Source organism: Ensifer sp. 2TAB8 (genome assembly GCF_052115125.1).
Classification (GTDB): domain Bacteria; phylum Pseudomonadota; class Alphaproteobacteria; order Rhizobiales; family Rhizobiaceae; genus Ensifer.
Genome location: NZ_JBFRGB010000001.1, coordinates 1 through 108,844, shown reverse-complemented (window position 1 = coordinate 108,844; position 108,844 = coordinate 1). Strand labels below are relative to the sequence as shown.

Annotated in this window: 114 protein-coding genes (1 of these 114 cut by a window edge); 54 read left to right on the top strand and 60 right to left on the bottom strand. The window is 62.5% G+C overall.

Annotated elements, in window-relative coordinates:
- Positions 1–269: the 5' end (the start) of a bestrophin family protein gene (locus AB4Z53_RS00570; protein WP_441594190.1), read on the bottom strand. It extends 655 nt beyond the left edge of the window; 269 of the gene's 924 nt are visible here — the first part of the coding sequence; its start codon is at positions 267–269; its stop codon lies off the left edge, out of view.
- A gap of 166 nt (positions 270–435) precedes the next feature.
- Between AB4Z53_RS00570 and AB4Z53_RS00565 the strand changes: the two genes are divergently transcribed.
- Entirely contained in the window at positions 436–1,023 is a 588-nt protein-coding gene (locus AB4Z53_RS00565) for a dihydrofolate reductase family protein (protein WP_441594189.1), read from the top strand.
- 6 nt (positions 1,024–1,029) lie between these two features.
- Here the strand turns inward: AB4Z53_RS00565 and AB4Z53_RS00560 are convergent, their stop codons facing one another.
- Positions 1,030–1,383 (bottom strand): MmcQ/YjbR family DNA-binding protein, encoded by a 354-nt coding sequence (locus tag AB4Z53_RS00560; RefSeq protein WP_441594188.1) that lies wholly within the window; start codon positions 1,381–1,383, stop codon positions 1,030–1,032.
- Positions 1,384–1,413: 30 nt separating this feature from the next.
- Positions 1,414–1,623 carry a hypothetical protein gene (locus AB4Z53_RS00555; RefSeq protein ID WP_113537917.1) on the bottom strand — a complete coding sequence of 70 codons (210 nt, stop codon included), beginning with the start codon at positions 1,621–1,623 and terminating at the stop codon, positions 1,414–1,416.
- Positions 1,624–1,712: 89 nt separating this feature from the next.
- On the opposite strand from AB4Z53_RS00555, the gene AB4Z53_RS00550 reads away from it, so the two are divergent.
- On the top strand, positions 1,713–2,651 hold the full coding sequence (locus AB4Z53_RS00550; protein WP_441594187.1) for a LysR substrate-binding domain-containing protein: 939 nt from the start codon (positions 1,713–1,715) through the stop codon (positions 2,649–2,651).
- 26 nt (positions 2,652–2,677) lie between these two features.
- Here the strand turns inward: AB4Z53_RS00550 and AB4Z53_RS00545 are convergent, their stop codons facing one another.
- Positions 2,678–3,340, bottom strand: coding sequence for a glutathione S-transferase family protein (locus tag AB4Z53_RS00545; RefSeq protein WP_113537915.1), 663 nt, complete (start codon positions 3,338–3,340; stop codon positions 2,678–2,680).
- 201 nt (positions 3,341–3,541) lie between these two features.
- Here AB4Z53_RS00545 and AB4Z53_RS00540 point away from each other — a divergent pair, with 201 nt between their 5' ends.
- From AB4Z53_RS00540 to AB4Z53_RS00525, 4 genes are all read left to right on the top strand, one after another.
- Positions 3,542–3,910, top strand: a complete 369-nt coding sequence (locus tag AB4Z53_RS00540; protein ID WP_162768756.1) for a hypothetical protein — start codon at positions 3,542–3,544, stop codon at positions 3,908–3,910.
- 131 nt (positions 3,911–4,041) lie between these two features.
- On the top strand, positions 4,042–5,412 hold the full coding sequence (locus tag AB4Z53_RS00535; RefSeq protein WP_441594186.1) for a PepSY-associated TM helix domain-containing protein: 1,371 nt from the start codon (positions 4,042–4,044) through the stop codon (positions 5,410–5,412).
- 172 nt (positions 5,413–5,584) lie between these two features.
- Positions 5,585–7,918 (top strand): EAL domain-containing protein, encoded by a 2,334-nt coding sequence (locus tag AB4Z53_RS00530; protein ID WP_441594185.1) that lies wholly within the window; start codon positions 5,585–5,587, stop codon positions 7,916–7,918.
- A gap of 145 nt (positions 7,919–8,063) precedes the next feature.
- On the top strand, positions 8,064–8,852 hold the full coding sequence (locus AB4Z53_RS00525; RefSeq protein ID WP_113537911.1) for a L,D-transpeptidase family protein: 789 nt from the start codon (positions 8,064–8,066) through the stop codon (positions 8,850–8,852).
- A 76-nt stretch (positions 8,853–8,928) separates the two neighbouring features.
- On the opposite strand, the gene AB4Z53_RS00520 is transcribed toward AB4Z53_RS00525, so the two are convergent.
- Positions 8,929–9,405 (bottom strand): MarR family winged helix-turn-helix transcriptional regulator, encoded by a 477-nt coding sequence (locus tag AB4Z53_RS00520; protein WP_113537910.1) that lies wholly within the window; start codon positions 9,403–9,405, stop codon positions 8,929–8,931.
- Positions 9,406–9,520: 115 nt separating this feature from the next.
- Here AB4Z53_RS00520 and AB4Z53_RS00515 point away from each other — a divergent pair, with 115 nt between their 5' ends.
- Positions 9,521–9,943: an organic hydroperoxide resistance protein gene (locus AB4Z53_RS00515; RefSeq protein WP_113537909.1), complete on the top strand. Its 423-nt coding sequence runs from the start codon at positions 9,521–9,523 to the stop codon at positions 9,941–9,943.
- Positions 9,944–10,059: 116 nt separating this feature from the next.
- Here the strand turns inward: AB4Z53_RS00515 and AB4Z53_RS00510 are convergent, their stop codons facing one another.
- Both AB4Z53_RS00510 and AB4Z53_RS00505 read right to left on the bottom strand, forming a co-directional pair.
- Complete coding sequence (locus AB4Z53_RS00510; protein WP_057250526.1) at positions 10,060–10,272, bottom strand: alkylphosphonate utilization protein; 213 nt, start codon at positions 10,270–10,272, stop codon at positions 10,060–10,062.
- 96 nt (positions 10,273–10,368) lie between these two features.
- Positions 10,369–11,931 (bottom strand): helicase HerA-like C-terminal domain-containing protein, encoded by a 1,563-nt coding sequence (locus AB4Z53_RS00505; protein ID WP_441594184.1) that lies wholly within the window; start codon positions 11,929–11,931, stop codon positions 10,369–10,371.
- A 250-nt stretch (positions 11,932–12,181) separates the two neighbouring features.
- Here AB4Z53_RS00505 and AB4Z53_RS00500 point away from each other — a divergent pair, with 250 nt between their 5' ends.
- Entirely contained in the window at positions 12,182–12,574 is a 393-nt protein-coding gene (locus AB4Z53_RS00500) for a hypothetical protein (RefSeq protein WP_113537907.1), read from the top strand.
- Positions 12,575–12,658: 84 nt separating this feature from the next.
- Here the strand turns inward: AB4Z53_RS00500 and AB4Z53_RS00495 are convergent, their stop codons facing one another.
- Both AB4Z53_RS00495 and wrbA read right to left on the bottom strand, forming a co-directional pair.
- On the bottom strand, positions 12,659–13,861 hold the full coding sequence (locus AB4Z53_RS00495; protein ID WP_441594183.1) for an MFS transporter: 1,203 nt from the start codon (positions 13,859–13,861) through the stop codon (positions 12,659–12,661).
- Positions 13,861–14,493: an NAD(P)H:quinone oxidoreductase gene (wrbA, locus tag AB4Z53_RS00490; RefSeq protein WP_441594182.1), complete on the bottom strand. Its 633-nt coding sequence runs from the start codon at positions 14,491–14,493 to the stop codon at positions 13,861–13,863. Before wrbA ends, AB4Z53_RS00495 begins: the two co-directional genes overlap by 1 nt.
- 106 nt (positions 14,494–14,599) lie before the next feature.
- Between wrbA and AB4Z53_RS00485 the strand changes: the two genes are divergently transcribed.
- A complete protein-coding gene (locus AB4Z53_RS00485) occupies positions 14,600–15,508 on the top strand; it encodes a LysR family transcriptional regulator (protein WP_441594181.1) in 909 nt (302 codons plus the stop codon).
- Here the strand turns inward: AB4Z53_RS00485 and AB4Z53_RS00480 are convergent.
- The 3 genes from AB4Z53_RS00480 to AB4Z53_RS00470 form a co-directional block, all read right to left on the bottom strand.
- Positions 15,505–16,665 carry an MFS transporter gene (locus AB4Z53_RS00480; protein ID WP_441594180.1) on the bottom strand — a complete coding sequence of 387 codons (1,161 nt, stop codon included), beginning with the start codon at positions 16,663–16,665 and terminating at the stop codon, positions 15,505–15,507. The two genes, AB4Z53_RS00485 and AB4Z53_RS00480, sit on opposite strands and share 4 nt — an antisense overlap.
- 144 nt (positions 16,666–16,809) lie before the next feature.
- Positions 16,810–17,646 (bottom strand): aldo/keto reductase, encoded by an 837-nt coding sequence (locus tag AB4Z53_RS00475; RefSeq protein ID WP_441594179.1) that lies wholly within the window; start codon positions 17,644–17,646, stop codon positions 16,810–16,812.
- A 103-nt stretch (positions 17,647–17,749) separates the two neighbouring features.
- Positions 17,750–18,928 carry an MFS transporter gene (locus AB4Z53_RS00470; protein WP_441594178.1) on the bottom strand — a complete coding sequence of 393 codons (1,179 nt, stop codon included), beginning with the start codon at positions 18,926–18,928 and terminating at the stop codon, positions 17,750–17,752.
- A gap of 9 nt (positions 18,929–18,937) precedes the next feature.
- Between AB4Z53_RS00470 and AB4Z53_RS00465 the strand changes: the two genes are divergently transcribed.
- Entirely contained in the window at positions 18,938–19,831 is an 894-nt protein-coding gene (locus tag AB4Z53_RS00465) for a LysR family transcriptional regulator (RefSeq protein WP_441594177.1), read from the top strand.
- A gap of 20 nt (positions 19,832–19,851) precedes the next feature.
- On the opposite strand, the gene tam is transcribed toward AB4Z53_RS00465, so the two are convergent.
- The 6 genes from tam to AB4Z53_RS00435 all read right to left on the bottom strand — a co-directional run bounded on the left by tam (position 19,852) and on the right by AB4Z53_RS00435 (position 24,504).
- Positions 19,852–20,622, bottom strand: coding sequence for a trans-aconitate 2-methyltransferase (gene tam, locus AB4Z53_RS00460; RefSeq protein ID WP_113537901.1), 771 nt, complete (start codon positions 20,620–20,622; stop codon positions 19,852–19,854).
- 11 nt (positions 20,623–20,633) lie between these two features.
- On the bottom strand, positions 20,634–21,296 hold the full coding sequence (locus tag AB4Z53_RS00455; RefSeq protein WP_113537900.1) for a haloacid dehalogenase type II: 663 nt from the start codon (positions 21,294–21,296) through the stop codon (positions 20,634–20,636).
- 178 nt (positions 21,297–21,474) lie between these two features.
- A complete protein-coding gene (locus AB4Z53_RS00450) occupies positions 21,475–22,035 on the bottom strand; it encodes a phosphatase (RefSeq protein ID WP_291155654.1) in 561 nt (186 codons plus the stop codon).
- Between the two features lie 106 nt (positions 22,036–22,141).
- Positions 22,142–22,825, bottom strand: a complete 684-nt coding sequence (locus AB4Z53_RS00445; RefSeq protein WP_441594176.1) for a YoaK family protein — start codon at positions 22,823–22,825, stop codon at positions 22,142–22,144.
- Positions 22,826–22,933: 108 nt separating this feature from the next.
- Positions 22,934–23,974: a zinc-dependent alcohol dehydrogenase family protein gene (locus AB4Z53_RS00440; protein ID WP_441594175.1), complete on the bottom strand. Its 1,041-nt coding sequence runs from the start codon at positions 23,972–23,974 to the stop codon at positions 22,934–22,936.
- On the bottom strand, positions 23,971–24,504 hold the full coding sequence (locus AB4Z53_RS00435; protein ID WP_441594174.1) for a GNAT family N-acetyltransferase: 534 nt from the start codon (positions 24,502–24,504) through the stop codon (positions 23,971–23,973). Before AB4Z53_RS00435 ends, AB4Z53_RS00440 begins: the two co-directional genes overlap by 4 nt.
- A gap of 152 nt (positions 24,505–24,656) precedes the next feature.
- Here AB4Z53_RS00435 and AB4Z53_RS00430 point away from each other — a divergent pair, with 152 nt between their 5' ends.
- A complete protein-coding gene (locus AB4Z53_RS00430; protein ID WP_113537895.1) occupies positions 24,657–25,538 on the top strand; it encodes a branched-chain amino acid aminotransferase in 882 nt (293 codons plus the stop codon).
- Positions 25,539–25,633: 95 nt separating this feature from the next.
- Here AB4Z53_RS00430 and AB4Z53_RS00425 read toward each other — a convergent pair whose 3' ends face one another.
- The 4 genes from AB4Z53_RS00425 to AB4Z53_RS00410 form a co-directional block, all read right to left on the bottom strand.
- Entirely contained in the window at positions 25,634–26,149 is a 516-nt protein-coding gene (locus AB4Z53_RS00425) for a hypothetical protein (RefSeq protein ID WP_441594173.1), read from the bottom strand.
- A gap of 220 nt (positions 26,150–26,369) precedes the next feature.
- Positions 26,370–26,957 (bottom strand): TetR/AcrR family transcriptional regulator, encoded by a 588-nt coding sequence (locus tag AB4Z53_RS00420; RefSeq protein WP_441594172.1) that lies wholly within the window; start codon positions 26,955–26,957, stop codon positions 26,370–26,372.
- A 136-nt stretch (positions 26,958–27,093) separates the two neighbouring features.
- A complete protein-coding gene (locus tag AB4Z53_RS00415) occupies positions 27,094–27,432 on the bottom strand; it encodes a hypothetical protein (RefSeq protein WP_441594171.1) in 339 nt (112 codons plus the stop codon).
- 123 nt (positions 27,433–27,555) lie between these two features.
- Entirely contained in the window at positions 27,556–27,894 is a 339-nt protein-coding gene (locus AB4Z53_RS00410; protein WP_441594170.1) for a hypothetical protein, read from the bottom strand.
- A 219-nt stretch (positions 27,895–28,113) separates the two neighbouring features.
- Between AB4Z53_RS00410 and AB4Z53_RS00405 the strand changes: the two genes are divergently transcribed.
- Entirely contained in the window at positions 28,114–28,716 is a 603-nt protein-coding gene (locus AB4Z53_RS00405; protein ID WP_104667710.1) for a superoxide dismutase, read from the top strand.
- An 84-nt stretch (positions 28,717–28,800) separates the two neighbouring features.
- On the opposite strand, the gene AB4Z53_RS00400 is transcribed toward AB4Z53_RS00405, so the two are convergent.
- Complete coding sequence (locus AB4Z53_RS00400) at positions 28,801–29,496, bottom strand: helix-turn-helix transcriptional regulator (RefSeq protein WP_113537891.1); 696 nt, start codon at positions 29,494–29,496, stop codon at positions 28,801–28,803.
- A 131-nt stretch (positions 29,497–29,627) separates the two neighbouring features.
- Here AB4Z53_RS00400 and AB4Z53_RS00395 point away from each other — a divergent pair, with 131 nt between their 5' ends.
- From AB4Z53_RS00395 to AB4Z53_RS00380, 4 genes are all read left to right on the top strand, one after another.
- Entirely contained in the window at positions 29,628–30,260 is a 633-nt protein-coding gene (locus tag AB4Z53_RS00395; RefSeq protein ID WP_441594169.1) for a LysE family translocator, read from the top strand.
- Between the two features lie 236 nt (positions 30,261–30,496).
- Positions 30,497–30,943, top strand: coding sequence for a c-type cytochrome (locus AB4Z53_RS00390; protein ID WP_113537889.1), 447 nt, complete (start codon positions 30,497–30,499; stop codon positions 30,941–30,943).
- 110 nt (positions 30,944–31,053) lie between these two features.
- A complete protein-coding gene (locus AB4Z53_RS00385) occupies positions 31,054–31,968 on the top strand; it encodes a c-type cytochrome (RefSeq protein ID WP_291155621.1) in 915 nt (304 codons plus the stop codon).
- Between the two features lie 159 nt (positions 31,969–32,127).
- Entirely contained in the window at positions 32,128–32,802 is a 675-nt protein-coding gene (locus AB4Z53_RS00380) for a nitroreductase family protein (protein ID WP_441594168.1), read from the top strand.
- 103 nt (positions 32,803–32,905) lie between these two features.
- Here AB4Z53_RS00380 and AB4Z53_RS00375 read toward each other — a convergent pair whose 3' ends face one another.
- From AB4Z53_RS00375 to AB4Z53_RS00340, 8 genes are all read right to left on the bottom strand, one after another.
- Positions 32,906–33,493 carry a DJ-1/PfpI family protein gene (locus AB4Z53_RS00375; protein ID WP_441594167.1) on the bottom strand — a complete coding sequence of 196 codons (588 nt, stop codon included), beginning with the start codon at positions 33,491–33,493 and terminating at the stop codon, positions 32,906–32,908.
- Between the two features lie 10 nt (positions 33,494–33,503).
- A complete protein-coding gene (locus AB4Z53_RS00370; RefSeq protein ID WP_441594166.1) occupies positions 33,504–34,007 on the bottom strand; it encodes a GNAT family N-acetyltransferase in 504 nt (167 codons plus the stop codon).
- Positions 34,008–34,235: 228 nt separating this feature from the next.
- Positions 34,236–34,649: a MerR family transcriptional regulator gene (locus AB4Z53_RS00365; protein ID WP_113537884.1), complete on the bottom strand. Its 414-nt coding sequence runs from the start codon at positions 34,647–34,649 to the stop codon at positions 34,236–34,238.
- Positions 34,650–34,769: 120 nt separating this feature from the next.
- The gene (locus tag AB4Z53_RS00360; RefSeq protein ID WP_441594165.1) at positions 34,770–35,645 is read right to left on the bottom strand and encodes an alpha/beta fold hydrolase; all 876 of its coding nucleotides are present in this window, start codon (positions 35,643–35,645) and stop codon (positions 34,770–34,772) included.
- Between the two features lie 239 nt (positions 35,646–35,884).
- Positions 35,885–36,352: a hypothetical protein gene (locus AB4Z53_RS00355; RefSeq protein WP_441594164.1), complete on the bottom strand. Its 468-nt coding sequence runs from the start codon at positions 36,350–36,352 to the stop codon at positions 35,885–35,887.
- A 104-nt stretch (positions 36,353–36,456) separates the two neighbouring features.
- A complete protein-coding gene (locus AB4Z53_RS00350) occupies positions 36,457–38,790 on the bottom strand; it encodes a glucose/quinate/shikimate family membrane-bound PQQ-dependent dehydrogenase (protein WP_441594163.1) in 2,334 nt (777 codons plus the stop codon).
- A 437-nt stretch (positions 38,791–39,227) separates the two neighbouring features.
- On the bottom strand, positions 39,228–40,733 hold the full coding sequence (locus AB4Z53_RS00345; protein ID WP_441594162.1) for a protein adenylyltransferase SelO: 1,506 nt from the start codon (positions 40,731–40,733) through the stop codon (positions 39,228–39,230).
- Positions 40,734–40,905: 172 nt separating this feature from the next.
- Positions 40,906–41,862 carry a homocysteine S-methyltransferase family protein gene (locus AB4Z53_RS00340; RefSeq protein ID WP_441594161.1) on the bottom strand — a complete coding sequence of 319 codons (957 nt, stop codon included), beginning with the start codon at positions 41,860–41,862 and terminating at the stop codon, positions 40,906–40,908.
- Between the two features lie 239 nt (positions 41,863–42,101).
- Between AB4Z53_RS00340 and AB4Z53_RS00335 the strand changes: the two genes are divergently transcribed.
- Complete coding sequence (locus tag AB4Z53_RS00335) at positions 42,102–42,716, top strand: TetR/AcrR family transcriptional regulator (protein ID WP_441594160.1); 615 nt, start codon at positions 42,102–42,104, stop codon at positions 42,714–42,716.
- A 167-nt stretch (positions 42,717–42,883) separates the two neighbouring features.
- On the opposite strand, the gene AB4Z53_RS00330 is transcribed toward AB4Z53_RS00335, so the two are convergent.
- The 5 genes from AB4Z53_RS00330 to gstA all read right to left on the bottom strand — a co-directional run bounded on the left by AB4Z53_RS00330 (position 42,884) and on the right by gstA (position 47,018).
- On the bottom strand, positions 42,884–43,402 hold the full coding sequence (locus tag AB4Z53_RS00330; protein ID WP_441594159.1) for a DUF1697 domain-containing protein: 519 nt from the start codon (positions 43,400–43,402) through the stop codon (positions 42,884–42,886).
- 127 nt (positions 43,403–43,529) lie between these two features.
- Positions 43,530–45,638 (bottom strand): S9 family peptidase, encoded by a 2,109-nt coding sequence (locus AB4Z53_RS00325; RefSeq protein WP_441594158.1) that lies wholly within the window; start codon positions 45,636–45,638, stop codon positions 43,530–43,532.
- A 150-nt stretch (positions 45,639–45,788) separates the two neighbouring features.
- Entirely contained in the window at positions 45,789–46,001 is a 213-nt protein-coding gene (locus AB4Z53_RS00320; RefSeq protein ID WP_441594157.1) for a tautomerase family protein, read from the bottom strand.
- Positions 46,002–46,011: 10 nt separating this feature from the next.
- Entirely contained in the window at positions 46,012–46,407 is a 396-nt protein-coding gene (locus tag AB4Z53_RS00315) for a nuclear transport factor 2 family protein (protein ID WP_441594156.1), read from the bottom strand.
- Positions 46,404–47,018, bottom strand: a complete 615-nt coding sequence (gene gstA, locus AB4Z53_RS00310; protein ID WP_441594155.1) for a glutathione transferase GstA — start codon at positions 47,016–47,018, stop codon at positions 46,404–46,406. Before gstA ends, AB4Z53_RS00315 begins: the two co-directional genes overlap by 4 nt.
- Positions 47,019–47,154: 136 nt before the next feature.
- On the opposite strand from gstA, the gene AB4Z53_RS00305 reads away from it, so the two are divergent.
- Positions 47,155–47,565, top strand: coding sequence for a winged helix-turn-helix transcriptional regulator (locus tag AB4Z53_RS00305; protein WP_441594154.1), 411 nt, complete (start codon positions 47,155–47,157; stop codon positions 47,563–47,565).
- 3 nt (positions 47,566–47,568) lie between these two features.
- Here the strand turns inward: AB4Z53_RS00305 and AB4Z53_RS00300 are convergent, their stop codons facing one another.
- Positions 47,569–48,489, bottom strand: coding sequence for a LysR family transcriptional regulator (locus AB4Z53_RS00300; RefSeq protein WP_291155583.1), 921 nt, complete (start codon positions 48,487–48,489; stop codon positions 47,569–47,571).
- Between the two features lie 148 nt (positions 48,490–48,637).
- Between AB4Z53_RS00300 and AB4Z53_RS00295 the strand changes: the two genes are divergently transcribed.
- Both AB4Z53_RS00295 and AB4Z53_RS00290 read left to right on the top strand, forming a co-directional pair.
- On the top strand, positions 48,638–48,910 hold the full coding sequence (locus tag AB4Z53_RS00295) for a DUF2798 domain-containing protein (protein WP_291155580.1): 273 nt from the start codon (positions 48,638–48,640) through the stop codon (positions 48,908–48,910).
- A 171-nt stretch (positions 48,911–49,081) separates the two neighbouring features.
- On the top strand, positions 49,082–49,840 hold the full coding sequence (locus AB4Z53_RS00290; protein ID WP_441594153.1) for a class I SAM-dependent methyltransferase: 759 nt from the start codon (positions 49,082–49,084) through the stop codon (positions 49,838–49,840).
- Positions 49,841–49,894: 54 nt separating this feature from the next.
- Here the strand turns inward: AB4Z53_RS00290 and AB4Z53_RS00285 are convergent, their stop codons facing one another.
- Together AB4Z53_RS00285 and AB4Z53_RS00280 are read right to left on the bottom strand one after the other, a co-directional pair.
- Positions 49,895–52,054 carry an inverse autotransporter beta domain-containing protein gene (locus AB4Z53_RS00285; RefSeq protein ID WP_441594152.1) on the bottom strand — a complete coding sequence of 720 codons (2,160 nt, stop codon included), beginning with the start codon at positions 52,052–52,054 and terminating at the stop codon, positions 49,895–49,897.
- Positions 52,055–52,276: 222 nt separating this feature from the next.
- Entirely contained in the window at positions 52,277–53,116 is an 840-nt protein-coding gene (locus tag AB4Z53_RS00280; RefSeq protein ID WP_441594151.1) for an SDR family oxidoreductase, read from the bottom strand.
- A gap of 132 nt (positions 53,117–53,248) precedes the next feature.
- On the opposite strand from AB4Z53_RS00280, the gene AB4Z53_RS00275 reads away from it, so the two are divergent.
- Positions 53,249–53,605: a winged helix-turn-helix transcriptional regulator gene (locus tag AB4Z53_RS00275; RefSeq protein ID WP_113538073.1), complete on the top strand. Its 357-nt coding sequence runs from the start codon at positions 53,249–53,251 to the stop codon at positions 53,603–53,605.
- 60 nt (positions 53,606–53,665) lie between these two features.
- Here the strand turns inward: AB4Z53_RS00275 and AB4Z53_RS00270 are convergent, their stop codons facing one another.
- Positions 53,666–54,529, bottom strand: a complete 864-nt coding sequence (locus AB4Z53_RS00270) for a VOC family protein (RefSeq protein WP_441594150.1) — start codon at positions 54,527–54,529, stop codon at positions 53,666–53,668.
- Between the two features lie 304 nt (positions 54,530–54,833).
- On the opposite strand from AB4Z53_RS00270, the gene AB4Z53_RS00265 reads away from it, so the two are divergent.
- Together AB4Z53_RS00265 and AB4Z53_RS00260 are read left to right on the top strand one after the other, a co-directional pair.
- Positions 54,834–55,256 (top strand): universal stress protein, encoded by a 423-nt coding sequence (locus tag AB4Z53_RS00265; protein WP_113537868.1) that lies wholly within the window; start codon positions 54,834–54,836, stop codon positions 55,254–55,256.
- A gap of 62 nt (positions 55,257–55,318) precedes the next feature.
- A complete protein-coding gene (locus tag AB4Z53_RS00260; RefSeq protein ID WP_113537867.1) occupies positions 55,319–55,663 on the top strand; it encodes a TraR/DksA family transcriptional regulator in 345 nt (114 codons plus the stop codon).
- Positions 55,664–55,709: 46 nt separating this feature from the next.
- Here AB4Z53_RS00260 and AB4Z53_RS00255 read toward each other — a convergent pair whose 3' ends face one another.
- Positions 55,710–56,165 (bottom strand): GNAT family N-acetyltransferase, encoded by a 456-nt coding sequence (locus AB4Z53_RS00255; protein ID WP_441594149.1) that lies wholly within the window; start codon positions 56,163–56,165, stop codon positions 55,710–55,712.
- Between the two features lie 236 nt (positions 56,166–56,401).
- On the opposite strand from AB4Z53_RS00255, the gene trhA reads away from it, so the two are divergent.
- Positions 56,402–57,058, top strand: a complete 657-nt coding sequence (trhA, locus tag AB4Z53_RS00250) for a PAQR family membrane homeostasis protein TrhA (RefSeq protein WP_291160845.1) — start codon at positions 56,402–56,404, stop codon at positions 57,056–57,058.
- 7 nt (positions 57,059–57,065) lie between these two features.
- Here trhA and AB4Z53_RS00245 read toward each other — a convergent pair whose 3' ends face one another.
- From AB4Z53_RS00245 to AB4Z53_RS00235, 3 genes are all read right to left on the bottom strand, one after another.
- A complete protein-coding gene (locus AB4Z53_RS00245; protein ID WP_113537864.1) occupies positions 57,066–57,590 on the bottom strand; it encodes a hypothetical protein in 525 nt (174 codons plus the stop codon).
- 110 nt (positions 57,591–57,700) lie between these two features.
- Positions 57,701–58,108: a peptide-methionine (R)-S-oxide reductase MsrB gene (msrB, locus tag AB4Z53_RS00240; RefSeq protein ID WP_223726755.1), complete on the bottom strand. Its 408-nt coding sequence runs from the start codon at positions 58,106–58,108 to the stop codon at positions 57,701–57,703.
- Positions 58,109–58,203: 95 nt separating this feature from the next.
- The gene (locus AB4Z53_RS00235) at positions 58,204–59,796 is read right to left on the bottom strand and encodes an EAL domain-containing protein (protein ID WP_441594148.1); all 1,593 of its coding nucleotides are present in this window, start codon (positions 59,794–59,796) and stop codon (positions 58,204–58,206) included.
- Positions 59,797–60,258: 462 nt separating this feature from the next.
- Here AB4Z53_RS00235 and AB4Z53_RS00230 point away from each other — a divergent pair, with 462 nt between their 5' ends.
- From AB4Z53_RS00230 to mucR, 8 genes are all read left to right on the top strand, one after another.
- Complete coding sequence (locus tag AB4Z53_RS00230; protein ID WP_441594147.1) at positions 60,259–62,619, top strand: putative monovalent cation/H+ antiporter subunit A; 2,361 nt, start codon at positions 60,259–60,261, stop codon at positions 62,617–62,619.
- Entirely contained in the window at positions 62,616–63,035 is a 420-nt protein-coding gene (locus AB4Z53_RS00225) for a Na(+)/H(+) antiporter subunit B (protein ID WP_113537861.1), read from the top strand. The genes AB4Z53_RS00230 and AB4Z53_RS00225 overlap by 4 nt, the downstream gene beginning before the upstream one ends.
- Positions 63,035–63,412 (top strand): Na+/H+ antiporter subunit C, encoded by a 378-nt coding sequence (locus AB4Z53_RS00220; protein ID WP_113537860.1) that lies wholly within the window; start codon positions 63,035–63,037, stop codon positions 63,410–63,412. The genes AB4Z53_RS00225 and AB4Z53_RS00220 overlap by 1 nt, the downstream gene beginning before the upstream one ends.
- A 7-nt stretch (positions 63,413–63,419) precedes the next feature.
- Complete coding sequence (locus AB4Z53_RS00215; RefSeq protein ID WP_113537859.1) at positions 63,420–64,982, top strand: Na+/H+ antiporter subunit D; 1,563 nt, start codon at positions 63,420–63,422, stop codon at positions 64,980–64,982.
- Complete coding sequence (locus tag AB4Z53_RS00210) at positions 64,982–65,455, top strand: Na+/H+ antiporter subunit E (RefSeq protein ID WP_113538071.1); 474 nt, start codon at positions 64,982–64,984, stop codon at positions 65,453–65,455. The genes AB4Z53_RS00215 and AB4Z53_RS00210 overlap by 1 nt, the downstream gene beginning before the upstream one ends.
- Complete coding sequence (locus tag AB4Z53_RS00205; RefSeq protein WP_113537858.1) at positions 65,452–65,835, top strand: cation:proton antiporter; 384 nt, start codon at positions 65,452–65,454, stop codon at positions 65,833–65,835. Before AB4Z53_RS00210 ends, AB4Z53_RS00205 begins: the two co-directional genes overlap by 4 nt.
- On the top strand, positions 65,832–66,191 hold the full coding sequence (gene mnhG, locus AB4Z53_RS00200) for a monovalent cation/H(+) antiporter subunit G (protein ID WP_113537857.1): 360 nt from the start codon (positions 65,832–65,834) through the stop codon (positions 66,189–66,191). The genes AB4Z53_RS00205 and mnhG overlap by 4 nt, the downstream gene beginning before the upstream one ends.
- A gap of 402 nt (positions 66,192–66,593) precedes the next feature.
- Positions 66,594–67,025, top strand: a complete 432-nt coding sequence (gene mucR / locus AB4Z53_RS00195) for an exopolysaccharide biosynthesis transcriptional regulator MucR (RefSeq protein ID WP_043620098.1) — start codon at positions 66,594–66,596, stop codon at positions 67,023–67,025.
- Between the two features lie 142 nt (positions 67,026–67,167).
- Here the strand turns inward: mucR and AB4Z53_RS00190 are convergent, their stop codons facing one another.
- The 3 genes from AB4Z53_RS00190 to AB4Z53_RS00180 form a co-directional block, all read right to left on the bottom strand.
- Positions 67,168–67,590 carry a SufE family protein gene (locus AB4Z53_RS00190; protein ID WP_113537856.1) on the bottom strand — a complete coding sequence of 141 codons (423 nt, stop codon included), beginning with the start codon at positions 67,588–67,590 and terminating at the stop codon, positions 67,168–67,170.
- A gap of 184 nt (positions 67,591–67,774) precedes the next feature.
- The gene (locus tag AB4Z53_RS00185) at positions 67,775–68,455 is read right to left on the bottom strand and encodes a hypothetical protein (protein ID WP_441594146.1); all 681 of its coding nucleotides are present in this window, start codon (positions 68,453–68,455) and stop codon (positions 67,775–67,777) included.
- 206 nt (positions 68,456–68,661) lie between these two features.
- Positions 68,662–69,129 carry a DUF5330 domain-containing protein gene (locus tag AB4Z53_RS00180; protein WP_441594145.1) on the bottom strand — a complete coding sequence of 156 codons (468 nt, stop codon included), beginning with the start codon at positions 69,127–69,129 and terminating at the stop codon, positions 68,662–68,664.
- A 642-nt stretch (positions 69,130–69,771) separates the two neighbouring features.
- On the opposite strand from AB4Z53_RS00180, the gene AB4Z53_RS00175 reads away from it, so the two are divergent.
- From AB4Z53_RS00175 to AB4Z53_RS00160, 4 genes are all read left to right on the top strand, one after another.
- A complete protein-coding gene (locus tag AB4Z53_RS00175) occupies positions 69,772–71,340 on the top strand; it encodes a sensor histidine kinase (protein WP_441595196.1) in 1,569 nt (522 codons plus the stop codon).
- Positions 71,312–72,277: a peptidoglycan-binding domain-containing protein gene (locus tag AB4Z53_RS00170; RefSeq protein WP_223726766.1), complete on the top strand. Its 966-nt coding sequence runs from the start codon at positions 71,312–71,314 to the stop codon at positions 72,275–72,277. The genes AB4Z53_RS00175 and AB4Z53_RS00170 overlap by 29 nt, the downstream gene beginning before the upstream one ends.
- Positions 72,278–72,342: 65 nt before the next feature.
- Positions 72,343–72,702: a DUF1491 family protein gene (locus tag AB4Z53_RS00165; protein ID WP_441594144.1), complete on the top strand. Its 360-nt coding sequence runs from the start codon at positions 72,343–72,345 to the stop codon at positions 72,700–72,702.
- A 65-nt stretch (positions 72,703–72,767) separates the two neighbouring features.
- Positions 72,768–73,688, top strand: coding sequence for a MerR family transcriptional regulator (locus AB4Z53_RS00160; RefSeq protein ID WP_441594143.1), 921 nt, complete (start codon positions 72,768–72,770; stop codon positions 73,686–73,688).
- Positions 73,689–73,793: 105 nt separating this feature from the next.
- Here AB4Z53_RS00160 and AB4Z53_RS00155 read toward each other — a convergent pair whose 3' ends face one another.
- A complete protein-coding gene (locus tag AB4Z53_RS00155) occupies positions 73,794–74,864 on the bottom strand; it encodes a DUF2336 domain-containing protein (RefSeq protein ID WP_441594142.1) in 1,071 nt (356 codons plus the stop codon).
- A 297-nt stretch (positions 74,865–75,161) separates the two neighbouring features.
- Here AB4Z53_RS00155 and AB4Z53_RS00150 point away from each other — a divergent pair, with 297 nt between their 5' ends.
- The 3 genes from AB4Z53_RS00150 to AB4Z53_RS00140 all read left to right on the top strand — a co-directional run bounded on the left by AB4Z53_RS00150 (position 75,162) and on the right by AB4Z53_RS00140 (position 76,794).
- Complete coding sequence (locus AB4Z53_RS00150) at positions 75,162–75,866, top strand: SH3 domain-containing protein (protein WP_113537848.1); 705 nt, start codon at positions 75,162–75,164, stop codon at positions 75,864–75,866.
- 152 nt (positions 75,867–76,018) lie between these two features.
- Positions 76,019–76,300 carry a hypothetical protein gene (locus tag AB4Z53_RS00145; RefSeq protein ID WP_113537847.1) on the top strand — a complete coding sequence of 94 codons (282 nt, stop codon included), beginning with the start codon at positions 76,019–76,021 and terminating at the stop codon, positions 76,298–76,300.
- A 323-nt stretch (positions 76,301–76,623) separates the two neighbouring features.
- Positions 76,624–76,794, top strand: coding sequence for a hypothetical protein (locus AB4Z53_RS00140; RefSeq protein WP_176707512.1), 171 nt, complete (start codon positions 76,624–76,626; stop codon positions 76,792–76,794).
- Positions 76,795–76,958: 164 nt separating this feature from the next.
- Here the strand turns inward: AB4Z53_RS00140 and AB4Z53_RS00135 are convergent, their stop codons facing one another.
- The 3 genes from AB4Z53_RS00135 to AB4Z53_RS00125 form a co-directional block, all read right to left on the bottom strand.
- Entirely contained in the window at positions 76,959–77,504 is a 546-nt protein-coding gene (locus AB4Z53_RS00135) for a DUF1254 domain-containing protein (RefSeq protein WP_223726774.1), read from the bottom strand.
- Positions 77,497–78,084 carry a DUF1214 domain-containing protein gene (locus tag AB4Z53_RS00130; RefSeq protein ID WP_441594141.1) on the bottom strand — a complete coding sequence of 196 codons (588 nt, stop codon included), beginning with the start codon at positions 78,082–78,084 and terminating at the stop codon, positions 77,497–77,499. The genes AB4Z53_RS00135 and AB4Z53_RS00130 overlap by 8 nt, the downstream gene beginning before the upstream one ends.
- A 135-nt stretch (positions 78,085–78,219) precedes the next feature.
- Complete coding sequence (locus AB4Z53_RS00125) at positions 78,220–80,421, bottom strand: transglycosylase domain-containing protein (RefSeq protein WP_441594140.1); 2,202 nt, start codon at positions 80,419–80,421, stop codon at positions 78,220–78,222.
- Positions 80,422–80,584: 163 nt separating this feature from the next.
- On the opposite strand from AB4Z53_RS00125, the gene AB4Z53_RS00120 reads away from it, so the two are divergent.
- A complete protein-coding gene (locus AB4Z53_RS00120; protein WP_057251076.1) occupies positions 80,585–81,052 on the top strand; it encodes a YcgN family cysteine cluster protein in 468 nt (155 codons plus the stop codon).
- Positions 81,053–81,134: 82 nt separating this feature from the next.
- Here AB4Z53_RS00120 and AB4Z53_RS00115 read toward each other — a convergent pair whose 3' ends face one another.
- Both AB4Z53_RS00115 and AB4Z53_RS00110 read right to left on the bottom strand, forming a co-directional pair.
- Positions 81,135–81,473, bottom strand: coding sequence for an MmcQ/YjbR family DNA-binding protein (locus tag AB4Z53_RS00115; RefSeq protein ID WP_113537843.1), 339 nt, complete (start codon positions 81,471–81,473; stop codon positions 81,135–81,137).
- Positions 81,474–81,699: 226 nt separating this feature from the next.
- Entirely contained in the window at positions 81,700–81,840 is a 141-nt protein-coding gene (locus tag AB4Z53_RS00110) for a hypothetical protein (RefSeq protein WP_223726777.1), read from the bottom strand.
- 837 nt (positions 81,841–82,677) lie between these two features.
- Between AB4Z53_RS00110 and AB4Z53_RS00105 the strand changes: the two genes are divergently transcribed.
- The 12 genes from AB4Z53_RS00105 to AB4Z53_RS00050 all read left to right on the top strand — a co-directional run bounded on the left by AB4Z53_RS00105 (position 82,678) and on the right by AB4Z53_RS00050 (position 97,132).
- Entirely contained in the window at positions 82,678–82,932 is a 255-nt protein-coding gene (locus AB4Z53_RS00105) for a hypothetical protein (RefSeq protein ID WP_113537842.1), read from the top strand.
- A gap of 141 nt (positions 82,933–83,073) precedes the next feature.
- Positions 83,074–83,745, top strand: coding sequence for a two-component system response regulator FeuP (gene feuP / locus AB4Z53_RS00100; protein ID WP_034789361.1), 672 nt, complete (start codon positions 83,074–83,076; stop codon positions 83,743–83,745).
- Positions 83,735–85,120, top strand: a complete 1,386-nt coding sequence (locus tag AB4Z53_RS00095; RefSeq protein WP_113537841.1) for an ATP-binding protein — start codon at positions 83,735–83,737, stop codon at positions 85,118–85,120. Before feuP ends, AB4Z53_RS00095 begins: the two co-directional genes overlap by 11 nt.
- A 216-nt stretch (positions 85,121–85,336) precedes the next feature.
- Positions 85,337–85,759, top strand: coding sequence for a hypothetical protein (locus tag AB4Z53_RS00090; protein ID WP_113537840.1), 423 nt, complete (start codon positions 85,337–85,339; stop codon positions 85,757–85,759).
- A gap of 132 nt (positions 85,760–85,891) precedes the next feature.
- Entirely contained in the window at positions 85,892–87,028 is a 1,137-nt protein-coding gene (gene ccmI, locus AB4Z53_RS00085) for a c-type cytochrome biogenesis protein CcmI (protein WP_441594139.1), read from the top strand.
- Complete coding sequence (ccmE, locus tag AB4Z53_RS00080) at positions 87,025–87,477, top strand: cytochrome c maturation protein CcmE (RefSeq protein WP_113537838.1); 453 nt, start codon at positions 87,025–87,027, stop codon at positions 87,475–87,477. Before ccmI ends, ccmE begins: the two co-directional genes overlap by 4 nt.
- Positions 87,474–89,462 (top strand): heme lyase CcmF/NrfE family subunit, encoded by a 1,989-nt coding sequence (locus AB4Z53_RS00075; RefSeq protein WP_441594138.1) that lies wholly within the window; start codon positions 87,474–87,476, stop codon positions 89,460–89,462. Before ccmE ends, AB4Z53_RS00075 begins: the two co-directional genes overlap by 4 nt.
- Positions 89,459–89,914 (top strand): cytochrome c-type biogenesis protein, encoded by a 456-nt coding sequence (locus AB4Z53_RS00070; protein ID WP_113537836.1) that lies wholly within the window; start codon positions 89,459–89,461, stop codon positions 89,912–89,914. Before AB4Z53_RS00075 ends, AB4Z53_RS00070 begins: the two co-directional genes overlap by 4 nt.
- Before the next feature lie 329 nt (positions 89,915–90,243).
- Positions 90,244–91,803 (top strand): Do family serine endopeptidase, encoded by a 1,560-nt coding sequence (locus AB4Z53_RS00065; RefSeq protein ID WP_113537835.1) that lies wholly within the window; start codon positions 90,244–90,246, stop codon positions 91,801–91,803.
- A 190-nt stretch (positions 91,804–91,993) separates the two neighbouring features.
- Positions 91,994–92,692: a response regulator transcription factor gene (locus tag AB4Z53_RS00060; RefSeq protein ID WP_113537834.1), complete on the top strand. Its 699-nt coding sequence runs from the start codon at positions 91,994–91,996 to the stop codon at positions 92,690–92,692.
- A complete protein-coding gene (locus AB4Z53_RS00055) occupies positions 92,689–94,095 on the top strand; it encodes a sensor histidine kinase (protein ID WP_291155219.1) in 1,407 nt (468 codons plus the stop codon). Before AB4Z53_RS00060 ends, AB4Z53_RS00055 begins: the two co-directional genes overlap by 4 nt.
- An 82-nt stretch (positions 94,096–94,177) precedes the next feature.
- Positions 94,178–97,132, top strand: a complete 2,955-nt coding sequence (locus tag AB4Z53_RS00050) for a bifunctional [glutamine synthetase] adenylyltransferase/[glutamine synthetase]-adenylyl-L-tyrosine phosphorylase (protein WP_441594137.1) — start codon at positions 94,178–94,180, stop codon at positions 97,130–97,132.
- A 59-nt stretch (positions 97,133–97,191) separates the two neighbouring features.
- Here the strand turns inward: AB4Z53_RS00050 and AB4Z53_RS00045 are convergent, their stop codons facing one another.
- Together AB4Z53_RS00045 and pepN are read right to left on the bottom strand one after the other, a co-directional pair.
- Positions 97,192–99,522, bottom strand: coding sequence for a PAS domain-containing sensor histidine kinase (locus AB4Z53_RS00045; RefSeq protein ID WP_441594136.1), 2,331 nt, complete (start codon positions 99,520–99,522; stop codon positions 97,192–97,194).
- A 280-nt stretch (positions 99,523–99,802) separates the two neighbouring features.
- Positions 99,803–102,451: an aminopeptidase N gene (pepN, locus tag AB4Z53_RS00040; protein ID WP_441594135.1), complete on the bottom strand. Its 2,649-nt coding sequence runs from the start codon at positions 102,449–102,451 to the stop codon at positions 99,803–99,805.
- 428 nt (positions 102,452–102,879) lie between these two features.
- Here pepN and AB4Z53_RS00035 point away from each other — a divergent pair, with 428 nt between their 5' ends.
- Entirely contained in the window at positions 102,880–103,818 is a 939-nt protein-coding gene (locus AB4Z53_RS00035) for a DMT family transporter (protein ID WP_113537829.1), read from the top strand.
- 45 nt (positions 103,819–103,863) lie between these two features.
- Here the strand turns inward: AB4Z53_RS00035 and AB4Z53_RS00030 are convergent, their stop codons facing one another.
- The 5 genes from AB4Z53_RS00030 to AB4Z53_RS00010 all read right to left on the bottom strand — a co-directional run bounded on the left by AB4Z53_RS00030 (position 103,864) and on the right by AB4Z53_RS00010 (position 108,214).
- Complete coding sequence (locus AB4Z53_RS00030) at positions 103,864–105,156, bottom strand: MFS transporter (protein WP_291155209.1); 1,293 nt, start codon at positions 105,154–105,156, stop codon at positions 103,864–103,866.
- Between the two features lie 198 nt (positions 105,157–105,354).
- Positions 105,355–105,510, bottom strand: a complete 156-nt coding sequence (locus tag AB4Z53_RS00025) for a hypothetical protein (RefSeq protein WP_113538070.1) — start codon at positions 105,508–105,510, stop codon at positions 105,355–105,357.
- A gap of 78 nt (positions 105,511–105,588) precedes the next feature.
- The gene (locus tag AB4Z53_RS00020) at positions 105,589–105,765 is read right to left on the bottom strand and encodes a hypothetical protein (protein WP_113537827.1); all 177 of its coding nucleotides are present in this window, start codon (positions 105,763–105,765) and stop codon (positions 105,589–105,591) included.
- A gap of 177 nt (positions 105,766–105,942) precedes the next feature.
- Positions 105,943–106,827 (bottom strand): uracil-DNA glycosylase, encoded by an 885-nt coding sequence (locus AB4Z53_RS00015; RefSeq protein ID WP_441594134.1) that lies wholly within the window; start codon positions 106,825–106,827, stop codon positions 105,943–105,945.
- An 88-nt stretch (positions 106,828–106,915) separates the two neighbouring features.
- On the bottom strand, positions 106,916–108,214 hold the full coding sequence (locus tag AB4Z53_RS00010; protein ID WP_441594133.1) for an Hsp70 family protein: 1,299 nt from the start codon (positions 108,212–108,214) through the stop codon (positions 106,916–106,918).
- A 460-nt stretch (positions 108,215–108,674) separates the two neighbouring features.
- Between AB4Z53_RS00010 and AB4Z53_RS00005 the strand changes: the two genes are divergently transcribed.
- On the top strand, positions 108,675–108,844 hold a 170-nt coding region (locus AB4Z53_RS00005; protein WP_441595194.1), incomplete at its 3' end, for an FAD-dependent oxidoreductase.

The window sequence follows — 108,844 nt, the reverse complement described above, 5'->3', positions numbered from 1 at the left end:
ATCAGTTGCCCCCAGTCTTTCCGCGCCTCCCACCAGCGGTCGTAGCAAGCGTTGTTTCTGAAGCCGAGAAACACCGAGAGCGCGATCCCGAGCAGGGCGAAGGGGCCGCTGTTGACACTCGGAACGATGCCGGGATCGACACGGTGCGCCCAGACGACAAAGGCGGAAAGGCCGAAGACGAACAGGACCTGAGGAAAGATCCGCTGGATGACCGATCCCCTGAGGATGAAGAACAGTTTCAGAAGGCTGGGGCGGTCGCGAACGATCATGGAAGAGCACCTGTGCGGCTATCGTTTCCACCGGTATAGGCGCCGGCTCTGAAATGGAAGGCCGCTCATCGGGGCTGCCAGCTGTCGGAGAGAGATTTTTGCCGCTGGTGTCGGCGCGGTCGCCGCGCGCACGTCCTTGTTGCGTCACGCCAACAGGGAGACAACGATGATGCGCAAGGTGGTTGCCGGCATGCAGATGTCCATCGATGGGATGATCGACGGACCGGATGGCTACACGGATTGGGTCGATTCCTGGTCGGACACCTTCGACCTCTTGCCAGAGATCGATGCCTGTGTCCTCGGGAGCGGCATGTATTCGGGCTACGAACAATATTGGAGTACGATTAAACGCGATCCGCATGCGCCGCTGGAGTTCACCGGTAAGGAACCGACGCAGGAGGAGATCGAATACGCGGATTTTGCGCTCCGCACGCCGCATTATGTTCTTTCGAAGAGCCGCGCCGATGTGCAATGTGCCAACGCCAGCATTGTTCGCGATGTTGAAGGGTTGGAGCGGTTAAGACGCCAGCCGGGCCGAACCATCTATGTCGTCGGCGGCGCAAGGACGGTGTCGAGCCTGATGGACCACGGCCTGATCGATGAACTGCGTCTCACCATCCATCCCCTGGTGGTCGGCCAAGGCAAGGCGCTGTTCGATGCCGTCAGCCAGCGCCACTACCTTCATCTTGAGGACGCAAAGAGGATGGATGACGGCAGGGTCTGCCTGATCTACGCAGTCGGCGATCGGAGCTGAAAGCGTTCAGCCGGCGAATTTCGCCGAAAGCCGCTTCGGTGCTTTCTGGCGCCAGGCGGCGACCAGCCGCCCGGTCAGGCTCCTGTCATCGATCGCCGAAAGCCTGACCAGCATCGCCGGCCAGCCTTTGTAGTGATCCGTTTCGAAATAGAGCTGCGGATCGAGTTCCAGCAGCATTTCCTTTTCTTCGAGCGCGCACATGACGACGAGCGTCTCGTCATCCTTCATGCGCGCGAAGCTCTTGTCTCTCACCAGCAGCGCCGGCGTGCCGTAGGAGGTGCCGATCGAAACCTCCGGCAGGCCGGCGGCTTCCGCCAGCTTGACGACCCGTGTGAAGTTGCGGTCGAGGCCCTCGCTCATTCCGTCAGCATATCACACGGACATTGCCCGTCACCGGTTCCCGGCCTGCAGGCAATCTTGCGTGCAGTCGGCGGCGCGCGGCCAGGGCCAGCCGGGAAACGGCAGGTCTCCAAGTGCACGCCCGTCCATGCGCTCGAGATCCGGGTGCTGCAGCGGGTCGCGCGTCCACGCCAGCGGCGCATCCTGCTTCCGGTGTTCCGAAGTGGCGAATGCGGTCAGTGTCGAGAAAAGCTTCAACATGGCGGACCATCCTTTCGATGCTTGGATGATCTGCCTCTCGGGCCTCATTTTCAATTGAGAATGGCACCGAACGGGTTTAGAAAAACTATATGAGAGATCTGAACTACGTACATCTGAACGGGCTGCGCGCTGTCGAAGCGGCTGGCCGCCTGGGTTCCTTGGCGGCAGCCGCCGAGGAACTCGGCGTGACTTCCGGTGCGGTGAGCCAGCAGATTGCCAAGGCGGAAGCCCAGCTTGGCCGCATCCTTTTCGAGCGAACGCCGCGCGGTCTCGTTCCGACCGACTTTGGCCAGCGCTTCCTCGCGCGCCTCAGCACCGCCTTTCAGGAACTGGCGGAGGCCGTGGCCTCGGCACGGCGGCGCGACGAGTCGGTGCTGACGATCTCGGTCGCGCCGGTCTTTGCCGCCCGCTGGCTGGTCTACCGGCTGAACCGTTTCGCCGAGCGGCATCCCGACATTCGCCTGCGCATCGACGCCACGACCAAACTCGTCAATCTCGACACGTCCGATGTCGATGTCGGCATCCGCGTGGGCTCGGGTGAGTGGCCGGGCGTGAGGTCCGAACTGCTGCTGCAGCAGGAGATCTTTCCCGTCTGTTCGCCGGCCATGGCGGAGAACTTGCGTGTGCCCGCAGATATTCTAAAGCTCCCTGCCGTCATCGACGGTCACTCGATGTTCAGCTGGGAAGTGTGGCTTCGCGAGGTCGGCCTCGCCGGCGCCGAAATGAACGTGCGCCACACCTTCAACGAGGCATCGCTGGTGCTCGATGCGGCGATCTCCGGGCAGGGGGTCATGCTCGCCTGGCAGACGCTTGCGGGCTTTGCGCTCACCCAGGGCAGTCTGGTCGTGCCCTTCGGTATCCGGGTCGCCACCGGCTACGGCCACTACTTCGTCAGCTCGCCATCGCGGCGGGAAAGCAAGGCCGCAGCCGCCTTCAAGCGCTGGGTTCGTGACGAGGTGGAGGAGGGCATGCGTCTGCTCGACATCAGGGCGCCGCGCGTTCGCTTCGACGCGGCGACCATGAGCTGATCACTGGAAGCGCCCGTGCGGGTCGCTCAACCCGCCGGCTCCTTCAGCCGCTCTTCCATCATCGCCCTGAAAGCCGGGCGCGCGTGGCAGCTGGCAAGCCAGGCCGAAACGCGCGGATGTTTCTCGAAGAGTTGCTTCTGGCTCATGGCGTAGCGGAAGACTTCCGCAAGGTTGAGGTCGGCGACGGTGAAGCGATCGCCGACCAGATAGTCGCGCCCGTCGAGGTGCTTCTCCAGGCGGGCAAACACCTTGTCGAGCGACTTGGCGCAGGTGGCGATCGTCGCCCGGCCTTCGTCCGTTTCCTCGGCGCCGTAGTCGTAGGTCAGGATGATCTGCACCGCATGCGGCTCGACCTCGGTCGCCGCCCACATCGTCCAGTTGCCCATCAGCCCCTCTTCGGCGATGTCGGCGGGCGCGAGCGGGCCGCCGTACTTGCGGGCGAGATAGAGATTGTTGGTAAGCGATTCCGTCAGCACGACGCCGTCGTCTTCGATCGCCGGGATCAGCCCCATCGGGTTGACGGCAAGGAAGGCCGGCGACTTGGTGTTGATCGGTGCGTCTGCGGCGAGTGGATCTGCAACCCGGCGCGCCTGGATGACCGGAACGGATGTGAAGGGGATGCCGAGCTCCCGCGCCATCCAGTAGTTGCGTGATGCGCGCGAGCGATAGACCCCATAGATCGTCAGCATGTCGAACTCCTCCCGTCGTTGCCGTGGCCTGTCTTACGGCAAGCGCGCAGGAGGACGGAAGCTGGCGCCGCTGATATCACGCATGAAATCTTTTGATGCGCCATGCGGCTCATTGTCGGCTTGTCTTTCCAGCCGTTGGTCTTTAGCTGTCGCAGTCGATTTTCGGGGGCATTTTTGGCACGACGATATCTGGGAGATCGGTTGACGAACTTGGCGGCGCGTATGCTTTGTGCGCTCGTTCTCGTCATATCGGCTCTGGTCCAGCAGCCGGCGGTCGCCATGCCGGTCGCAACGGCAGCGGCCGCCTACGTGCTTCCCGATGGCACCTTTGCCGATCTCTGCCTCACCAGCCACGATGATGCCGACGGAAAGGGCGGCACGAAAGGCCATGGATGCCAGTCCTGCTGCCTCGTCGCGCCCGCCGATCTGCCTACGCCCTATCCGATCGCCGCACCGGCGCCATCGCTCACCTGGCACGCGCCGATCCCTGCGAACGAACTTCTGCTTGTCCGCGTGGTCCTGCGCGGCGGCACGGGGCCGCGGGCGCCACCATCGGGTTTCTCCGTCTGACATCCGCTTGAGGAGCGGCTGACGGCCTCCCAGGCGTCGAAGCAGCTGTTCGACGTCGCCGGCCGTGATCCGCGACCGACCCGACCATCGTGAGGCAAGGCCGCGAAATGCGGCTTTCCCTGGAGAGACCCATGACAACCGCATCCTTTACCGGCGCCGCAGCGCAGTCGGTGACCGCCGAGCGCGGCATCTCCCTCTATCGCGCCATCTGGCGCTGGCACTTCTTTGCCGGTCTGCTCGTTATCCCCTTCATGATCAGCCTGGCTGTGACCGGCGGCCTCTATCTCTTCAATGACGAGATCGACGATACCGTTTTTGCCTATCGCAACATCGTGCCTGTCGGCACCGAACGGCTGGCGCCCTCGGCCATCGTCGCTACAGCCGTCGAGTCGGTGCCCGGCAGCGCCGCGGTCTCCTATCGCACGCCCGCAGGTGTCGATCGCTCGGCGCGCGTCACGGTCGGCATCGGCAAGGCCCGCATGCAGGTCTTCGTCGATCCCTATACCGGCGCAATCCTCGATCAGATTGCGCCGACCGAAGAGTTCAATCAGGTGGTCGAGGACCTGCACAGCCTCGACTATTTCGGCAAGTCGGTCGAAATGATCATTGAGATCGTTGCGGGTTTTGCGATCCTGCTGGTTTTCACCGGCATCTATCTCTGGTGGCCACGCCAGCAGACCGGCGGCGTGCTGACCGTACGCGGTACGCCTTCGCGCCGCGTGTTCTGGCGCGACCTCCATGCCGTGACCGGCATCGTCGCCGGTCTGCTCATCGTCTTCCTGGCCTTCTCCGGTTTGCTGTGGTCCGGCTACTGGGGCGCCATCGTCAACGCCAAGCTGACGTCCATGGGGCTCGGCTATCCGGCGGTGCTTTGGGACGATGTTCCGACTTCGACCAAGGTCTCGACCGACGTCCTGCCCAAAGCCAACTGGCTGATGGAGAACGCGCCGGTCCCGACTTCGAGCAGCAGCGGCGCCGAGCCTGTCGGCATCGACCGCGCAGTGGCGATCGCCGATGACGCCGGCATGCTGCCCGGCTATGAGCTGGCGCTTCCGGCCGACGAGAGCGGTGTCTATACGGCCGCGATCTTTCCGGCCGAACTCGCACGTGAGCGCACGATCCACATCGACCAATATTCCGGCAAGCCGCTCGTCGATGTTGCCTTCGGCAACTATCCGGCACTCGGAAAGGCGATCGAATGGAGCATCAACGTGCACAAGGGGCAGGAGTGGGGACGCGCCAACCAACTGCTGATGCTCGCGGCCTGCCTGTCCATCGTGCTCGTTTCCCTATCCGCCATCGTCATGTGGTGGAAGCGTCGCCCGGCGGGGCGCATTGGAGTGCCGCCGATGCCGCCAAGGCGCAGCGTCTATGCGGGATTGTGGATCATGGCCATTCTCTTTGGACTGGCCTTTCCGCTGACGGGCGTTGCCATCCTCGTCATGGTGGTGGCCGACCAACTGCTGATGCTCTTTCCGGCGGCACGCCGGCGCCTGTCCTGAACATGCCTGGGGGTGGCTTTGTCCACCCCTTCGTTCATCTCTGCCGACTTCGAGATTGCAACCTCTACACGATTTTTCTACAAGTTATTTAGGAAGGGCTAACTCTTGCTCGTCTAACGTGAAGTGGGGAAAGATCGACCAGCGACGTGACGATAAACGTCGGGAGGCCTCTTTGGCGAAGAACACGTCCCGCAATCCGCGATATGCTGCCCTGAATGCCGGCGGCAACGAGGATACACGTCGCCTGATCGATGCCAGCCACCGGCTGGCGGAAGAAGTTGCGCGCATCTTTCCCGCCGAGCCCGACATCGCCGATCGCCACTACTGGTTGGAAACGATGATCAACCACGTGCCCGACTACATCTATGCCAAGGATGTCGAGGGGCGTTTCCTTATTGCCAACCAGGTGACCGTTGCCGACAACGGGCTCGAGGCGCTGAAGGATATCGTCGGCAAGACCGATTTCGATCTCCATCCGCCGCAGATGGCACAGGCGATCGCCGAGATCGAGCGTCGCGTCATCGAAACCGGGGAGCCGATTTTCGGCATCGAAGAGCGGGCAATCGTCAGCAAGGGCCGCGACCGCTGGCTGATGACCTCCAAGGTGCCGCTGCGCAACAAGCTCGGCAAGATCGTCGGCATCGTTGGCGTGTCGCGTGATATCTCCGACCGCAAGGCCGCCGAACGCCTGCTCGAAGGGCAGGCTCGCCTCCTGGAAATGATCGCAAACAGTCGGCCGCTCGACGAGTTCTTCCGCGACATGATCCTTTTAATCGAGGCCCTGATGCCCGGCATCAAGGGGTCGGTGCTGTTGCTGTCGGCCGACGGCCGCTACCTTTTCCACGGCGCGGCGCCGAGCCTCGACGAGAGCTATTGTGCGACGATCCATGGCGTCGAGATCGGCCCGCGTATGGGGTCCTGCGGCACGGCCGCCTGGCGCGGCGAGCAGGTGATCGTCGCGGATATTCTCGCCGATCCTCTCTGGGACGATTATCGCGAACTCGTTCGTCCCTATGGTTTCCGCTCCTGCTGGTCGACCCCGGTCCATTCGCGCGACCGCAAGGTGCTCGGAACCTTCGCGCTCTATTCCGGCTCGGTCAGCGTTCCAGACGATGGCCAGAAGGAACTGATTGCGATGGCGGCGCATCTGGCCGGTATCGCCATCGAGCGCAAGCATGCGGAGGATCGTATCAGCTTCATGGCGCATCACGATGCGCTGACGGGCCTGCCGAACCGCGCGCTGTTCGAGGAGCAGGTCGCCGAGGCACTCGAGGCGCTGCGCGGTACCGTTCAATGGGCTGTGCTTGCCTTCCTCGATCTCGACAATTTCAAGCTGGTCAACGACACGCTCGGCCATGCGGCCGGCGATGAACTGTTGAAGGTCACCGCGTCACGCATGCGCTCGTCGGTGCGCAAGTCGGATATGGTCGTGCGCGTCGGCGGCGACGAGTTCATCCTGCTTCTGAATGGCCTTCCCTGCGAGCGGGACGTCGTGCTGGCAAGACTTGAGGATATTCGCCGCGCCATCGCCGCACCGATGCAGATCGAGGGCCGGAGCCTGCAGGTCACCTGCAGCATGGGGGTCGCCTGTTTTCCCAATCAGGGCAAGACCGTCGGCGAACTGCTCGCCAATGCCGACATGGCGATGTACCGGGCCAAGGAGCTCGGCCGTAACAATTTGCAGGTCTTCACCGAGGAGATGGCTGCCAAGGCGCACGAGAAGCTGCGTCAGCAGGAGGAGTTGCGTGAGGCGCTGGCGCATGAGGAGTTCTTCCTGCAGTTCCAGCCGCAGATGAACCTTGCGAATGGCCGCGTTTTTGCAGCAGAAGCGCTGCTGCGGTGGCGGCACCCGGAGCGGGGCACGGTCTCTCCGGCCGAGTTCATTCCGCTTGCCGAAGAAACCGGGCTGATCGTGCCGATCGGCGACTGGGTGCTGCGGGCCGCCTGCCGCCAGGCCAAAGACTGGCAGGATGCCGGCCTGCCGCAGCTGATTGTCAGCGTCAACGTTTCGGCGCGTCAGTTCCGGGAACGCAACTGGGCCGGCCATGTGGCGGCTATTCTGGCCGAGACCGGGCTTGAGCCCTGCTGCCTCGAACTGGAGCTGACGGAAAGCCTGATCATGCAGGACGTGCCCGGCGCAATCGCCACCATGCACGAGCTGCAGGCGATCGGTGTGCATCTGGCAATCGACGATTTCGGCACCGGCTATTCGAGCCTCAGCGCCCTGAAGCGCTTTCCCGTGCGCCGCCTGAAGATCGACCGTTCCTTCGTCGCCGACATTCCTGTCGATCTCGACGACAACGCGATCACCGCGGCGATCATCTCGCTTGCTCAGAATCTAGGTCTGCGTGTCATCGCAGAAGGTGTGGAAAACCAGGCGCAGGTCGAGTTTCTTCGCCAGAGCGGTTGCGACGAGATTCAGGGCTACTTCTTCAGTCGGCCGCTCTCCGCGTCCGATTTCGAAACACTGATGCGCCAGCCGCGCTTCAACGCCCACAGCGTTTGAGTTCTCTCCGGTTCACGCCACGACGCAAGCTTCGGTCCAGCCGGAAATGCAAGCATCGCCCCATTCCGAGGGGCTGGCGCGTAGTATTTCGTTAAGCAATTTCATGCAGCACTCCTCAGGCCGCACTCAAGCCCTTCAGAGTTCGATGTCCTCTTCAGTCCTCTTTTCCCGCCGTCAGTTTCTGCGCTCGTCCGGATTGGCAGTTGCCTCCGCCGGCCTTGCGGGCTGCACCTCCTCGATGAACACGGATGTCTTCCGCTATGAGACTGCGCCGGTGTTCCGCAATCCCGCGATCGAAGGGCGCTTTACCGATCCGCGCGCCGGCGGCATCTATGAGGGGCAGGATGGCCCGGGGCCGGTTCCGACCGGGCTTCCGCCGCAGGGCCTCTATGTCTCGGACATCTATGCCTCCATAAGCGACGGCGGCTATCAGGTGCCGGAAGTGCCTTTCCGACAGATCGACGCCCGGTTCTATCGCCAGGAGGTCAGCGATCCCTTTGGCGAGCAGCCGGGAACGATCGTCGTCGATACCGGCGACCGCTACCTATACCTGATCCAGCCGGGCGGCCGGGCGTTGCGCTACGGCGTCGGCCTCGGCCGCGAGGGTTTCGCCTGGTCGGGCCGCGGTGTCATCCAGTGGAAGCAGAAGTGGCCGCGTTGGACCCCGCCGGACAGCATGGTCGCCCGCCAGCCGCATCTGAAGCCCTATTCGGCCAAGAACGGTGGCATGGCCCCGGGCCTCAACAACCCTTTGGGTTCACGTGCGCTCTACATCTTCCAGAATGGTCAGGACACGCTCTACCGCGTCCACGGAACGCCCGAATGGAAGTCGATCGGCAAGGCCGTCTCGTCCGGTTGCGTGCGCATGCTGAACCAGGATGTCATGGATCTCTATGATCGTGTGCGCGGCAAAGCGCCGATCCTCGTCATCTGACATCCGCGGTGCGTCGTGTTGAGCGCACTCCGCCATCTCATGAGGTGGCCGCCTCCGCAATTTCGGGAGGCGGCAGTCAGTCCGCGCCGTGGCCGGCATTGAGCTGCCGCGTCAAGTGATGCAGCGTTTCCCGGATTTCACCGGCTTCTTCCAGGCTGCAGCCTGACGCCTTGCCGATATCCATCAGAATGCCGAAGGCCTCGCTCTTGAGGTCGCGGCCTTTTTCCGTGAGGCGCACGATCACCTGCCGCTCGTCACTCGGATCGCGTTGCCGCGCGACAAAGCCGGCTGCCTCCAGGCGTTTCAGAAGCGGCGACAGCGTTCCGGAATCGAGCCCGATCTCCTCGCCGATGCGTTTTACCGTCATCTCGTCCTGTTGCCAGAGTGCGAGCAGCACGAGATATTGGGGATAGGTAAGCCCGAAACGATCGAGCAGCGGCTTGTAGGCACGGTTGAAGGCATGTGCCGCCGAATAGACGGCAAAGCAGAGCTGCTTGCCGAGCGCTAGCGCCTCCTCCGGGATTGTCTCGCTATGTGTCGCCTTGTTTGCCATGGTCGCATTTTCGCAAAAACACGTCCAAAACGCAATTTGCAAAATTGATTTGCGCGCAATTGAATTTTGCGATATCTAATTCGCATCCACTCGGAACCGCAAAGGAGACCCGCCAATGCCCATTCTCTATCGCACCACTGCATCCGCAACCGGTGGCCGTGCCGGCCAGGCCAAGAGCGCAGATGGCGTTCTCGACATTACCCTCACCGTTCCGAAGGAACTCGGCGGCGACGGCGCCCGCGGCACCAATCCGGAGCAGCTGTTTGCCGCCGGCTACTCAGCCTGTTTCCTCGGCGCCCTGAAGTTCGTTGCCGGCAAGGAAAAGGTAAAGCTTCCGGAAGACACGAAGGTGACGGGAACGGTCGGCATCGGCCCGCGTGAGGACGGTACCGGTTTCGGGATTGACGCCGCACTCGAGATTTCGTCGCCGGGCGTCGACAAGGCGGTGCTCGAAGACCTCGTCCAGAAGGCACACATCGTTTGCCCCTATAGCCACGCGACCAAGGGCAACATCGACGTCAAGCTGACGGTTGCCTGATATCTGGCCTGCAATCCAAAACAAAAACCCGGCGGGTTCTTCCGCCGGGTTTTTGCGTTCTCAGGGACTATAATGCTCGTCCAGCCAAAGCGCAGCAGGCCGGCAGCCGGGGAGGGCTATGCCTTCTTCAAAAATTCAGTGCGCAGCACCAGGCCTTTGATCTTCTCCACCCGGCATTCCACTTCGTCAGGATTGTCGGTGAGGCGAATGCCCTTCACCATCGTTCCGCGCTTCAGCGTCGTCGAGGTGCCCTTGACCTTCAGGTCCTTGATCAGGGTTACGTTGTCGCCGTCCTGGAGAATGGCGCCGTTCGAATCTTTAACGTCCATGCGAATGTTCCTTTCAAAATAACGACGCGCCCCGATCGAAATCAGGGCGCGGGCAAGAATATCAGCCTCAAGCTTTGCGCGCGGGCGCGGCCATGTTCAGCGCCGGCTGAGGCTGCCGAGGATGCCACGCACCAGTGCGCGGCCGACCTGGGTTGCGACGGTGCGGGCGACCGATTTCATCGCCGCTTCGACGACCGTCTCGCGCTGGTAGCCGGAGCTGCGCGGGCGTGCCTGTTTCCCTGCCGGTGCCGCCTCATCGTCGTCGCCGAAGCCCGGAAGCGTCCAGCGGCTGCCGCCGGTATTGGCTTCGGTTGTCTGCTGCTCGGCCTGGGCTTGCGCATCGGCGGTCTTCTTGGCGCGTGCGGCCAGGATCTCATAGGCCGATTCGCGGTCGAAGTCCTCGTCGTAAAGGTCGCGAACGGGGCTGACGTCCATCACCTTCTGGCGCTCGGCATCGGTCAGAGGACCGACGCGCGACTGCGGTGGGCGCACCAGCGTGCGTTCGACCATCGAGGGCGCACCCTTGCCTTCAAGCGTCGAGACCAGCGCTTCGCCGGTGCCGAGATTGGTGATGACGGTGGCGCAGTCGAATTCCGGATTCGGGCGGAAGGTGTCGGCGGCGGTCTTGACCGCCTTCTGGTCGCGCGGCGTATAGGCACGCAGCGCATGCTGCACGCGGTTGCCGAGCTGACCGAGAACCGTGTCCGGGACGTCGAGCGGGTTCTGCGTGACGAAATAGACACCGACGCCCTTGGAGCGGATCAGGCGCACGACCTGTTCGACGCGTTCGATCAGCGCCTTCGGCGCGTCGTTGAAGAGCAGGTGCGCCTCGTCGAAGAAGAAGACGAGCTTCGGCTTGTCCGGATCGCCTACTTCCGGCAGTTCCTCGAACAGCTCCGAAAGCAGCCAGAGCAGGAAGGTCGCGTAGAGCCGTGGGTTCATCATCAGCTTGTCGGCCGCCAGTACCGAGATCGCGCCGCGTCCATCATTGGTGGTGCGCATGATATCGCTGATCTTCAGCGCCGGCTCGCCGAAGAAATGCTCGGCGCCCTGCTGTTCGAGGATCAGGAGTTCGCGCTGGATCGAACCGACCGACGCCTTCGAAATGAAGCCGAACTGGTTGGAAAGCGCGCTGGCATTGTCGCCCATGTAGTTGAGCAGCGCCTGAAGGTCCTTGAGGTCGAGCAGCGGCAGGCCGCCCTGGTCGGCGATCTTGAAGGCGATGTTGAGCACGCCTTCCTGCGCGTCGGTCGCATTCATGAGTCGCGAGAGGAGCAGGGGGCCCATCTCCGACATGGTGGTGCGGACCCGATGGCCCTTCTCGCCGTAGAGATCCCAGAAGATGACCGGGAATTCCTGAAACTCGTAAGGGTTCGTCGGCAGGCCGATCTGTTCTGCGCGCTTCAGGATGAAATCCTTGGCTTCGCCGATCGCGCCGATGCCAGAGAGATCGCCCTTCACGTCGGCGCAAAAGACCGGGACGCCGGCGTTGGAAAAGCCCTCGGCAAGAATCTGTAGCGTGATCGTCTTGCCGGTGCCGGTGGCGCCGGTGATCAGGCCGTGGCGGTTGCCGAATTTGAGCTCCAGATATTCGCCCTTGTTGATCGAATCATCAGGCTTGCGGCTGGTGCCGATAAAGAGCTTGCCTTCTTCCAACATGTGGGCTTCATCTCCGTTTTATCAATGAAAGCGGGCGGTTCGCGTCTTTCGGCAAAGGCCCGTCATCGAAATGTGGCTGGCTCTATGTTATAGGTGGTGCGGTTGCGCCCGGCAACAAGACTGTGCCCGCCTGCAACCGGAATGCAGCCGGCTTCGCGGCCCCCGATCAGCATCGTGGATGGCTTGTCATTCCCGATCTGATCATTTACCTTGACGTCAACGTCAAAAATCGAACGAGGGAGTTTGGTCCATGAATGAATTGGTCACGCGCGTCGCGGAGAATGTCGGTATCGAGCCGGCAACGGCCGAAAAGGCTGTTGGCATGATTCTCGGCTTTTTGCAGCGCGAAGCTGCTGACGGCCCGGTCGCACAGATGATTGAAGCGATCCCGGGCGCGTCTGAGTTGATCGCTCAGTACAATGGCGAAGGCACGGGCGGCGGCGGTCTGCTCGGCGGCTTGATGTCGGCGATCGGCGGCGGCGGCGTCATGGCGCTCGGCCAGCAGCTGATGAGCCAGGGCCTCGGCATGGGTGAAATCACCGGGCTCGCCAAGGAAACGATTGCCTTTGCCAAGGAAAAGGCCGGCGACGACATCGTCGACGAAGTGGTCGCCTCGGTTCCGGGTCTCAGCCAGTTCGTCTGATCCGCACATAGGTTTTCCGTAGTGCCGAACCCACCGGTTTGCCGCCGGTGGGTTTTTCTTTGCGCTCCGCCTCTGCAGGCGGCATCACCTCCGCTGCATTTTGGTTCGCAGCGCCCGTTCGAGCGTCGGCGCAAGCACGATGCAGAGGAGGGCGCTGCCGCCGATGAAGGCTGCCCCCGAAGTCCAGCCGTAGAGCTCGATCGCCGTTCCGACTGCGACCGGCCCGATGAGCTGCCCCAGATTGCTGCCCTGCATCAGCAGACCCATCGCCATCGGCGCAAGCGCCGGGCGCGGCGAAAGAATCGGCACCGACGAAATCAGCGTCGCCGGAATGAGACCGCCGATCGCGGAAAACAGGATGCAAAGCCAAAGGACCAAATGTCCGCCAGACTGGCTCAGGAAGATCCACAGGCCGAACACGCCCGTCAGCAAGGCGGCGCTCGCGACCAGCCGGCCTCGGGAAAAGCCACGGGTGAGAAGATGACCGGCGGCCAGATTGCCGATGACGTTCACCAGCGTGATGACGGCGCTCAAGAGGCCAACGGTACCAAGCGAGACGTGCAGGCGTTCGATCAACAGGATCGGCAGAAAACTCGAAAGCGTAAAGCTCATCAGACTGTAGAGCGAAAACAGCACGAAAAGCAGCATCGGGCCGTGGCTCGTGAGCGTCTCGGCCGCATCACTACGGAAAGTGGTGTCGCCGCCGGATGTTGCCGGAGATGGTGACACCGCCAGGAAGACTAAAGCGAGGCTCGCCAGCGTGAGCAAGCCATTGCTCCACCAGATCGCTTGCCAATCGGCAAAGACCGGACCGGTCAGCATGGCGATCGCCATGCCCGCGGGCATGAAGCAGCTCCAGAGTGCAAAGACGAGGTCGCGTCGATCCGTTGTCACCAGGCGCATGAGAATAGCCGGGCCGGCAACGACGACCAGCAGGAAGCCGAAACCTTCGACGATGCGTGACAGAAGAAGCAGCGTGAACGCCGGGCTGGCTGCTCCCGCGAAGGAGGCGAGCGCCAACAGGGCCATGCCGATTGCGAGCAGACGCCGGTCCCCGGCTGCCGCGACGAAGGCACCCGCCGCCATGCCGCCGATGACGCCGACGACGGCGAAGACTGAGGTGATCCAGCCGAGGGCGGAGAGATCGAGACCGAGGTCGGACTGCAGCATGGGTCCGGCAATCAGCCCCTTGCCGACCTGCATGGCTGCGACCACGCCGGCGGTGACAACCGTCATCACACCCGGCCAATCGGTTCTTTCTCGAAGGAAGGTCGCTGCCGTGGCCATCAGGCGATCTCCGCTACGCGCGCACGGCCGGCGACCAGCGCCGCTGCGAGTTCTGCGACGTGGCGTCCCTGGAAACGGGCGCCTTCCAGTTCATTGGCGCTCGGTCGTCGGTCACCACCATTGCCGTCGTCGGCGAGGGTCGAGGCGCCATAGGGCGATCCGCCGGTGATTTCGTCCATGCGCATCTGACCCTTGAAGCTGTAGGGCAGGCCAGCGATCACCATGCCGAGATGGAGAAGCACGGTATGGGTGGCAAGGATCGTCGATTCCTGGCCGCCATGCTGGCTTCCCGTCGAGGTGAAGACGCTGCCGATACGGCCGACCAAGGCGTCTCGCGCCCAGATGCCGCCTGCCTGGTCGAGGAAGTTTTTCATCTGCGCCGCCATGTTGCCGAAGCGTGTCGGCGTGCCGATGATGATCGCGTCATAGTCCGGCAGCTCCGCGACGGTCGCGACCGGTGCGTCCTGGTCGCGTTTGTAACCCGCCTTGATGGCTACGGCCTCCGGCACGATTTCGGGAACCCGCTTGAGCGCGACCGTGGCGCCGGCGGCGCGCGCGCCCTCGGCAACTGCCGTCGCCATCGTCTCGATATGACCATAGGATGAGTAGTAGAGGACGAGTATCTTGACCATCGGTTTGCCTCTTGCTGAGCACTTGCTGTTCGGAGGAGAAGATGGGGGCTTTCCTTGATCTGATGAAGTGAGATAAAATTCATCAAATTGATCTATGGAATCGATCATGCTGGATGCCCTGACGCTCGATCAGATGCGGACCTTCGTTACCGTCGCCGAAAGTGGGAGTTTCCGCGCGGGCGCTGCCCGCCTTTCTCGGGTGCAATCGGCGGTCAGTCATGCCATCGCCAATCTGGAGTGCGAACTTGGCGTTGCGCTCTTCGACCGCTCGGGCCATCGGCCGGTGCTGACGCCGGAAGGGCAGGCGCTGCTTGCAAATGCCCGCGACATCCTGCTCAGGGTGGACGCCATGCGGGCGCGTGCACGCGGACTTGGCGAGGGGATCGAACTGGAGCTTTCGCTGATCGTCGACACGCTCTTTCCGATCGAGACGATCGGGCTGGCCCTGAACGAAATGCGGACGATCTACCCCACTGTTTCGATCCGGCTTGCGGTTTCGCCGCTCGGCGGACCGCTGGACGGACTCGTCGAACGCCGCTTCACCCTCGGCATCATGGTCGGCGAAGACTTCCGCGATCCGGCGATCGCCCGTCAGGCACTCGCGACGGTTCAACTCGTTGCGGTCGTCGCGGCGCATCACCCCCTGGGGCTTGCCCGCGATGGCGCACTCGAAAACGCCGAGCTCGCCGACCACCTGCAGATTGTCCAGTCCGATCCCTCGCAGCGCACGGTAGGACGGGATTTCGGCGTGCTCTCGCCGCAGACCTGCCGCGTCAGCAGTCAGGACACCAAACATGCGATGATCCGGGCAGGCCTCGGCTGGGGCCGGCTGCCGCTCTGGCAGGTACAGCGGGATCTCGATGAAGGCCGGCTCGTACGCATGCCGACGGCAGCCCTTGGCCGCAACAGCCAGGTCGGCGCCGAGTGCTATCTCACTCACCGGATCGATGAGCCGCTCGGACCTGCTGCGCGGGTTTTCGGGGAGGCACTTGCCCGGCTCTGTGCCGCGGGCTAGCGCCGACCGGCAATCGCGAAGGCTAGGGTGAAGATCACGAGCACGGCGCCGACGCCGAGAGGGCCGGCGACCGGATCGACGAAGTTCATCAGTGCGCCGGTGGCGCCGGAACCGGCAGCACTTCCGGCCGCATAGGCGAGCGAGAACGCGGCGCTGCCGGCAACCAGCATGCTGCCACGATACTCTTCGCCGAGCATGGTGAGCGCTGCCGTATACAGCGCGAAGCTCGCCGCGCCGATAAAGGCGAAGCTCAGTAGCAGGGCGATATCGGAAGACAGGAACGGCACTAGCAAATAGCCGGTGGCGGCGACGGCGGCGGCCGAAATCGCCACCCGGCGGCGCGGCAGGCGGTCGAGCAACACACCGATGAACGGCTGCGCGAGTGCCGTCGGTATCGCCAGCGCCGTGACGCTGAGCGCGGCAAAGGCCTGGCTGTGACCGGTCTTGACGAAGTAGACCGGCATGGCCGAGATCGCGGCGATATCGGCAAAACCGAACATCAACACCATGAGGATCAGGATTGGCGCCTTCTGGAAAAAGGCAAAGAGGTCACGCGTCGAGGTGGGTTCGGGCCGGGTGCGGGCGCCCATGGTCAGAAGCCCGGTGAGGAACGCGACCAGCGCGATGTAGATCGCCAGGAGGGCAAAGCCGAGACCGCCGCTGGTGCCGAGCAACGGGATCGCCAGCGGTCCGGCGGCAAAGCCGCCACACATGCCGGCGCCGTAAAGCCCGGAAACACGACCGCGCAGCCGGTCCGGACAGGCGGTGTTCAGCCAGGCTTCACCGAGCATGAAGACCATGCTGACGAAGAAGCCGAGGGCAAAGCGGGCGATAAACCAGATGACGAGTTCCGACGTCGAGGCCAGCGTCGCGAGACAGATGGAGCAGCCAATCAGGCTGGCGATGATCAGCTTGTCAGCGGAGGCGAGCCGTGTCAGCCGGCCGAGAATGAGGGTCGCAACGCCGAGACCGGCGGCAAAGCCCATGGCATTGAGGCCGATCATGCCGGCAGAAACGCCGCGGCTTTCCAGCGAAAGCGAGATCAGCGGGTAGGTGAGCCCCTGCGCCACCGAGAAGGCGGTGACGCCCAGAACGACGGCGATGATCGCCGGCCAGTCGGGCGCGAAATCGCTTGGCTGTGCCTCATGGAACGACATCGCCCCCTCCCTCTGATCGGTGTCCTTGAGGCGGTGTCCATAGCCTATCCGCCGCCGGCAGGGAATTGGCCGGCGGCGAAATGACGGAGCGGGATGAGGAAAAGTGTGCGCGGTTTTCCGCCCGCATCCCGCTCCAACCTGAGATCAAGCAGCCTTGTCCCAGGCGGGAGCAAGGCCTTCCGGGTTGACGATGCGGCCGTCGGCGCGGGCAAGGGCGTGGATCTCGGCCATTTCGCCGTCGCCGAGCGCGAAGTCGAAGATCGCGAAGTTTTCCTTCAGGCGATCGATCGTCGCGGTCTTCGAAAGCGTGATCACGTCCTTCTGCTGCACGAGCCAGCGAAGCGCAACTTGCGCGGCAGTCTTGCCGTGGCGGGCGCCGATCTCCTTCAAGAGCGGATCGTTCGGCACCTTGCCGTTTGCCATGGCGTAGTACGCGGTGATCGACATGCCGTGCTTGCGGGCGGTTTGAAGCACCTTGGTCTGGTCGAGATAGGGGTGGTACTCGACCTGGTTGGTGGCAATCGGCGCGGCGCTCAGCTTCACTGCCTCTTCCATCTGCGCCGTGTTGAAGTTGCTGACGCCGATGTGGCGGACCTTGCCGGCCTTGTGAACTTCGTTGAGGGCGCCGATGCGCTCGGCCATCGGCACGTCGCTGCCGCCCGGCCAATGCAGGAGAAGCAGGTCGACATGGTCTGTCTTCAGCTTTTTCAGGCTCTCGTCGACCGAGGCGAGAAAGTCGCGATGCGCATATTTGTCGACCCAGACCTTGGTGGTGAGGAAGATGTCGGCGCGCGAGATGCGGGAATTCTGGATGGCTTCGCCGACCTCGGCCTCGTTGCCGTAGATCTGCGCGGTATCGACATGGTGGAAGCCGAGCTTGAGCGCTTCCGGCAGTACCCGCAGCACGTCTGCTCCTGGCATGCGGAAGGTGCCGAAGCCGAGCGCCGGAATGTTGGCGCCGTTGGAATTGACGGAATGCATGATGTGTAACTCCTTGTGCATGACCTGCTGAACGTGACGAGCGCCCGGCCATAGGGCCGGGCGAAAAAGGAACGATCTATAGGTGGTCCTCAGGGACGGCGGTTCAAGCCGGTTGGTAGGCCGCGTTGGCCCGCCGATCAAGTGCGCCGCTCAGAAGCGTAAGCAGCAGGGCGGCAGCGACGAGCAGGGCGCCGATAACGGGCGTCATCCCGAGCCCGAGCGGTGAGGCGACGATCACGCCACCGAGCCAGGCTCCGACGGCAATACCGAGGTTGAAGGCCGCGATGTTGAGCGCCGAGGCGACATCGACGGCGCCCGGACGGTGCTGTTTGGCAAGCTGGACGACATAGAGCTGCAAGCCGGGGACATTGGCGAAGGACAGGAAGCCCAGCGCCGCAAGTGTCGCCAGCGTCAGCACCGGCGAGGGAGCGGTGAAGGTGAAGAGGACCAGCACGGCTGCCTGCGCCAGGAACAGGCCGATCAGCGCCTTTACCGGGTCGCGGTTGGCGATCTTGCCGCCGGCAATGTTACCGATGGCAATGGCGATACCATAGAGCACCAGGATCAGGCTGACGGCGCCTTCCGAAAAGCCGGTGATATCCTGCAGGATCGGTGCCAGGAAGGTGAATGCGACGAAGGTGCCGCCGTAACCGAGCGCGGTCATGGCAAAGACGATCAGCAGCCGGCCGGAACCGAGCACGCGGACCTGATCGATGAGCTTGGCCGGCGGCGCCTTGGAGAGCGTGTTCGGCAGCAGGGCAACGATCGCGGCGAGCGCGACGACGCCGAGACCGGTCACGGCCCAGAAGGTGGCACGCCAGCCGAAGGTCTGGCCGATCCAGGTGCCAAGCGGCACGCCGGTAACGATCGCGACAGTGAGGCCCATGAACATCATGGCGATCGCGGAGGCGCGGCGGTCTTCCGGAACGAGGTCGGCGGCGATGGTAGAGCCGACCGAGAAGAATACGCCATGGGCAAAGGCGGAAATGACACGGGCGACGAGCAGCGGTTCATAGCTTGGCGAGAGTGCCGCAGCAGCATTGCCGACGATGAACAGGGCCATCAGGCCGATCAAAAGCGGCTTGCGCTCGATCCGGCCGGTGAGCGCAGTCAGCACCGGCGCGCCAAAGGTGACGCCGAGCGCATAGACGCTGACGATCAGGCCCGCGAGCGGCAGGGTAACGTTGAGGTCGGTAGCGACCGTCGGCAGCAGGCCGACGATCACGAATTCCGTTGTTCCGATCGCATAGGCCGCGATCGTCAGGGCGAGGATTGACTTCAAAGGTGAAAGATGGACAACCGGGCGGGTGAGATGGAGGTCTTCGTTGCGGTTTCGGAGACGCGGAGTTTCTCGGCGGCCGCGCGGCGGCTGACGCTTTCGCCTTCGGCCGTCARCAAGCTTGTGACACGCATCGAAGATCGGCTCGGCACCCGTCTTCTCGTGCGCTCGACCCGGACACTGCAGCTGACGCCGGAGGGGGAGGTCTACCTCCAGCGGGCACAACGGATATTGTCTGACATCGTCGAGACCGAACAACTGGTCGCCGCCGGTGGCCGCATGACGCCACGCGGGCTGTTGCGGGTGAATGCGGCGGTCGGCTTCGGTGAGCGCTATATCATGCCGCTCGCGCCGGAGTTTCTGGCTCGCTATCCGGAGGTGCAGCTCGATCTGACGCTGACCGACAGCATGATCGACGTCGTTGGCGAGCGTGCCGACGTGGCGATCCGCACCGGACCTTTGCGTGATTCATCCTTGAAGGCGCGCAAGCTCATGGACAGCCGGCCGGTGGTGATCGCATCGCCCGACTATCTGGAAAAGCATGGGATGCCGCAAACGCCTGACGATCTCGACGGCCACAATTGCATCCGCTTCAACTTTCGCCGCAGCGTCGACGAATGGGCGTTCCGTATGCCCGGGCAGCCGGCCGCGGAACTCCGCTCGGTCTTCGGCAACATGCAGGTCTCGAGTGGCTCGATCGTCCGCCAACTTTGTCTTGCCGGCATGGGCATTGGCCGCATCGGCCGTTTCCACGTTGAGCCGGATTTCGAGGCGGGCAAGCTCGTGCCGTTGCTGGAAGACTATCAATCCGGCGAGATCGAGACGGTTTATGCCGTCTATGCCGGCCATGAGCATCTCGCCGCCCGCATCCGTGCCTTCATCGATTTCCTGGTCGACCGCATGTAACGGCGACAGGCCCCGATGCGCTACGCCTTCACCGCGACGATGAAAATTCGGGGAAAATGCAACAACACCTTGCCGTCGCTCATGGCAGGATAGGCAGCGCGGATCCGGTCCGTATAGGCGGCAACAAAGGCGTCGCGCCTGTCTTCCGGCACGGCGTCGAGATAGGGGCGCAGGCCCGTGCCTTTCACCCACTCGACAATCGCTTCGGCATTGGCCAGCCGATGGTGGTAGATCGTGTGCCAGACCTCGATGCTCGCCGCCTGCGGCGCCAGGCATTCGACATAGGTCGCCGGTCCCGGCATCGGATTGCGGCGGATGGTCTTGCCGGCGAAGACCTCGGCGAAGGCAGGGCTGCGGGCGGTCTCCTCCATCAGCAGGTGGCTCGGCTCGGCGAGATTGTCCGGCATCTGGACCGCGAGCGTGCCGCCCGATGCAAGGGCGTTCATCAGCCTTTCGAAGATCGTGAGATGGTTCGCAAGCCATTGGAAGACGGCATTGCCGTAAAACAGCGATGCACCGGCGGGTGGGGTCCAGCTTGCAAGATCCGCCCGTTCGAAGGTGATGCCGGGCAGCCGCTTGGCCGCCGCAACGAGCATGTTCTCGTCGCTGTCGAGGCCGGACAGCGTCGCTTCGGGAAACCGGTCGCGAATGAGTTCGGTGGAATTGCCGGGCCCGCAGCCGAGATCGAAGGCTGGTCCCTCGGGCAACTCAGGGACTTGGGCGAGAAGATCTCTGGCTGGTCGGGTGCGTTCGTCTTCGAACTTCAGATATTGCGCAGGCGACCAGACCATTGGGGAATCCTTCAGATGCCGAATTGCAGGCTTTCGAGCGAGGGCAGGATCAGCGCCGGCCCGTGATCGAGATATTCGTCCGGCATGTCCGCCCGGTTGATCCAGACGGTACGGAAGCCGAACTTCGTCGCCCCGGCAATATCCCAGCGGTTCGACGACTGGAACGAGACTGCGTGCGGGTAGAGCCGGTAGCTGGTGGTAACGAGATCGTAGACCGTGGGCGCTGTCTTGAACGCCTTCACCGCGTCGACCGAAAAGACGTCGTCGATCACAATGTCGAGCGCGGCGTTGCGCACCGCGGATGCGAGCATCGCCGGCGAGCCGTTGGAAAGGATGGCGATCCGCGCGCCGCGCTCCTTCAGCCCCTTCAGGACCGCCGGCACTTCCGGATAGCAATCGAGCGTCCAGTAGGCATCAAGCAGGCGCTTGCGAAGTTTCGGGTCGGCAGAGGGAAAACGCGCGAACGCATAGTCGAGCGACTGTTCGGTCAGTTGCCAGAAGTCCTGGTAGCTGCCCATCAGCGAGCGCACCCAGGAATATTCGAGCTGCTTGGCGCGCCAGAGTTCGGAGAAAGCCTGCCCGTCCGGACCGATCTCCTGCGCGTGGCGCCTGACGGCCGCATGCACGTCGAAGAGCGTGCCGTAGGCGTCAAACACATAGGCCGCGTGGGACATCTTTTCCTCCGTCTTTTGTTTTCGGCGCTGGGATGACACGGCGATAGAGCCACGTCAAAGCCTATCCGAAAACAAAGGCTTACAGCATCATGCCCGATCGGGTAGCCAGCTGTCACCGTTCTTTCGTGGGATCATGTCAAATATTTGTGCATTGCACAACGGTCACGGATTTCTTGCTTCAACCTTTGGCTGGTTTCCAGACTTTTGCCGGAAAACGCAGCGCCTGCTTGGCAAGCCTGCCCTTGAGGCCGAGCGCCGTGTCGCAGAGGTTGACCACATGACGGTTCGGCTTGGCTTCCGGCCGCAGCGCATGCAGTGCGGCGGCTGCGTCTTCCGGCGGCATGTAGCGCGCAAGGATGCCGAGCGTCAGCGCCGTCGCGCGGCCAATGCCCCGAAGGCAATGGATGAGCAGATGGGCGTCTTCGGGCAGACCGTCGACAAAAGCGAAGGCAGCGTCGATCGCCTCCGGGCGCGCCGCGTCCGGTTCGTCCGGATCGGTGGTGTCTCCGAAAAAGAGTTCCAGATGCCTTTCCGGCGGCAGCTCGATCATCGAGAGCAGCCGGCTGCCGGGCGCGCGGATGGAGATCAGATGCGTCGGTGCCCAGAGCGCGCGATTGTGCCGCGCTTCGGTCTGCGAGCTGACGATGACCCGAATGGGCCAGCCGGCCGGATGCGCCGGATTGGCGTTGAGTACGGGATGGTAGAGTTCATCCCCGGTGACAGCTGCCGCAAGCGCCATGGCAGGACCTCGCTCGTGATTCTTTCGTGCGGATTTTGCCCTGAAACCGGCCGAGGCTTAAGAGCAAAATCATGGGATAGGCGAAAAGCGGCCATCGGGCGGGGCGTCAACCCGAATGGATATAGCGCCGCGACCAGCGGGACGGCACGAGAACGGTGGCAAGCCCGAGCCCGGTGCTGAGTGCAAAGGACGCCCAGAGCGCGACTGCKCCGAAGTGGCGCTGCAACAGTGCGCCGGCGACCGCGCCGGAGAACATGCCGAGCCAGGGCACGATCTGCATCATCCACTGGCGGTTCCTGTTGCCGAGCAGCCAGCGGCCGAGGCCACGCCCGAAGCGGGAAAGAGCGCCGGTCACGTAGGTAAGTCCGATCGGCAGGCCTTCGATATGCTCGACTGCCGCATTGACCAGGCCCATGGCAAGCACGACGCCGTAGAAATAGAAGGGCTTCGGCATCCAGCTGCCGAAGCCGGCGCAGAGCATGAGCACGAAACTGACGGATGAGAGAACACCGACGACGCCGAGGCGTGCGGCCGCGATCACGCCGAGCGCGTTGCCGACGATGAAGGCTCCGAGCGCGCCGACGAGCAGGAGGGCGTCGATGAAATCGCCGTCGCCGAGCGCGATCGCCGCCCGCGTCGTGTTGCCGCTCATGAAGGAAACGAAGTCGCCAATGCTCAAGAGCCCGATCGCGTCGGTCATGCCGGCGAGAAACGAGATCGTTGCGGCAATGGCGAGCGCCGTGCCGGTCCGCTGCCGCTGTATCAATCTTCGCCGTCTCGCGATGGTCATCTGCCTTGCCCCCGATTGGGGACAAGGCTAGCGCATCCGGACGGTGAGTCGGAATGGGCGCTCGTCATATTGCCTGCCGGATGTGGCGTTTCCAGCTTGCCACGGCCATCAGAAGCGCGTGATGACGCTGATGCCGAGGTCGGTGGCGCGGTCCATGGTGGTCAGCGCAGGGATGGCTTCTGCCAGCGAGATTTCCCGGCCGATCAGCTGCTGCGGCTTCAGCTTGCCGTCGGCAATCATCGCCAGCATGGCGTCGTAGCGCCAGGCCTGCATGCCGTGGCTGCCGTAGATCTCGAGCTCGTGGCCGATCACCTGTGCCATCGGGATCTGCGGTGTCGCCTGGTCGCCGAGCATCAGCCCGACCTGGACATGGCGACCGCGCCGGCGCAGGTTCTTGATCGAGTTGAAGCAGGTCACAGGATTGCCGAGCGCGTCGATCGAGACGTGCGCGCCGCCACCGGTAATATCCTTGACGGCGGCTGCGACGTCCTGCACGTCACGGCCGTTGATCGTTGCCACGGCACCGAGCTTTTTGGCGAAGGCGAGCTTGTCTTCGGCGATGTCGATCGCGATCGGCTTGGCGCCGAGTGCTGCCGCGATCATGATCGCCGAAAGGCCGACACCACCGCAGCCATGCACCGCCACCCACTCGCCGCCCTTGACCTTGGCCTGGTCGGCGACGGCGCGGAACGAAGTGGCGAAACGGCAGCCGAGGCTTGCGGCCGTGGTGAAATCCATGCTTTCGGGCAGATGCACGAGGTTCTGGTCGGCGAAATCGAGCGCGACATATTCGGCAAACGAGCCCCAATGGGTAAAGCCCGGCTGGAACTGCGCCTCGCAGACCTGCTGGTTACCCGAGCGGCACTCACCGCAGCGGCCGCAGCCGGAAACGAAGGGCACGGTGACGCGGTCGCCGACCTTGTAGCGCATCACGCCGCGGCCGGCCGCGGTGACCACGCCCGCCAGTTCATGACCGGGCACATGCGGCAGGCGGATATCGGCGTCATGGCCCATCCATCCATGCCAGTCGGAACGGCAAAGCCCGGTGGCCTCGACCTTGATGACGACGCCGTTTTCGGTCGGGGTCGGGTCGGGAAGGGTCCGGATCTCCGGCGTCTTCTCGAACGCGTCGTAATACATGGCTTTCATCGGGGCGCTCCTTGCAATGTCTGAATGGGGGCGGCGCGACCATCGATGTGCCGCGCCATGAGAATTTCGTCGACTTCTTCCTCTCCGTCGAGGAGCCCGCCCGGAACGCATCCGATTTCGCGGAAACCCTCGCGTTCGTAGAAGCGGATTGCGGTGCCGTTGTCGGCGCGGGCGACAAGCTCCAGCATCCGGATACCGTCCGAACGCGCATGTTCGGTAAGACGGGTAAGAAGCTGGCGCGCTACACCGGATCCGCGTGCCTCGCGGCGAACGTAGACCATGATGATGGTGGCCCGGTGCACCATCCGGCTGGCGCGCTGCCGCATCAAGCCCATGATGCCGACGGGCTCATCGCCGTCGAGAGCGACGAAGACGGCGTTGGCAGCAAGCCGTGCCTGCCATTCGGCAACAGGAAGCCGCGCCCAGTCCGCCTCGGTCGAGGCGAAGGCCTGTGGCTCGTGATGGAGTGCCTCCAGCCGTATGCGGCGGAAGATTTCCACGTCGTCCTGATCGAGATGTCTGATCTGCACGGATGTCCCTTTCCTTTGCGGCAGAGACTAAGCGAGAGGCCGTTCCGGTGCCAGAATGGTCGCCATGACATTTTTTGATAGACCCATTCACCCCGATGCTGTTTTTTCGGGGTATGCGGAAAGACTAGAATAAAAACCTCAAGGAGACGCCGATGGCCGTCGATACATCCCCCCGCTCAGTGACCTGGACTTATGTCGATGGCGAATGGCTCTCGGGCAACCCGCCGCTGATCGGACCGACTTCGCACGCGATGTGGCTGGGTTCGACGGTATTCGACGGTGCCCGAGTCTTTGATGGCGTCGCCCCTGACCTCGATCTGCATTGCCAGCGCGTCAACCGTTCGGCGACTGCGCTTGGCCTGAAGCCGACCATGACAGCCGAAGAGATCGAAGCGCTAACGTGGGAAGGCGCAAAGAAGTTCGACGGCAAGACTGCACTCTATGTAAAGCCGATGTACTGGGCCGAGCACGGCGCCGCCGGGGTCGTCGCCATCGATCCGGAATCGACCCGTTTCGCGCTTTGTCTGTTCGAAGCCCCCATGGGCAACGGCCATGGCGGTTCGTCGCTGACGCTCTCGCCGTTCCGCCGGCCGACGCTGGAATCGATGCCGACTGACGCGAAGGCCGGCTGCCTCTACCCGAACAATGCCCGCATCCTGACGGAGGCGCGTTCGCGCGGATTCGACAATGCGCTCGTGCGCGACATGCTCGGCAACATCGCCGAGACCGGCTCTTCCAACGTCTTCCTGGTCAAGGACGGCGTCGTCTACACGCCGGCTGCCAACCGCACCTTCCTTGCCGGCATCACCCGCTTCCGCGTCATGACATTGCTGCGGGAAGCCGGTTTTGAAGTGGTCGAGGCGACGTTGACCATGGCCGATTTCGAAGCGGCCGACGAGATTTTCACCTCCGGCAATTACTCCAAGGTGCTGCCGGTGACGCGTCTGGAGAGCCGTGACCTGCAGGCCGGTCCGGTCGCCGCCAAGGCGCGCGATCTCTACATGGATTGGGCGCACGCGGCGCGCGACGTTTGAGAAAATCCGAAGGCAAAGGCACCGAGCGCGAGGCTCCTGCGCTCGGATAGTGCGCTTTGAAGTACGGCCACATTCCGGTCGCTCCCCTCCCGCGATCAGCGGGAGAGGGATGTGCGCGCCGTCGCTGCAGCGCGCCTGTGGATCAGATAGGCCTGGACTGAGATGCCCGACAGGAATATCACCAGCCAGACGAGCGACGTTGTCTGCACGATCGGTGATTCCGGGCCATTTGCGAGCGGCTGCGAGACCGGCAGCCGTTTCAGCGTTTCATTGACCGCCGGCACGATCAGCAAGAAGTAAGTGAACGAGAGGCCGAGTGTCGTCAGGTAGGGTTTCAGGCGTCCGAGGAAATCGATGCGCGCAACGGCAAGGCTCCCGGCGATCACGAGGAGCGTGACGATGCCAAGCGCATGCCCTGCATTGAAGCCGCCGGTGCTCGACAGCCCCGCCGTCGTCAAAACGGTGAGGAGGAGAGTGGCGAGATAGATCTTGCCGGAGCGCGTCGCAGGATCGATCGCGCCATAGCGGGCGAAACCGTAGAGCCCCGCGGCGACGGGCGCTAGGCTGATTGCCGTATGTATGATGCCAAGGGTGGACAGCGGATTTGCCATGATCTTGCTCCTTCGAATATTGCCGACCGACTAGTTGGTCAGTGTTGGTTCAAAAAAAAGAAATGCGCTTGCTGCTTCTGCCGGCGCATCGGGTACGTCCAAGTTTGACTTTACGGCCGCTACAGACTGTCCGCCGTTACCGTGGGAACAGTCCTAGCCGATTTTGCGTCGACATTCTTGCACCTTGATGACGCCACGCCAACGCCAGCGGCACCTTCGATCACATCGTCTTGTTGGCCAGAAGCTGATCCAGTGCGCGACGGGCGATAGCCGAAAACACGGTGGGATCGGAGTCGGCGACGCGCGCCGCAAGCATGGCGCCGTGAACGGAGGCAATCAAGCAATCAGCCGCTACTGCCGATCCGTGTTCGGCCTTGAGCAAGCCATTGGCGACGCCGTCCTCGATCACCGCACGGAGCCAGCCGGCGAGATCGGCGAAATGGCCACGCACCTGCTGAACGACGGCTTCCGGCAGTGACGGGATCTCGGAGGCGAGCAGGGCTCCTATGCAGAACGGCATGTCCTGTCGGCGAATGCAGTCCTCCCAGAAGCCGATATAGGCTTCAAGCCGCGCAACCGGATCGGCGACGGTAGCCAGCAGCCCTTCGACATGGCGGCGATTGTTCTTGCGGTAGCGCGCAAGCACCGTTGCCGCCAGATCCGCCTTGCTCGGGAAGTGATGATGGATCGTTGCCTTGCCGACACCCACTTCAGGCGCAATGTCGGCATAGCTGAAGGCGTTGTAACCCCTCGACGCCATCAGGCGTTCCGCGACGTCCAGGATCTTTTCGTAGGTCTCACTCACCATGGCAAACCTCTACCAACTGGTCGGTTGAAGCTCAAGCCGCAGGTGGCGCTCAAGGGAGGGCAGCGTAGAACGGACGACCTTCCGGCCGCCTGGCAGATCGGCAGCCACGCGCTGTCGCGTGATCGTCGCTGTTGGCTCAGCGATCTTGCAGGATCTTGATGAGGCTCACGGTCGGCCCGCCATTCATGTTGCGCCGAACGTCGGCATATTTCAGTCGACCGGATGCCAATGCGTTGACGAGCCGCTTGCAAGTGAGGGCCGGAACCTTGCTCGGTGGAACACTGAGCAGCATCGCGCCACCTTCGAGGTCGGATCTCGACCACTTCTTGCTGACGCAATCCTGGTACATCGCCTTTTGAAGTGCGGGACTGCCTTGGGCTGCTGCCTGCAGGCGCGCATATTCATCCTGCGACGGTGCGCAGGAAGCGAGGACGGCGAGAGAAAGAACAAGCGAGGCAGTGCGCAGGGACTTCATAGCAATCTCCGGTTGGTGTTGACCCGGTAATTGCGTGTGTTTCGGTTCGCAACCCTTTGTAGCGGCCACGGCAGCCGAGCGGATTGCGGCAGATCCCTCGCGCCTTCTCCGTGCGCGGGTGTGCTATTTCTTCTTTGCAGGCACGCCCACCTTCACCGTGTCAGGTGCAAGCTCGCCTCCGAGTTCGACCGTCTTCTTCTTCTTGTCGAAGACGCAGATCTGCGTGACGGCGGCTTTGGAGCCTTTCGGCGTGCCGATCACCAGTGCCAGGCCGAAGCTCTCCGAGCCGAAGGGATCGTCCACGGCGCTTGCCTTCTCGAGTGAAGTGGCGGCCGCAAGGCACTTCTTGGAAACCTTTGTCCGGAACGCCTCCCATGCATCGCCGGAGGAGGCTGCGGCGTTGGACGCAAACAGGGCCGCGGCAGCGGAAAGAGCGAGGGCGGGGATGAGGCGCTGGGGCATGGGCGGTCCTTCATGCAAGGTTGTAGCGGCGGCCAAGCTGCAAGCAAACCGTGGCACGATTGTGCTCGAAAGTGTCATGCTTTCAAAATGATGTTGAAAGTATATTCCGTGGGTTGAGGAAAAATTGGCATTGCATCGGTTGCCTCCATGGGGACCGGTGCCTATGTTCCCGCTCACAGATTTCCCACACGAAATCCCATGCCAAGAGGAGATGCCCACATGGCTTTCGAATTGCCGAACCTTCCCTACGACTACGATGCGCTGGCGCCCTACATGTCGCGCGAGACGCTCGAATATCACCACGACAAGCACCACCTTGCCTACGTGACCAACGGCAACAAGCTTGCTGAAGAAGCCGGCCTCTCCGACCTGTCGCTCGAGGAAGTCGTCAAGAAGTCCTATGGCACCAATCAGCCGCTGTTCAACAATGCCGGCCAGCACTACAACCACATCCACTTCTGGAAGTGGATGAAGAAGGGTGGCGGCGGCACCAGCCTGCCGGCCAAGCTCGAAGCGGCCATCAAGTCCGATCTTGGCGGCTACGACAAGTTCCGCGCTGATTTCATCGCCGCCGGCACCGGCCAGTTCGGCTCGGGCTGGGCGTGGCTCTCGGTCAAAAACGGCAAGCTCGAAATCTCCAAGACCCCGAACGGCGAAAACCCGCTCGTTCACGGTGCTTCGCCGATCCTCGGTGTCGATGTCTGGGAACACTCCTACTACATCGACTACCGCAATGCTCGCCCGAAGTACCTCGAAGCCTTCGTCGACAGCCTGATCAACTGGGATTACGTGCTCGAAATGTACGAAGCGGCTTCCAAGTAAGTCGTCCGATTTCGACGCATGACCTTTGGACCCGGCGCTTGCGCCGGGTCTTTTCGTTTGGGCTGCACGCGGATGCGCGATGCCTTACGCCGCCGTCGGTGGTGTCTTCCAGCCGCTCACCCAGAGTTCCCTCAGGCGATTGCCTTCGCCTGGAAAATAGGCGTCCGCGGCTTCGCAATGCTCCACGCGATCGGCGCGGAAGTTGCGGATCGCCTGCCGCAACTCGCACCAGGCAACGAGATTGGCGGTTTCCGAATAGTAGATCAGCGCCACCGGCCGGATCATCCGTTCCGTGGCGCGACCGAGCTCGTCGCGATAGTTGAGCTCGAGCTTCTGCTCATCGCGGATCGCCCGGCGGACCAAGGCGAGATCGATGCCGGCGGGCGAGGGAGCGATGGTGCCCCAGGCATGCAGGGCCTGGGAGCGAAAGGCGCGCCTGAGCGGCTCGGGCACCGCGGCCGTGATCTTCTTGTTGACGCGGCCGGCGGCCGCCTTCAACTCCTCGTCGCCGGTTCGCGACAGCAGCGCCAGCGCCACGGCGATCGCTTCCGTTTCTTCGATCGAGAACATCAGCGGCGGCAGGTCGAAGCCTGGCCGGAGGATGTAGCCGATGCCGCGGCCGCCTTCGATCGGCACACGCATCGCCTGGAGCGCGGCGATGTCGCGGTAGATCGAGCGCACCGTCACCTCCAGCGTCTCGGCCATCGCCGCGCCAGTCACGGGCTTCCGCGCGAGCCGGAGGATCTGGATGATCTCGAAAAGCCGTGCCGCCTTGCGCATCGAAAACCGCTCCCGCCGTCAACGCTCCTGACAATACCTTGTCAGTTGCCCGGATTTATACCATCAGCCAACGAATTGAAAAAACAGCAATTCGTCTTGAGAATTGAAAAATCGGGCGATGGACAACTGACATGACCTACACGGAAAACCTCTGGCTCTTCTTCACCTTGCTGTTCGGCATCATCATCGTGCCGGGCATGGACATGGTCTTCGTTCTGGCGAACTCGCTGACCGGTGGGCGCGCCTCCGGGCTGTCGGCGACGGCCGGCATCATGGCGGGCGGCGTGCTGCACACGCTTTATGCGGCGCTCGGCGTCAGCGTCATCCTGCATCTGGTGCCCGGTCTCTTCAACGTGCTGCTCGTCGCCGGTGCGGGCTATATCGCCTGGATCGGCTTTTCGCTCATCAGGAGCTCGATCACCATCGGTGGGATAGAAGGTTCAGACCGGCTCTCCCGCTGGGCGAGTTTCCGCCAGGGCGCGCTGACGAGCCTGATGAACCCGAAGGCCTACCTCTTCATGCTGGCGGTCTACCCGCAGTTCCTCAAGCCGCAGTTCGGTCCGGTCTGGTCGCAGGCCCTTGTCATGGCCGCGATGATCGCGACGACGCAGCTCGCAATCTATGGTGGGCTGGCGCTTGCTGCCGGCCGCGGTCGTGATTTTCTGGTCGGCAGCCCCGGCGCAACGGTTTGGATCGGCCGCGCCGCCGGCGTCGTGCTCGTTCTGGTCGCGGCCTTGACCATCTGGCAGGGCTGGGCGAATTGATCGGAGTGAGGGTCGGAGATGAAGTATAAACATGATTATAAAATTCACGTTTATACTTCGGGCTGGTCGAAATCCCGAAAATACAGGGCGGCCATTCGAAATTCCGTTGTCGTAACAAGCACATCAAAAAAATGTTACTTCCGCTGGATAATCAAGATGACATCATGCCGGCGCATTGGACATGAAGGCTAGCCAGGCAGATTCGCCAAACAGATTTGATTGACCGGGAGATCCTGATGAAAATACGCGCACTGATGTTGGCTGCCGCACTTGCGGGCCTGGGTGTTACTGCCGTGACCGCAGCCGACGAGCCACAGGTGGTTCGCCAGCAGGCGATGAAGAAGGTCGGTGCAGCGACCGGCGCGCTTGCCGGCATTGCCAAGGGCGAGAAGCCCTACGATGCCGACGTCGTGAAAGCGTCGCTGACGACGATCAGCGAAACGATGAAGACCTTCCCCGACCATTTCCCTGTCGGCTCGGAGACGGGCCACGAGACCGAGGCGAGCCCGAAGATCTGGGAAAACCTGGATGACTTCAAGGCCAAGGCCGTCAAGCTCGGCACCGATGCCGAAACCGTTCTCGCCCAGCTTCCCGCTGATCAGGCGGCCGTCGGCGCTGCCCTCGGTGGAATCGGCAAGGATTGCGGCAGCTGTCACGAGAGCTATCGCCTGAAGAAGAATTGACGGGCGTCGATTTCGCATCGTGTTGAATATGGGAGGCACGCGACTTTGAGCCGCGTGCCTCTATCTGTATTTAGGGCCCGTCGGTTTGCGGCAGGGCGCGAGGGGTGACAATGGGTCGTCGCACGAGAAAGCTGATATCGGGTCTTGTGGTGCTGGGCGTCGTCGGTGGAGCAGCCTTCTGGTGGCTGACGAAGCCGGCGCCATGGAGTGCCTCCCACTGGGAAGGGCTCGGTGAACCGGATCTCGCCAATGGCGAACAGGTCTTCTGGGCGGGCGGCTGCGCGAGCTGTCATGCCAAGCAGGGCGCCGAAGGCGATGCGCGCCTGGTCCTTGCCGGCGGTGTGCCGCTGAAAAGCCCGTTCGGAACCTTCCATGCGCCGAACATCTCACCGGACGAGACCGCCGGCATCGGCGCGTGGACGCTTGCCGAGTTCGGCAACGCCATGACCCGCGGGGTAGGGCGCAACGGCGAGCATCTCTACCCCTCATTCCCCTATGGCTCCTACACGCGAATGACGGCGAAGGACGTCAACGACCTCTGGGGCTACATGAAAACCCTGCCAAAGAGCACCGATGTGGCGCCGCCGCACGACCTGCCTTTCCCCTACAACATGCGGATAGCGCTCGGTGGCTGGAAGCTGCTGTTCCTCACCGACAAGCCGCGCGCCGGCGTCGACGGCAATGATCCGAAGCTCACGCGCGGCCAGTATCTCGTCGAGGGACCGGGCCATTGCGGCGAATGCCACACGCCGCGAAATGCAATTGGCGGCTTTGAGCCCGAGCAGTGGCTTGCAGGAGCGCCAAACCCGGAAGGCCAGGGCCGCATCCCCAACATCACGCCCGGGTCCAAGAGCATCGGCGGCTGGAGTGCATCGGACATCGCCTCCTATCTGGAAACCGGCTTCACGCCGGAATTCGATTCCGTCGGCGGCTCCATGGTCGAGGTGCAGAAGAACATGGCGAAATTGACGCCGGCCGACCGGGAGGCGATCGCGAGCTACCTCAAGGCAATCCCGGCGCTCTGACCCTTGATCTTCGCTTGAAGGCGCGCTCAACTCGTCCTGAATGCTTCGCTTGATCGTCGCCGATCGAGAGGGAAAGCATGCAGGAATTCAAAGTGCTGCAGCGATCTTCGTGCGTCGAGAGGGACGCGTGACGCAGCAGGACAAGGAGGAGAAGACTGAATGCGCCCACACGAAACCGTGCCCTATGATCAGTGGATCGAACGCACCCCCGAGGAGATGGCGACGCGCGCCGCCGATTTCTACGAAGAGATCAACCGCCGCCGGACCACGCGCTTTTTCAGCGATCGCGCCGTGCCGCGGGAGGTCATCGAAACCTGTCTGAAGTCGGCCGGCACGGCACCGAGCGGCGCCAATCATCAACCCTGGCACTTCACGGTCATCGAGAGTGCCGCGATCAAGGCCAAGGTCCGCAGCGCGGCGGAAGAGGAGGAGCGCATCTTCTATCGGGATAAGGCACCGCAGGAATGGCTCGACGCACTGGCCCCGCTCGGTACCGATGATGACAAGCCCTTCCTGGAGACCGCTCCCTATCTGATCGTCATCTTCTCGCAAAAGCGCGGCGGCCCCAGACCGGGCGACTTGAAGAAGAACTACTACATCAACGAGAGCGTCGGCATCGCCACCGGCATCCTGATCACGGCGCTGCACCATGCCGGGCTTGCGACGCTTACCCATACGCCGGCGCCGATGAATTTTCTCAACACGATCTGCGGTAGACCCGAAAGTGAAAAGCCGTTCCTGATCCTGGTCGTCGGTTATCCCGCGCCAGATGCGACAGTCCCGATCGCCGGTAAGGTGAAAAAGTCGCTCGATCAGATCTCGAACTGGCTCTAACCCATTGATGGGAGCGCATCTTTCCGCCTCCCGCGGGTCCGCCTGGAATTCGGATGTGCGAAGCGCCAGCCGCCATTCTGAAACGCGTCCCGGGACGCGTTTCTCAGCCGACACTGGCGCGTTCGTTCACCTGATGCTCGTGTCCGTAGAGCGCGAGGAAGCCGTCGAGTTCCGCCGAGCCGAGGCCGAGGCCGTGCAGGATCTCGCCGGCAAAACTGATCGGCGCAGTTCCGGCAGCGGTGACGACATGGCCGCTGCGCAGCGCCTGCGGCTGACTGCGGTAGCGCTGCCTGCCCTGATAGCCGGGCAGCGCTGCAAGGCTTTCAGCGCTGTTGCCGGTATGGTCGATACTATTGAGAAGTCCGCTTGTGGCGAGCGCGTTGACGCCGCCGCAAATGGCTGCGACCACGCGCCTGTCGCGATCGAAAGCACGGATCGTTGCTGAGAGATCGGGAGCCTCACGCGTCTCCCAGATCGATCCGCCGCAGATCACCAACCCGTCGAAGCCTGCGGGATCGAGCGCGTCGACGGAGAGATGCGCCGAGACGTCGAGCCCGCCCATCGACGTCACCCGCGCACCGTCGGCGGTGGCGACGTCGATATCTATACCGAGGTGCGTACGCGCTGCCGCCATCAACAGCGCACATTCCCAATCGGCGAAGCCTTCACAGAGCACGATCGCAAGACGCATCGTTCGATCCTCATCCAAGCTTCTGCATATAGCGCATGCCCGTCACCGGACGAGGCACGAAGCGCTCGGATTCGTAGAAATGATGCGCCTGAAAATTGCCCGTGGCGGCGCTGACCGAAAGGAAGTCGCAGCCGGCCATCTTCGCCTGCTCGCGCGCCTTGGCAACGAGATGGCGGCCAATGCCGGTGCCGCGGCTTTCAGGGCGAACGAAGAGATGATGCAGTTCCATGCCACGCGCGCCTTCGGCGGCCCGGTAGATCGGCACCAGGATCGCGTAGCCGATCAGTCGGTTGCCGGCCTCGGCAACGAGCGCGGTGATCCAGGGCGCGCGGCCGAAGAGGTCGCGCTCAAGCTGTTCCGGTGTGATCGGCGCGGCGTCGCCGTGATGGGCGGAAAGCTCGGCGATCATGTCGCGCAGTTCCGGCAGGTCACGCTGCTTGGCGCAACGGATCGTGACCATCGGCGGTCGTGTCGACGGGACAGGGTGAAAGGTAGGGATGGCGGTCTGTAGCATTTCTGGGCTCCTCGGGTTTTTTCGCCATCAGGAGCCGGAAAAACAAAAGCCGCCTGATGGCGGCCTTGTTGAATATGATCAGCAGGCCGCTCCTATCGGAACAGCCAAAAATACACGCGGCAAATGGGTGCGTTCTTGATCATGGGCGCTAGATTGTTCGTTTTGGCGATTTTGTCAACGGGGATTTTTCAACCATCGATCGCGGCCCTCATTTTTTGGAGCGCCGCCTCAGTGTTCGCTCTCGCACATGGAGTGGTCGGCCAGGGCCCGGATCACATAGCAGTCACCCACCGTGTGATTGCCGTCGCAGGCGACGATGCGCTCCAGTTCCTGCTCCAGCTTTCTCAGCCTGGCGATCTTTTCGCGAACGGTCGCCAGGTGCTCGCTGGCGATCCGGTCGGCCTCGCCGCAGGGACGCTCCGGATGCTGGCTGAGGGCGAGCAGGTCGCGGATCGAATCGATCGACAGGCCGAGGTCGCGCGCGTGACGGATGAATGCCAGCCGCTCGAGTTCGCTTTTCTCGTAGCGCCGCTGGTTGCCTTCGGAGCGTTCGGGCGCCGCGATCAGCCCCATCTGCTCGTAATAGCGGATCGTCGGAATCTTGACGCCGGTGCGCCGGGAGAGATCGCCAATGGAATACATGCTCGCCTCAAACCTATAGCTTCTGGAGCAATAGATAGTTGCGTGCTGCATTGTGTCAATGGCGGGGTGAGGGAAGGGCCCACACGGGCCCTTCCCGACGGCAAGTAGTTCCGGCCCGGCCTAGCCGGGGTCCTTGCCGAGGAACGAGAGCAGCACCTCGTCGAAGTGATCGCTTTCTTCCAGTTGCGGCGTATGCCCGCTCTCCTCGAAGGTTCGCACCGTCAGGTCAGCGAAGTCTCCCCGGTACTCGTCCCAGGTGGAGGCTGGAGCAACGAGATAGTCCGATCGGCCAAGGGCCAACAGCACGGGCGCCGTCAGCGCGTTCAACCCTTTGCGGATGTCGATATCGCGAAAGACCTCGCCCCAGAGATGGTCGAAGACAGCGTTGTTGACCGTGACATCAAGCCAAAGCGGCGCGGCATCGAAGTCCGGCTGATGCCAGCTCCTGGCGCCAAGCCGAATCAGCAGCGATTTGAAGCGCTCCTCCGGCCGAGCTGCGATGTCGGCGCCAAGCGCGGCCATCTCCCGCTCGAAGGTTGCCTTGCGCTCAGGCGATACGGTCTCCTCCCAGATCCGGTCGGCGACGGCCATATGGCGGGCAGAATGGCTCGGGCCGGTACCGACCATGACAAGATGGCTGATGTGCTCCGGATGCCGCTTGGCATATTCGAGCGCCATGTAGCCATGGCCGGAATGGCCGAGGATCGCAAAGCGCTCGAGACCGAGATGCGCGCGCAGCCGGTCGATGTCGGCAAGCACCGTCTCGAAGCCGATGTCGCCAGAGGCATATTCGCCCCGGGCCGGTGCGAAACCGCGATGGTCGACGAAGACCAGGCGCAGCTTTTCGCGAAGCGCCTTGGAGAAGGTGCGCGGATAGTAGATGGCGCTGCCGATGACGAGCAGCGGCATGCCGCTGCCTTCGATCGTATAGCCAAGGTCGAAGGGACCGGCGCGAAGGCTTCCGGTTTCGGAAACAAATCCGTTTTTCGAAGTCATGAATATGATCCCAGCGGTGGCCGGTGAGCGGTCATATCGACGTCAGGCGTTCACGCGGCCAGAAAAAGCAATGCCAAAAGCCGCCGAAAAGCGGTCGTGGCGTCGGTAGTTTTCTGTCGGTGAGCGTCGCTAGCGGATCAGGCGCACGGGTCTTGGTCCTCTTTTGGGGACCGCTGAATACCATCCTTGGTCAGGGCAGGACAAGTCGTGCGTCCTGCCCGAGGTCCCACAAGGCTCTGTCAGGCGATGTCGCTGCCGCTGTCGGCAATGTCGGTGGCTGCGTTGTCACGCTGTTTCTCGACACCCATCGCACGTTCGACCCCCCGGCGAATTTCGTCCTCGACGGCCTTCCGCTGTTCGGTATCCATCGCCTTGAGATCCTCTTCGTTGAGGCCAAGCGATTCCAGGATTTGAGCGCGGATCTGTTCTGCCAGGCTCATCTTCGACCGCTTCAGGAACTCGTCGCTGACCGAGTTTCCTGACGGTGTCGCCCCTTCCTGGTCCGTGATCGAGGCGGAGCCGGTTTCCTCGCGGGTCGCGGTCGCCCACAGGGCGTTGGAGAGCGCGCTTGATGTCGAGGGCGGCGCAATCGTTGGGGCCTGGCGCGGGCGCGCGTCTGTCCCGGTCTCCTCGATCGGCGAAACCGTGCCCATCTGCTGGCGGCGCTGGGAGAAGTAGTAGTTCGAGATGCTGTTGTCGATCTTCATGGGAATCCCCCGGAATCTGTCGTCCGGGGGAAGCTGCTGTCGCGGGCTTGCGCGGAGCTTGCTTTTGCAACCCTCTAGCGAGATTTAGGGATGCCTCTCGCGCTTCACGGCAGGGTGTAGGCGATGATGTAATCGCCGGGCTTCGTGCCGACCGAGCCGTGGCCGCCGGCGACGATCAGCACATATTGCTTGTCGCCGACCGCGTAGCTCATCGGCGTCGACTGGCCACCGGCGGGCAGGCGCGCTTCCCAGAGCTGGCGGCCAGTCGTCAGGTCATAGGCGCGCAGATAGTCGTCGACCGCAGCGCCCAGGAAGGCAACGCCGCCCTTGGTGATCATGGGCCCGCCTATGCCGGGTACGCCCACCTTGAACGGCAGCGGCAATGGCGTCATGTCCTCGACGGTGCCGTTCTTGTGCTTGTAGGCGATCTTGCCGGTTCGAAGATCCGCGCCGGCGACATAGCCCCATGGCGGCGCCTGGCAGGGAATGCCGAGCGGTCCGAGGAAGGGACCCATGAAGACGCCATAGGGCGCTCCATCGTTGCGATTGAGGCCCTGTTCCGAACCTTTTTCGTCCTGGCCCTTCGGCGGGACCTGGTCGCGGGGCACGAGGCGCGAGGTGAAGGCGAGATAGGTCGGCATGCCGAACATCACCTGCCGTTCCGGATCGACCGCGACGGAGCCCCAATTGAAGGTGCCGAAGTTGCCAGGATAGACCAGAGTGCCTTCGAGCGACGGCGGCGTGTAGCGCCCCTCGTATTTCAGCGACCGGAACTCGATGCGGCACGCAAGCTGGTCGAAGAGCGTGACGCCCCACATATCCTTCTCTTGCAGCGGTGCAGGCATGAAGGTGAGGCCGGAGACCGGTTGCGTCGGCGCAGTGAAATCCTCGCGGATCGCCCCGCCCGGCGCCTGGACTTCCTCGACCGGGATGATCGGCTCGCCGCTTCTGCGGTCGAGCACGTAGATGTCGCCCTGTTTTGTCGGTCCGACCAGCGCCGGCACGACCGTGCCGTCTTCCTTGGTGATGTCGAGCAGGGCCGGCTGCGCCGGCACGTCCATGTCCCAGAGATCGTGATGCACGGTCTGGCGCACCCAGCGCACCGCGCCCGAGGCGATGTCGAGTGCGACGATCGAGGAGGAATATTTCTCGACGTGCTCGCTCCGGCCCATGCCGAGCTGGTCCGGCACCTGGTTGCCCATCGGAATGTAGACGAGGCCCAGGGCTTCGTCATAGCTGAAGACCGACCAGCTGTTCGGCGAGTTGGTCGTGTAGGTCTGGCCCTCGGGAAGAGGCATCGTCACATCCGGGTTGCCGCTGTCCCAGTTCCAGATCAGCGCGCCGGTGTTGATGTCGAAGGCACGGATGACGCCGGACTGTTCCTGGGTCGAGTAGTTGTCGTTGACGGCGCCGCCGATGATGAGCTTGCCGGCGACCGCCACCGGCGGGGACGTCGAATAATAGTAGCCGGCGGGGTTGTACTTCATGCCCGCTTCGAGCTTCAGCACGCCATTATCGGCAAAGCTGGTGCAGACGGAACCGTTTGTCGCGTCGAGGGCGATCAGGCGCGCATCGGAGGTTGGCAGGTAAACCCGCTCGGCGCAGGGGCTGCCGGGCGCTGCGGCCGGATCGGCCCAATAGGTGACGCCGCGGCAAGTCTGGTGCTGGCGGTCGGGGTTCATGCCCGAGTTGGAATCATACTTCCATTTTTCCTCGCCGGTCGCCGCGTCGAGTGCGATCGCCCAATTGTGCGGCGTGCAGGCGTAGAGCGTATCTTTCACCTTGAGCGGCGTGACCTGATAAGTCGTCTCGCCGACATCCTCCGGTCGTTTGACGTCGCCGGTCTGGTACTGCCAGGCGACCTTCAGATTGGCGACATTGTCAGGCGTGATCTGGTCGAGCGGCGAATAACGCTGGCCGAAGGAGCTTCGTCCGTATTGGTGCCACTCACCCGGAGGCACCGAGCCACCGAGCGGAGGGTCGGCGGCAACGACATCGCTTGGCAGATCTCCGCGGATATCGTGCGGATCCAGCGTCAGCGCATATCCGGCCACGCCGATCGCGATGAGTACGGTGATCGCCAGCGGCCAGGCGCTCACCGCATAACGTTCGCCCGTTGGGCTCTCGAAGCCGAGCGGCCGACGGACGGAAGGCAGCAGCAGCCAGAGCCCCAGGAGCACGATGACGCCTCCGCGCGGGCCGAGTTGCCACCAGTCGAATCCGACCTCCGAGATCGCCCAGCCGAGCGAGCCGAGGATCATGAACGCATAGAGCCAGATCGCCGCCGATTTTCGCTTGAACAGGAGTACGGCCGTCAGCAGGAAGCCGATGCCGATGACGAGATAAAAGGGGCTGCCGCCAAGCATCAGCAGCTTGACCCCGCCACCGCCGAGCACGAGGCCGATGAGAGCGAAGACGATGGCCGTCAGGATGAGCATGATGCAAACTCCCGCATTGAAGCACAGTGCCGCGACACCGTTTTTCCATGACGCTGGTCCCCGTTCGGGGCCGCGTGAGACAGGTCGGTTTCGGAGTCGGCGGTCGCAATCGACGTCGCGGCAACCAGGTCGGCAACGGCGCGTTTGGCGCGCCCTTACCGCTAGCACCTAACGCGCGGCACCTGCCTTTCAATAGCCACAATTCCGCCATGCGGAATTTTAGGGGTATGCGATGGGGTTGTGCTCAAGGTGCTGATAGGTCGGACGGCAAAGAGCTGACACGCACTTCGCCGGCACCTGCTGGCAGCGAAAAGGGGCGCTGCCTTCGCTACGCGCAAAAACAAGAGGATAGAGCGTTTCGGTGAATCAGGATTGGAGGAACTGCGCGGGATCGCCACAGGGCGACGCCGCCTCAGCAAGCGTGAATGCGGCGGCCGTCACGTGCCGCAGAAGGTTCGCTGCACTTCCTCTTCGGGTTTCGGCGGCTCCTGGTAGGCGGCAAAACGCGGCTGATCCTCGTAAGGCTTCGCGGTCACGTCGACCAGCGCCTCGAACAGCGAAAAGTCGGCGTCCTCGGTGGCTGCCGCGATCGCCTGTTCGATCCGGTGATTGCGGGGGATGTAGGCGGGGTTCACGGTCTTCATCGCCGCCGAGCGCTCTTCAGGTGTCGTCGTTTCGCGGCCAAGCCGTTGGCGCCAGTCCTGAAGCCATGGCTCTATCGCCTCGACGGAGGCGAACGACGAGCCCAACAGTGCGTCGGCCGCGGGATCGCGTGCGCTCTCGCAGAGCCGGCGGAAGGTCAGGGTAAAGTCGGCTTCGCCCTTGTGCATGTCGGTTAGCAGCGATTGCACGAGGTCGAGATCGCCTTCTTCGCTCGTGGCCAGCCCGATCTTGGCGCGCATGCCGTCCAGCCAATGGCGCTGGAAGATTGCGCCGTATTCGCCGAGCGCATCATTGGCCAGTTCAACCGCCGTATCCGCGTTGTCATCGAAGAGCGGCACCAGGGTCTCGGCCAGGCGGGCGAGGTTCCATTGGCCAATGGCGGGTTGGCTCGCATAGGCATAGCGGCCGATCTGGTCGATCGACGAGAACACCTTCTTGGGATCGTAGGCATCCATGAAGGCGCAGGGGCCGAAGTCGATCGTCTCGCCGGATATCGTCATGTTGTCGGTGTTCATCACGCCATGAATGAAGCCGACATGCAGCCAGCGGGCGATCAGTTCCGCCTGACGCGCGCTCACCGCCTTGAAGAAGGCGAGATAGGGCCGCTCCTCGTCCTTGATCTCGGGATCGTGCCGGTCGATCGCGTAGTCGGCGAGAATCTTCACCGAGGCCATGTCGCCGCGCGCGGCGAAGAACTGGAAGGTGCCGACGCGCATGTGGCTGGCGGCGACGCGCGTGACGATGGCGCCGGGCAGGATCTGTTCGCGATAGACCGGCTGGCCGGTGACGACGGCGGCAAGCGCCCGCGTCGTGGGGATGCCGAGCGCAAACATCGCCTCGCTGACGATGTACTCGCGCAGCACCGGACCGAGCGCCGCACGCCCGTCGCCGCGGCGCGAAAACGGTGTCTGTCCCGGCCCCTTCAGCTGGATGTCGCGCCGCTTTCCGTTGCGATCGATCACTTCGCCGATGAGGATCGCCCGGCCGTCGCCAAGTTGCGGCACGAAGGTTCCGAACTGGTGGCCGGCATAGGCCATGGCGAGCGGTTCGGCGCCATCAGGCACGCGATTGCCCGAGAAGATCTGCGCACCGTCGCGCTCGAGTGCGGCCACATCGAGCCCGAGCTCCTCGGCGAGCGGCTTGTTGAGCTTGATCAGCCAGGGTTCGGCGACGGGGGTGGGCTCGACGCGCGCGAAGAACTGCTGCGGCAGGCGCGCATAGCTGTTGTCGAAGGCGAAGGCTTCGGCGTTTCCGGTCGGTGAGGGGGGAGCGTAGTTCATGATCAAGCGGTCAACGGCGTCTGCCGGGAGAACCCGGGGCCGTCCTTTCCGCCCAAGTCTACACGAGATCGCGATAATTTTGGGTCGCATCGACCAAAAAACGTCAACACGAAAAAAGCGGCGCCCTCCCGCGATCACTCGCGAGAGGGCCGGGAGGGCGAGGCCCCGTACCTCAGGCGCTCAGCGCCGTCGGTGGAAGGCAGGCCTCGCAGATTGCCGCGATGTGGCGATGATCGGTGCCGCAGCAGCCACCGAGGATGCGCAATCGTGGCAAATGCGTCGTCAGTGTTCTATACCGCCGACCGAGGTCGGCGGGGTCGCCGGCATCGAGCGTTTCGCTATTGTCGAGTTCGGCGTGGCTCATCGTCGAGGCGTTGGCCCGGATACCGGCAATGCGATCGGTCCATGGGCTGCGGCCGTCCAGGCTCGTCTCGAAATGAGCGGGATGGGCGCAATTGATCATGTAGTAATGCGGGTAGCCGCCGGTCTCCGCGTCGACGGTCTCGATCGCGGACTGGAGGCTGCGGCCATCCGGTAGCCTGCCATCTGTCTCCACCGTGAAGGAGATGGCGCAGGGCATGCCATGGCTCTGAGCCGCCCGGGCAATGCCGATCGCTTCGTCAACGCTGGTCAGCGTATAGGCGCTCACCATGTCCGCATCGCTGGCAGCGAAGGCTGAAACCTGCGGCGAATGATAGTCCTCGGCCTCGTCGGGCACCATGCGGCCCAGGCGATAGCCGTCGCCACGTGGTCCGATCGCTCCGCTGAGCACGATCGGCGCCTGCGGCCGCTCATACTCGCCGCGCAGTTCCGTGAGCATGTAGATCGCGTTCTGGTTCGTGACGGTCAATGCCTCGTCGTCGTAGCCGAGCTTTACGCCCCAATCCGAACTCGCACGCCATGTGGGCGTGTCGAGCACGAAGCCGGTGCCGTGTTGCTGAGCGATCGCGAGGTAGCGTGCATAGTAGCTCAGCAGCCGACGCCGTCCGTCGGCCGTGGAAAGCATTACGAAGGCTGCGAAATGCGGAAGCGTGACGCCCTCGTGGAAGATCAGCGTCGTCTCCATGCCGCCGTCGCTTAGGAAGAGTCCACCCTTCAAGAGCGGCAGGCTCCGTCGGTATTTGGCCATATCGGTCTCCACCGGTTCAGTCTTGCTGATGAGGCCCGGGGACACCTCCAATCCCGCAGAACCAGCTAAATTACTGCCTTTTTATCGTCTTCTAAACTAGACGACTTAAGGTATACTGTTGCTAATATACCCGCATATTTTAGTGAAATCAGTCACTTACTGCGTTGGTTCCGTCACGGCGTCACCGGCTGGTGGCCCCTTCGCTGTCGGAAACCGCACCAATGGTAGGGCAGCGGCTAATGCGAAAGGGTGAGGAAACGCGAGCGAGAATCCTCGACACCGCTGAGGCCGCGGTGCTGGCGAAGGGTTTCGGCGCGACCTCGATCAACGAACTGATCGCCGAGATCGGCATTACCAAGAGCGGCTTCTTCTACCATTTCCGGGACAAGAACGAACTCGCCCGGGCGCTGCTCGAACGCTATATCGAGAACGACGAGCGCATCTACGACGAAATCTTTGGGCGGGCTCATCAATTGGCCGATGATCCGCTGCAGGCTCTTCTGCTCGGCCTGAAACTGCTGTCCGAAACTCTGTCCGATTTGCCGAACGGCCATCCGGGTTGCCTGGTCGCTGTCATGTGCACCCAGGAGCGGGCCTTCGATCGCGAGATCCAGGAAATCAACCGGCAGGCCGCGCTGATGTGGCGCCGCCGCTTCGGTGCGATGTTCGAGGAGATCATGCGCGTCTATCGGCCACGCGAGCCGCTGGACGTCGACCAGCTCGCCGACATGGTTTCGACCGTGCTCGAAGGCGGCATCATCCTGTCGAAGGCGCTGAAGCAGCCCGAGAGCCTGCCGCAGCAGTTGCTCGTGCTTCGGTCCTTCGTCCGGCTGCTGTTTCAGCCTGCGGCGTGAGCAATTCCAGGAAAAGTGTGAAGCGGTTTTCCGTCCGGAATTGCGGCATAAAAAGCCAATTCCAGGAAAAGTGTGAAGCGGTTTTCCGTCCGGAATTGCGGCATAAAAAGCCAATTCCAGGAAAAGTGTGAAGCGGTTTTCCGTCCGGAATAGCGCCTCGCGGAGCGTCAGCCTTCCATCTCAAGCGCCAGGGTGGCGAGCTTGCGCACCGTATTGAGGTTGCGCGCGGTGCCGGCCTTTGCGGCCGGAAGCTTGAATTTCGACGGGCCCGAACCGTTGGGGAAATGAATGTAGATTTCGCTCCCGGCCATCTGTACCTCTTCGCCGTCAGGGGCGACCAGCTTGTCTAGCGCGTCGGCGGGCGCCGGCTCACGCAGGAAAACGACAAGCAGCAGATTGGGCCGGGCGCTCGGGAAGGGGGCCTGATCGGCGATCGCCTGCAATTGCGCGCCCGTCCTGATCATCACGCCCGGCGCCTTGCCGAGCTTTTCCTGAAGGGCGCTGTCCAGCATCGCGGCTGCTTCTGCCGCCGGCAGATCGGAGCGGAACAGCACGTTGCCGCTCTGGATGTAGGTCTTGACGTCGGCAAAGCCGAGCCGCTCGCAGATCGCCTTGAGGTCGGCCATCGGAAGCGATCCCGTGCCGCCGACATTGACGGCACGCAGTAAGGCGACATGGACGGGCATGACGGGACCTCCGGGATCGCGATGATTTTGGGTCAGTCGGACCCAAAATCATCAAGGCGATCGATTTTCACATTAGGAAGCGGGGCGTGTGCGGAAGGCCGCATACACTTCCCTCATCCAGCTTCGGTTACATCTTGCCGGCGACCTTGATCGCGAAGGCGTATTCGAAGGCGATCTCTTCGAGCCGCTGGAAGCGTCCCGAGGCGCCACCATGGCCGGCATCCATATTGGTCTTCATCAGGATCGGCGCGCTGCCCGTCGTCTTCTCACGCAGCCGCGCGACCCATTTTGCCGGCTCCCAATAGGTGACACGCGGATCGGTGAGGCCGCCGAGTGCCAGGATCGCCGGATAGGATTTGGCGCCGACATTGTCGTAGGGCGAGTAGCCGGCGATGATGTCGTAGAATTCGCGGCTTTCGATCGGGTTGCCCCATTCCGGCCACTCCGGCGGGGTGAGCGGCAGCGTGTCGTCGAGCATGGTGTTGAGCACGTCGACGAAGGGCACCGCCGCGATGATGCCCGTGAATTTCTCCGGAGCCATGTTGGCGATCGCGCCCATCAGCATGCCGCCGGCCGAGCCGCCCTCGGCGACGATCTTTGCGTAAGACGTGAACTTCTGTTGATTCAGATAGTCAGCGGCGGCGATGAAATCCTTGAAGGTGTTGGTCTTCCTGGCCATCTTGCCGTCTTCGTACCAGGCAAAGCCACGGTCCTTGCCGCCGCGGATATGGGCAATCGCATAGACGAAGCCACGGTCGGCGAGCGACAGGCAATTGGTGTTGAAGCCAGCCGGAATGGTGATGCCATAGGCACCATAGCCGTAGAGCAGGCAGGGCGCAGAACCATCAAGCGGCGTGTCCTTGCGATAGAGCAGCGTCACCGGCACTTCGGTGCCGTCCCAGGATGGCGCGAAGACGCGACGGGTCACGTAGTCGTCCGGGTTGTGGCCGGAGGGCACTTCCTGGGTCTTGAGCAGCGTGCGCTCGCGCGTTGCCATGTCGTAGTCGAAAAGCTGCGACGGCGTCGTCATCGACGAATAGGAGAAGCGGATGACATCGGTGTCGTATTCGGCAGAACCGGAAAGGCCGAGCGAATAGGCTTCTTCCGCAAAGGCGATCGCATGTTCCTCACCGGTCTTCCGGTCGCGAATGACGATTTCCGGCAGTCCTTCGCGCCGCTGCAGCCAGACGAGATGGCGGGCATAGGCCATGTGGCTGAGGATCAGCGTACCGGACTTGTGCGGCACGATCTCACGCCAGTTCTCCTTGCCCGGTGCATTGACCGGCGCTTCCACGATCTTGAAATCCTTGGCGCCGTCAGCATTGGTCAGGATGTAGAAGACGTCACCGCCTTCGGTCATCGAATATTCGAGCCCGACGACGCGTTCGGCAACGAGCTTCGGCTCGGCCGTCAGGTCGCTGGTCGAAAGCAGCCGATACTCGCTGGTCTCGTGATCATGGATGTCGATGTAGATGAAGTCGTCGAGCAGCGAGCCGCCGACCGACATGAAGAAGCCGGGGTCCTCTTCCTCGTAGACCAGCCGGTCGTCTGCCTGGGCCGTGCCGAGAATGTGATGGAAGATCTTCGACGGGCGATGGTTGTCGTCGAGCACGGTATAGAAGAAACTCTTGCCGTCGGGCGCCCAGGCGCCGCCACCGCCGGTGTTCTCAATCACATCGGCGAGGTCTTCGCCCGTCGCAAGGTCGCGAACCCGCAGCGTGAAATATTCCGAACCCTTGTCGTCATAGCCCCAGATGCCGAGGCTGTGGTCGGTCGAATGGTCGAGGCCGGCAAGACGGAAATAGGCCTTGCCCTCGGCTTCCTTGTCGCCGTCGAGCAGGAGTTGGCGGATCGTCTCGTCCTTGTGATCGCCGTCACGGGGAATGCGGAAGTAGCGCGGCTGTTCGCCGTCGGTGACATAGGCATGGCCATAGGCGAAGGGGCCGTCCTTGACCGGGATCGAGCTGTCGTCTTCCTTGATCCGGCCGCGCATTTCCGAAAACAGCGTCTTCTGCAGCGCCTTCGTGTCATCCATGGCCGCATTCATATAGGCGTTTTCGGCTTCGAGATGCTTGCGGATTTCCGGGTCGAGGATCGAGGGATCGCGGAACATCGCCTGCCAATTGTCCGCGCGCAGCCAGGCGTAGTCGTCGGTGCGGGTAATGCCGTGGCGCGTGTCGCTGACCGGCTTTTTGGCGGCGACGGGAGCTTGGGGGAGGTTGCTGAATACGGACAAGATGCGTCTCCGGGATCAATGCGGCGGGAGACAATGAGATAGAGAGCCTGCCGATGGGGATCAAGCGCAAAGGCGGTCGCCGGACGCGCGTTCGTCATCCGGCGACCAGGTCGCCTCTTCCCTGTTTGTGGGGAGAGGGCCCTGTCCTTCCTACGACTTGGCCCTGGCCTGGCGTCGATATTCTTCGACCGGCAGTCCGCCAACGCCCCAGTCTTCCAGCGCCACTTCGTCGATCACCACGAAGGTGCTGGCCGGATCCTTGTCGAGCACCGTGGCAAGCAGGTCGGTCACACCCTTGATCAGGGCGGCCTTCTGTTCGGCGGTTGCTCCTTCGCGAGTGATCTTGATGTTCACGTAGGGCATTCGGTTCTCCTCATGTGGAAGGCTTGAGGTCGTAGTGGAAGACCTTTGCGATGATCTGCCAGCGGCCGTCGACGAAGACGAGCGACAGGAGATCGGTGAAGGCCTTCTCGCCGATGGCACACTGCACCTTGGCGATTGCCGTCACCGGTCCGGCGAATTCGATGGAAAGGATCCGGTCTGCGCGTTCTTCGCCTCGGCTTTCGGGCGAAGGGCGCTTGTCGACGATCGGAAAGTACCTGTCCATATCGAGTTCGAGCAAGGTGCCATCCGTCGCCGTGGCGTAGAGTGCCTTCGGGTGGAAGACCTGCTTGAGGATGCCGGTGTCACCTCGGTAGAGCCCGTCGAAGTAGCGCTGCAGCAGCTCGACGACGGCCGTGAATTGCGGATCGTTCGGTGTGTTGCTCATGCCGCGATCAACCCCTCGGCCTGCAAAGCGGCGCGCACCGCCGGCCGCTCGCCGATCCTCTGCATGTAGGCGGTGAGATGCGGCCAGGGATCAAGCGAAACACCGGTGACGCTGCCCCAGTTGACGACGGTGAAGAGATAGGCGTCGGCAACCGAGAAGGCCTCGCCGAGCAGATGGGGGCGCCCGTCCGAAAGCAGGCTTTCGACATTGCCGAAGCGCTTCGCCACCTGGGCCGCGGCCGCGTCCTTCGCCTCCGCGCTCGCCGTCTTGCTGAACAGTGGCGAGAATGCCTTGTGCAATTCGGACGAGATGAAGTTCAACTGTTCGTGCAGGCGGGTGCGCTCCAGCGTGCCGTTGGCCGGTGCGAGCTTTGCCGCCGGAAAGCGATCTGCGATGTATTGCACGACCGCTGCACCTTCGGTGACGACATCGCCGCTCTCCAGCACCAGTGCGGGCACGTAACCCTTGGGGTTGATGGCCTTGAAATCGGCACCGGTTTCCGTGCGGTGCGTCGCGGTGTCGACCTTGACGATCTCGAAGTCGGCGCCCGCTTCGCGCAGGCTGATATGGGGAGAAAGCGAGCAGGCGCCGGGGGCGTAGTAAAGCTTCATGACCAAGTTCCTTGCTGAAATCATCGTCTCCTGTCGAAGACGGGGGAACCTAAGCGCAAGCGATAACCTTTGTATATCAGATAACCTTATGTTACCTCCTTTTCAGGTTTCCCGACGGTAACTGGAAAATATGCCTATGAGCTTGAAAATCCGGAAAAATCGGGCTGCGGCCTTGCCGCCCACCTGCCCGGTCGGCGAGTGCATGGTGTTGCTCGGCGGAGCCTGGACGCCGAACATCCTCTGGTCCTTGAGCGCCGGACCGCGCCGTTTCAGCGAACTCAGGATCGATGTTCCCGGCATTTCGGCAAAGGTGCTGAGCACGCGGCTGAAGGAACTCGAGGAAAAGGGGGCGATCGACAGGCGGATCGTCCCGACTTCGCCGCCCTCGGTGGAGTATAGCTTGAGCGAACTCGGTCTGGAGTTCATTCCGGCGATTCATGCCATCGTCGAAGTCGGCCATCGGCTGAAGCAACGGCGCGAGGCCGAGCGGCTTCGTAGCGAAGGCGCTGACGGGAATGCCATGCCCGCGGCAGTCGCTGGCGTTTGACGTCTACCAGCGCCCCTTCAACGATTGCACGGCGTGCTCGATGAAGGCTCTGACTTTCGGCGTCTCGGCCTGGCGGTCGGCAAAGCAGGCGTAGAAATCGAAGGGTTCGTGGTCGGTATTGGCCACGCCTTCGCGCGGCACGCCGCCGAAGAGCGGCACCACCAGACCCTGCTCGATCAGCGGTGCTGCGATAAAGGCGCCAAGACGGGTGATGCCGGCGCCGGCGATCGCCATTTCCGCGAGCGTGTCGATGTCGTTGCTGACGATCGTCGCTTTCAGTTCCGGTTCGAAGCGCAGGCCATCGCGGTTGAACGCCCAGCGAAAGATGCGACCGTGTCCGGCATAGCGATAGACGAGGCAATCGTGGTGGACGAGATCTTCGGGTCGTTGCGGCCGGCCGCGTCGCTCCAGATAGGAGGGCGCGGCGCAGATGATCATCGGCACGGAAGCGAGCTTGCGGGCAATCAGGCCCTGTTCGAGTTGCAGGCCGAAGCGCACGCTGATGTCGATGCCCTCGCCGATATGGTCGATTTCCCGGTCGGTGACGACGAGTTCGATCGAGACATCGGGATACCGGACGGCGAAGGACGGCACGAGCGGAGCCACGACATGGCGGCCGAAGGCGACCGATGACGCGATCTTGAGCTGTCCGCGCGGCTCAGTGCTGAGCGCGGAGACGGCTGCGGCCGCGAGTTCCAATTCGTGCACGACGCCGCGCACCCGCTCGTAATAGATCCGGCCGCTCTCGGTCAGGCCAAGCTGGCGCGTGGTGCGGCTCAGCAGCCGGCTGCCGAGTGTCCGCTCCAGCCGCGCGATGTTCTGGCTTGCCGATGCGGGCGTGATCCCCAGCTTGCGCGCGGCCGCGGCGATGCTGCCCTCTTCGACGCTTCTGACGAAACTCTCCACTCCGCGCAGCGTGTCCATAATTTCATCCATCGAATGTTTATGACTATTCGATGGTTTTGCCTATTTCTGACGGAGGTTGCAACCGCCTACCTCGCCGGTCCGTGATCCGTATAGTGCGGCCCGAAGCGAGGGGATGGTCCCCTTGGTCATTGCAGGAGAGTTTCTGATGGAAGATACACTGTCCGCTCCGCGGCTCGCGCGCAGCCGCAAGCTGCCGCCGCGCACGGCGCCCATCGCCTTCGCCTTCTTCATGTCTGCGATCATGGCGTTCTTGATGTGCTGCGTCATCGTCGGCGCCAACACCGGCATCGATGCCGGGTATCCGGCCCGCGTGCTCGGCTCCTACGCGCTCGCCATGCCCGTCGCCTTCGTTTGCGTGTTGCTCGTCCGCCCGCTGGTCGCAAGGCTCGTTGGCGCCGTCTGCCGTCTGCCTGGTTGAGCAGAGCACCGTCCCGGAAAGCCGGGACGGGCTGCCCGATGCATCGCCATGCGGATCAACGGACGGAGCCGCGATAATCCGTCGACGTGGCTGGCAAACAACATCTCCCGCTCATGCGCTCCTGTATAAAGCGTCACGTTGCTTTGGTTTTTGATCGGGAGCAGGGGTATCGTGAACAATACATATGGCAGACTTGCCTCTCATGTTTATAATTTAGACAAATATATTGGAAGGTCCTTCGGCGACGTAGAGTACTATCGGGCGCGGCTTGATGGCTGTGCCGGGCCGATTCTCGAGCCCGCCGTCGGCAACGGCCGGGCGCTGATCCCCTTGCTTGAGGCTGGCTTCGATGTCTGCGCCTTCGACGCTTCGCAGGACATGCTCGATTATTGCCGGGCCCAATGTGTCGAACGCGGGTTTGCCCCGGCATTGTCGCGCCAGATCTTTGAGAGCTTTACCTACGAGCAGCGTTTCGATGCGATCGTCGTTCCCGCCGGCTCCCTGCAATTGATCGGCGATCATGCCGTGGCGAGCGCGGTGCTGAGACGTTTCCACGATCATCTGGCGCCTGCCGGACGTTTGATCTTTGATCTCTATCCGAACGACATGGTCGCGGACCTGCAGCCGAATATCCGAAGCTGGCAGACGGAGACGGGCGACCTGCTGACGTTGAACAGCCAGCGGGTGAAGACGGACTTCATCGGCCAGACCACGGTATCGCACCTGCGCTACGACCTCTGGCAAGTGGGGAGGCTGGTATCGAGCGAGCTCGAGTTCTTCACCATGCGCTGGTGGGGTGTTCAGGAAATGGTGCTCACGCTGCAGGCCGCCGGCTTCGTCGATATCGTCGTTACCGGCGACTATGCATTTGGCCGCGCGCCGCAACACGGTGACCATGTCGTCACCTTCGAGTGCCAGCGATCGGGTTAATCCGAGCGAACGTCAGAGAAGTCACGCCCGGTTTCCCGGGCGTGACTTGCATCCTTAGCGGCAACGCGTGGCGGCGTTGCCCTGATCGAGCTTGGAGCCGTTGACGGTCAGCACGGCGCCCGCCGGCTGGGTGATCGTTCCGGTCGACCAACCGTTGTCGAGAAGGCAATCCTTCGGTGTGTTGGTGACGCCGACATTGCCCTTGATGTCCTCGGCCGGGCCCGAGAAGTAGAGGCCTGCCTTGCCGGCCTTGTCGACCGTCATGTTGTTCAGCACGATGTTGCTGACCGGCCCGCCCAGGAACGCGTAGTCGCTACCGTAGATATAGGCGCCGTAGGTGCCGGCATTGGTGATGGCGACGTCCGTAAGCGAGATCCCCGAGACCGGGTTGAAGAAGATGCCGGCATTGCGCGTGCCGTCGACCTTCAGGCCCTTCACGTTCACATTGGTGGTGGTGGCATCGAGGTTCGGGCTCGAAATCAGCATCAGGCCGTTGATGCCGCCCATGAGCCGCATGTCGTTGATCGCGACGTTGGAGGTGCCCTGCAGCACGACGAGGTCCATGTCGCGGTCCTGCTTGGAATTGTCGATGGTCACGCGGTCGAGCTTGACGTCCTTGCCCGCGACCAGCAGCACGCCTTCGCGGCGGGAGTTGCTGATCGTGACATTGTCGAGCGTGACGTTTTCCGTGCCGGTGACCAGTTCATACTCGGTACGGCTGATCTTCTTGAATTCGCCACCGGCAAAGACGCCATAGGTCACCTTGTCGATCGCGGTGTCACGCACCGTCACGTCGCGGCTGCCGACGGAGCTGATGGCGGCAAAGGGTGCCTTGTTCGGATTGTAGACCGAGAATTCGCAACTCGTATTGTTTTCGCAAATGAAGAGGTCGTGGATGCGGCTGTCCTGAACGAGCGCGCCGTCGACCCGCGCGAAGCGAATGCCGTCATGGTTGGTGGCTGAAATGTCGACGTTGTCGACCGTCACGTTCGCCGCATCGGTCGCCGAAATACCGGCGAGGCCGCCGCGGACGGCAAGCGACGAGATGGTGCTGCCTGACGCCATGGCGATGACGTCCTGGGCCGGGTTGTAGCCGGTGATGGTGGTGGCAGCACCCTGGTTGACGAAGGTCGCTGTCGCGCCGCTTCTTGCGCCGCGCACCGCAAGTACGCCGCCTCCGCCAAGAAGCGTCTGGCCGTTCTGGAGGGCCAGTGTCCGGTCGAGGCCGAGGTCGCCGTTGGCAAGGATCAGCGCGTTCGTACCCGCCGAACCGATGAGCGCGTTGATGGCATCGGCATCGCCGGAGGTTGAGGAAACGGTGACCACGCGGCCGGCGTCACGACCGCTGTCGGCGAACTGCGCCGCTTCGATATCGCCGGTCGCGCCGGCGTGAGTGCGGATCCCGGTCGCGCGCTCGACGCGCTGCGTCATCGGGTCGAAGGCATCGTTGGCCGAGCCGGTCGCGCCGAATGGGATGCGCAGCCGCGCCATGACTGCGCCTTTCAGCTTGTCCTCGTTGTCATAGGTACCGGTGACGCCGAGTGACACGGTCGAGCCCTCGGAGAGACCTGGCAGGTCGGCAAAAGTCAATTCCGCGCGCAGCTTTGCGCCGAACATGTCGTCGAGGTTGCGGCCGCCATACCAGTAGCTGCCGCCGAAGACCTTGAGCTGCACCTTTGAGTCTCCCTCGAACACCGGCAGCCGGCCGCCGATTTCGGCGTCGACGCCGCGCCGCGCCCGTTCCTTGCCTTCCTGGATGACGAGCACGTGGTCGCGCACATAGGCGGTGTTGAAGGCGTTCAGCGCCTTCGCGCCGGTCAGCGGCAGGTAGAAATTGCTGCGCATTTCGAGGTCGCCGCTCAATGCCTCGAGGCCGAGGGACAGCTGGCTGAACGAATTGCCGTAGCTGCTTTTCAGGTAGTCGTAGTAGCCGTAGGCACCGATGATCCACTGGTCATTGGCACGGAAGCGATAGCCCGCGCCGATCGAGCCCTGGCGGACGGAATCATTGGCAATCGTTCCGCGTGTATCGATGAAGACCGCATTGCCCGAATCGAGCACGAAGGGCAGGAAGAAGCCACCGCTCGCATCCGAGCCGCCGCTGAAGAATCCACCTTCGATTTCCGCCTGCGGACGGAAGTCGACGGCCAGGGACGGACTGGAAAGCAAGGTGCTGCTTGCCAGGGCGGCCATAAAAATATTCTTATTTTTCATATCATTAACTCCGCATGTATGCGGCCTTGGGCGAGGCCGTCTGGGCATGCGGTTAAAATATGTGAGTAAAATACTCAAGTTTATTGATGGGCGAACGCACAACTATCCAGCGGCGTGTTGACGCAGGCGGATGGATGCGGGGCGTTCGCAACTTTAAGGAATGTCCCATCCGGCATCGGAGCCGCCCGCCAGTCGGCGGGCGGACCGGTAGGAGAGAGCGGCCTAGGCTTTGAGTGCTGCTACGTTTTCCTTGGCATAGGTTTCCAGGCTGCGCGGCTCATGGCCGGTTAGCGTCTTCACGTCGCCGGTCGGCTGTGCCACCCAGCCCTCGCGCACCGGATGGAAGATCGAGGCAAGAAGGCCCGCATAGTCCGCCGGCACGCCTGCGCCCGTCAAAATGCCGACGAAGGTGTCGTCGTCAACGGGGGCATACGCAATCGGGTTACCGGTGACGCGCGACAGGATGGCGGCGGCCTCGCCATAGCTCAACGCTTCTGGACCGGTGAGGTTGAAGGCGCGCCCGTTAAAGGCATCGCTGGTCAACGCGGCCACGGCGCTTGCGGCGATATCGCKGGTGTCGATGAAGCTCGTCTTGCCCTCGGCCGCCGGCACCGCTATCGCGCCGTGGCGGATACCCTCGATCCAGTAGGTCTGGAAGTTGTCGGAGAACCAGTTGGGGCGAAGGATGACGAAGGGCGCGCCGGTTTTTGCGAGTTGCAGTTCAAGCTGGCGATAGGGGATCTTGTCATCCGCATCGACGCCGATGACGGTCATCAGCACGATCTTGATGCCGCGCGCCGCTGCCGCTGTGACGATCGGGCTAAGAAGGCCCAGCGGGTCGAGGTAGCCACCGGGCGTCAGAACGAAGATGCGGTCGACGCTGTCGAGGGCAGGCCCGAAGGTCGCTGCGTCCAGGTAGTCGAAGGCGACGGCTTCGGCGCCGTCGACCGGGGTCGCCTTGCGGGATGCCGCCTTGACCGCTTCACCACGGGCGACCAGCGCTTGCACCACCTTGCTGCCGATTGTTCCGTTTGCTCCGAGAACCAGAATCTTGCCTGACATCATTGTGCTCCTTAGTATCCAAGTGAAACTACATTGCGAATGGATACTAGATATAAGCGGAGAAAAATGCTGTAAAGGAGGCAGGTTTTGGTGACATGGTTTCCCGCCGGAAACCGTCGTGTGGAGCGCCTGATGGAATACGACGTCTATATCCAGACCTGTCCGACGCGTTTGGTGCTGGATCGCCTTGCCGACAAATGGGCGGTGTTGGTGCTCGGCAAGCTCGATGAGCAGCCGGTCCGTTTCAACCAGCTGAAGCGTGAGATCGACGGCATTTCGCAAAAGGTGCTGTCACAGGTCCTGAAGAAGCTGGAGCGCGATGGTCTCGTCAGCCGCAGCGTCTTTGCCACTGTGCCGGTAACCGTTGAATACGCGATCACGCCGCTTGGCCGCACGCTGACGTCGACGGTCGCCGCCCTGACGCGCTGGGCCGAGGACAACATCGAAGCGGTGCTGCAGGCGCAGCAAAAATACGACCGCAGTGCCTGAGGCGGCTGCGGCCGACGAGTTGCCGCAAACATCATTCGTTTGCGGGCCGGGAGAGAGGGGTCAGGCCACCAGCTTGAGGCCGATGCCCCAGGGATCGATGAGGCTGTAGCTATCGCCGGCGCGGTTCACAGCGATTTCCAGCGCATCGAGCTTGGCAAGGGCGGCCGCGCGTTCAGCCGGGTCCTTGTACTGGATCGTGTAGTCCGAAAGCCCTGTCATATGGCCCTCCCGCTTCGGTGCGTTGCGCGAGTTCCAGATATTGGCGGCGACGTGATGATGGTACTTGCCCGAGCCGAAGAAGCTCGCGCCCGGATAACGTGCCATCAGCCCCAGTCCCAGCACATCGCGGAAGAACGCGTCGGCCTGCGGAATATCGGAGACCTGCAGATGGATGTGGCCGATGGCGGTGCCGTCAGCCATGCCGTCCCAATTGTCCTTGGGCGCTTCGTCATAGAGCGCCTGGAGATTGAGCGGCAACGTGTCCATGCCGACAGTGCCGTCGGGCTTGAAGCTCCATTCCGAGCGCGGCCGGTCGCGATAGACCTCGATGCCGTTGCCTTCGGGATCGGCGAGATAGATCGCTTCGCTGACCAGATGGTCGGAAGCGCCCTGCAGCCTGATGTTGTTGTGCGCGGCATGGGCGAGCCAACGGCCAAGCTCCTCACGGTTCGGCACCAGAAAGGCGTTGTGGAAGAGACCAGGCGCATTGCGCGGCGCCCTGGCAGCGTTGCCTTCGGTAGTCAGGCTGAGGAGCGGGCGTCCGTCAACGCCGAGCGTCTCGCCGCTCTTGCTCGTTTCGATCGGCTTCAAGCCCATGATCTTCTGGTACCAGGCCGAGACGACGGGCAGGTCCTGGACGACCAGATGCGCGTGGTCGACATGCGCCGGCATGGCAAGGGCGTGGTCGGTCGGGAGATCCATCATGTCTGCCTCCTTGGCGTCGAAACCGCAGCCGGTCAGCCGGCTCAGTTTCGGTGAAACTGTTGCTCGGAATATGGGCCGGCTCGTCCGTTCACGGAAGCCCGTCAGTCGCTTGATGTTGTGTTCGATGAGCGTTGACAGTGGATGCCGTCGCCCTACCTCACCTTGAGTAGGGTCACGCGAGCGCGGCGCTTTCGATTTGATTTCAATCAAAGCCGGGAAAGCTGTCGAGGCGCAATCTCCAGACGAGGGATTGGCCCGCCACATCTGGCGCTGCGATCCGTGAGGGCAACAGAAGGAGTACAGCATGTACAAGAAGATCATCGTCCCGATTGCAATGGATCAGCTTGAGCACGGCGAATCCGTGCTGGGCATCGCTGAGAAGCTGATCGATGAAGGGGGCGAGATTGTCCTGCTCAATGTCGTCGAGGATCTGAATGCCTATGCGCAAGGCTACATGATCGTCGATTTCCCGTTGGAGATGGTCGAAGAATCCCGCAAGCAGGCAAAGAAGACGCTCGAGGACCTCAAGACCAAGCATGGGATCAACGGCCGGGTCGAGATTCGCACCGGTGGTGCTGCCGGCACCATCAACGCCCTTGCGAGCGAAGAGAACGCCGATCTGGTGATCATCGCCTCTCATCGGCCAGGCCTCATCGACTACTTCATCGGATCGACCGCAAGCCGGGTGGTCAGCCATTGCCCTTGCGCCGTACTCGTCGACCGGTAACCTGCCAACAATAAGAGCGGCTGCGGCGCGATCATGCGCCGCCACCGCCGAGGAGTCTTCAGATGGACAAGTTTGCGCTTGACGACTTTCGCAACCGCCTCACCCACCGCAAGCAGGAACTGCAGGGGCGGCTGGTCAAGATCGAGCATGATCTCGATGAGCCCATGAACGCCGATGTGCCGGATCGTGTGACCGAACGCGAGGGCGATGAAGTTCTCGAAGGTCTCGGTCTGGCAGGGCAGGAGGAGATCCGCGCGATCGACGCGGCACTCGACCGGATTGCCGCTGGCACCTTCGGCACCTGTGTCCGCTGCGGCCTGCCGATTTCGTCAGCGCGTCTGCAGGCCGTTCCTCATGCACCGCTCTGTCAGGAATGTGCGGCCGAGGTGGCCCGCGGCGCAAGGTGAGCCTTCGAACGATCGCCGCTACTTCATCCGCGGCGACCTCGGGGCATTATCCGAGCTCCAGCTTCAGTCTCGGCAAGAAGCGGCCGGGGATTACCGTCGATGCGATCACGCCGTCGTCGACGGCCCCCATGCGGCGATAGAAGTCGGCCGCGCCCGGATCGGCGTCGATCGTCATGACCGTGGCGCCACGGTTGAGTGCCGCTTCGACACACCAGCCAAAAAGGCGACGGCCAACGTCCGCCGAACGGGCGTCCGGATCGATGAAGAGCTTGTCGAGTTCAGCGACGCAGCCATCGAAACGGACCTGGGCCAGGCCAAGGATCCGGTCACCGTCGACGGCGATCTGCAGATCCGAATCCTTCCAGTCTTCGGCCGTCAGCGTCAACGCCGGACGGCATGCCTCCAGGAAGGCGGCATCGTATCCCCACACGGCTTTCGATCGCAGACAAAGGTCGCTGAGTGCAGCGGCCTGTTCCGGCTGAGGGACGTGCAAGGCTGGCATGGTTTTCCTCCCGATGGCATCGCGTGCAGGTGCATGTGGTCATCGCGGAGCCTGCGAACAAGGCCCTTACGCACTTTGCCGACGTGTCATGGAATTGTTGTAATGCGTTGCAAAAGTTGATGCTTTCGCCACGGCGCATATCTTTGCGGCGGCTCGGTGCTGTGGCAGGATGACGATGATGGCGCGAAAGCTATGAGTGCGCCGCAGAAGAAGACAGAAATCCGGAGAGGGATGGCGTGGAGTTTGCTGGCGTCAAATGGAACTATGATCGCTCGGAGCTGATTGCCGACGGTATCGTGCATGGCATTGGTCTTGCCGCTGCACTCGTCGGTGTCACGGCGCTGATCTTCTATGCGACGCTTTGGAGCACGAGCGGCCAGCTTGCAGCTGCGGCCGTCTACGGGGCAGGATTGCTTGCGACGCTGTCGATCTCGTTTCTCTACAATCTCTATCCCATTTCGCGGACCAAATGGTTCCTGCGTCGCTTCGACCATTCCTCGATCTTCGTCCTGATCGCGGCGACCTATACGCCGTTTCTGCAGCGTGGCCTGGACGACCCGTTCCTGTTCGTGATGCTGATCGGCATCTGGGCGATCGCTGCCCTCGGCGTTGCGATCAAATGTCTTTTTCCTGGCCGGTTTGATCGGTTGGCGATCCTGCTTTATCTCGCCATGGGCTGGAGCGGTATACTCGCTGTCGGACCACTCCTGTCGGCGTTGACGGCGACGACGCTGGTGCTGATCCTGATCGGCGGCATCATCTATTCCGCCGGTGTGATTTTCCATGTCTGGGAAAAGCTGCGCTTCCAGAACGCGATCTGGCACGGCTTCGTCGTGACCGGTGCGGCCGTACACTATTCGGCTGTGCTCACCTGCTTCAGCGCCGCATCCTGAGCCGCGATCAGTTTGGCGCTTCCCCTGCAACCGCGGCGATGGGTGGATGCTGGCAGCCCTCCGAGGGCCTGAGGGCTTCCGCCATGCGTGAGATCACGCCGTCGAAACTGGTGAGGCGGCTCTTGCGGTATTGCAGGCGGAAATAGGCGGCGCTGCCGTCGCAGAGCGCAATGGCGCGCGTATAGAACACTTCCTCGCCGCGCACGCCGGAAAAGCTTGCCCAGGCCGCTGTCACTCGCGAATAGGCGATGCGCCAGCTGCCATCGCGTTCGACGCCGATGCGTTCGTTGACGTCGGTTTCGAAGTCGCCATCCAGCAATGTGCTGCCAAAAACCGAGAGGGTGGCGCCATTGTCGTTGGCTTGGAAACTCGCGCCGTCGCCGTTGTCGCCCTGGCTTTGCAGCTCGAAGCCAGGCGGAATGTCGAGCACGTAGCCGAAACGCGCATTGGCATAGGATATCCAATCATCGGCAGCCGCAGCGCTCAGGGGAGACGAGAGCAGAAGCGTGAGTGCTGTCAGAATGCGCAGCATGCGGACCTCCTCTCACTTGCTCGACCCAAAGTCTAGATAGCACGGTTGCGGCGCGGGGCCTGTTCCTAGTGGAACAGCGGGCCCCATGCCACTCCTTCCGCGCGTCAGTGTCAATCCTCGGTAAACGTCATCGCGTGGCCATTGAGGCAGTAGCGAAGCCCGGTCGGCGGCGGGCCGTCCGGAAAGACGTGACCGAGATGCGCGTCACAGTCGGCACAACGGATTTCCGTGCGCACCATGAAGTGCGAGCGATCCTCGATCTCGCGGATCGCCTGGTCGTCGATCGCCGCGAAATAGCTCGGCCAACCGCAGCCGGAATCGAACTTCGTGTCCGAGCGGAAGAGGGCTCGGCCGCAGCAGACGCATTCATAGGTGCCGGTCTGCTTGTTGTTGAGGAAAGGACCGGTGAACGGACGCTCGGTACCCTGCTGCCGGGTGACGCGGTATTGTTCTGGCGAGAGCATGGCCCGCCATTCCGCGTCGGTCTTCACCACCCTGGGCGTCTTTACGTTCGTCATGGATATCTCCTGTCGTTGCGGCGACTATATAGGAACGCCACAGGAAGGGTGCAATTCAAGTAGGCGTCTGCGCCCTAAGGTCGACAGGCGTGACGTCAGGCGATCTCGCGGCGGATTACCGCTGGCCCGGCGCCGCGCTGGCGCTTGCTGTTGTTGTAAAAGGCGATGAACTCGGCGGCCGGCAGCGCCTTGGAAAAAAGCCAGCCCTGGCCGTATTGCACCCCGCGCTCGATCAGATAGTCGGCCTGTTCCTGTCGCTCGATACCCTCGGCGACGACGTGCAGATTGAGCGATTTGGCGATGTCGATGATGTGCGGTGTGATCGAGCTTGTGGCGGAGTCTGTGCCGATCGTGTCGATGAAGGACTTGTCGATCTTCAGCGCATCGAGCGGCAGTTCCTGCAGATATTGCAGGCTCGAGTAGCCGGTGCCGAAATCGTCGATCGCCACCGAGTGTCCGCGCCGGCGAGCCTCCTCGATCGTCGCGCGGGCCGACTTCACGTCCATGAAGCCGCGCTCGGTCGCTTCGAGCCAGATCTGCTGGGGTAGTATGCCGGTGCTTTTCAGTGCCGTGTCCATCATCGGCAGGATGCGCCCCGATTTGATGTCATCGGCGGCGAGATTGACGGCGATGTGCAACGAGCGGTCCGCAAGAAGGACGGTCCTGAGCTCCGCGATCATGGCGTAGATGACTTGGTCGGTGATTTCTTCAATCAGACCGTTCTCCTCCGCCAGCGGGATGAACAGGTCGGGGCGGACCATCTGCCCATCGGGACGCCGCCAGCGCACAAGGGCTTCCGCGCCGACGCAGATGCCGGATTTCAACTCGATGAGCGGCTGATAGTGGACGACGAATTCACGCCGCTGCACGGCGATCGAAAGTTCGCCAAGCGGCGAAAGCCGGCGCCGCGACAGCCAGACGACGAGACCGACCATCAGCGCTGCGATCAGCGCGCCGGCCGGGAGCAGCAGCAGTCGTTCCCGGTCCATGTCGTTGAGGATGGCGATACTGGGGGCACTCGCAACCGCAATCCAGTTCGATCCCCTGGAGGTCGCAAACAGATCCTCCGCGTCCTTGCCCGTCTTCGGAAGGTCGGCGAGCCGCGCCGTGAGCGACGCATGCGGCTCGTTCAGCGTGCTGACGACGATGCCGGTCCTGGTGGCAACGGCAATTCGTGTGCCGGGCTCGGCGATAACGTCGACGAAGCGGACCGGATTCGTCAGCGCAGTGTAGGATCGGTCACGGAACGCCGTCATGGCGATGCCGGTGCTGATCGTCGGATAGGTCCGCGCGATCACTTCGATGCCGTTGTCGGTGGTAAAGTCGGCCGGCGGTGAGCGGACGAGATGACGAGGCGGGGCGCCCCAGGAGGTACATCTCAACAGTCCGTTCTCGAAGTAACCAATATCTTCGATGGCAGCCGTATTGACGACCAGGGAGCGCATGGCAGAGACATGTGCTTCCGCGCATGCCGGCATGCCGAACCGATTGGCCGTTTTCAGAGCGCGCGTGGCCTCCTTCAGCGCCGAATCGGCCCGCATGACCGCGGAGTCGGCAAGACGCGCCAGTTGCGCCTGCTCGTTGCGCACCGCGATCGACCAGGAAAGATAATAGGCAGCGAGCATCGGCAGGATCGCGCCGAGTGCAGCCAGGATACCGGCGATGACGACTATGCGAGATCGTTCCAAGCAGGCCTCGCCCGTGATCGTTGTGGTCTTCACTGCATGCTGCCTGCGCCAGAAAGACCGTCGATGAACCGGAGCCCGGCGGTGCGCAGATATCGTCGAAGGCAGGCGTTACGAGCAGTCGTTGGTGTCGCCGGCTGCGCTGATCCAATCGTCGTATTATTTTGAATTGAAGAAGCCTTTACCTACAACTACCACGTCTTATTGTCCCAATTCTAGGACGTTCGATCCTGCTGCGACGGCGACTGAATATTTTGCTAACAGCGCTTTAATTGTCGTCGGTCGACGCCGCATGAAACGAACGAATCTGATAGTGCATGGACTGCTGCTTGCGCTCTGTCGTGGCGACTTAACGGCACATAACGTCGATTTTATCTGGATAAGGCTTGAGGCGCCATAACCCTTCTTTTATGTCGGGTGTTCGATTGATTGTACGGTGAAAATATAAAGGAGTAGGCCAGGACGATGGATGTTGCGGCCCTGACATTTCTGGCTCTCGCACTCCCTTTCGTCGGGGCGTTGGTTGCACCGCTGCTCACGCGCCTCCTCGGCCATAACGCGGCCTGGGTTCTGGCGCTCTTCCCTGCAGCCATCGTCCTGCATTTCACCCGCTTCTGGCCGGAAGTGGCCAAAGGCGAGGTGGTTACCGGCGGTTATGCCTGGATCCCGTCGTTCAATGTCAGCTTTTCCTGGTTGATCGATGGTCTGTCGCTGACCTTCGTCCTGTTGATCGCCGGTATAGGCATGCTGATCGTGCTCTATTCCGGCGGTTACCTGAAAGGCCATCCGCAGCAGGGGCGGTTCTTCTCGTTCGTCCTGATGTTCATGGGGGCGATGCTCGGAGTAGTCGTCTCCGACAGCTTCCTGATGCTGTTCGTCTTCTGGGAACTGACCTCGATTACCTCGTTCCTGCTGATCGGCTTCGACCATTCGCGCGAAGCGGCAAGGCGCGCCGCCCTTCAGGCACTGGTCGTGACAGGAGGAGGGGGGCTGTTCCTGCTCGCCGGTCTGCTGATCATCTGGAATGTCAGCGGCGTCACCCAGCTTTCGCTGCTCGCGGCCTTTGGCGCAGAGATGCGCGAGAGCCCGTTCTATCTGGCCGCGCTCCTGCTGGTCCTCGGTGGCGCCTTCACCAAGTCGGCGCAGTTCCCCTTCCACTTCTGGCTGCCGAACGCGATGGAAGCGCCGACGCCCGTTTCGGCCTACCTGCATTCGGCGACGATGGTGAAGGCCGGCGTGTATCTGTTGATGCGGCTCAATCCCGTGCTCGGCGGCACGCCCGAATGGCAGATCCTGCTGCCGCTCTTCGGTGGCGCCACGCTCGTCATAGGTGCTGCTCTTGCCTGCCGCCAGAGCGACCTGAAGCTGATGCTCGCCTATACGACCATGGCCTCGCTCGGCCTGTTGGTCATGCTGACCGGCCTCGGCGTTCCGCATGCGATTGAAGCAGCGGTGCTCTATCTGGTGGCGCATTCTCTGTTCAAGGGCGCCCTTTTCATGGTCGCCGGCATCATTGATCATGAGACAGGCACGCGCGACGTGACCAGACTTGGGGGCTTGCGCTCCGCCATGCCGCTTACTTTCGTCATTGCGCTTGCAGCCGCATTTTCGATGGGCGGGCTTTTCCCCTTCTTTGGCTTCATCGCCAAGGAGGAAATCTACTATGCGCTCTCGGGCTTCGACCGCCGCTCCATGGTCTTTGCGGCAATCGCGATCCTTGGCAATGCGCTGATGTTTGCGGTGGCATTTGCCGTTGCCCTGAAGCCCTTCATCGGTGCGAAGGTCGAGACGCCGAAAGCGCCGCACGAGGCTCCCTTGCTGCTCTGGCTCGGGCCGGCGCTGCTTGYCGCCAAGGGGCTTTCCGCCGCCCTGCTTTCGGGGCTGACCCACGAACTCGTCTCGACGCCGATGGCATCGGCGATATCAGGCGAACCGCGGACGGTCACGATATCCGTCGTTCCGCATGTCGGGGTGCCTCTGGCCATGTCGATCGCGACCGTGTTGATCGGCATCGTTTTCTACCTGAAGCTAGATCGCCTGCGGGCCTTCATGGCGACGATCCTTGCCGATATCGGCTGGGGGCCGGATCGCGGCTTCGACCAGTTCATCCGCGGGCTCGTTCGTTTCTCCGTCGCGCTGACGCGCCGGCTGCAGTCCGGCCGCCTCGACGTCTACATGACCGCGACCTTCATCCTCGTCGCCTTCGTGCTGCTGATCGTGCCGCTATCCTATGGCGAACTGCCGCGCGCGCCGTTCTTCGCGCCCGACGTGCCGCTGCACGAGCTTGCGATCATGGCAATTGCCGTCATCGGTCTCGTTGCGGTCGTTCTCGCGCCCGACCGGCTGACGGCAATCGTCTCGCTCGGTATCCAGGGCTTTGCCGTTGCCGTCATCTTCCTGCTCTACGGCGCGCCGGACCTTGCCTTCACCCAATTCATGATCGAGACGCTGTCAGTCGTCGTTCTGGCGCTGGTGATGACGCGGCTCAGGCTTTCGCCCTCCGACCATCGGCCGTTCGCCCAGAAGGTTCCGGATTTCGCCATCGCACTTGCCTGCGGCCTTGGCTTCGGCCTGATGCTGCTCAAGGTGACGGGCGTTCCATTCGACGCCACGCTCACGGAATTCTTCAATCTCTATTCCAAGTCGATCGCACATGGCGCCAACGTGGTGAACGTCATCATCGTTGATTTCCGTGGCACGGACACGCTGGGTGAAATCGCCGTCGTGATGGTCACCGGCCTCGCGATCCTCTCGCTCGTTCGCCTGCGGGCCGGCTCGCTCCGCCGCATCGCCGACAACGATCCGGATGCGGAGGAGCGCGCATGAGATCGGTGATCTTCCGGGCCGTCGCGCCTTTCCTGACCAGCCTGATGGTGCTGTTTTCGATCTTCGTGCTGCTGCGCGGCCACAATGAGCCCGGCGGTGGTTTCATCGGCGGCCTGATCGCAGTCTCCGCCTTGGCGATCTACGGCATTGCCTGCGGCGTCGAGACCGTGCGCCGCGCCATCTATTTCCACCCGATGGCAATTGCCGGGGCGGGGCTCTTTGCCGCGACGGTCGCCGGCCTGATCTCGATCGCGGCGCGTGTCCCCTTCATGACCGGTCTCTGGATCTATCCCTCGGTTCTCGGCCTCGAGGTCCCGCTTTCGACCGTGATGCTGTTCGACTGCGGCGTCTATCTCGTCGTCGTCGGGGCGATCAGCTCGATCGCGCTCTCCCTCGAAGAGCGGGGAGGCGAGTGATGGAAGCCTGGTTTGCGCTGCTTGTCGGCATCTTCTTCACGGTCGCCGTCTATCTTCTGCTGTCGAAGTCCATCATCCGCGTGCTGCTCGGCGTTGCCATCCTCGGCAATGCGGTCAACCTGTCGATCTTCACCGGTGGGCGGCTCACGCGTGGCGTGCCGCCGGTCATTCCCGGCCACCAGGATGCGCTCACGGGACCGGCAGCAAACGCTCTGCCGCAAGCCCTGATCCTGACGGCGATCGTCATCTCCTTCTCCTTCTTCGCTTTCCTGCTGGTTCTGGCCTGGCGTGCCTACGAGGAGCTGCAAACCGACAATACCGACGAGATGCGCGTCGCCGAGCCGAAGGACGAGCCGGCTCCGCCGCTTGGATACTGACCGACCCATGGCCGCTTCTACCTCTCCCCCCGCAGATCTTTCCGCAGCACTCGTTCTCGAGCCCGTCGCCTCTGCCGATTGGCTGGTGATCCTGCCGGTTGCCTGGTGCCTTGCAATCGGCGCGCTGCTCGTGATGCTGCGCCGGAAGATCGACTGGCATCCTTACATCGCTGTCCTCGGACTTGCCGGCCTCGTTGTCGTCGACGTTCTCCTGCTGCGGCACGTGCTCGCAAGCGGTCCGGTAACGATGGTGATGGGACGCTGGCTGCCGCCCTTCGGCATCGCGTTTACGGTCGATCTGACGGGCGCTCTCTTTGCGCTTACCGCCTCGGTGGTGGCGCTTGCCGGCGGGGTCTATTCGCTCGCTGACATCAACGACAGCGGCCGGCGCTACGGCTTCTATCCGTTTCTGATGTTGCTGATGGCGGGTGTCTCCGGCGCCTTTCTGACCGGTGACATCTTCAATCTCTATGTCTGGTTCGAGGTACTGCTGATCTCGTCCTTCGGCCTGATCGTGCTCGGCTCCGAGCGCGAGCAGATCGACGGCGCGGTGAAATACGGCTTCCTCAATCTGGTCGCGACCACACTGTTCCTGATCACCACCGGCTATCTCTACGCGAGCTTCGGCACGCTCAACATGGCCGATATCGCGCGCAAGGCGGAGGGCCTCCGCGGCACGGCGCCTTTGATGACATTGACGGCGCTGTTCGTACTTGCCTTCGGCATGAAGGCGGCGGCCTTCCCGGTCAATTTCTGGCTGCCGGCCTCCTATCACACGCCGCGCGTGGTGGTGTCGGCGCTCTTCGCCGGCCTGCTCACCAAAGTCGGCATCTATGCCCTGATCCGCGTGACCGTCATGCTCTTGCCGCTCCAGCGCGAGGAACTGAGCTTCGTTATTGCCCTTGCCGGCGCTTTGACCATGCTCGTTGGCGTATTCGGGGCGCTGGCACAGTCGGATTTCCGCCGCATGCTCGGTTATCTCGTGATCTCGGGCATCGGTTCGATCCTTGCCGGCATCGCCGTCGGTGGACCGGGCGGCATCGGCGGCGCGATCTTCTACGCGCTGCACTCGATGCTCGTGATGACGGCGCTCTACTTCGCGTCGGGCGTCGCGGCCAGGCTCGGCGGCAGCTTCTCGCTTTCGTCGCTTGCAGGCCTTTATCGCCGCCACGCCGGTTTTGCGGCGCTGACGCTCATGCTTGCCTTTGCCGTTTCCGGCCTGCCGCCATTCTCCGGCTTCTGGCCGAAGGTGATGCTGGTTAAAGCGGCACTCGATATCGGCGCCTGGTGGCTGGCGGCAGCCCTGCTTCTTACCGGCTTCCTGACGACCGTCGTTACAGGACGTTTCTTCCTGCTGGCATATTGGCGCAATGCGGCGGCCGGGGACGGCGCAACGGCATCTGGGAGGATCTCGCCCGCCGCGCTCCTGCCGCTCGCCGCATTGACCGTGCTGACCCTGGCGATCGGTCTCTACCCGGAGCCGCTTCTTGCGACCATTCAAAGTGCTGCGTCCGGGCTTGCCGAGCCCTCGGCATACCTGAACTCGGTTTTCCCGGGAGGTGGCCCATGATCAAGTTCCTGACCATCAACCTGGTGTTCACGGTGATCTGGGGCGCGATCAGTGCCAGCTTCTCGCCGGCCAATCTGATCCTCGGTTTTGCCGTCGGAGCGCTGTCTCTATGGCTGATCCGGCGCGAGCTCCAGCCCGTCGCCTATCCGGTGCGCCCGCTCAAGCTTTCCTTGCTGACGGCTTTGTTCTTCAAGGAGCTGGCGATCTCGGCAACCAAGGTCGCGCTCATGGTCATCCAGCCGAAGATGAAGCTGAAGCCCGGCATTTTTGCCTATCCCTTGACGGTCAAGAGCGACTTCGAAATCGCGTTGCTCGCCAATCTCATCACGCTTACGCCTGGGACCTTGTCGGTGGACGTTTCCGACGACCGACGCACGCTCTACGTCCACGCCCTCGATTGTGCCGATCCCGGCGGCCTCAGGCGTGACATAGCCAACGGCTTTGAACGGCGGATAAAGGAGGCTTTCGAATGAGCCTGCCAGACCAGCTCGAAGCCTTCGCGACAGGCTTTGCACTTATCGCGCTGTCTGCTGCCCTTCTGATTACTGTCTGGCGCATCATCCGCGGCCCGACCTTGCCGGACCGCGTGCTCGGCCTCGACATGCTGGTGGCGATCGCCATCGGCCTGATCGCGATCGTCGCGATCCGCACCGGCTTCAACCTCTACATCGATATTGCCATTGCCCTTGGCCTCGTCGGTTTTCTCGCGACGGTCGCCTTTGCCCGCTTCATTCTCGCCCGCGGTCTTTCGCCGGAGACAGCAAGCGCCGAGCGCGGCCTCGCGGAAGCAAAGCGTGGGTCCGCACCTCGGTCCGATGCGGTGCGCCGCAAGCGCAAGGGAGGGCGCCGATGAACCCTGTCCTGGATGTCGTAATTGCTGTGCTGGTTGCAGCTCTGTTGATCATCGGCGCAATCTTTTCTCTGCTTGCGGCGATCGGTATCGTGCGTTTTCCCGACCTCTACACACGCATGCATGCGGCTTCGAAGGCCGGAACTATAGGTTCGGGCCTGTTGCTGCTGGCCGCGGGCGTGCATTCTTTGGATCCGGCAATATTGATTCGCGCGCTCGCGGGCTTCTTTTTCTTTGTTCTGACTGCCCCAATTTCGGCTCATCTCTTGGCAAAGGCGGCACATCAGGCCGGTTACAAACTTACGAAACTGTCAGTCGTAGATCAGCTTCCACAAAAGGAAGAGCCACGTCGCCGCTGATCGACGACATTTCTGAATCTGTATTTCAGAACTTTGCGATGAAGTGTGGCCATTTTAGCAATTTGGAGATAAACTTGCTAAGTATCGGCAAATTTATGTTTGGACATTTCACGCATCGATGTTAATCGAGTAAATGTAAAGTGTCGTCGTGGAAAATACTTTGATCTGAAATTCCAGCTTGAGTTGTGAATGTTGGTTGTTGCTTTGAGAGTTCGGTCGTCCCGGTGACTCGGCAGCAGGTTTCGTAATCAGAATTCCTACTCTTGATATCGCGGACGGCGTTTGTCCTTGCCGCGTTTGATGGTCCATCCCAAGGCAGCGAAGGCTTCCTGGCGGCTCTTGCAAGCGTTCCTCCCCCGAGACGCCGTCTCGGGTTGTGCTGAAGTCCGATAGGAGAAAGAAATGACTGAAACAGCGCTTGGCGCGAGCCATGAACTTCTGGTTGAACTGACGGCGGAAATTGTTGCCGCCTACGTCAGCAATCATGTGGTTCCTGTCGCCGAGCTTCCCACGCTGATCGCAGATGTGCACTCGGCGCTCAACAACACCGCGGCGCCGGCACCGGTCGTCATCCCAGTTGAAAAGCCGAAGCCGGCCGTCTCCGTCCGCAAGTCCGTTCAGGATGACCAGATCACCTGCCTTGAGTGCGGCGGTACCTTCAAGTCGCTGAAGCGCCACCTGATGACCCACCACAATCTGTCGCCGGAAGAATACCGCGAAAAGTGGGACCTGCCGACCGACTACCCGATGGTCGCGCCCGCTTATGCGGAAGCACGCTCGCGTCTTGCCAAGGAAATGGGCCTCGGCCAGCGTCGCAAGCGTCGCGGCAAGTAAGACTTTAACCGTCCGGTGAAGCGGCTGTTGCTGCGATTTGCCTGACGGTATCTGGTTTGATCACAAAGGGCCGGGCCTGAGCGTCCGGCTCTTGTGTTTTTGCCGTCAGCAGCGCTGTCGCTGCGGCGGCGCTGGCAATGGCTCAAGCGGCCAGCCGAAGCTCCGCTTCGTTCTTGATGCGGCGGATCATCGAGCGCAGACCATTGGCACGCTGCGTCGACAGATGCTCGATCAAGCCGATTTTGCCGAAGGTATCGATAGCGTCGATCTTGGCGATCTCCGAGGCATGCTTGTCGGAATAGATGGCGAGCACGATCGCGACTAGGCCGCGCACAATGTGCGCATCCGATTCACCTTCGAAGGTCAGGACTGGATCCTCCGGATTGCCTGCCGTCTGGGTGACGAGCCAGACCTGGCTGGCGCAACCCTGGACCTTGTTTTCCTGGGTGCGCTTGGCCTCCGGCATTTCCGGCAGAGCCTTGCCGAGTTCGATCACATAGCGATAACGATCCTCCCACTCGTCGAGGAAGGCAAAATCGTCGATGATCTGGTCAAGCGTCGTCATGGTCCGGGTCCAGCTATCGGGAAATTATACGCCCGCCGGTCCTTACCGTGAACGAGCTTCGTCCCTGTTCATGCCCATTGCCATCAGGCATGCAGGCGTTCAGCCCTCATATAGGGGATGGCGAGCCGGTTGAGAACCGTCATTCGCGATTGCCTTGGGCGTCGGTAGCCTTTCGCCGGTGCGGTCAGATCGAAACGCTTGTCGGGAAGGCGAGCGCATTGCCGGCGCTCGCGTCGAACCCGCCGAGCTTGCCGACAGCTGCCGACAAGGCATGGCCGGCCGCGCGGGCATCGTCAGCGTCACGGGCAGCCCCCTCGCTGCGCAGTTCCTGCTCTGCCTTTCGCAGGAGCTGTTTTATCTGTTCGGCAGCCGACTTGAGTTCGGCGGCCACCTTCGCCTTGGTACCGGGTCCACGGTCGTCGTCGCTGAATTCGCGATAGGCGCGCTCGGCAAAGCTCGTCGGCTCGGGGGAAGTGGGGGTATCGTCTCCGGCCGTCGCGTCTTGCATTGGCGCACTGCCCGCATCTGCCAAGGCCGCAGCGGCGGCAGCGGCGACAGCACCATTTGCCGCTCCGGCACCATCTGCGCCGGCCAATTGCTGGGCAGCCGTGCCGAGTTGCTGAGCGAGTTGCTTGGCAAGCCTTGCGAGAGTTTCCGGATCGGATGCAAAGAATCGGAGCATCCGAAGCTGCTCCTTGATGTCATCGATCTTCTTCTTGGCCGCAGCCGCGCGATCGGCAGTGTCTTCGTCAGAGCCAAGAAGCAACGCAGCGGAGGCCGGGCTCTTGCCTTCGACGGCGGTCGTGGTGCCGGGTGTCGCCGGTCGTGTCACGCCCGCATTCGAAAAAAGCCCGTAGATCTGCATTGGGGTGCCTCCGCTTGTCGTGCGGCGGACCTAAGCAGCCACGGCTTGTGCGTGGCTGGCTGTGAACAGATCAGCGGTTGCGCCCAAAAAAGAAAACGCCGCGAGGGGATGGGATCCTCGCGGCGGCCACGACAGGGCGGCAAGTCAGGCAGTTAAGTTGCGAATGGGGTGGGGCGGCCCACTGGGCGCGACCGGGAACGTGTGGGTTACTGGATGAACGCGGCCTTGGGGTCGAGGCGCTTTTCCGGAACGGGCGTGCGTTTGAACACAGGCTCTGCGTCGATCGTGCTGACCTCGGCCGCAGCTGCCACATCGGCTGCCGGCTTGGCCGTGCCGGTCATCATCGGTGTGACCGTACCGGTCATCACCTTGGCATCGGGCTGAGCCGCATCGGTTTCGGCAAACTGGGTATCCAGGAATTCATAGGCGATCCGAGCGCCTTCGCGAGCCCGGTGGCCGAGGGCGACGAAGGTTTCCGCGCCCTTCTCGCAAACCTCGGGCTTCTGGATGCAGATGGCGCTGATGTATTGGAACGCTTCATTGGCGGCGGAGAAGGTGTCGCCAAGCTCGACCTTGGGACCGTGCTCCAGCTTCTGAGAGCTCGACGGATCGAGGAATGGCAGCAGCACCAGCACCAGCGAAAACCAGAATGTCGCCTTGATGAGAAACCACATGTTCTGCCCATCCTTCGTTCAGCTGCCTGAGCTCGCCAGTCTTTTAGCCGGCTTTTGTGCCTTCGGCATCCCGCAGCGCCGTCGTATCCCCTGATACCCGTTCACGCTACCGTCGTTTCCTCGGGGAAGCTGCTGCTTTCGATGCAGCGTCCGGCCCTTCGTTGACACCGACATTAGGACGGGAATCACAAGACGGCTTTTCAAAATCGAGCGGCATTTGCTTCAAATTTTAATGAAATGCCGCCGTCGAGTGCTTTTCCGCGCATTTGTTTCGCATTTTAGCTTTCGCCGTTAAGGTTCGTGGCAAAGCCTCAAGCCCGAAGCCCGGAAGCTTCGGCGATGGCGTGTCGAAGGAGGCGCCACAATCGTTAACGGTGTGCAGAAAATGCACAGAAATCCGTTGCTTACGCCCCGTTAACCACAAGAAATGAAGGTCGCCGGTTTTGCTCCAAAACGGGATTTTTCGGCGGTTTCGCACCGTTCCGGCACGGCCGCGTTTATTCTTTCATTAAGCCGGGGATGCGAGATTCCGACATGTCACGAGGCGGTCTGAATCGCGGTCCGCAAGTCGCGGAAATCGATCGCGCCAGCCTCGCAAGAACAACAAATGTAGCAGGGTAAAGCGTGAGCGTATTGCGTAACATGGCTGGCAGATGGGCGTCCCGCGTGGACGAGATCGCGGCCCTGTGGCTGCCCCGTCATGAAGCCTCCTCGCTCGCTGGACGTCGCGATACGAAACGTCTGCGGGCTGTCGCGGCCGTCTCGCTGACGACGCTGCCCGTGGCGCCGCTCGCCCTGTCGCTCGCCATGCCGGTTTCCTCGGCCCTGCCGCTTGGCACGGCGCTTTGGGCTTCCGCCTCGCTCTTGGCAGCAGCCGTCGCGATCGCCCGTGGCCGGGTGCCGGAAGCCGGTGCGCCAGCCCCGACCGATCCGGTTCTCCCGGACCTTTCGGCGGCGTATGATCTTTTTGCCGGTCTCGTGACCGTGCATGACCTGCGCGGCAATGTTCTTTCCGTGCACGGGCGAGATGCAGCCGAGCACCTGACGCTGATGCGCGATCCGGCGGGCCGCGGTTTCATCGAACAGATTCACGTCTCCGACCGCATCACTTTCCTGAGTGCGATCGACATCCTTCGCCAGGGCGGTGATCGGGCGACGGTCGATATCCGTATCGAACGGCGGACTCTGCCGATCGAAGGCGAGCAATTCGTCTATATGGCTTGCGAATTGGCGCCGTTGCGCGATCGCGACGGCAACCTGACGGCAATCCTTGCGCAGTCGCGCGATGTCTCCCAGGAGGCAGGCTTGCGCGCGGAGGCGGCGGCCCGGACGGCCGAAGCCGAGTCTGCGAACGACGCCAAGACCCGTTTTCTCGCCGCCGTCAGCCACGAGCTGCGCACGCCGCTCAACGCCATCCTCGGCTTTTCCGACGTGCTGGCCGGCGAGTATTTCGGCAAGCTCGAGAACGATCGCCAGCGCGAATATGTGGGCCTCATCCACAAATCGGGCGAACATCTACTCTCCGTCGTCAACACCATGCTCGACATGAGCAAGATCGAGGCGGGACGCTACGAGCTCATGCCTGAGCCTTTCCGCGTCGCCGAGGCGGTTGCCGCCTGCGAGGCGATGCTGTCGCACCAGGCGGCGGAAAAGGGCGTCAAGCTCGTGAGCCGCGTCACCCGCGGCATCGGCGAAATCAATGCCGATCAGCGCGCGTTCCAGCAGGTTCTCATCAACCTGGTCGGCAATGCCGTGAAGTTCACCGATCATGGCGGTGTCGTGACGATCGACGCCGAGGTGGACGGTGAGACGCTGAAGGTTTCGGTCAGCGACACCGGTATCGGTATCGCGGCCGACAAGCTGGAACTGCTCGGCCAACCTTTTGTCCAGATCCAGAACGACTATACACGCCGCTACGAAGGCACGGGTCTCGGCCTTTCGCTGGTCAAGGGCCTCGTTGCGCTTCATGGTGGCGATCTCACGATTCGCAGCCGCGAGGGCGAGGGGACTGTCATCGTCGTGACGATACCGCGCGACGGCTCTGGCATTGCCCTTGCCCAGCAAGAGGAGCAGCGCTCGCCGGTGACGGTGGAATTCCCGCCGCGCCTGCGCGACGGAGAAACGAGGCCGGCCGCCGAAGGAGGGCGGTCCGAGGACGTTGGTTTGAACGAGGAACGGGGATATGGCTCCGCGCAAGCGAAAACAGCCTGAACGGAAAAAGGCCGCGCAGCGTGCGCCCGGCCTGGCCGTGCGCGGGCTGGCACTTGCCGGACAGGGTGTTGGACTTGCCGGCCGCCTGATGGCGCGCCATCCGCTGGTCTCTGGCGGCACCGCGGCCTTCGTTGTCGTGTTCTCCTTCGTTGCCGCCAACGCCATGTGGTACCAGCACGGCGTGCACCCGTCGCCGCTCATGCGCACCCGCGTGCCGCTCGTCAGCGCCGAAACGGCGCAGCGGATCGCCATCGCCAAGGGCGAAGAGATCGAGCAGCGCAACGTGACCACCTTCGTCATCGAGCGCGAGGGAGAGGCCAAGGCGGACAATGTCGAGGACGTGATTGCTGGGGCCTCCGCGGATCTGCCGGCGGATAAGCCATCACCTGAGCGCGTGGCAAGTGTGCCCGACAGCGCGCAATCGAAGCTCGTCGCCGATATCCAGAAGGAACTGAACCGGGTCGGCCTTTATGACGGCGCACCGGACGGGCGTAGCGGCCCACGGACCACGGCGGCGATCCTGCGTTTTGAAGCGCAGGCCGGTCGCGCCGAGACCGGCTCGGCCAGCACCGAGCTGCTGCAGGCGCTAAGGGCGGCGCCAAGCGACAAGGTTGCGCAGGTCATGCCGGCGGGAAGGCCCCTTGCAGAGGCAAAGGGCAACGGCGTGGAGATAGATCCGGTCGCGGCGGCCATTCGCTCGTCCGAGAAGGAAAGCAATTTCATTCCGCGTGCGGAGATACCGGTTTCGAGCGACCTGGTGCTGAACATCCAGAAAGGGCTCAGCAATCTCGCCTATGCGGATGTAGCGGTCGATGGTGTCGCCGGAGAGCAGACGCGAGCGGCAATCCGCCATTTCGAGAAACATTACCGCCTGCCGCAGACCGGGGAGCCCAACGCCCAGGTCCTGAAGAAGCTCAAGGAAATCGGCGCGCTCTGATTGCCGGCGGGTTTTGAACGTACCGCCGATTTGCCTGCGCCGGCTGGCGCGTGTATCAGCCTTTCATGCGCTTGAAGTCTCACATCTTCGTCTCGTCCCTCCTGCGCCGTGCGTTTTCGCTCGGCGGCTACGCGGCCGTGCTGCGCAAGGGTGCGGAGGACGCCGGTGCAATCTTCATCCGCCAGCGGACACGGCTCGGCACCGAGACGCTCTTTGCCCCGGCGCCACAGAATTTCTTCGATGACGAAGTCGAACTCGGCCGCAAGTTCGAGGCGAGGCTTCGGGACAGCGAGGCTGAGCGGGTCGATGCGGCGCTTGCAAGCGAGGTCCGGTTCGATCCGGACTGCTGGATCGTGGAGATCGAACTGGACGACCATGGCGACCTGTTCGAGGTGGTTCCTGAGGATGGGACAAGCCGGTCCTGACACCGTCTTGCCCATCGCGCGGACCTGCTTGACTCTCCACTTGGTGGAGGCCGTAGGACGCACGCATGGACGATCAAATCTTTTCGATAGGCGAACTCTCGAAGCTGAGCGGCATCCCGGTCAGGCGGCTTCGGTTTTATTCGGACAAGGGGCTGTTGCCGCCGTCCACGCGGACCGAGAGCGGCTACCGCATGTATTGCGGAGCGGATCTCGCCCGGCTGGACCTCGTGCTTGCTCTGCGTGAAGCGGGTGTCAGCCTTTCAGAAATCCGGAAGATCCTGACCAGCAGAACCTCGTTTGCCGATGTTCTGGCGTTGAGGCTTCGTACGCTCGAAACCGAAATCCGATCGAAGCGCCGAATCGCGGCAGCCTTGCGAATGGCTTTGAAACTCCATGAACCCTCCCCAGCCGATCTCAGGAGATTATGGACCGTGACCAAGCTTTCAAAGACGGAATTCCGCGCCGCGCTCGAACGTTTCTACGACGACGTTGCCGGCGGCGCGCCGGTGGACGCAGAGTGGAAGAAGAAAATGATGGATGCCGGTGCGCCGGATCTGCCAGAGGATCCGACCCAGGAGCAGATCGATGCATGGGCGGAACTGATGGACATGTTCTCCGACAAGACCTATGCGGCCGAAATGCGGTCCCATATGTCCACGCTTTGGACCGAGGAATTCGACCCTGCCGCCTATGCCCAGGCGGCCGACGCTACCTTCGCACGGGTGAGGGCTGCCATCGAAAACGGCTTGAGCTCGCAATCGGCCGTCGGCAGGGAGATTGCCGCCGACTGGTTGGTAAACTCGGCAAAGGCGATGAAGCGGGCTCCCGACAAGGAATTCCTGGACTGGCAACTCGAGCATCGCAAACACCACGCCCGTTCCGCTCGGTACCAGGAGCTGATGGCGGTGTTGCAGGGGCAGGGGCCACAGGCTCCGACAGGCCGCGAGTGGAGCTGGATCATCGACGCGATGAAACAGCTCTTCTAAGGGCGCGGCCGCAGATTCATCCGCACATCATCAATTGTCCAGGCATGGGCTCGATAGGGAGCATGGCTGCATCAAGACGACCTGGATGGTGAGAGATTACGGCGCCTAGCCGCGTCGGCGGCCGAAAAGCCGTTGTGGCTGGACATTGCCGACGGCGGCCGCGACCCTGCGAGGGGCAACCTGGCGCGTATCATTGGCGGAATTTTCGGCGAAATAGGCTTCGTGCCTTGCGGCCGGAGCGGCGTCCTCCGCCTCGAACCAGGCATCGAGTTGCTCGCGGCAGTCCGAGCGGCTCATGGCGCCGATCAAGGCTTCCGCGTGGCTCGTTTCGCCGAAGGGTTCGCGAAGGTGCGGATAGAGGGCCTGAAGCACGAAACCGGCATCGGCCGCCCCCACATCCAGCGCGACGAGGCTCGTCGCAAGCTGCTGTCCGGAAATATCGAGCAGGATACGCTCGACCTGCGCGTCCTTGGTGCCGAGCGCCTGACCGAGGACGCGCGAGAACAGGATAATCTCGCCGCTACGGGCAAAGCGCACAAGCAGCGCCGCATGAACGTCGTTGATTGCCTCAGACGAAGCTGCGGGCGCGGTAGCGGGTGACCCCGTCCGCGCCAGCGTCTTGATCTCGTGCCGAAGCGCTTCTTCGCGGGCAGCCCGCAAGGAAGCGGCTTCGGGCTCCAGGTTTGGTTGGTCCGCCGCCACCGCCTGTTTCGCGGCGTTGCTGCGTGCGGCGAGTCCGGGCGGATTGTGGTGCTCGACCAGGGCATCGACGACGAGGGGAGAGAGGTTCGGACGCCGCGCGATCGCTGCGGCATGTTCCGGGCCGCGCTCGCGGATGACCGAAATAAGGGTACGGTCTGCAATCGCTTTCGAGCGCGTCAGGAAAATTGCGGCAATCGAAATCGGCATGCTGCCGATCAAAGTTGCGACCGGTTCCGGGATTTGCAGGCATTGGGAAAGGGCTGCCGCCGCCTGGCGGCGCGCTTCGTTGCTGGAACCGAGGAAGAGGGGCTCGAACAGTTCGGCAAACTGCTTCATGTCGGACTTGCGGGGGATGCGCAGGCTTTCGAAACCAGTGACCGTCGCCATCAGGACCACGTCCTTCAAGCGGCCGGTCTGTGGCCTTTCCAACTCACGAAAGCGATCCGTCACGGTAATTCCCTGCACGCAAAACATGATCGCCGTTTCCGGTGATCCGGAAAGGCACACGTCGCAAAAATTAGAAGAAAAGCGTTAGCGCACTGTTAACTATGGATGTTGGAGCTTTATTCAGGCTTACGGCACGGGCGTGGCGCCCGAGAGGGTCGCCCAGTCGCCTCGCCAGCCCCGCATTTCTCGGGGACATCCGCGGCATCAGCCATAAAAAATCCACATGCGCTGACGAGTTATCGCGGCGACGGTCAAGGGCTCCGGACGCCCGCCGACGCTTGGAGGCCAGGTGAAGAGGGGCCTCTCCATGGGAGATATGGAACTGTGAAGAAATTTATCCTGCGCGCGGCGGCGGTCTGCGCGCTCCTCGCGGCCCCGGCGATCGCCGAGGCTGCAGAAGGCTTTGCCACTGCCAATGTCAATATGCGCTCCGGTCCGAGCACCCGCTATCCGGCGGTATCGATGATCCCGGTCGGCGAATCGGTGGAGATCCACGGATGCCTTGCTGACCTGCCGTGGTGCGACGTCTCGTTCTACGGTGGTCGCGGCTGGGTTGCCGGGCGCTATGTTCAGGCCGACTATCGTCGCAATCGCGTTTATGTCGAGCCCCGCTACTATCGGCCGCTCGGAATTCCAACGGTCGTCTTCCAGTTCGACAACTATTGGGACCGCAACTACCGCGGTCGTGACTTCTATCGCGAGCGTGACCGCTGGCGCCGGGGTCCGGATTGGGTCGACGACCGCCGGAATCGTCGCGACTGGGAACGCCAGCGCGAGCGCGATCGCCGTGACTGGGAAGGTGATCGGCGCCGCGAGCGGCGAGACTGGGAAACCGGCCAGCGCGACGAGGAATGGCGTCGCCGCGAAGGTGAATGGAACAGCGAGCGGACGGTACGCGAAGAACGCCGCGAGTGGGAACGTCGCAGTGATGGCGTGCGCGTTCGCCAGGACGATGGTGTCATTTACGAAGGCGCCCGCCCTGCGCCGCTCGTTCGGTGCCAGTTCGACGATCCGAATTGCGAAAACTGACCTGGAGCGCCTGAAGCGGCGCCCTTCCGATGGACTGGAAAACGGGCGGCTCTGGCCGCCCGTTTGCTTTTGGCGCTTCGGCTTTCTGCGGTTTCAAGCGGAACCAAACGCTATCCGGAGCGTTGAGACGGCGCAGACAAGGGAGCGTTGTAATGGTGGAAAAGAAACTGGAGGCCGTGCAGAAAGTCAGCGAAAACGTTTCGCAGGTGCAGGCGCGTGCTGAGGTTGACGTACAAATCGCCGAACTGCGGGCGGAAATCGCCCGGCTGACCGAAGCGGTCTCTGCCATTGGCAGCGGTACGAAGGCAGTCGTGCAGGGCGAGGCGGAATTGATGGTGGAACGCGTTCGCGAACGCGTGCGCGAAGAACCGCTGTCGACACTGGTGGCGGTTGCCGGGGTGTCGTTCCTGTTCGGTCTGATATCGCGACGCTAGTGGAAGCGACGGCTTAAAAAAGCGCTCCGGGTTGTTACCTCGGATACATCTCGGGGCCTCGTCTGGCGGGATAATGAGACTTGGTTGGTGTTGCAGCGGTGTATTAGCATTCTGTTAACCAGCCTATGGCTCAATCGGGGTAGACCCGTTATCATCGGGCTGCGTCGTGTGAACCAGAAGAGCAACATCCGGGCGACCGGAAGAAGGAGCAAACGAGAAAAGCGCGCCTGTCCAGGCAAAGCCTGGAAAAATGCGCTGGCCCGAGAGGGCAGGGTGAAATCTGTACGGTAGTTCATCCGTCTCAAGACTTTGTGGAGACGAGCATGGCAGACGTGATCAGAATTCAGGACCGAAAGGTCCGCGTACCGCCGCGTAGGCCTCCGGCCATATCGGGCGGAGCCAAAGTGCTTCTGTTCACCGGTATCCGTTACGAACGCCTCGACCGCGACCCGCAGCCGACGGCACCGGATGGACGCCGGATCAAGAAGCAGTAGCGTTCGATTTCCTGCGTCGGCGGCCGGCTATGACCGGGCGCGCGCCTCCTTGAGCCCAAGCATCAGGGTCCCTCCACCACAATTCCTGCATTGAACGTTGTTTTGCGTCGGCTCTCGGCCGAGCGCCGTAACTGCGTGGTCAGCCGTCTTCACGTCCGAGGGCTCTAGCGGCGAAATGGCTCGCAGCTTGATTCCGCGAGGAAGTTGCGGACCTGCTCTTCGAAGCTGTCGACCGGCGCCATCGCCCTCAAGACGGCATAGCCGTCCTGTTCCTTCATCTCCACCATGATCGATTGCGCGAGCGCCTCCGGCGGCGACTTGCGCAGTTCCACCAGCTGGATCGGCGTCGCGACGACAAGATCGAGCTTGCCGTTGACCGCTGTGTGGTCGTTCATGCTGAAAACTTCGTTCGAATTGCTGTCGAAGACCGCGAGAGACCAGAACGGCACGCTGCCGCTGGCGAGGAAGCGCGCCGGCCCGTCGGAGATCGAGAAGCTGCAAACGGCCGTCCTGAGATAGGGGTCGTCATTGGCAAGCCCGGTCGGCCCCGGCGTGCTCGTCAGCGCGAAGAAACTGTCCATTTCGAGCAGCCCGAGTACACGGGTATAGGCATCGCGGCCGGTGAACTGCGGCAACGACAGAATGATGATGATGTGCAGCAGGGCGGCGCCGACAAGGCCGAGGACCGTGGCGAAGAGAACCTTACGCATCGCCGCACCCGGTCTTGGTGATGACAGGCATGGCGAGGTCGATCAGGCCCGAAGAACCGGCCGTCGGTGTGTCGAGCAGCGTCAGGATCAGGCGGAAGTTGCCCGCATGGCGTATGGCCAGCCAATTGTCCGGTTGGGCATTCGGCGACACATGGATGGTGAAGTTGCTGTTTTCGCTGCGCAGCACGGTCCAGGAATTAAGCGCCGAGGGCAGGTCGGAGCCGGGACGCAGCGGCAGGCCGTCGGCGTTCGCCGCATAGAGCGTCCAGAAGCGCGCCTGCGGCGTCAGCCCCGTCACGTCATAGGAGCAGGTCGCCTGCAGCTTCTGGCCCTTGTCGTCGATCTGTGCGCTGAACATCAATCCTTCGGCGCCGCCGTAGAGAAGTTCTCCAGCACGCGCCCGGTGCGCCTTGGCATAGGGGTCGGCATTGATCGTCTGCGCTTCCGGAAAGGCAACCCATGGGCCGATCGCGATCGAGCCGAAGCCGACGGTCGCCTTCAGCGCCCAAACGGCCGAGGCGATGCCGCCGCCGAAGGTGATGGCAAGAGCGATGGCGACGAGGAAGGGAATTCGGAACAAGGGCGGCTCTATCGGAAATCGGTCAGCGACGGGGCAACATGGGGTTGCCCCCATATCTCGCCGAAATTGGCGCCCGGCGCAACGGCGACCGACGGGTCACGCGCGGCCGCACGATGAGATGGCTGCCGGGGGGCTTTAGTTGCTGGCGGCATCGGGATCCGTCTGTCCGGAGCGTTTTTCTTCGGCAGCGCCGAGAGCCGCGAGCTTACCGCCGGCTTTTTCCGGCGCTTTCAGCGTCGGCGCCTTTTCGAAGGTCTCGCCGATCGTGCGTAGCAGGCGGGTGACCTCGGCCGACAACGAGCGCGGACGGATAAGGGGCGGCAGGGCGTTTTCGTCCGGCTTCGCCGCTGCGACCTGCGGCTGCTTCACTGGCGCCGTCGGGGTGGTCACTCCGGGGATGGCGCGGTGCTCGATGCCTTGCTCCGCATAGTCCATCAGCCGCTTGAACGTCATCGCCGGCAGCGAGCCGCCGGTCATGTTGTTGGTGGACGTGTAGTCGTCGTTGCCGAACCAGACCGCGGTCGTATAGTCGCCGGTGAAGCCGATGAACCAGGCGTCGCGATAGGCCTGCGTCGTCCCGGTCTTGCCGCCGACGAGGATGCCATTGTCGAGAGCGGCCTTGCGCGCGGTGCCGATGATCGGGATCTGCGTCAGCATCGAATTCATCGACGTGTTTGCGTTTTCCGAAAGCACGCGCCGCGCCGGCGGTTCGTCACGCCCGAAGTCGTAGAGGATGTCGCCGTCATAGTTGAGGATCTGGCTAATGCCGTGACGGCGTGACTGCACGCCGCCGGCCGGGAACACCGCGTAAGCCGTCGCTTGATCGAGCACGGTGACTTCCGATGTGCCGAGCGGCATGGTCTTGTCGGTACGGATAGGGGTCTCGACGCCCATCGCCTTGGCGGTGTGAGCGATCAGGTCGGTGCCGAGCTTGTCCTTGGCGAGGCGTACGGGGATGGTGTTGATCGACTTGGCGATGGCTGTCAGGATAGTGATGCGCCCGGCATAGCTGCGGCCGTAATTCTGCGGCGACCAGCCGCGCCAGGTGATCGGCGCGTCGACGACGATCGTTTCCGGCGTCATGCCCTTCTCCATCGCGGCCGCGTAGGTATACACCTTGAATGAGGAGCCCGGTTGCCGCAGCGCACGGGTCGCGCGGTTGAACTGGCTCTCGCCATAGTCGCGACCGCCGACCATGGCGCGCACCGCGCCGCCATTCTCGAGCATGACAAGCGCGCCCTGCTTCACGCGGAAGCTCTCGCCATATTGGCGCAGGCTCGATTCCACCGAGTCCTCCGCGGCGTTCTGCAGGCCCATGTCGATCGTGGTGCGCACGATCAGCGAATGCTGCGCGAAGGGACGGGCAATGCGCTGGACCTCATCGAAGGCCCAGTCGAGGAAGAAATCGGGCGCCTTTACCTGGGCGCGGTCGATAACGCTGGCGGGATTGAGGCGCGCGGCGATCACCTGGCCCTCGGTCATCAGGCCGCCCTGGACGAGGTTGGTCAAAACCTCGTTGGCACGACCGCGCGCAGCCGGCAGGTTGACATGCGGTGCATAACGCGCCGGCGCCTTGAAGAGGCCGGCAAGCATCGCCGATTCCGCCAAGCTTACATCGGTGATCGATTTGCCGAAATAGAATTGCGCCGCCGCAGCCGCGCCAAAGGTGCCGCCGCCCATGTAGGCGCGGTCGAGATAAAGCCGGAGTATTTCCTTCTTCGACAGGTTGCTTTCCAGCCAGATGGCAAGGAAGGCCTCCTTGATCTTGCGTTCGATCGTTCGCTCGTTCGAAAGGAAAAGGTTCTTGGCGAGCTGCTGGGTCAGCGTCGAGCCGCCCTGGACGACACCGCCGGCACGGGCGTTTTCGGTCATGGCGCGGGCAAGGCCGAGGAAGTCGATGCCCCAGTGGTCGAAGAAGCGGCGGTCTTCGGTCGCCAGCACCGCCTTGATCAGGTGGTCGGGCAGCTCGTCGATCGGCACGGAATCTTCGTGGATGATGCCGCGGTGGCCGATTTCATTGCCGTAGCGGTCGAGGAAGGTGACGGCGAAGTCGCTCTGGGCACGCCAGTTTCCCTTGGTTTCCTCGAAGGCGGGAAGCGCCAGTGCCAGCATCAGCACCGAGCCGACGGTGCCCCAGGTCATGCCTTCGCCGAGGACCTCGAAGACGACCTTTTTCCAGCCAGTGACGCGGAAACGGCGGAAGAAGATGGTGGTATCTTCCCACCACTGCGCGAGCTTGAACCCGGTATTCCAGACCGTCGAATCGATCCAGGAGTCGATCCTGAGAAAGATGTGCCGTTTCTTCGGCCGGTTATCGTCTTTCCTCGGTTCCCGCACGTCTCAACGTCCTGAAGGCTTTGTGGCATCATGCCGGCGCCGCGCAATATTTGCACGGCGTCAAATTCCAATCTACTTGCATATCGCGCTGCCGGCCTTAAAAAACCGGCAATTTTCTGCGAAATTTCTGTATCGCGGGCTATTTGACGAAAGTGTGATGACGATGGGCGAAATGCCTTTCTGGAAGGCGAAAAGCCTTGAGGACATGACCAATACGGAGTGGGAGAGCCTGTGTGACGGCTGCGGACTCTGTTGCCTGAACAAGCTGGAGGATTGGGATACCGGCGAGATCGCCTGGACCTCGATCCGCTGCACTTTGCTTGATGGCGAGAGCTGTCGTTGCAAGGACTATGAAAACCGTCAGGCGACAGTGCCCGACTGCATCCAGCTGACGCCCAAGGCCGTGCGCGAAATCACCTGGCTGCCGCCGACCTGCGGCTACCGCCTCGTGGCCGAGGGGCGCGATCTCTATTGGTGGCACCCGCTGGTCTCAGGCGATCCGGATACTGTCCATGCCGCCGGCATCTCCGTGCGTGGCCGCACCGTTGCCGAGGACGGCATCGATATCGAGGACTACGAAGACTATCTCGTCACCTGGCCGCTGGAAGTGGGGCAGGAAAGCGTGGATTGAAAATGGATTGGTCCGCGCTTCGCAAGCGACTTGCGTGCGGGGCGCTCGCACTTCGGCGAACCGGCCATTCGCCTGATGCAGCCTAGTGGCTGCCGCCGTTCTTCCTGACGAGGTTTTTCGGTGCGACGTTGCGCCATGCCGTTTCCATAGACTGGCGCACGAGCCCTTCGTCGGCTTCGACGAAGTAGAATGATGTCCAGCCACGGTCACCCCAACCGCCAGGCACGGCGGCACAGACCCCGGGCTCCATTTCCAGGAGCATGCGCTGTTGATCAGGGGTGAATTTGAAGACCGCGCGGCCGGCTTCCGGCAGGGTCATGAAAATGCGCTTGCCCACCCGGAAGTCCCGTGTGCCGAAATGCGCGTTTTCCTCCGTTCCCGGCAAGCTTAGCGCGAGTTTTTCAATCTCTTCGGTCAGCATTCGGAAAGAGTAACATGGATTTTCCGAATGGCCAAAAGGCTGAAAATAGCCACAAAAATTCAAGGGCCGCAGCTATTGCCACGGCACCAATCCAATCGGCCAAGACGGGCCATTCGGCGTTGCAGGATGTGTTTCATCCTGACCCGTAAGGGTTCAACTCCGTGTTGCGTCTTGCATATGTCAGGATGGTCTTGGCGCAGGAAAACCGGTGCGCCGTTGACAGGCTTTACTCAGCCGGCTGGATCGGCTTCGGGGTGCTTTCGCCGGCGTCGCGCATGGCGCGCCATTCGTTTTCGAAACGGTCGAGCAGCGATTGCGGTACTTTGGACTGCTGAGATGCGGGCTGGTTGTTGGCTAGCGTCTGCATCCGATCCTCCCGGGGCCTATGACGGTTTCATGACATTTGATGTAGTGGACAATTTCATATCGTAAAGGCTTTGTAAATCAGTGGCTTAAATCATTTAAACGATTGAAAAATATTTAAATCGATTAATTTTTCGTTGATCCACAGCCGTCTGTCAATCCAAAGATCTGCCGGTGCAGATACGACTAAATTGGCTGTTCTTTTGAAGTATTTTTGCGGGCGTCCTGTCTTGTGTGGGAACGCCAAACCTCACGTGATGAGGCTCCTACAGAATGTGCCGAACGCCGGCACGCTCGCTCGCATCGCGGCGAAGCCATCGCGATGAAATCGAAGGGTGTCAGGGGCTTAGTGCGAATACCGGATTCGGCGCGCGATCAAGTTGACTCAACCTCGCAGGGTGTTGACTCAACTTTCAAACGATCGTCGGCAAGGGATTCAATGGAATCGGAAATCGCTCCTGCCCGATGCGCTGTCCCAGTGTTCGGGCTTATGGCGGATGCATCCACCATCGCGGCATGCGCACCGCTGCCGACTTCGGAATGCTAGCGAAACATGCTTAACAAAAGGCTGATCTCATGGCCTGCAGTGAAGTATGCCCGTGATCTTGAGGCCCCATTCTGTCGTCGGCATCGAGATGAAACTGTCGCATGAGATGGCTATCGCTTGCTGGCGCAAGTCTCGTTCCGGGTTTCGTCACAAACGGAATCGCTGCAATCTAGGGTCGGATCCGTCGGCTCCCCAGTGGATACCTGACGGCTCTGAAAGCCGACATTCATTTGCCATTCAGCCTCATTCGGTTATTGCTTCTGCCATGATGCTTCCCAAGTCGAAAGTGCGTTCATGTCTTCACCAGTGATCATAGCCGCGCTTGCCGCAGGCCTCGCGGGCTTCAGCCCGCCTGCGATCAACGTGCCGTCGGATAACGTCGTCCGTGTGTCCGGCGATTGCAGCGCGGCCGCTGCGCAGGTGGTTGCCGATACCGGCGGCGAGCTGCTGTCGGCACAGCCGACATCCGATGGCCAGTGCGTGATCACGGTACTCGTTCCCGGTAATGGTGGACGGCCGAAGAAGGTCACCGTGAAGGTGCCGATGTAAGCGGTCCCCGCAGCGTTGCGCGTCTTGTCAGGCGCGCAAAGGTCGCTGTAGCGCTTTGAATGCCTGCATGTTTCTGTCCTTAAATCGGCTAGGTTTGACGAAACAGGCAGCGGAAATGGCCGCGAGAGGAAGTAGAGACGAATGCGCATTCTGATTGTCGAGGACGACGCCAACCTGAACCGGCAGCTCGCCGAGGTGCTGAAGGAGGCCGGCTATGTCGTCGACCAGGCCTATGACGGCGAGGAGGGGCACTATCTCGGCGACGCCGAGCCCTATGATGCCGTGATCCTCGACATCGGCCTGCCGGAGATGGATGGCATCACCGTTCTCGAGAAGTGGCGCGGCGACGGCAAGACCATGCCTGTGCTGATCCTGACGGCGCGCGATCGCTGGAGCGACAAGGTTGCCGGTATCGATGCCGGCGCCGACGATTACGTCGCCAAGCCGTTCCATGTCGAAGAGGTTCTCGCCCGCATCCGCGCCCTGATCCGTCGTGCCGCCGGCCATGCAAGCTCGGAGATCGTCTGCGGCCCGGTGCGCCTCGATACCAAGGGTTCCAAGGCAACCGTCGATGGCGTAGCCCTCAAGCTGACGTCGCACGAGTTCCGGCTGCTCTCCTATCTCATGCATCACATGGGCCAGGTCGTTTCGCGCACGGAACTCGTCGAGCATATGTACGATCAGGATTTCGACCGCGATTCCAATACGATTGAGGTGTTCATCGGCCGGCTGCGCAAGAAGATCGGCAACGATCTGATCGAAACGGTGCGCGGCCTCGGATACCGAATGCAAGCGCCGGGCAATGGCAATTAGGTCCCTCACAGCCCGCGTATTGGCGGTTTCCACCGTCTGGGCGGTCGTCGCCCTGGTCGTGATCGGCGTGGTCATTTCCGAACTCTATCGCCAGGGCTCCGAACGCGGCTTCAAGGACCTGCTGCGGGCGCAGCTTTTCAACGTCGTCAATTCGATTTCCGTCAACGAGAAGACGGTACTTTCGGGCAGTCCGCAGCTTGGCGATCTGCGATTTTCACAGCCGCAGACCGGCTGGTACTGGATCGTCGACCCGATCGGCGAATTCGACACGCCGCCTTTGATCTCGACGTCGCTCGGCAACGGAAAGCTGCCGATCGCCAGCGTCGATGAGGTTCCCTTCGACACCGGCTACGTCCGGTTCTACACGACCAAGGATCCGTTCGGTAACGCGGTCGAAGTTTCCGAGACCGAGGTCGTGTTGGACATCCAGGGCCACACAGCGCGCTTTCGCGTGGCCGGCAACCGCGACGTGCTCGAAGCCGACATCAATCGCTTCACCCGCAACCTGACCATCGCGCTTTCCATCTTCGGTCTCGGCGGCCTTGGTGTGAACGCGCTGACCATTCTCTTCGGCCTGCGCCCGCTCGATCAGGTCCGTCGCTCGCTGGAGAAGATCCGCGCCGGCGAAAGCGAGAGGCTTGATGGAGCTTTCCCCCGCGAAATCCAGCCGCTTGCCAACGAAGTGAACGCCCTGATCGACAGCAACCGCCGCATCGTCGAGCGCGCCCGCATGCAGGTCGGCAATCTCGCGCATTCCCTGAAGACACCGATCGCCGTGCTCCTCAACGAGGCCCGGGTGCTCGACGCGTCGCACGGCGAACTGGTGCGCAACCAGGTCGATGCAATGCAGATGCAGGTTCAATCCTATCTCAGCCGCGCGCGGATCGCCGCACAGCGCGAATCCGTCCTGGCGCGAACCGAAGCGCAGCCGGCGCTCGAACGTCTGGTTCGGGTGATGCGCAAGCTCAACCCGGAAAAGCAGGTGCACCTGTCAATCAATCCGCCGGCGTTGGTGCTTGCGATGGAATTGCAGGATGTCGAGGAAACCGTCGGCAATCTGCTTGAAAACGCTGCCCGCCACGCCCGTGGCGAGGTGTGGCTGAACGTCCGACCAGCGCCGAGCGATCTGCATGCGAAGGAACCGGGAAGACAGTGGATCGTGCTCGACATCGATGACGACGGCCCGGGGCTCAATCCTGATCAGATCGCGCTGGCAATGAAACGCGGCAAACGACTTGACGAAAGCAAGCCCGGAACTGGGCTCGGGCTGTCGATCGTCAGCGAGATCGTGCGGGAGTATCAAGGCACCATTACGCTGTCGCGCCGGGATGAGGGGGGACTGCGTGCCCAGCTCCTGTTGCCGGCCGCGGCTTAGAGCGGGGTGAAGAAGGGTGCGCGGTTTCGTGATTTAGGTGTCACACCCGTGCTCGAAAATGTCACAGTGGCAGGGCGCGCCGTTGCCTCGGCAGGCGGGGAATGCCAAAAGAAAATCAAGGACAAGTCGTCATTTGACCCGAATGTACCGGATTTCACGAATGCGGCTTCGGATAGGAATGGTTGAGTGTCGCGGATCATGAGGAACCAGGCAGAAATGGCACGGACTTTTGTCGTTGGCGGTAGGATCGCGGTGATCGCGTCGGCCGTGGCTCTTGCCGGTTGCAGCACGACCGCGGGCGGCAAGTCGACAGCAACCCGTAGTGTCTCCTCGACGACCTACATTGCCGCTCTTCAGGGCGGCGTGATCGGCCGTCTTTCCGATCTCGATATCGGTACGTCCGATCGTCAACGCGCACTCGAGGCAGAGTATCGTGCGCTCGAGGCAGCGCCCGGCGGCCAGCCTGTGACCTGGGCTGGACGTGGCGTCAGCGGCTCCGTCGTTGCCGCCGCCCCCTATCAGGTCGGGTCGCAGAATTGCCGCCAGTACAGCCATACTGTCACGACCAAGACTGAGGCGAAGACGGCCCGGGGTGCTGCCTGCCGCAATCCCGACGGCAGCTGGACGCCGCTCAGCTGAGCGCAGTCCCTTCTGAGGCCGTTTGAGAGCGTCGGGGGTGGCATCGTCGTCCGTTGCGGCGAAACGCCTCAAATCTCCGTCATAACCGGTTTTCGAGTTGGAAAGGCATGGGCCTCATAGTATTGAGCGTCCATGTTGTTCTGGATCCTCGTCGCCACTTTGACGGCGGCCGTCGCCGCCGTGCTGATCCTCCCGCTGATGCGGGCAGGGGAAGCCCCATCGTCTCCCCACAGCCACGACATCGAGGTCTATCGCCACCAGCTCGATGAACTGAAGCGCGATCAGGACAGCGGCCTGATCGGTAGCGCCGATGCCGAGCTTGCGCGTGCCGAAGTGGCGCGCCGGTTGCTGGCAGCCGGTGAGAGCGACCGCAATGTGGCGCCGGCCGTTTCGCAGCGGCGCGGGGCCAATCGTCTGGCCCAGGCTTTCGTGCTGCTCTGTCTTCCGGTCGTCGGGCTCTGTCTTTACCTGCTGACGGGTAGCCCGGGCGTGCCGGCACAGCCGCTTGCCGCGCGCTTGGCCGACCCCAATGGCGATATCAATGTCCTGATCGCCAAGGCTGAAAACCACCTTGCGGTAAACCCGAATGACGGTGCCGGCTGGGATCTGCTCGCACCGATCTACATGCGCAACGGCCGCATCGAGGAAGCGGTCGACGCCTATGACAGGGCCATCCGCCTGCTCGGGCCGACGCCGGCGCGCCTGGGTGGATACGCTGAAGCCCTGGTCGTGCAATCCGATGGTCTCGTGACGACCAAGGCGCAGGAGGCATTCCAGCAGGCACTGACGATCGACCCCAATGATCCGCGCTCGGAGTTCTACCTTGCCCTCGGCCTCAAGCAGGAAGGCAAGAAGGAGGAGGCGCTGACCGCCTTCAACAGGCTGGTCGCGACGTCGCCTGCCGACGCGCCCTGGCTGCCGCTCGTCAAGCAGCATGTGGCGGAACTGGGGGGCGCAACCAGCGCTGCCGCGCCCGGCAATCCCAGTGCCGAGGATGTCGCCGCCGCCGAGAGCATGACCTCCGGCGACCGTCAGGAAATGATCCGCGGCATGGTCGAAAGCCTCGAAAGCCGCCTCAAGGAAAATCCGGATAACCTCGAGGGCTGGGCGCGGCTGATCCGCTCCCATGTTGTCCTTGATCAACGAGACAAGGCCGCGGCCGCGCTAAAGGAGGGCCTCAAAACCTTCCCGGCCGATGGCGACGGGGGCAAGCAGCTCCTGGCGCTCGCTCGCGAACTCGGGATTGCGACCGATGGAGTGACGCAATGACGCGCAAGCAAAAAAGACTGGCGATCATCGGTGGTGGTGTCGGCTTTCTGGTTCTCGCAGCCTTTCTGGTAATGTTCGCCTTCAGCCAGGCGATCGCCTATTTTTATGTGCCGAGCGATCTCGCCAAGGCGAACGTTGCTCCGGGCACGCGCATTCGTCTCGGCGGCGTGGTCGAAGCGGGTTCGGTGAAGCGCGGCGACGGCAAGACGGTCACCTTCACTGTGACCGACACACTTGCCGGCGTGCCGGTAACCTACACGGGCATCCTGCCCGACCTGTTCCGCGAGGGGCAGGGCGTGGTGACGGAGGGAGCCTTCGTTCAAGGGAACTCCGTCTTCGTGGCGGATACGGTTCTCGCCAAGCATGACGAGACCTATATGCCGAAGGATGTCGCCGACCGGTTGAAGGCGCAGGGCGTTGAGCTCAGCGGGAAGGAAACGATTAAATGATCATCGAGCTCGGACATTACGCGCTGGTCCTGGCATTGGCGACCGCGGTCATCCAGGCCGCTCTGCCGATCCTCGGGGCGCGGCTGAACGACCGCGGCTTGATGGAATTGGCGTCGAGCGCGGCGGTCGCCTGTTTCCTGCTGGTCGCCTTCGCGTTCATCGTGCTCACCTTCGCCTACGTGACTTCGGACTTTTCGGTCCGCAACGTCTGGGAAAACTCCCACTCGTTGAAGCCGCTGATTTACAAGATCTCAGGTGTGTGGGGGAACCACGAGGGATCGATGCTGCTGTGGCTGCTGATTCTGACATTCTTCTCGGCGCTGGTCGCCTCTTTCGGGCGCAACCTGCCGGAAACGCTGAAGGCGAACGTGCTTGCGGTCCAGGCCTGGATTGCCATGGCCTTTGCGCTCTTCATCTTGCTGACGTCCAATCCGTTCGCGCGGCTGATCCCGGCGCCGGGTGAGGGCAAGGACCTGAACCCGATCCTGCAGGATGTCGGCCTCGCCATTCATCCGCCGCTGCTCTACCTCGGCTATGTCGGTTTCTCCGTCTGCTTCTCCTTTGCGATCGCGGCACTGATCGAGGGTCGCATCGATGCCGCCTGGGCGCGCTGGGTCCGTCCCTGGACGCTCGCCGCCTGGACGTTTTTGACCGCTGGCATCTCCATGGGTTCCTACTGGGCCTATTATGAACTCGGCTGGGGCGGCTGGTGGTTCTGGGACCCGGTCGAGAACGCGTCCTTCATGCCCTGGCTCGCGGGCACGGCTTTGCTGCATTCGGCACTGGTCATGGAGAAGCGCGAGGCGCTGAAGATCTGGACCGTGCTGCTCGCGATCATGACCTTCTCGCTTTCGCTGCTCGGTACTTTCCTCGTGCGCTCCGGCGTGCTGACTTCCGTTCACGCCTTCGCTACCGACCCGACGCGCGGCATCTTCATTCTCGCCATCCTCGTCTTCTTCATCGGCGGTGCCTTCACACTCTTTGCTTTGCGTGCCTCGCACCTGAAAGCCGGCGGCATCTTCGCGCCGATTTCGCGTGAGGGCGCACTGGTCTTCAACAACCTGATCCTGACAACGGCGACCGCGACGGTCCTCACCGGCACACTCTATCCGCTGGTGCTTGAGGCGCTCACCGGGGACAAGATCTCCGTGGGCCCGCCCTTCTTCAACATGACCTTCGGTCTCCTGATGCTGCCGCTGCTCTTTGCGGTACCGTTCGGTCCATTGCTGGCGTGGAAGCGCGGGGACCTCGCCGGCGTCGCCCAGCGGCTCTTCGCGTCCGTCGCGATCGGTCTCGTCGCCGGCACGATCTACTATTACGTGATGAACGGCGGCCCGGTTCTGGCGCTCCTCGGCATTGCACTTGGCGTCTACCTGATCGCCGGTTCGCTCACCGATCTGGCGCTGCGCTCCGGCGTCGGCAAGGTTGCGGGCAATGTCGCCTGGCGGCGCTTTGCCGGCCTGCCACGCTCTGCCTTCGGTACGGCTCTTGCCCATATCGGTCTTGGCGTCACCTTGATCGGCATCGTCGCTGTCACGGCATTCGAAACCGAGACGGTCGTCGAGATGAAGCCGGGCATGACGGTTGACGCCGGCGGTTACACGCTGCGCTTCGACGGCATGCGCAACGGCAGTGGCCCGAACTACACGGAAGAATCCGGTCACTTCACCATTAGCCGCGGCGGCGTCGCCGTTTCCGAGGTCTGGTCGTCGAAGCGCCTCTACCAGGCGCGCCGCATGCCGACGACGGAAGCAGGCATCCGCACCTTCGGTCTCAACCAGCTCTATGTTTCGCTCGGCGACCAAATCAGCGAAGGCGGTATCGTCGTGCGCATCTGGTGGAAGCCGATGATCCTGTGCATCTGGGGCGGAACCCTGTTCATGATGGCGGGTGGCTTCGTATCCTTGAGCGATCGCCGGCTGCGTGTCGGTGCGCCGACACGGGCCAAGCGGCCGAAGACAGTGCCAGTGGGGGCTGCCGAATGATCCGTCTGCTGCTGGCGCTTGTGCTGTTCACCCTGCCGATCGGATCAGCCTTTGCAGTCAATCCGGATGAGGTGCTGGCCGACCCTGCGCTTGAAGCCCGCGCTCGGGCGATCTCGGCCGAACTGCGTTGCATGGTCTGCCAGAACCAGTCGATCGACGATTCCAATGCCGAGCTTGCCAAGGACCTGCGCGTGCTGGTGCGCGAGCGGCTCGCCAACGGCGATAGCGACGAAGCGGTGATCGACTATGTCGTATCCCGCTATGGCGAATTCGTGCTGCTGAAGCCACGCTTCGAAACGAAGACGCTGATCCTGTGGGGCATGCCTGCAACCCTGCTGCTCGTCGGGGCGATCACCCTTGTCATTGCGTCGCGCCGGCGCGGGGCTCAAGCCAAGGGAACGCCGCTTTCCGAGGATGAAAAGGAAAAGCTGAAGAAACTCCTTCAGCCCTGACGGGACGCTTGGAGCGGCGTCGCGCGTTCGACGATGTCGAACGCCAATAGCCTGATATCGCAGGCGAATGTTCTCGGCGATAACGGTCGCCGTTCGCGGCGACATGCGGTCGGCAATGGGCTATCGGTCCATCCCTAGTCATCTCCCGCAACATTACCAAATATTCATCTTCCGGACAGAACTCAGTAAGGTCCCATCCGTTACATCTTTCGTCATCGGCTGTTCCTCCAGTCAGCCAAACGAGCCCGCCTCTTCCCTGCGAGGTGGGTATCGCAACCAGGTTTCGGTGCCGTCTTCGACGGCATCAAGGAAGAGAAAAGGCAAAACGGATGATTACGACCAAATCCCTGCGTCCCTCCCTCAAGACCGTTCTGAAGACCTCGACCGTTGCCGGTCTTGCTGCCGTCATGCTGACCTCCGGATTGCCGGCCAGCATCTCCCAGTCCTTCGCGGAAGCGGTGAAGGTGGAAGCGCCGTCGGTGCCGAGCTTTGCCAACGTCGTCGACGCGGTTTCGCCGGCCGTCGTCTCGGTTCGTGTCCAGTCGCGCGTCAACCCGGTTTCCGAAGACGGCAGCGACTTCAGCTTCGGCTTCAATGGCCGTGGCTTCGATGAACTGCCGGATGATCACCCGCTGAAGCGTTTCTTCAAGGAATTCGGCCCGCGCGGTGATGACCGTGCCGAGCGCGGTGGTCCGGGTCGCCGTGGTCCGCATGGCGAAGGTCGCCTGCGCCCGACGTCCCAGGGTTCGGGCTTCTTCATCTCGGAAGACGGCTACCTCGTCACCAACAACCACGTCGTTTCCGACGGTTCGGCCTTTACGGTTATCCTCAACGACGGCACCGAACTCGATGCCAAGCTGATCGGCAAGGACAGCCGCACCGATCTCGCCGTGCTCAAGGTCGATGACAAGCGCAAGTTCACCTATGTCGGCTGGGCTGACGACAGCAAGGTCCGCGTCGGTGACTGGGTGGTTGCAGTCGGCAATCCGTTCGGCCTCGGCGGTACCGTGACCTCGGGCATCATCTCGGCCCGTGGCCGCGACATCGGCTCCGGCCCCTATGACGACTACCTGCAGGTCGACGCTGCCGTGAACCGCGGCAACTCGGGTGGTCCGACCTTCAACCTTTCGGGCGAAGTGGTCGGCATCAACACCGCGATCTTCTCGCCGTCGGGCGGTAACGTCGGTATCGCCTTTGCGATCCCCGCGGCCGTCGCCAAGGACGTCGTCGCCGACCTGATCAAGGACGGTTCGGTTTCCCGTGGCTGGCTCGGCGTACAGATCCAACCTGTCACCAAGGACATCGCTGAATCGCTTGGTCTTTCGGAAGCAAGCGGCGCGCTGGTCGTCGAACCGCAATCCGGCTCGCCGGGTGAAAAGGCCGGCATCAAGAAGGGCGACGTCGTAACCGCGCTCAACGGTGACACCGTCAAGGATCCGCGTGATCTTGCGCGCAAGGTTGCTGCCATCCGTCCGGGCACCACCGTTGATCTGAGCCTGTGGCGTGATGGCAAGTCCGAAAGCGTCAAGCTGGAAATCGGCACCCTGCCGAAGGATGACAAGGACGCTGCCAAGACCCAGGACAGCCAGACCGAAGAAGCACAGCCTTCGAGCGAACAGGCACTGGCTAACCTCGGCGTTACCGTCGTGCCGTCCGATGACGGCAAGGGGGTCACAATCGCCTCGGTCGACGAAGACTCCGACGCCAGCGATCGTGGCCTGAAGACGGGCGAAAAGATCGTCTCCGTCAACAATCAGGAAGTGAAGTCCGCCGACGACATCCTCAAGGTCATCAATGCTGCCAAGAAGGACGGCCGTAGCAAGGCGCTCTTCCAGATAGAGGCCGAGAACGGTAGCCGCTTCGTGGCCCTCCCGATCGATCAGGGCTGATCGCGGCAGTCAAATGATTGACCGGAGCGCCGCGATTTCCAAGTGATTTCGCGGCGCTTTCCGTTTCGGGCGGGATGAGGAAAGATCTCTGCGGTTTTCCGCCTTCATTCTGCTCTTGTCCACGAGAAGCGCTCGCCAATCCGGTTGTCGCAAAGCCGAAACCGGTTGAGACAGATAGGGGTCCGGGACTATGGTCGCGCGTATGAAGATTCTCATCATTGAAGACGATCTCGAGGCGGCAGCCTATCTGGCGAAAGCCTTCCGTGAGGCAGGCATCGTGTCCGATCACGCCAGCGATGGCGAGAGCGGTCTCTTCATGGCCAGCGAGAACAGTTACGACGTTCTGGTGGTCGATCGCATGTTGCCGCGTCGTGACGGCCTGTCTGTCATCACAGAGCTCAGGCGCAAGGACGTTCACACGCCGGTGCTCATTCTTTCCGCACTTGGCCAGGTCGACGACCGTGTTACCGGCCTGCGCGCCGGTGGTGACGACTATCTTCCGAAGCCCTACGCCTTCAACGAGCTGCTCGCGCGGGTCGAGGTGCTTGGCCGCCGCAAGGGCACGCCCGAGCAGGACATGGTCTACCGCGTCGGTGATCTCGAACTTGATCGCCTGTCGCATTCCGTCCGCCGACAGGGCAAGGAGATCCCGCTGCAGCCGCGCGAATTCCGTCTGCTCGAATATCTCATGAAGAATGCCGGCCAGGTCGTGACCCGCACCATGCTTCTGGAAAACGTGTGGGATTACCACTTCGACCCGCAGACCAACGTCATCGACGTCCATGTCTCGCGGCTGCGCTCGAAGATCGAGAAGGACTTCGATGTGCCGCTGCTGCGCACTGTTCGTGGTGCCGGCTACATGATCAAGGATGACCGGGCCCCCGCATGAGCAAGCTTCGCGTTCTCTTCAGAACGACCGCGGTTCGTCTTTCCGCCCTCTATCTCATCCTCTTTTCGCTCTGCGCCGCCTTCCTCGTTTTCTACGTTACCGGCATGTCGGAGCGGTTGCTGCAGCAGCAGACCCGGGATTCCATCACCGCCGAGGTGACGCAGATCGAGCAGGTCTACACGCGGGCCGGCATGAACGGCCTGTTGCGCTCGCTCGAGCGCCGCGCACGCCAGCCGGGGGCCAATCTCTATGTCATCGCCGGGCCGAACGGCGAGATCCTCGCGGGCAACGTTGCGAGCCTCGAGCCCGGACTGCTCGACAGCGAAGGTTGGACCGAGCGCCCCTTTGCCTATCAGCGCTATACGGACGAGACGAAGACGGACAGCCATGTGGCGCTCGCCCATGTGCTGGTGCTCGACAATGGCCTGCGCATTCTCGTCGGTCGCGACTTGCAGGAACCGCAGAAATTTCGCGCGCTGGTGCGTCAGGCGCTGATGGTGGCGCTTGGCGTCATGGGGCTTGGTGCACTCGTCATCTGGTTCGGCATTGGCCGCAATGCGCTCAAGCGCATCGACCGCATGTCGGAGGCAAGCACCAAGATCATGGCGGGCGATCTTTCGCAGCGCCTGCCGATGAGCGGCTCTGGCGACGAGTTCGACCGCCTGTCGGAATCGCTGAACGCGATGCTCGGCCGTATCGAGAAGCTGAACGAAGGTCTGCGCCAGGTCTCCGACAACATCGCCCATGACCTCAAGACCCCGCTTACGCGGTTGCGCAACAAGGCGGAAGCGGCACTTGCCCGCAAGGGCACCAGCCAGCGCGGCGCGCTCGAGGAAATTATCGGTGAGTCCGACCAGTTGATCCGGACCTTCAATGCGCTGCTGATGATTTCGCGCGTCGAGGCCGGTTCGTCCGCCGCCGAGATGAGCGAGATCGATCTTTCGCAGATCGTTTCCGATAGCGTCGAACTCTATGAGCCCGTGGCCGAAGACGTCGGTTTGAAACTCGAAGCCGACGTCGCCCAGAATCTGGTGATTTCAGGCAACCGGGAACTGGTCGGCCAGGCTCTCGGCAACCTCATCGACAACGCGATCAAGTATGCCGATGGCGCGGACAATCCGCTGATCAAGGTCTCGCTGGAAAAGCGCGATGGCCATGTGCTCTTGTCCGTAGCAGATCACGGCCCCGGCATCCCCACCGCGATGCATGACGAGGTGGTGAAGCGCTTCGTTCGCCTGGACGAGAGCCGGTCGAAGCCGGGCACGGGCCTCGGCCTTTCGCTGGTAGAGGCGGTCATGGAAATGCACCACGGCTCGCTGCGTCTTGCCGATACCGAGCCCGCGGCCGGTGACGGCGGCAAGGGGCTGACGGTGCGGATGGTTTTCCCGGTGGCTGCAACCTGATAGACCGGTTCCCGGAGAGTGAGAATGGAATGGGCAGCTGCGGCTTTCTGGCCGCATCCCGTTCCAGGCAAGGGGAGACGGCATGCAGGAACAGGTGCAGCAGTGCTGGGAGATCGAGACGGCGCCAATCCGTCCGGCGACACAGGCCGACGCCAAAACGGCGCTCTCCGTGCTGAAAGACATGGCCAAGGGGCACGAGAGGATCGCAAGCCTGCTTGCCTCGGAGAGCCCGTTCAAGACTTTCGTCGTGTCGGCCTTTGCACTTTCGCCCTTCCTGCGCGACACCGGCGACAGCCGGCCGGTCATTCTCGAAGAGCTCCTGTCCACTGATTTATCGACCTTTCTGACCGAGCGGGTGCGTCGCGCCCGGCATGCCTGGAAGCCGAACGAGGGCGGAGCGGCCCTGCCGGACACGGAGATCATGGCTCGGCTGCGAAGGGCCAAACGTGAGCTGGCCTTCGCCGTGGCGCTCGCCGATCTCTCCCGGCATTTCGACGGCCGCGAAACCACGCGCTGGCTCAGCGAATTTGCCGGTGCTGCCGTGTCGGCGACAATCGATCACCTGCTGCTCAGCGCACACGAAGGCGGCAAGCTGATCGTCAAGGATGTCGCCAGTCCCAGCATAGGTTCCGGCGTCGTCGTTCTCGGCATGGGCAAGCTCGGTGCCGTCGAGCTCAATTACTCCTCCGACATCGACCTCGTTGTCTTCTACGATCCGCAATCCGGCATCATCGTCGATCGCGACGATGCCTCGGAAACCTTCGGTCGCCTGCTGCGCCGCCTGATCCGCATCCTGCAGGAGCGCAGCGGCGACGGCTATGTCTTCCGCACCGACCTGCGCCTGCGGCCGGATCCGGGCTCGACGCCGCTGGCGATCCCGGTCGAAGCGGCGATGCTCTACTACGAGGGCAGGGGGCAGAACTGGGAACGGGCCGCCTTCATCAAGGCGCGGCCGGTGGCCGGCGATATCGAGGCCGGCGAACGCTTCCTGCGCGAACTGGTCCCCTTCGTCTTCCGCAAATATCTCGACTATGCGGCGATCGCCGACATTCATTCGATCAAGCGCCAGATCCACGCCCACAAGGGGCATGGCGAGATCGCGGTCAAGGGTCACAACATCAAGCTTGGTCGCGGCGGCATCCGAGAGATCGAGTTCTTCGTGCAGACGCAGCAGTTGATCGCCGGTGGCCGCATGCCCGATCTGCGCCAGCGCGCGACGGAGCCGATGCTGCGGGCCCTCGTCAAGGCCGGCTGGATCGATGAGGAGACGGCCGATGAACTTGTGGAGGCCTACTGGTTCCTGCGTGATGTCGAGCACCGGATCCAGATGGTGCGCGACGAGCAGACCCACGTTCTGCCCGAGACCGAAGCGGAGCTGAAGCGCATCGCCTATATGCTCGGCTTCGAGGATACGGCAGCCTTTTCCAAGGCGCTTTCGCGCGTGCTGAAGACGGTTGAGCGCCGCTATGCCCAGCTTTTCGAGCAGGAGGCCAAGCTCTCGACCGAGACCGGAAACCTCGTCTTCACCGGCCAGCGCGACGATCCCGATACGCTGGAAACGCTGAGGAAGCTCGGCTTCCAGCGCCCCTCGGACATCTCCCATACCATCCGCACCTGGCACTATGGCCGTTACCGTGCGACGCAATCGGTGGAGGCGCGCGAGCGGCTGACCGAGCTGACACCGGAACTCCTGCGCGTCTTCGGCGAAAGCCGCCGGGCCGATGATGCACTGCTGCGCTTCGACAATTTCATTTCCGGTCTGCCTGCCGGCATCCAGCTCTTTTCGCTGCTCGGCAACAATCCGGGCCTGCTGTCACTGATCGTCAACGTCATGTCGTCGGCCCCAAGACTTGCCGAAATCATCGCCGCGCGCCCGCATGTCTTCGACGGCATGCTTGACCCCGGCCTGCTCGCCGAACTGCCGACGCGGGATTACCTCGCGCCGCGCATCGCCAATTTCGTCGGTGGCGCCCGGCACTATGAGGAGGCGCTCGACCGCCTGCGCATCATTGCTGCCGAACAGCGCTTCCTGATCGGCATCCGGCTCTTGACCGGCGCCATCTCCGGCGCCCAGGCGGGCCGTGCCTTCACTGACCTCGCCGACCTGATCATCGCGGCCGCCATGAAAGCGGTTCAGGACGAAGTCCGCTCGGCGCACGGCGATTTCCCCGGCGGCCGTATCGCCGTCGTCGGCATGGGCAAGCTTGGCAGCCACGAACTGACCGCCGGTTCGGACGTCGACCTGATCCTGCTCTATGACTACGACGAGACGGCAACCGAGTCCGACGGCGCCAAGCCGCTCGACCCGACGCGCTATTTCACCAGGGTGACGCAGCGCCTGATTGCGGCACTCTCCGCGCCGACGGCCGAGGGCATTCTTTACGAGGTCGACATGCGGCTTCGTCCCTCCGGCAACAAGGGGCCGGTCGCTACAAGGATCAACGCTTTCGCCAAGTATCAGCGCGAAGAGGCCTGGACCTGGGAGCACCTGGCGCTGACCCGGGCGCGCTGCATCTGTGGCGACGACAAGCTGATGGCCGAGGCCAACGCGATCTTTGCAGAAATTCTCGGCCGCAAGCGAGACGTTGCCAAGGTCAGCGCCGACGTGATCTCCATGCGCGAGATGATCGACAGCGAGAAGCCACCGAGCGACATCTGGGATTTCAAGCTGATCCCCGGCGGTCTCGTCGACATCGAGTTCATCAGCCAGTACCTGGCGCTGGTCGCCCCGGCGAAGGGCGTGCAGCCGCTGACTGCCGGCACCAATACCGGCGATGCGCTGAAGCTTCTGGGCGACGCCCTCATGAACCCCAACGATCTCGATGTCGCCCTGGAGGCCCTGCATCTCTTTACCGAGTTGTCGCAGATCGTGCGCCTGTGCATCGAGGGAGAGTTCGAGCCGAAGGAAGCGCCGGCCGGGCTGATCGATCTCGTCTGCCGGGCAGGGGACTATCCGGACCTGAAGACGCTTGAGGGAGATATCCGCCGGCTGTCGAAGGCCGTCCGGCGTGTCTTCCAATCGGTGGTTTCTGGCTAAATGCCGCACAGGGGCGCTTGAGCGGGGTGCGAGCGGAAAACCGCACGCGCGCCTCCGCTTCACGTTTGGTCCGGGATTCTGACCGAGATGATGGTGCCGACATTTTCCGTCGAGTGAATTTTCATGCTGCCACCGTGCAGGCGGGTGAGCGAGCGCGAGATCGCGAGCCCAAGCCCGGATCCGCCCTTGCTCTTGGCGTACTGGCTCTGCACCTGCTCGAAGGGTTGGCCGATCTTCTGAAGCGCGTCGCGCGGTATGCCGATGCCGGAATCGGCGATCGTCAACGTCACGGCACCCGTTACCTTGCGCGCCCGAAGCGAAATGCGTCCACCCTCATTGGTGAACTTCACCGCATTCGAAAGCAGATTGAGCAACACCTGTTTCATGGCGCGACGATCCGCAACCATGGTGAGGCCCGAGGAGATCTGTTGCACGACGTGGATGCTCTTCTGCTCCGCCGGAATGGTGGTGAAGCGCAAGGTCTCTTCGATCAGCGGCGCCAGATCGATCCTCTCGCGGCTGATGCGCATGTGCCCGGCCTCGATCTTCGACATGTCGAGGATGTCGTTGATGACGTTCAAGAGGTGCTTGCCGCTCTCGTGGATGTCGCGCGAATACTCGTTGTACTTCTCCGAGCCGAGTGGCCCGAACATCTGGTTCTGCAGGATTTCCGAGAAGCCGAGGATGGCGTTGAGCGGCGTGCGCAGCTCATGCGACATGTTCGCGAGGAATTCCGACTTGGCGCGGTTAGCCGCCTCGGCGCGGTCCTTTTCCGCCTGATAATTGGAATTGGCGACCGAAAGCTCGGTTTTCTGCCGCTCGAGCGTCATGCGCGATGCCGAGAGGTCGCCGATCGTCGCCATCAGCCGCCGCTCGGATTCGCGCAGGCGCACCTGGTGCCGCTTCAGCAGCGTGATGTCGGTGCCGACCGACACGAGGCCGCCGTCGCGCGTGCGCCGTTCGTTGATCTGTAGCCAGCGCTCGTCGGCAAGCTGGACTTCGCTCGTCTGCGACTGGTTGCTGCGGTCGGGATCGGCGATGCGTCGTTCGACCACCGGCCGGGCCGCGGCCGTGTGCACGGCGATACGCTCCGTCCCCGGAACGAGCACGTGATCGGGCAGCTTGTAAGCTTCCTGAAAGTGGGTGTTGCACATGACCAGGCGGTCATGCTTGTCCCAGAGGACAAAGGCCTCGGAGGTACATTCGATCGCGTCGGCAAGCCGTTGGTCAGCCTCTGCATAGCGCTGGGCAAGCCGGTGCTGCTCGGTGACATCCATGGCGATGCCGATCAGATGCGCCCGCCCGGAAACGGTACGGATGATTTCCGCGCGGGCGCGTAGCCACACATAGTGGCCGTCCGCATGTCGCATGCGGAATACCTGGTCGATCTGGCGCGCATCGCCGCGCGCGATGGTACGTGCCACGCCATAGATGCCGCGATCATCGGGATGCATGAGCCGCGCAGCATCGCCGAAGGAGAGCACGCTGCTCTCGCCGGGCATGCCGAGCATCTCGTACATCGACCGCGACCAGAACAGCCGACGGTTGGCAAGGTCGAAGTCCCACAGGCCGCAGCGGCCGCGCGACAGCGCCGTCTCGACACGCAGGTTGGATTCGGCAAAAACCGAATCCGCGTCGCGGGCCCGCTTGGCCTGGATGTAGTAGGCATAGAGCACCATCAGCAGGATGGCCGAAATGCCGGCAAAGAGCGTCACGTTGAGTGACACCTCGTCACGCCATGTCGTTTCGAGCTGGGTGATCGGCGTCGCGACCAGTACAACTCCGGCCGCCTCAGGCAGCTGCGCGAGTGCCACGATATGATCGACGCCGACAATCGGCGTCTTCATGACGCTGGAATGCTCGCCGAAATACTGAAGCGTCGCGATATCCGGCGCGACTGCCGCGAGTGTCCGGCCGATGAGTGGTCCGCCCTCCTGGGTGCTGGCAAAGATCCGGCCGTCCTTGCGCACCGCAAGGATGAACGTGCCGGGATCGAGCATGCCGGTTGGCAGATACTGGCTGAAGCGTTGCTCCGCGTCCGTCCGTCGGCCCTCGTCGAAAAGCGCTGCACCGTCCGTCTGGAAGGCCGCAACCGCGATGGCGGCCGCGAGCCCGACCGTCTGGCGCGAACTTTCCTCCATACGGGCGTGCTCGCCCATGATGCTGGACATGCGCGAGACCGCGACGATGATCAGGAAGGCGATGATGAGGATCGGAATGGAACGCTTGAGAATAGGCTCCGCGCTCGCCAGACGCCGTGAGGTCGGTCCGGCAAAGATCTTCGCCTGCGCGATAAACTCCTGCTCCAGGCGGCCAGCAAGCCCCGGAAGCTTGAGTCGCAACCGCCCGTCGGCTGCGCTCGCCTGTCGCGCGTCCGCCATCTTTCCCAATTCTCTAAACCCTCTGATGATTCGGCGCGCCGCTCGCCCGAATCTGACTCAATGAATCACAGGGCGATTCGCCTTGTCCAGAGGCGCCGGTAAAGATTTGTTAACCATTTCTTATCGTTGGGAAATAATAGGCCGGGTCGCAGGGGCAACCTGTCCCTACTGCATCGTTCCTTGATCCGGCACCGACCAAGGCAAAATTATACAGAAGATTCAAAGCACTACAGCGCCGCGCGTCTGAAAGACGCGCGGCGCTGTAGATGGCATCAATGAGTTCCAGGCTTCAGGCCTTGAGCATCCGTTCGACGATGTCGCCGACATCGGCCGAGAGCTTCGGTGCTCCAGCAATTTCCTTCAAGGCCTTGCGAGCATGCCCCGCGCGCTTGTCCTCAAGCGAGCGCCAGGAGCGCATTGAGGTCAGGATACGGGCTGCAAGCTGTGGGTTGCGCGGGTCGATGTCGAGGATCTGGTGCGCGAGGAAGCGGTAGCCCTCTCCGTCGGCACGGTTGAAGCCGGTCGGGTTGGCGAAGGCATAGGTGCCCACCAGCGAGCGCACGCGGTTCGGATTGTTGCCGTTGAAGAGCGGTTCGGCCATCAGTGCCTTGACCCGATCGAGCGTGGCTGCGCCGGGGATGGTCGCCTGGACGGCGAACCACTTGTCGATGACCAGCGCGTTGTCGGCAAAACGCTTGCGGAAGATTGCAAGCGCTTCCGCAGTCTCGGCGGCGTTCGGGAAGCGGTGGGCGAGCAGCGCTAGCGCATGACTGAGATCGGTCATGTTGTTGGCAGCGGCAAAGGCCTTGGCGGCGCGCTCCGGACCTTGATCGCCCTGGACGAGGTAGGTGAGGGCGCTGTTGCGCAGCGCCCGCCGGCCAGCACTCGCGGCATCCGGGCTGAACGCCCCCGTGGAGACGAGGTCGTCGGCCAGGTTGAGGAAGGTGTCGCGTCCGGCCGCAGCAACGGCCGTCAGGATCTGCTGACGGGCGGCGTGGATCGCGTCTGGATCATTGTTCGTGCCGATCTCGCGGGCGATGTCGGATTCGCTCGGCAGTGCCAGGGCTTGCGAGCGGAAAGCGGGCTCGAGCGCTTCGTCCGAGGCAGCGCGGATCAGGCCAACAATAAGCGCCTTGTCGCAAACGACCGGCTTTCCGGCGCGGACATTCGCCGTGGCCTCGACCAGATTGGCCAGTGCAATTGCGTTGAGCGCCTGCCAGCGGGCGAAGAGGTCGCTTTCGTGATGCGCGATCAGCGCGAGATCGTCGGCGCTCTGCTCGATATGCAGATTGATCGGCGCGGAGAAGCCGCGGTTGAAAGACGGCACCGGGCGCGACGGGATGCCGGAGAAGACAACCGTCTGCTTGCGCTCCGTGAGATGCAGGACGTCGCCGGTCATGTCGGCGCCGGCGACCGCGGAAAGGTCGGCTTCGTTGCCCCCATCGAGCAACAGGCCCATGCGCAGCGGAATGTGCATCGCTTCCTTGGCGCCCTGTCCGGGTGTAGCCGGAACGGTCTGCTCGAGCGAAAGCGTAAAGGTCTGCTTGGCGGCGTCATAGGCGCCCGAAGCGGTGACCAGCGGTGTTCCGGCCTGGTGGTACCAGAGCGCGAACTGACCGAGGTTGCGACCGCTTGCCTCTTCGAAACAGGCGACGAAATCTTCGATCGTCACCGCCTGGCCGTCATGCCGGTCGAAATAGAGATCCATGCCCTTCTTGAACAGATCGCGGCCGAGGATCGTCGCGATCATGCGGGTGACTTCCGATCCCTTTTCGTAGACGGTCGTCGTATAGAAGTTATTGATTTCGCGGTATTTCGTCGGCCGGACCGGATGGGCGAGGGGGCCGGCGTCCTCAGGAAACTGCTCCGATTTCAGGTGCCGCACCTCCGCGATTCTCTTGACCGCGCGCGAGCGCATGTCGGCGGAGAATTCGTGGTCGCGATAGACCGTCAGGCCTTCTTTCAAGCAGAGCTGGAACCAGTCGCGGCAGGTGATGCGGTTGCCGGTCCAGTTGTGGAAGTATTCGTGCGCGATGATCGCCTCGATATTGGCGTAGTCCGCATCGGTCGCCGTTTCCGGATCGGCAAGCACGTACTTGTCGTTGAAGATGTTGAGACCCTTGTTCTCCATCGCCCCCATGTTGAAATCGGAGACGGCGACGATCATGAAGATGTCGAGATCGTATTCACGGCCGAAGGCGTCTTCGTCCCACTTCATCGAGCGCTTGAGCGCGTCCATGGCGTAGGCAGCGCGTGGCTCCTTGCCGTGCTCGACATAGATCTTCAGCGCGACTTCGCGGCCGGACATGGTCGTGAAGGTGTCCTCGATGACACCGAGATCGCCGGCGACGAGGGCGAAGAGGTAGCTCGGCTTGGGATGCGGATCGAACCAGGCCGCGAAGTGACGGCCGTCGCCCATGTCGGCGCCGCCGAGATAGTTGCCGTTCGACAGCAGCAGCGGAGCGGACGCCTTGTCGGCAATGATGTTGACCGTGTAGACGGCAAGCACATCCGGACGGTCGGGGAAATAGGTGATGCGGCGGAAGCCTTCGGCCTCGCACTGGGTGCTGTAGATGCCGTTGGTGCGGTAAAGCCCCATCAGTTGCGTGTTCGTATCGGGCGAAAGCAGCGTGGTGATGGTGATTTCGAAGGGTGCGGTTTCCGGCAGGCCGCGGATCGTCAGCGTATCGTCGGTTGCGTCGTAGAGGGAGGTCGCGAGCTCTTCCTGGTCCAACAGCAGGCCGGTCATCTTCAGTTCGTCACCGTCGAGCAGCAGCGGCGCCGACGCGTCGACGCCTTCGCGACGATGGAAGATCAGTCGGGCTTCGACCTTGGTTTCCTTCGGATCGAGCTCGAAGGTCAGATCCACTCTCTCCAGAACGAAGTCGGTCGGCCGATAGTCTTCCAGATGAATGATCTGGCCAGTATTTGTCCGCATGGTCAGTCCCGCTTGCGCCGTTCTACTGGAGAATTTGTAGTGGGCGCCTGTGATGGTGAAAAGGCCAAGGGGCGAAAAGTCGGATAATGCCACACGATTGTGATGCCGGCGACCGCACTTTCGACAGAAAAGACATGGCGTCCGATCTTCTTCCCGCTCCCTTATCGGATTGACGTGTACCGAAGTGGGACTAACAAGACATGAATTGGAAAGGTTTTTTTCGCGCAAGCTAAAGAAAAGCCGACGTCATTTTGCCGAACGTCAATCGATCAAGAAAAAACGTCATTCATCACGAAGTTTGATCCGACTTTCTTGCCGGGCGTCGCTAAGGTGACGAAGTTCTGTGGCGGTTTCTCCGCTTAAAAAATCTCCAAACCAGCCCTCGTGTCTGCTGATCGCCGGCGGAGGCTGTTCGAAAAGTGCCCTCAATGGATGCGGAAGTCGAAAGCCCGATGAAGGGGATCCTGCTCAAGGTCCTTTCCGTCGTCATTTTCGTTTGCATGTCGACGCTGATCAAAGCGGCCGGAAACGAGATCGCCACCGGTCAGATCACCTTCTACCGGTCGGCCTTCGCCATGGTGCCGATCCTCGGCTATCTCGCCTTCCGCGGACAGCTGCGCGATGCCTTTAAGACCGAGGATTTTACCGGCCACATCGCACGCGGCTTCGTCGGCATTCTGGCGATGAGCTTCGGCTTCTATGGCCTCGTGCATCTGCCACTGCCTGAAGCCATCGCCATCGGCTACGCCATGCCGCTGATCGCCGTCGTTTTCGCAGCACTTTTCCTTGGCGAGACGGTGCGGCTCTATCGCTGGTCGGCCGTGTTTATCGGGTTGGTAGGCGTGATGATCATCACCTGGCCGCGGCTGACCCTGTTCCGCGACGGCGGGTTCGGTTCTCTGGAGGCGCTGGGCGCCGCAGCGGTGCTGATTTCGGCTGCCCTTGGAGCGGTTGCCATGGTGCTGGTGCGAAAGCTCGTCAAGAACGAGCGCACCCATACGATCGTGCTCTACTTCTCGCTGTCGGCCTCGGTCTTTTCGCTGGCGACGTTGCCCTTCGGCTGGCCGTCGATCTCGCGCGATGCCTTTCTGCTGCTGATGGTCGCCGGCTTTTGCGGCGGTGTCGCGCAGATCCTTTTGACCGAGAGCTATCGCCACGCCGACATGTCGACGATCGCGCCGTTCGAATATACGTCGATCGTACTCGGCCTGATCATCGGCTATTTCCTGTTCGACGATATCCCGACGGCGGCCATGCTCGTTGGCACTGCCATCGTCGTCGGCGCCGGCATCTTCATCATCTTCCGGGAACATCGGCTTGGCCTCGAACGCCGGGGCGCCCGCAAGCATATGACGCCGCAGGGCTAGGGAATTCCCCCTGAAGTAGGCGCGAGTTCGCCTTGCGTCGTCGCCCTATGGGCGCGGCTTCTCCCAGGCCGGAACGGTGTCGTCGTCGATCAGCGGCTCGTGTGCCATCTGCTGGGCGACGGGGCTCGTCACGTCGGGGCCAGGTGTTGGCATCACGCTCGTTGCCTGGAAGTCGGTCTTGGTGACCAGACCCTTGTGTTGCTCGCGCTGGAGAATGCGCAAGGCAGCATAGCCGCCATAGAGGGCGAAGTAGACGGCGAGAACGAGAAACAGCGAAGCCGGACCGAAACGATCCATAACCGGGCCGACCATCAGCGGGCCCGAGATCGTGCCGAGCCCATAGGTGATCATCAGGCCGGAAGACGTCTCGACATATTCGTTCGGCCTGGCGAGGTCGTTCGCATGCGCGACGTTCAGCGCGTAGATCGGGAACAGCACCGAACCGATGAAGGCGGCGACGATGTAGAGCACCGCCGGCTGGCTGCCGATCGATGCCGACATCACCAGGCAAGAGACGACACCGACGACACCGCAGCCGACCATGACGATGCGCCGGTCGATCTTGTCGGAGAGGCGGCCGATCGGGATCTGCGAAATCGCGCTGCCGGTCAAAAGCGAGGCGAGCAGCGTCGCACCCTCGGCGGTGGAAAGGCCGATCTGCTGGGTGAATACGCCGCCGAGATTGAGCCAGGCGCCGGAGAGCGCGCCGGCCAGGAAGCCGCCAACGACTGCAACCGGCGAGCGGCGGAAGAGCGCCGGGATATCGAACTTCGCCTGCGCCGGGGGAGCCGGCATGGGCGAGGAGGAAAGTGCCGTCGGCAGCAGCGCCAGGGAGAACAGCACGCTGCACAGCATGAACAGCGACGTATTGGTGGGGTCCCCGAGCGGCACCATGTATTGCCCGCCGATGGTGCCGACCATGGTCGTGATCAGGTAGAGCGAAAAGAGGAGGCCGCGGTTTTCGTTGGTGACGCGCTCGTTGAGCCAGCTCTCTATGACCAGATAGCTGCCCGAGATGGCGAAGCCGGCGATGGCGCGAAAGGCGATCCAGGCGCGCCAGTCGACGACGAGGCCGCAGAGCAGGATCGCGATCGACAGAAGCGTGATCAGCGCCGTGAACACGCGCACGTGACCGACCCGMAGCACGAATTTGGGTGTGACGACACAGGAAAGCGTGAAGCCGACCGTATAGCCGGTGGCGATCACCGAGACCGTCAGCGTTGACCAGCTTTCGGCGACGGAGCGTACCGGGATGACATAGCTCTGCAGGCCGAAGGCGACCATCATGAGCAGGGTCGATACCATCAGGCTGAAGACGGAAGCGAGGCTGGCCAGCATCGGCGCTCCTGAAAACGTAACGCTCCCGCATCGAGGCCGATGGCGGGCAAGCGCAGCTGGAGCGAGCTCGTTCTGGCGGATGCCGGATGAGCCTGACACTCCAAGGTCATAGGGAGTGTGGCTCTATCCAGTTTTTTGGGCCCTGTCGATTGCGACAGGCGATGGCAAAAAGGCGGTAAGCCTCTTTGCCGGCAGCGATCAGTTCGGCAGGAGCGGGCTCACGACCACGCGATGGGCGCGGCGAGCATCCTTCTTGGTGCTGAGAGCCGTGTATTCGCGCGAGGCACGAACGGCTGTGCCGATGTCGGAGATCGAATCGAACAGAACCTTGAGGCTTGCAATGGGCTTGGTCATGGTTTCGTTCCTTTCATCGTCGTCACCGATTGTGGCGACACGGGCACGCGACACGCAGTGACGCATGTCGCGTGGGGATCAGCGCTGAATGAAGTCAGCGAAAATCTGCGCCGGACGGGTTGTCCGGGCGAGGCCGATCGCGGTCATCTGCTCGTTGGCTGCCGTGCCGAAGCGGTTGAACGGCGTCCGCTGAGCAGCACCGGCGTACCGGAGCGTCTCAAAGCTGCTGTGGATCGGACGAAAGCGGGCAGTCATGGTTCAATTCCTTAATTCCATTCCTCCCGTGTACATATATTGCACTGCAGCATCGTGTTTTGCAATGCGTCATATTGCGCCGCTGATATGCGCAAACCGCATGGCTTTCTTCATTCTTTGTTCATAAAGCGGGCATGCGGACGAACGCCGCGTTTGCGCATAGCGCTTCGGTGCGGATCAGCCGTGGATCCGGGCCTTGAAGGCAAGCAGGTCCTGCCAGGCGAAGCGCTTGTTGACCGGCGCCGTCACCAAGTCCTGCGGATGTAGGGTGGCAAGGGTCGGCACGTTGATGCCGCCGATCATAAGCTCCCGCCATTCGCCGCGAAGTTGGTGGATCGTATCGCTGCCGCCGAGGAAGAAGCGGGCGGTGAAATTGCCGAGCAGAAGCAAATGCTTGGGCTCGGCAAGCGCGATCTGCCTCTCGATGAAGGGGCGGCAGATGTCGGCCTCGCGCGCCGTCGGCACGCGGTTGCCTGGCGGGCGCCAGGGCACGACATTGCTGAGCAGCACGTTTTCTCGCGCGAGACCGATGCCGGAGAGCATGCGGGTCAGCATCTCGCCGAGGCGTCCGGCAAAAGGCTGGCCGTCGCGATCGTCGTCGGCATAGGGCATGGGGCCGACGATCATGATGCCGCTTGCCGGGTCGCCTTCGGCAAAGACGAGATTGCGGGCGCTGTTCCTGAGATTGCAGCCGGCAAAGCCTTCCATCGCAACCCTGAGCTCGGCCAGCGATCGGGCCGATTCGGCGGCAAAGCGCGCCTCCTCGATTGCCTGCGCATCGGGAATGGCGACGGCGGGAGCATTCGCGGCCGGAGCGGGCGCACGGGATGGAGCGGGGGCAGCGGCCGTCGCTGCTTGGCGCGCTGACGGTTGCGCCGCGGGCGTCTCTGCACGGCTGCTGACTGCCGCTGCGCGCGCGTTACCGCGCGCCGCCTTCATCGCCTCGAATTCGGCGAAGCGGTCGACCGGCTCCTCCTCCAGCAGCCATTCTACGCCCGCATCCGCATGGAAGGCGAGGAGAGCGGCAAGCTGTGCTGGAGAGAGATCGTGGGCGGAAATCATGGGCGCCAACCTAACCCATAAGCCGCCGGACCGGAACCGATTTTCCGGCCCTCGGCCTGTCTATCCAAGATCTTGGGGGACGCCAGCCTCAGGCGGCGTTCGCCGTCCAGTGCGCAATGTCATCGTGCTCGCCGATCAGCGCCAGTCCGTGGGCGATCGACAGCAGTTCGCCGCCGCTTTCGATGCGGTCGGCTTCGAAGCGCCGCTCGAAGATGCCGCGGACGGCCGGAACGAATGACGTACCCCCGGTCAGAAACACCTTGTCGACCGCTTCTGGTGCCGTCGCTGTCGACTGCAGCACGTCATCGAGCGCACCTTCAATGCGGGCCAGTTCCGGCGCGATCCAGCCTTCGAAGTCGCTACGGCGAACCGTGCGGCGCGACATTTCGCCGAGCGGCGCAAAGTAGAACTCGGTTTCGTCCTCCTGCGACAGTCGCATCTTCGTCGCCGAGATCGCGTTGTAGAGCGGATAACCCTCGTCATGTTCGATCAGATCGACGAAGGCTTCGAGCTTCTCGGGCTCCAGGCTCTGGCGCACGAGTTTTTTCAGATCGGTGAAATCTTTCAATGTTTTGAAGATCGAAAGCTGATTCCAGCGGCCGAAGTTTGCGTAGTAGTTGGACGGCACTTCAAGCAGCTTGTCGAAGCTCTTGAAGAGACTCCCCTTTCCGATCAGCGGCGAGACGACATTGTCGATGATGCGGAAGTCGAAATGGTCGCCGGCGATGCCGACACCCGAATGCCCGATCGGGCGCGCGGTCAGGCGGCCCACCTTGGTCTCGAAGCGGATCAGCGAATAGTCGGTGGTGCCGCCGCCAAAGTCGGCAACGAGGACAGTGGCGTCCTGCTTCAGATTTTGTGCGAAGTAAAATGCGGCCGCCACGGGTTCATAGACATAGTGCACCTCGGGGAAGCCGAATTCGGAGAGCGCTGCGCCGTAACGTTCGAGAGCGAGCGCCGGATCGGGGCTGGAGCCGGCAAAGTGCACCGGCCGACCGACGACGATCCGGCTATACTCACCCGCCCAGCCGTCGCCGGCATAGTCGCGCAACTTTGTCAGGAATACCCGCATTAGGTCCTCGAAGCTGTGGCGCTTGGCAAAGACCTGCGTGCCCTGGAAGAGGGGGCTTGCGGCAAAGGTCTTGATCGACTGCAGAAAACGGCAGTCGCCCGGATTGTCGATGAAGGCGCGGATTGCCGCCTGGCCGGCTTCGACCTTCAGCGCCTGGGCGCCGAGGTTGGCGTCCTTCATGAAGGAGAGCGCCGTGCGCATGGCGTCTGTCGTGCCCGCAAGGCTGTCGAACTGCACTGAATGAGTGGTGTCGCCGGCGGCAACCGCCAAAACGGAATTGGTGGTGCCGAAGTCAAAGCCCAGTGCCTTGGCCATATGATGGTCTCCTTGCGTCTGGCGTCGCTCCGCCGCCCGGGGCAAGCCGGCGGCGCGCGACGCAACGTGAAATTTTGTGGGACCGTCTCCGCATGTCAGGCGGCCGGCCCCGAAGCCGACAAAAGACACGTCGTCCGCGCGCCAGAGGGGCGTCTTGCCGAGTGCCTTTTGCGAATGGGATATGCCGGCGCGGATCGCCGGAAGGATCTGGCGGCCTCGTCGCACGGCTCTTCGGCAAAAGCAAGGCCGGATGGCTCATACCTTCGGCACGCGACAATTTGATGTATTTACGTTTACGTACACGTCATATAGAAATTCGCTCTAAAGTCATGACCTCATGCGCAAAAGCGGGCATCGTCTGTCGCATCCCGGCTCGACAAGCCAAACGGCATTTGCCATGACGGAATGATATGCCCTGGGAACTGAACCGGCAGAAGACCGGTGAGACTGGAGAGACGGTATGACCGAGCAAGACCTGCCCGAACGCGAGAGCATGGAGTTCGACGTTGTGATCGTGGGTGCGGGACCGGCGGGTCTTGCGGCGGCGATCCGGCTGAAGCAGGTCAATCCGGAGCTTTCGGTTGTCGTGCTCGAAAAGGGCGCCGAGGTCGGTGCGCATATTCTGTCGGG

What these genes read in the sequence shown, in the direction of transcription:
- AB4Z53_RS00405 (WP_104667710.1), top strand. Translation starts at nt 28,114, where the DNA reads ATGGCTTTCGAATTGCCGAACCTTCCCTACGACTACGATGCGCTGGCG.
- mnhG (WP_113537857.1), top strand. Translation starts at nt 65,832, where the DNA reads ATGAACCCTGTCCTGGATGTCGTAATTGCTGTGCTGGTTGCAGCTCTG.
- AB4Z53_RS00180 (WP_441594145.1), bottom strand. Translation starts at nt 69,129, where the DNA reads ATGTGGTTTCTCATCAAGGCGACATTCTGGTTTTCGCTGGTGCTGGTG.
- AB4Z53_RS00255 (WP_441594149.1), bottom strand. Translation starts at nt 56,165, where the DNA reads ATGCCAGCCTTGCACGTCCCTCAGCCGGAACAGGCCGCTGCACTCAGC.
- AB4Z53_RS00120 (WP_057251076.1), top strand. Translation starts at nt 80,585, where the DNA reads ATGGGCGAAATGCCTTTCTGGAAGGCGAAAAGCCTTGAGGACATGACC.
- AB4Z53_RS00555 (WP_113537917.1), bottom strand. Translation starts at nt 1,623, where the DNA reads ATGTTGAAGCTTTTCTCGACACTGACCGCATTCGCCACTTCGGAACAC.
- AB4Z53_RS00205 (WP_113537858.1), top strand. Translation starts at nt 65,452, where the DNA reads ATGAGCCTGCCAGACCAGCTCGAAGCCTTCGCGACAGGCTTTGCACTT.
- AB4Z53_RS00105 (WP_113537842.1), top strand. Translation starts at nt 82,678, where the DNA reads ATGTCTTCACCAGTGATCATAGCCGCGCTTGCCGCAGGCCTCGCGGGC.
- tam (WP_113537901.1), bottom strand. Translation starts at nt 20,622, where the DNA reads ATGGTCTGGTCGCCTGCGCAATATCTGAAGTTCGAAGACGAACGCACC.
- AB4Z53_RS00075 (WP_441594138.1), top strand. Translation starts at nt 87,474, where the DNA reads ATGATCATCGAGCTCGGACATTACGCGCTGGTCCTGGCATTGGCGACC.
- AB4Z53_RS00090 (WP_113537840.1), top strand. Translation starts at nt 85,337, where the DNA reads ATGGCACGGACTTTTGTCGTTGGCGGTAGGATCGCGGTGATCGCGTCG.
- AB4Z53_RS00375 (WP_441594167.1), bottom strand. Translation starts at nt 33,493, where the DNA reads ATGCGTCTTGCGATCGTGCTCTGTGAAGGCTTCGCCGATTGGGAATGT.
- AB4Z53_RS00140 (WP_176707512.1), top strand. Translation starts at nt 76,624, where the DNA reads ATGGCAGACGTGATCAGAATTCAGGACCGAAAGGTCCGCGTACCGCCG.
- AB4Z53_RS00055 (WP_291155219.1), top strand. Translation starts at nt 92,689, where the DNA reads ATGAGCAAGCTTCGCGTTCTCTTCAGAACGACCGCGGTTCGTCTTTCC.
- feuP (WP_034789361.1), top strand. Translation starts at nt 83,074, where the DNA reads ATGCGCATTCTGATTGTCGAGGACGACGCCAACCTGAACCGGCAGCTC.
- AB4Z53_RS00475 (WP_441594179.1), bottom strand. Translation starts at nt 17,646, where the DNA reads ATGCATTCCGTCAATTCCAACGGCGCCAACATTCCGGCGCTCGGCTTC.
- AB4Z53_RS00390 (WP_113537889.1), top strand. Translation starts at nt 30,497, where the DNA reads ATGAAAATACGCGCACTGATGTTGGCTGCCGCACTTGCGGGCCTGGGT.
- AB4Z53_RS00165 (WP_441594144.1), top strand. Translation starts at nt 72,343, where the DNA reads ATGCGCTTGAAGTCTCACATCTTCGTCTCGTCCCTCCTGCGCCGTGCG.
- AB4Z53_RS00385 (WP_291155621.1), top strand. Translation starts at nt 31,054, where the DNA reads ATGGGTCGTCGCACGAGAAAGCTGATATCGGGTCTTGTGGTGCTGGGC.
- wrbA (WP_441594182.1), bottom strand. Translation starts at nt 14,493, where the DNA reads ATGGTCAAGATACTCGTCCTCTACTACTCATCCTATGGTCATATCGAG.
- pepN (WP_441594135.1), bottom strand. Translation starts at nt 102,451, where the DNA reads ATGCGGACAAATACTGGCCAGATCATTCATCTGGAAGACTATCGGCCG.
- AB4Z53_RS00345 (WP_441594162.1), bottom strand. Translation starts at nt 40,733, where the DNA reads ATGAACTACGCTCCCCCCTCACCGACCGGAAACGCCGAAGCCTTCGCC.
- AB4Z53_RS00320 (WP_441594157.1), bottom strand. Translation starts at nt 46,001, where the DNA reads ATGCCCTACGTGAACATCAAGATCACTCGCGAAGGAGCAACCGCCGAA.
- mucR (WP_043620098.1), top strand. Translation starts at nt 66,594, where the DNA reads ATGACTGAAACAGCGCTTGGCGCGAGCCATGAACTTCTGGTTGAACTG.
- AB4Z53_RS00060 (WP_113537834.1), top strand. Translation starts at nt 91,994, where the DNA reads ATGGTCGCGCGTATGAAGATTCTCATCATTGAAGACGATCTCGAGGCG.
- AB4Z53_RS00110 (WP_223726777.1), bottom strand. Translation starts at nt 81,840, where the DNA reads ATGCAGACGCTAGCCAACAACCAGCCCGCATCTCAGCAGTCCAAAGTA.
- AB4Z53_RS00505 (WP_441594184.1), bottom strand. Translation starts at nt 11,931, where the DNA reads ATGTTGGAAGAAGGCAAGCTCTTTATCGGCACCAGCCGCAAGCCTGAT.
- AB4Z53_RS00070 (WP_113537836.1), top strand. Translation starts at nt 89,459, where the DNA reads ATGATCCGTCTGCTGCTGGCGCTTGTGCTGTTCACCCTGCCGATCGGA.
- AB4Z53_RS00450 (WP_291155654.1), bottom strand. Translation starts at nt 22,035, where the DNA reads ATGGCGCTTGCGGCAGCTGTCACCGGGGATGAACTCTACCATCCCGTA.
- AB4Z53_RS00550 (WP_441594187.1), top strand. Translation starts at nt 1,713, where the DNA reads ATGAGAGATCTGAACTACGTACATCTGAACGGGCTGCGCGCTGTCGAA.
- ccmE (WP_113537838.1), top strand. Translation starts at nt 87,025, where the DNA reads ATGACGCGCAAGCAAAAAAGACTGGCGATCATCGGTGGTGGTGTCGGC.
- AB4Z53_RS00170 (WP_223726766.1), top strand. Translation starts at nt 71,312, where the DNA reads ATGGCTCCGCGCAAGCGAAAACAGCCTGAACGGAAAAAGGCCGCGCAG.
- AB4Z53_RS00015 (WP_441594134.1), bottom strand. Translation starts at nt 106,827, where the DNA reads ATGATTTCCGCCCACGATCTCTCTCCAGCACAGCTTGCCGCTCTCCTC.
- AB4Z53_RS00520 (WP_113537910.1), bottom strand. Translation starts at nt 9,405, where the DNA reads ATGGCAAACAAGGCGACACATAGCGAGACAATCCCGGAGGAGGCGCTA.
- AB4Z53_RS00560 (WP_441594188.1), bottom strand. Translation starts at nt 1,383, where the DNA reads ATGAGCGAGGGCCTCGACCGCAACTTCACACGGGTCGTCAAGCTGGCG.
- AB4Z53_RS00295 (WP_291155580.1), top strand. Translation starts at nt 48,638, where the DNA reads ATGGAAGATACACTGTCCGCTCCGCGGCTCGCGCGCAGCCGCAAGCTG.
- AB4Z53_RS00380 (WP_441594168.1), top strand. Translation starts at nt 32,128, where the DNA reads ATGCGCCCACACGAAACCGTGCCCTATGATCAGTGGATCGAACGCACC.
- AB4Z53_RS00020 (WP_113537827.1), bottom strand. Translation starts at nt 105,765, where the DNA reads ATGACTGCCCGCTTTCGTCCGATCCACAGCAGCTTTGAGACGCTCCGG.
- AB4Z53_RS00365 (WP_113537884.1), bottom strand. Translation starts at nt 34,649, where the DNA reads ATGTATTCCATTGGCGATCTCTCCCGGCGCACCGGCGTCAAGATTCCG.
- AB4Z53_RS00050 (WP_441594137.1), top strand. Translation starts at nt 94,178, where the DNA reads ATGCAGGAACAGGTGCAGCAGTGCTGGGAGATCGAGACGGCGCCAATC.
- AB4Z53_RS00305 (WP_441594154.1), top strand. Translation starts at nt 47,155, where the DNA reads ATGAGCTTGAAAATCCGGAAAAATCGGGCTGCGGCCTTGCCGCCCACC.
- AB4Z53_RS00455 (WP_113537900.1), bottom strand. Translation starts at nt 21,296, where the DNA reads ATGTCCCACGCGGCCTATGTGTTTGACGCCTACGGCACGCTCTTCGAC.
- AB4Z53_RS00135 (WP_223726774.1), bottom strand. Translation starts at nt 77,504, where the DNA reads ATGCGTAAGGTTCTCTTCGCCACGGTCCTCGGCCTTGTCGGCGCCGCC.
- AB4Z53_RS00535 (WP_441594186.1), top strand. Translation starts at nt 4,042, where the DNA reads ATGACAACCGCATCCTTTACCGGCGCCGCAGCGCAGTCGGTGACCGCC.
- AB4Z53_RS00350 (WP_441594163.1), bottom strand. Translation starts at nt 38,790, where the DNA reads ATGCTCATCCTGACGGCCATCGTCTTCGCTCTCATCGGCCTCGTGCTC.
- msrB (WP_223726755.1), bottom strand. Translation starts at nt 58,108, where the DNA reads ATGACGAACGTAAAGACGCCCAGGGTGGTGAAGACCGACGCGGAATGG.
- AB4Z53_RS00315 (WP_441594156.1), bottom strand. Translation starts at nt 46,407, where the DNA reads ATGAGCAACACACCGAACGATCCGCAATTCACGGCCGTCGTCGAGCTG.
- AB4Z53_RS00495 (WP_441594183.1), bottom strand. Translation starts at nt 13,861, where the DNA reads ATGGCCACGGCAGCGACCTTCCTTCGAGAAAGAACCGATTGGCCGGGT.
- AB4Z53_RS00145 (WP_113537847.1), top strand. Translation starts at nt 76,019, where the DNA reads ATGGTGGAAAAGAAACTGGAGGCCGTGCAGAAAGTCAGCGAAAACGTT.
- AB4Z53_RS00245 (WP_113537864.1), bottom strand. Translation starts at nt 57,590, where the DNA reads ATGCTGCGCATTCTGACAGCACTCACGCTTCTGCTCTCGTCTCCCCTG.
- AB4Z53_RS00175 (WP_441595196.1), top strand. Translation starts at nt 69,772, where the DNA reads ATGGCTGGCAGATGGGCGTCCCGCGTGGACGAGATCGCGGCCCTGTGG.
- AB4Z53_RS00220 (WP_113537860.1), top strand. Translation starts at nt 63,035, where the DNA reads ATGGAAGCCTGGTTTGCGCTGCTTGTCGGCATCTTCTTCACGGTCGCC.
- AB4Z53_RS00160 (WP_441594143.1), top strand. Translation starts at nt 72,768, where the DNA reads ATGGACGATCAAATCTTTTCGATAGGCGAACTCTCGAAGCTGAGCGGC.
- AB4Z53_RS00500 (WP_113537907.1), top strand. Translation starts at nt 12,182, where the DNA reads ATGAATGAATTGGTCACGCGCGTCGCGGAGAATGTCGGTATCGAGCCG.
- AB4Z53_RS00270 (WP_441594150.1), bottom strand. Translation starts at nt 54,529, where the DNA reads ATGATGGATCTCCCGACCGACCACGCCCTTGCCATGCCGGCGCATGTC.
- AB4Z53_RS00065 (WP_113537835.1), top strand. Translation starts at nt 90,244, where the DNA reads ATGATTACGACCAAATCCCTGCGTCCCTCCCTCAAGACCGTTCTGAAG.
- AB4Z53_RS00355 (WP_441594164.1), bottom strand. Translation starts at nt 36,352, where the DNA reads ATGAAGATCGACAACAGCATCTCGAACTACTACTTCTCCCAGCGCCGC.
- AB4Z53_RS00485 (WP_441594181.1), top strand. Translation starts at nt 14,600, where the DNA reads ATGCTGGATGCCCTGACGCTCGATCAGATGCGGACCTTCGTTACCGTC.
- AB4Z53_RS00115 (WP_113537843.1), bottom strand. Translation starts at nt 81,473, where the DNA reads ATGCTGACCGAAGAGATTGAAAAACTCGCGCTAAGCTTGCCGGGAACG.
- AB4Z53_RS00330 (WP_441594159.1), bottom strand. Translation starts at nt 43,402, where the DNA reads ATGCCCGTCCATGTCGCCTTACTGCGTGCCGTCAATGTCGGCGGCACG.
- AB4Z53_RS00370 (WP_441594166.1), bottom strand. Translation starts at nt 34,007, where the DNA reads ATGCTACAGACCGCCATCCCTACCTTTCACCCTGTCCCGTCGACACGA.
- AB4Z53_RS00525 (WP_113537911.1), top strand. Translation starts at nt 8,064, where the DNA reads ATGTCCTCTTCAGTCCTCTTTTCCCGCCGTCAGTTTCTGCGCTCGTCC.
- AB4Z53_RS00420 (WP_441594172.1), bottom strand. Translation starts at nt 26,957, where the DNA reads ATGGTGAGTGAGACCTACGAAAAGATCCTGGACGTCGCGGAACGCCTG.
- AB4Z53_RS00275 (WP_113538073.1), top strand. Translation starts at nt 53,249, where the DNA reads ATGGAATACGACGTCTATATCCAGACCTGTCCGACGCGTTTGGTGCTG.
- AB4Z53_RS00415 (WP_441594171.1), bottom strand. Translation starts at nt 27,432, where the DNA reads ATGAAGTCCCTGCGCACTGCCTCGCTTGTTCTTTCTCTCGCCGTCCTC.
- AB4Z53_RS00480 (WP_441594180.1), bottom strand. Translation starts at nt 16,665, where the DNA reads ATGTCGTTCCATGAGGCACAGCCAAGCGATTTCGCGCCCGACTGGCCG.
- AB4Z53_RS00185 (WP_441594146.1), bottom strand. Translation starts at nt 68,455, where the DNA reads ATGCAGATCTACGGGCTTTTTTCGAATGCGGGCGTGACACGACCGGCG.
- AB4Z53_RS00425 (WP_441594173.1), bottom strand. Translation starts at nt 26,149, where the DNA reads ATGGCAAATCCGCTGTCCACCCTTGGCATCATACATACGGCAATCAGC.
- AB4Z53_RS00260 (WP_113537867.1), top strand. Translation starts at nt 55,319, where the DNA reads ATGGACAAGTTTGCGCTTGACGACTTTCGCAACCGCCTCACCCACCGC.
- ccmI (WP_441594139.1), top strand. Translation starts at nt 85,892, where the DNA reads ATGTTGTTCTGGATCCTCGTCGCCACTTTGACGGCGGCCGTCGCCGCC.
- gstA (WP_441594155.1), bottom strand. Translation starts at nt 47,018, where the DNA reads ATGAAGCTTTACTACGCCCCCGGCGCCTGCTCGCTTTCTCCCCATATC.
- AB4Z53_RS00360 (WP_441594165.1), bottom strand. Translation starts at nt 35,645, where the DNA reads ATGACTTCGAAAAACGGATTTGTTTCCGAAACCGGAAGCCTTCGCGCC.
- AB4Z53_RS00565 (WP_441594189.1), top strand. Translation starts at nt 436, where the DNA reads ATGATGCGCAAGGTGGTTGCCGGCATGCAGATGTCCATCGATGGGATG.
- AB4Z53_RS00225 (WP_113537861.1), top strand. Translation starts at nt 62,616, where the DNA reads ATGAGATCGGTGATCTTCCGGGCCGTCGCGCCTTTCCTGACCAGCCTG.
- AB4Z53_RS00215 (WP_113537859.1), top strand. Translation starts at nt 63,420, where the DNA reads ATGGCCGCTTCTACCTCTCCCCCCGCAGATCTTTCCGCAGCACTCGTT.
- AB4Z53_RS00440 (WP_441594175.1), bottom strand. Translation starts at nt 23,974, where the DNA reads ATGAAAGCCATGTATTACGACGCGTTCGAGAAGACGCCGGAGATCCGG.
- AB4Z53_RS00190 (WP_113537856.1), bottom strand. Translation starts at nt 67,590, where the DNA reads ATGACGACGCTTGACCAGATCATCGACGATTTTGCCTTCCTCGACGAG.
- AB4Z53_RS00395 (WP_441594169.1), top strand. Translation starts at nt 29,628, where the DNA reads ATGACCTACACGGAAAACCTCTGGCTCTTCTTCACCTTGCTGTTCGGC.
- AB4Z53_RS00410 (WP_441594170.1), bottom strand. Translation starts at nt 27,894, where the DNA reads ATGCCCCAGCGCCTCATCCCCGCCCTCGCTCTTTCCGCTGCCGCGGCC.
- AB4Z53_RS00400 (WP_113537891.1), bottom strand. Translation starts at nt 29,496, where the DNA reads ATGCGCAAGGCGGCACGGCTTTTCGAGATCATCCAGATCCTCCGGCTC.
- AB4Z53_RS00155 (WP_441594142.1), bottom strand. Translation starts at nt 74,864, where the DNA reads ATGTTTTGCGTGCAGGGAATTACCGTGACGGATCGCTTTCGTGAGTTG.
- AB4Z53_RS00035 (WP_113537829.1), top strand. Translation starts at nt 102,880, where the DNA reads ATGGATGCGGAAGTCGAAAGCCCGATGAAGGGGATCCTGCTCAAGGTC.
- AB4Z53_RS00285 (WP_441594152.1), bottom strand. Translation starts at nt 52,054, where the DNA reads ATGAAAAATAAGAATATTTTTATGGCCGCCCTGGCAAGCAGCACCTTG.
- AB4Z53_RS00340 (WP_441594161.1), bottom strand. Translation starts at nt 41,862, where the DNA reads ATGGCCAAATACCGACGGAGCCTGCCGCTCTTGAAGGGTGGACTCTTC.
- AB4Z53_RS00300 (WP_291155583.1), bottom strand. Translation starts at nt 48,489, where the DNA reads ATGGACACGCTGCGCGGAGTGGAGAGTTTCGTCAGAAGCGTCGAAGAG.
- AB4Z53_RS00545 (WP_113537915.1), bottom strand. Translation starts at nt 3,340, where the DNA reads ATGCTGACGATCTATGGGGTCTATCGCTCGCGCGCATCACGCAACTAC.
- AB4Z53_RS00025 (WP_113538070.1), bottom strand. Translation starts at nt 105,510, where the DNA reads ATGACCAAGCCCATTGCAAGCCTCAAGGTTCTGTTCGATTCGATCTCC.
- AB4Z53_RS00430 (WP_113537895.1), top strand. Translation starts at nt 24,657, where the DNA reads ATGGCCGTCGATACATCCCCCCGCTCAGTGACCTGGACTTATGTCGAT.
- AB4Z53_RS00095 (WP_113537841.1), top strand. Translation starts at nt 83,735, where the DNA reads ATGGCAATTAGGTCCCTCACAGCCCGCGTATTGGCGGTTTCCACCGTC.
- AB4Z53_RS00010 (WP_441594133.1), bottom strand. Translation starts at nt 108,214, where the DNA reads ATGGCCAAGGCACTGGGCTTTGACTTCGGCACCACCAATTCCGTTTTG.
- AB4Z53_RS00515 (WP_113537909.1), top strand. Translation starts at nt 9,521, where the DNA reads ATGCCCATTCTCTATCGCACCACTGCATCCGCAACCGGTGGCCGTGCC.
- AB4Z53_RS00510 (WP_057250526.1), bottom strand. Translation starts at nt 10,272, where the DNA reads ATGGACGTTAAAGATTCGAACGGCGCCATTCTCCAGGACGGCGACAAC.
- AB4Z53_RS00335 (WP_441594160.1), top strand. Translation starts at nt 42,102, where the DNA reads ATGCGAAAGGGTGAGGAAACGCGAGCGAGAATCCTCGACACCGCTGAG.
- AB4Z53_RS00265 (WP_113537868.1), top strand. Translation starts at nt 54,834, where the DNA reads ATGTACAAGAAGATCATCGTCCCGATTGCAATGGATCAGCTTGAGCAC.